Raw genomic sequence first — 113,554 nt, 5'->3', positions numbered from 1 at the left:
GTCGATCGAGATGCTGAGCACGAACAGCGACAGCGGCGCCCGCTCGGGGATCCAGGGGATGAGCGTGCCCCCCGCCCCGCTATTGGCCTGGAGCAGCAGCATCAGGTCTCCCGTGTCGACGCCGCCGTTGGCGACCCAGAAAAAGGGCATCGCCGCCCGCTCCGGCCCGCTCAGCGCGAGCCAAGTGAACATCAGGTTCGAGGCGGCACCGATGATGCCGCCGATGAGCAGCGTCCAGTTCATGCCGAGGCGGATGACGGAGAGCCCGCCGACGAAGGCGCCCAGGATGCCGACGATGACGCCGTAGACCTTGGTGACGTTGGCGATCTCGGTCAGCGTGAACGCCTTCTCGATGTAGAAGGGCTGGGCCATCACGCCCGAGATGATGTCGGGCAGGCGGTAGAACATGATCAGGGCCAGGATCAGGATCAGCCGGGCCCCCTTGCGGCGCACGAGGTCGGAGAACGGATCGACCACGGCCACGCGCAGGGTCGTGGCGAGCGAGCGCCGCTCGCCCGGCACCGTCACCGGGTCCTGGCGCGGGGCGAGCAGGGCGGCGACGAGCCCAACCAGCATCAGCGCCGCCATCGCCCCGTAGGCGAGGCTCCAGCCGGCGCCTTGCGCGATGTAGAGCGCGCCGGCCCCGGCGAAGGCGCGGGCGATGGCGTAGCCGAGCTGGTAGGCGGCGAGCATCACGCCCTGCCGCTCCGTCGGGGCCGCGTCGATGCGCCAGGAATCGACCACGATGTCCTGCGTCGCCGAGGCGAAGGCGGTCAGCAGCGCGCAGATCACCATGAAGCTCAAGGAGGCCGCCGGATCGCCCTGGCTCATGCCGATGAGGCCGAGAGCGACCGCGATCTGCGCCGCCACCATCCAGGCGCGGCGGCGGCCGAGCCAGCGCGCCAGGACCGGCAGGTCGAAGCGGTCGATCACCGGCGCCCACAGGAACTTCAGCGAGTAGGCGAAGGAGACGTAGGAGAGCAGGCCGATGCTGGTGCGCTGGATGCCGGCGGTGGCGAGCCAGGCCGAGAGCGTGGAGAACACGAGCAGGATCGGAAGGCCGCAGGCGAAGCCGAGGGCCAGCATCAGGGCGACGCGGCGATCCTCGGTGATGTCCCGCAGGCGAAACTTGCGGGGTTGCGCCGTCTGGGCCGCTGCTTGCGCCGCCATCGCGTGGAACTCCCTGGAGCCTTCACCCGGAGGCGGGTGCGGGGTTTCGTGGATCCGAGACTTCGTGGATCCGAGATTTCGCGGAGCCGGGACGCGGCGAGCGGCCGGTCGCCCGGACGCAGGCGCGTCGTTCGCTCGCGCATCTGCGATACGACTCCGCGGAAAACATGGCGGCCTTGCGCCCGCCAGCTCCCCGTGTGCCTCCCTTGCAGGACAAGCGCGGCTTCGGAATCCCGGGCCCCTTATGGACGAACATGGTTGACGCAAGTGTAACCCCAGCGCCGACGCGCGGCCGGGGTGCCGCGGGCTCGACGGCTCGGCCTGCGTGCTTGGTCTGCGTGCTTGGCCGCACGGAACGGGGACGGGCCGGGCTCGTTTGAGTCGCGGGGCCGGACGCTGCGGAATGCGCCTGGAGACTCCGGTTCATGTGCCGCACTCCATCGCGGCGTGCCTCTGTTGGCGTTCGAGATGACGGGTTTTCCCAAAGGAGCGAGCTTGCCCGCGGGCGTCACGGTGGACGTGTTCGCGGCGGCCTTCGAGGCGAGCCCGACACCCATGGTCGTCACCGATCCGGGGCAGGGCGACAATCCCGTCGTGTGGGCCAATGCCGCCTTCCTGGCGCTCACCGGCTACGACCGCGAGGAGATCTACGGCCACAATTGCCGCCTGCTGCAGGGCCCCCTCACCGACGCGGGCGTGCTCGAAAGGATGCGCAGAGCGCTCTCCGCCGGCCGGCCGTTCGAGGGCGAATTGCTCAACTACCGCAAGGACGGAACCCCGTTCTGGAACGGCATGACGATCAACCCGGTCCGCAACGCGGCGGGCAAGGTGGTGTTCTTCTTCTCGGCCCAGGCCGACATGACCGACAAGCACCGCCTGGAACTGGCCATGCGCGACGCCAACGACGCGCTGGAGCGCGAGGTGAACGAGCGCACCGCCGACCTGCGCTCGGCGCTCGAACAGAAGACGGCGCTGCTCCACGAGGTCGACCACCGGGTCAAGAACAACCTTCAGGTCATCTCCTCGCTGATGCTGCTGAAGGCGCGGCGCACGCCCGAGGGCGAGGCCCGCGACGCGCTCCAGGCCATGGCCGACCGGATCAGCGCCCTCTCCACCGCCCACCGGATGCTCTACTCCGAGGGCGACGTCTCCCGCTTCGATTTCAAGGACTTCACCGCCGACCTGATTGCCGACCTCGCCGCCGGCCTCGACGAGGATCGCACCCGGATCGAGACGAAGATCGAGGCCCTGGCGCTCTCCGCCGCCATGGCCGCGCCGCTGGCGCTGCTGATCCACGAATTGACGACGAACGCCCTGCACCACGCCTTCCCGGAGGAGCGCCGCGGCCGGGTCGCCATCGAGGCGCGCCGCTGCGAGGCGGGGATGCGCCTCGTCATCGAGGACGATGGCATCGGCATGGGCACGGCCTCTCCCAACCCCGCCGGCTTCGGCCGCACCCTCGTCGAGATGGTGGTGCGCCAGTTGCGCGGAACCCTCGAATGGTCGGATGCCCGGCCCGGCACCCGGATCGCGATCACGATCCCGCTCACCGGGGCCGACGCGCTGTGAAGGCTTCGTCAGCCCGTCGGCCGGGCCGGTTCCACCGCCATCGGCACCCCGATCGGCCGGTTCCGCCTCCGGCGAACGCGATCTTGACCGATCCGGCGGAGACCGTCGGATCGGGGAGACGAGCGAGTTCGGGAGAGCCGCGATGGCCGAGGTGAGGGAGGCGCCCCTGCGCATCCTCGTCGTCGAGGACGAGGTGTTGATCGCCCTCGAACTGGAATGTCTTCTGGAAGATCTCGGCCATGTCAGCGTCGGCGTGGCGGGCTGCTCGGCGGATGCCATCGCGCTCGGCCGCAGCGCCCGACCGGACGTGGCACTCGTGGACATCCACCTCGTCGACGGCCCGACCGGCGTGGAGGTGGCCCGCGCCTTGGCGGGCGACCCGCGGATCACGGTGGTGTTCATGACCGCCAACGCCAAGCGCATCCCGCCGGACTTCGCCGGTGCGCTCGGCGTCATCGCCAAGCCCTATTCCGAGCGCGCCGTGGTGGGCGTCCTCGACTACGTCGCCCAGCGCCGGGCTGGACAGACGCCCGCGGTCGCGACGCTCGACGGCTTCCATCCCGCCCCGGACGCGGGCGGAGCCCCTTGAACCGCCCTTGACGGCGGCTCGGCCGCCGTCAGGCCGTCGGGACGTTGCGCTCCAACTCGTCGAGCCACGCGCGGGCGCTGGCATCCGACGGCGCGCGCCAGTCGCCGCGAGGCGAGAGGGAGCCGCCGGCCGACACCTTCGGGCCATTGGGCAGCGCCGAGCGCTTGAACTGGCTGAAGCGGAAAAAGCGGTCGAGAAAAACACCGAGCCAGCGCCGGATCTCGACCAAGTCGTAGGCGACGCGCTTGGCCTGCGGAAAGTCCGGCGGCCAGTCGCCGCGTCGCGCATCGCCCCAGGCGTGCAACGCGAGGAAGGCGATCTTCGAGGGCCGGAAGCCGTGGCGCAGGGTGAACCAGAGATTGAAGTCCTGCAAGGCATAGGGGCCGATCCTGGCCTCCGTGCTCTGCGGCCCCTCGCCTTCCGAGGCGGGCACGAGCTCGGGCGAGATCTCGGTGTCGAGCACCGCCTGAAGCGTCCGGTTCTCCTCGGCGCCCAACTGGCCGGAGGAGATCACCCAGCGGATCAGGTGCTGGATCAGGGTCTTGGGCACGCCGGCATTGACGCCGTAATGGCTCATCTGGTCGCCGACGCCGTAGGTGCTCCAGCCGAGCGCCAGCTCCGAGAGGTCGCCGGTGCCGATGACGATGCCGCCGTGCTGGTTGGCGAGCCGGAACAGATAGTCGGTGCGAAGCCCCGCCTGCACGTTCTCGAAGGTGACGTCGTAGACCGCCTCGCCCCGCCCGAACGGGTGGCCCATATCGCTCAGCATCTGCCGGGCGGCGGGGCGGATGTCGATCTCCTCCGAGGTGGTGCCGAGCGCCCGCATCAGGGCGTGGGCGTTGGTCTTGGTCTCGTCGGAGGTGGCGAAGCCCGGCAGGGTGTAGGCCAGGATGTTTTTCCGCGGCAGGCCGAGGCGATCGAAGGCTTTTGCCACGACGATCAGCGCGTGGGTCGAGTCGAGGCCGCCGGAGACCCCGATCACCGCCCGCTTGGTGCCGGTCGCGGCAAGACGCTGAGCGAGGCCGGCGACCTGAATGTTGTAGGCCTCGTAGCAATCCTGCGCGAGGCGCGCCGGATCGGCGGGCACGAAGGGGAAGCGCTCGACCCGTCGCTCCAGGCCGAGATCGCCCTGCGGCGGATCGAGGCGGAAGGACACCGTGCGCCAGGGCCGGAGGCTCTGGGTGCGGGCATTGTCGTCGAAGCTGCCGGCCTGGAGCCGCTCCGCGGCGATCAGGTCGAGATCGATATCGGCGAGCGTCACCACCGGCCCTTCGGGGAAGCGCGCGCCTTCGGCCAGCCGCACGCCGTTCTCGTCGATGCTGGTCTGCCCGTCCCAGGACAGGTCGGTGGTGGATTCGCCGGTTCCGGCCGCGGCGTAGACGTAGGCGCACAGGCCGCGCATCGAGGCGGCGCGGGTGAGCAGTGCGCGGGAATCGGCGCGGCCCACGGTGATCGGGCTGCCCGAGGGGTTGGCGATCACCGTGGCGCCAGCCAGCACCGCCTCCATCCCCGGCGTCTGCGGCACCCAGAGATCCTCGCAGACCTCAATGGCGAGGCGGAAGCCCGGCAGGTCCTCGGCGGAAAAGATCAGGTCGGTGCCGAACGGCGCTTCGAGTCCGGCCAGACGGATCGTCTCGGCCATGATTCCGGCGCCCGAGGCGAAGTGGCGCTTCTCGTAGAATTCCCGGTAGTTCGGCAAATAGATCTTCGGCACCACGCCCAGGAGCCGCCCGCCGCGGATCGCCACCGCGCAATTGTAGAGCCGGTTACGCCAGCGCAGGGGCGCGCCGACGACGAGGAGCGGCGTCAGCCCGGCGCTCTCTGCAACCAGCCGCGCAACCCCGGCTTCGACCGCGTCGAGCAGGGTCGCCTGCAGCAGCAGATCCTCGATGGCGTAGGAGGAGACGCAGAGTTCGGGGAAGACCGCGAGCGCCGCCCCGGCCCCGTGCGCCTGCCGCGCGAGGCACACGATATCCTCGACATTGGCCGCCGGATCGCCCGGATGGCTGCGCCCGGTGCAGGCCGCCACACGGGCGAAGCCGTGCCGGTAGAGCGAGCGGAAGTCTTTGGGGCTCACGGGTTCTTGGCTCAGAGTCGTCACCGGGTCTCGAAGCTCACCTGATATGGCAGGATCCCCTGCCAAGTGTCTCGCGGGTCGTCGTTTCTCAAGCCCAACGTACGGCAAGGCCACGCCTCAGGCCTGCTCTCGCACCGGATCTCGAAACATCGCCGCAAAGCGCCAACCGCGCTCGATGATAGTCGGTTCGCGTTCCGCTTGCACCGGCGGCCTGGGACGATGCGGCGAAGGGGAGGGCAAGCGTTCGTTAACGACGATCCGCCTAGCTTGGGGCTCGAACCGCTCCGCAGGAGCCGGACCTTGTTTCGAGTCATCTCACAGATCATGCGCGCATCGGGACGGCCTCCCCATTCCCATCGTGATCCGTCGCGGCCGAGCCGCGGCGGCGACCGCCTGGACCGGTCGATCGGCGGCATCGCCCATCGGCTGATGAGCCTGCGCTCCAACCTCGCCCGGCGCATCGCCGGCGCGCCCCCGGCCCCGCCGCGGGCGCTCCCGCAGGCGCTGCCGCATCCGGCCCTGCCGCAGCCCGGCACCGACGGGTTCGACGCGGGCAGCGTGCCGAGCTGGCTGGTGCCGCCGGGAACGATGCTCGGCCGTACGCCGGCCGGGCAGGAGCCTTGGGCTGCCGCGGCGGAGGAGGGGCTGTTCGAGATGCCCGCCCCGGTTCACCCGGGCCAGGCCCTCTCCTACGACGGCGGCTCGGAGATGCCGTTCGAGAGCCGCATCGATCCCCGCGCCTCCGGTCCCGGCGTCCTGGTGCGCACGCCGCGCCGCCCGGCGGCGATCGCCCCGGAGGCCGGCATCGTCCCGGTGCCGCCCCCCCTCGCCGCCGCCCTCCCCGCTTCTCCGGGCGGGTCCTACGGCGTGCCGCAGGCGCCTTTGCCCGAGGCGGTGCGCTTCACCCGCACCCCCGACACCGTACTGATGGAGCGCCGTCGCCAGGCGCTGGAGGCCGAGCGCGAGGCGCAGGCCCGCGCCCAGGCCCTGCTCGACGCCCAGGCCGCCGCCGAGGCCGCGGCCTTGGAGGCGCAGCGCGCCCGCGAAGCGGCGGAGCGCGAGGCGGCCGAGCGCGCGGCGCAGTTCGCCGCCGAGGAGGCCGAAGCGGCCCGTCTGCGCGCGGAGCAGGCCGTCTCGGAGGTGCCGAGCTGGCGCCGTCCGTTCGTGCCCCCGCCGGGCGTGAGCTTCTTCCGCACCCCCGACCGCCGGCCGAAGCCCGTCGTCCAGATGCAAGGGGCCGGACACGCGGCCGCCGCACCGCAGGCCGTGCCGGCCCCGGCCGAGGCGCCGTGCCTTGAAGCCGCCGTGCCGGAGAGCCTGCCGGTTGCCGCCCCCGTCGCGGCGGAAGCGGTGGAGGCGGTCGCCTCGTTCGCTTCGCTCTACGCGCCCTTCATCCCGCCGGTTCCGGCCGAGCCGTCCGACTGGTCGGACGTGCCAGATTGGTCGGCCCTGCACGGCTGGTTCGGCCCGGCCGAGACGATGGTCGAGGTCGCCGAGTCGGTCGCGCCTGCCGTCCCGCGTCCGGTCCCGAACGCCATGGCCGCCCGCGCCGCGATCCGCCCGGTCCGTCCGGCTGCCGGGGCCGTGCCGCAGGCTGCCCCCGATGCCCCGCCGCAAGCCGTGGCGCCCGCTCCCGCCGCCGTCGCAGCGCCTGCGCCCTTCACCGCACAGCCTTTCGCGGCACAGCCGGCATCGATGCAGGTTCCGACGCCGTTTCTGGCGCCGGCGCCGATGCAGGCGGCACCGCAGGCCCCCTCCCCTGCCTCGCAGGCGGTGGCACCGCTGACGATCCCGGCCCGTCCGGTCCTGCTCCGCACCAAGCCCGGCGCCGAAACCGAACCGTCCGAGGAGCCGGTCATCGAGACCGTGCAGGAGGAGGCTCTGGAGATCCTCGAAGAGGCCGTCTCGGAGACCGCCGACGCGTTCGAGGAGGAAGCCGCCCCACCCGTGGCCGCCGCCGAGCCCGAGAACCGTCCGCGGGCGTTCCTGCCCGAGCGTCCGACGCTGATCCCCGCCGGCCGCCATCTCGAAGCGTCGTTCGTCGGCAATGCCGATTACGAGCTGCCCTCCCTCGAACTGCTCGCCGAACCGCCGCTGCCCGACGGCGAGGAGGTCGATGCGGACGAGCTGGAGCAGAACGCTCTCAACCTCCAGCAGACCGTGCAGGACTTTGGCGTGCGCGGCGACATCCTGGCGGTCCGCCCCGGCCCGGTCGTCACCCTCTACGAACTGGAGCCGGCGCCCGGCACCAAGTCGAGCCGCGTCATCGGCCTGTCGGACGACATCGCCCGCTCGATGTCCGCCGTCTCCGCCCGCGTCGCCGTCGTCCCCGGCCGCAACGTGATCGGCATCGAGCTGCCGAACCCGGTGCGCGAGACCGTGTACCTGCGCGAGCTGCTGGCCTCGGTCGATTTCGTCGAGACCAAGCACAAGCTGGCGCTGTGCCTCGGCAAGAACATCGGCGGCGAGCCGATCATCGCGGATCTGGCCCGCATGCCTCACCTCTTGGTCGCCGGCACCACCGGCTCGGGCAAGTCGGTGGCCATCAACACCATGATCCTTTCGCTGCTCTACCGCCTGAAGCCGGAAGAGTGCCGCCTGATCATGGTCGATCCCAAGATGCTGGAACTGTCGGTCTATGACGGCATCCCGCACCTGCTCTCCCCCGTCGTCATCGATCCGAAGAAGGCGGTCATCGCCCTCAAATGGGCGGTGCGCGAGATGGAGGAGCGCTACAAGAAGATGTCCAAGATCAGCGTGCGCAACATCGACGGGTACAATGCCCGGATGAAGGAGGCGCGCGAGCGGGGCGAGGTCATCACCCGCACGGTCCAGACCGGCTTCGACCGCACCACCGGCGAGGCGGTGTTCGAAGAGCAGGAGATGGACCTCTCGGCCCTGCCCTACATCGTGATCGTGGTCGACGAGATGGCCGACCTGATGATGGTGGCGGGCAAGGACATCGAGGGCGCGATCCAGCGTCTCGCCCAGATGGCACGCGCGGCGGGCATCCACCTGATCATGGCGACGCAGCGGCCGAGCGTGGACGTCATCACCGGCACGATCAAGGCGAACTTCCCGACCCGGATCTCCTTCCAAGTGACGAGCAAGATCGATAGCCGCACGATCCTGGGCGAGATGGGCGCGGAGCAGCTGCTGGGCCAGGGCGACATGCTGTTCATGGCCGGCGGCGGGCGCACGACGCGCGTGCACGGGCCGTTCTGCTCGGATTCGGAAGTCGAGACGGTGGTTGCCCACCTCAAGGCTCAGGGGCGGCCCTCCTATCTGGAGGCGGTCACCGCCGATGACGGCTCCTCCGACCAGCCGGAGAAGCCGGCCAAGGGCGCGCGCGCCGCGGCGAAAGCCGAGAAGGACGACTTCGCCGAGGCCGAGGAGTCCGACGCCCCGGTCTTCGACATCGGCGCCTTCGCGGCGACCGCGGGCGCGGAAGGCGGCGAACTCTACGAGCAGGCCATCGCCGTGGTCCTGCGCGACCGCAAGGCTTCGACGAGCTACATCCAGCGCCGTCTCCAGATCGGCTACAACCGCGCCGCCTCGATCATGGAGCGGATGGAGATCGAGGGGATCGTCGGGCCGGCCAACCACGCCGGCAAGCGCGAGATCCTGGTCGAGGGCCTCGCGGGCGCCCCGTCCGGCGGCTACGACGACGAGTGACCCTCAAGATCCGGCCCCCGTCGCATATTCGCCACAGGGGCCGGCTCTACCGGCGAACACGACTTCCGGACGCGCCGCAGCCGCGCGTCCGCACCGGGACGGCAAAAGCCCCGCGCGCCCGCAAGCTTTCGGAGATGCCCACACGATGACTGGCCGACGCCTCCGCCCCGCCGCCGGTCCGCTGCTCGTGGTCGCCGCGCTGGCGCTCCAGCCGCTTCCGGCGAACGCCCAGGTCTCCTCCTTCCTCGACGGCCTGTTCGGCCGCAAGGAGGAGCCGGCCCCGCCCCCGGCCGCTGCGCCCGAACCGGACGCCGCTCCGGCCCCGGCCAAGAAGGCGGCACAGAAGCCCGGCAAAGGGACGGACAAGGCGGCCGAGAAGCCTGCGGAAAAACCCGCCGAGAAGACCGGCAGCCTGAAGGCGGCGACCAAGCCCGGCGCTCCGGCGACGCCGGCCGCGAAGTCCGGCACCCAGGTTGCGGCGGTGGGCGCCCCCAATCTCGGTGCCTCGCTGCAGGACGCCGACCCGGCGACCGTGGTCGCGGCGGCCAACGCCTATTTCAACGGCTTCCAGACCCTGACCGGCTCGTTCATCCAGATCGGCGCCGACGGGCGCCGCATCGGCGGCAAGCTCACGCTCGCTAAGCCCGGACGCCTGCGCTTCGAGTACGATCAGCCCTCCCCGCTCGAAGTGATCGCCGACGGCACCTCGGTCGCCGTGCGTGATCGCAAGCTCAACACCCAGGATCTCTACTTCATCTCGCAGACGCCGCTGAAATTCCTGCTGCGCGAAAAAATCGACCTCGCCCGCGACCTGACGGTGAGCGAGGTCACCAACGATCCGGGCGGCGTCCGGATCGGGCTGGAAGACCGCTCGACGCTCGGCGGCACGTCGAAGATCCAGCTCTACTTCGACGCCGAGATGAAGACCCTGTCGCAGTGGCGGATCACCGATCCGCAGGGCTACCTCACCACGGTGCAGCTCTCCAACCTGCAGAAGGGCAAGGCGGTCGACGGATCGCTGTTCTTTATCAATTACGGCCGCGCCGAGGACAAGGCGATGCAGCAGCAGATCAACGGGCGCAATCCCTGATCCGCGAGGCGCGTCCGGGGAAAGCAACATGAGTTGCTTTCGATCCCCGATCCCAGAAATCGACCGCCATATCCTATGTTGTAATCGCCAAAATTCTTGGAGCAACATCAACAATACGCTGTGTCGAACGCGCGCTTTAAGCATCCGTTGAGAGGAGGCCGGGCCAATAGGCGGGCCGCCCACGAAGGGCGGCCTTCACGGGACGCTGTCCGGCCGCATGTCCGCTTTGATGTCCGCCCTCGCCGCTCCGTCGCCTCCGACCTCCCTCCCGTTCGAGGCGGCGCTCGCCGAGATGGCCGCCCCCCTTCTCCTGCTCGACGCGGGCGGCACCGTTCTTTTTGCCAATGCCCGCGCGGCAGCCCTGCTCTCCTGCGCCGAACCGCTCGGCCTGTCCCTCTCCGCCCTGCTGGCGCCGTCCGGGGCCGCGGAGCCCGAGGCTGAGCCCATTCTCGACGCGCTTCTCGACGCCCTGCGCGCGGGCCGCCCGATCCGGGCGCCCCTGACGCTGACCGGCGAACGCCGTGTCGAGGCGGCGCTGGCGCCGCTCTCCGTCGGCGGCTTCGCCCTCACCTTCGAGGACGTGACCGAGCAGCTCCGCGGCGCGGCGCTCGCCCGGCAGGAGCCGCTGACCGGCCTGTGCAATCGCGTCGGCCTGCGCGACCGCCTCGATGCGGCGCTGGCCGACGCGGGCCGGACCGGCGCGCCGCTCGCGGTGCTGATGCTCGACCTCGACCGGTTCAAGGCGGTCAACGACACCCTCGGCCACCCGGTCGGCGACGCGCTCCTGTGCAAGGTCGCCGAGCGCCTGCGCAAGGCCACCCGCAGCGCGGACGTGGTGGCGCGGCTCGGCGGCGACGAATTCGCCATCCTTCAAGTCGGCCCTCTCCCCGGCGCCGAGCAGCCGCAGGCCTCCGAGGCTCTGGCCCGCCGCCTCGTCGATCTGGTCGGGCGCACCTACGTCGTCGACGGCCACATGCTCAATGTCGGCGTCAGCGTCGGCGTCGCGCTGGCCCCCGCCGACGGGAGCGACGCCGACGCGCTCCTGAAGCACGCCGACCTCGCGCTCTACCGGGCCAAGGCCGAGGGCCGGGGCACCTACCGCTTCTTCGAGCCGGCGATGAACGCGCAGATGCAGGCGCGCCGCAGCCTGGAGATCGACCTGCGCCGGGCCCTCGCCCTCAAGCAGTTCGACCTCGCCTTCCAGCCGCAGATCCAGTTGGAAACGGGCCAGGTGACCGGCTTCGAGGCGCTGCTGCGCTGGAACCATCCCGAGCGCGGCCCGGTCTCGCCGGCCCTGTTCATCCCGCTGGCCGAGGAGATCGGCATCATCGTCGGCATCGGCGAGTGGGCGCTGCGCGCCGCCTGCCGCGAGGCGGCGTCCTGGGCGCAGCCCGCCTCGATCGCCGTGAACCTCTCCCCCGTGCAGTTCCGCGGCGGCAAGCTGGTCGAGACGGTGATGAACGTGCTGGCCCAGACCGGCCTCGACCCGACCCGGCTGGAGCTGGAGATCACCGAAGGCGCCCTCTTGGAGAACACCGACAGCGTGCTCGACGTGCTCAACGGCCTGCGCGCGCTCGGCGTGAGGATCTCGATGGACGATTTCGGCACCGGCTACTCGTCCCTGAGCTACCTGCAGAAATTCCCCTTCGACAAGATCAAGATCGACCAGTCCTTCGTGCGCGGCATGGAGGGCAATGCCGAGTGCGGGGCGATCGTGCGGGCGATTGCCCGGCTCGGCGCCAGCCTCGGCATGCGCACCACCGCCGAGGGCGTCGAGACCGCCTCGCAGCTCGACGCCATCCGCGCCGAGGGCTGCACCGAGGTCCAGGGCTACCTGACGGGGCGCCCGATGCCGGCGGCCCAGGCCGCCGCGCTGCTGTCGCCCGCCGTCGCCCACGCCTGATCCAAGAATCCCGATCCAAGAATCCCGATCCAAGAATTCTGACCCGAGAATCCTGACCCAGGAGCCCCCGATGAGCCCGAACGCGTCGAACAACGATCTGCGCCGCCTCGTCTACTACAGCCGCAACCGGGTCGCCGGCGCACCGGCGGCGATGCATGAGACGATCCGCGGCATCCTCGCGGCGAGCCGCACCAACAATGCCCGCGTCGGCGTGACCGGGGCCCTGATGTTCAATGCCGGCTGCTTCGCCCAGGTGCTGGAAGGGCCGGGCGAGGCGGTCGAGACCACCTTCGAGCGCATCCAGCAGGACGAGCGCCACGGCGAGGTTTCGCTGCTGGCCTTCGAAGCCGTGGAGACGCGGCTCTTCACCGACTGGTCGATGGCCTTCGTCGGCGCCTCGCAGGCCGATGCGGCGCGCTACGGCGACATGGCGGGCGAGAGCGGCTTCGACCTCTCCAAGATGACGGGCGACAAGCTGTGCGCCGTGCTGCACGGCCTCGCCCTGGAGGAGGAAACCGCCGCGGCGTGACGGTTTTACGGGGCGCGCGGGTTGGGCTAACGGGGCGGCATTCCTCGCCCCGCTTCTCAGGCTTGTCCGTTGCGCCTCACCGTCACGACCTGGAACATCAATTCGGTGCGCCTGCGCATCGAGTCCGTACTGCGCTTCTTAGCGGAGGCGCAGCCCGACGTGCTCTGCCTGCAGGAGACCAAGTGCCCCGACGAGCTGTTCCCGCTCAAGGCGTTCAAGGGGTCGGGCTACGAGCACATCGTCTTCGCCGGACAGAAGGGCTATAACGGCGTCGCGATCATCTCGCGCTTTCCCCTCCTCACCCGCGACGTGATGCGCTTCTGCGAGCGGGCGGATGCGCGCCATATCTCGGCCGTGCTCGGGCCCGAGGCGGGGCCTGCGGCGGGGATCGTGCTGCATGATTTCTACGTGCCGGCAGGCGGCGACGTGCCCCACCGCGACCTCAACCCGAAATTTGCGCACAAGCTCGACTTCCTGTCCGAGCTGCGGGCCTGGGGTGGGCGCCGCGTCGCCGGCCCGGCGATCCTGGTGGGCGACCTCAACGTCGCGCCGCTGGAGCACGACGTCTGGTCGCACAAGCAGCTCCTCGACGTGGTGAGCCACACCCCCGTCGAGACCGAGGCGCTGGAGACCCTGCGGGGCGAGGCCGGCTGGATCGACGCGGCCCGGCTCCTCACCCCGGAGCCGGAGAAGATCTACACGTGGTGGAGCTACCGCTCGCCGAACTGGGAACTCGCCAACAAGGGCCGGCGCCTCGACCATGCCTGGGTCTCGCCCGACCTCGCCGGCACGGTGCGTCGGGTCGAGGTGTTTCGTGCGGCGCGCGGCTGGGACAAGCCCTCCGACCATGTCCCGGTCACGCTGGCGCTGGAACTGTAGCCGGGAACGCGGGCGCCCCTCCGGGCATTGGAACTCCAACTTTAGTCTTCAGACACGGAGTCCCACCGGATGCGCTCGATCCTGCGCCAGATCCTCGTCGTCTTCCTCCTGCCCAAGGCCATCTCGTACCTGCGTCGCCGCTACGGCGGCGGCCGCGCCGCGGGCCATCACCGCTCGTACTGAGTTTCGGGTTTCCAAAGGGATCATCCCTTTGGCGGGGCGCCGGGGCAGAGCCCCGGCCTCCCTTCAACCAGGGCTCCGCCCTCGACCCGCGAAAGGACATGTCCTTTCGAAACCTGGGTTTTGACCAACCCGTCGGCGGCCGTAACCGAACCAGATCGCCAGCCCGAGGCCGAGCCAGGCCAGCAGGCGCAGCCAGGTGTCGCCGGGCAGGCTCGCCATCAGGGCGAGGCAGGCGAGGATGCCCGCGACCGGCACGATCGCGCCACCCGGCACCCGGAAGGGCCGCGCCAAGTCCGGCTCCGTGCGGCGCAGGATCAGCACGCTGGCGCAGACGAGGATGAACGCGAACAGCGTGCCGATGCTGACGAGTTCGCCGAGGATGCCGATCGGCACCAGCGCCGCCACGAGTGCGGTGGCCAGTCCGATCACCGCTTGCGCGACGAACGGCGTCCGGCTTCGCGGGCCGATGCGCGAGAACGCGTCCGGCAGCATGCGATCGCGGGCCATGGCGTAGCAGATGCGCGCCTGCCCATAGAGTGCGGTGAGCGCCGCCGTGGTGAGCCCGATCAGCGCGCCGAGCTTGATCGCCGCCAAGAAGCCGGTCAGCCCCGTCACCGCCATCGCTTTCGCGATCGGGTCGGCCACGTCGAGCTCGCGATAGGGCACGAGGCCGGTGAGCACGGCGGCCACAGCCACGTAGAGGGCGGCGGTGACGACGAGCGAGCCGAGCAGGCCCACCGGCGCGTCCCGCTGCGGATTGCGGGTCTCGCCCGCCGCCGTCGAGATCGTCTCGAAGCCGACATAGGCGAAGAACACCACCCCGGCCCCGCGGAAAACCCCGCTCCAGCCGAAGGCGCCGAACGTACCTTCGTTGGCCGGCACCAGCGGCTGCCACAACTCGGACCGGACATGAAGGGCGCCGATCCCGAGGAAGGCGAGGATGATCACGGCCTTCAGCGCCACCAGCACGGCGTTGGTGCGCGCCGCGCCGCGGGTGTCGCGCATCAGCAGCGCGGTGAGCGCCAGCACGACGAGAGCCGCCGGCCCGTTGACGAGCCCGCCCTCCCCCGGCGCCGCGGCGAGCCATGCCGGTAGCCGCAGGCCGGCATCGGCCAGGAGGCTCTGGGCGTAGCCCGACCAGCCGACGGCGATGGTCGCGGCGGCCATCGCAAATTCCAGCACGAGGTCCCAGCCGATGATCCAGGCCGGCAGCGCGCCGAGCGTCGCGTAGGTGTAGGAATAAGTCGAGCCGGCGACAGGCATCATCGCGGCAAGCTCCGCGTAGCAGAGCGCCACCAGCCCGCTCGCCACCGCCCCGAGCACGAAGGAGAGCATCAGACCGGGCCCGGCGAAGTTCGCCGCCGCCGTGCCGGTGAGCACGAAGATCCCCGCCCCGACCGTCGCGCCGACACCGATGCAGACGAGACTGAAGGCGGAGAGGTTTTTGGCCAGGGTCGGCCCGCCCGAATCGGACTCGCTGACAAGGAGGGCGGCCAGGGGCTTACGGGTGCCGAGAGGAGGAGGCATGCGTCTCACTGCCTTGAGCGGATCGCGTCCGGCAACGCGAAAATCGCGCCGGTCGCGCGGCGCTCCGAAGCGGATGGCACGCGAGCGCGGGGCGGCACTGGCACTTCCCGCGGTTTCGTGTATGGTCCGCGCCGCCTCGACCCGGCTGACGGGCGGGGCTTGTGCCGCTTGCGGCTGACCGTGCTGGACGACATCCCGGCACCGGCCCGACCGCGAGCTTCAAGGCGCCCTGCCCTTCGGGCGGCGCCTCCGACCCAAACCGCATCTGAAAGGCCTGCGATGTCGATCACGGCAGAGCGCAAGACCGCGCTCATCAAGGAATACGCCAAGGGCAACAAGGACACCGGCTCGCCGGAGGTCCAGATCGCCATCCTCACCGAGCGGATCACCAACCTGACCGCCCACTTCAAGACCCACGGCAAGGACAACCACTCCCGCCGCGGCCTCCTGAAGCTGGTGTCGCAGCGCCGCTCGCTGCTCGACTACCTGAAGCGCAAGGAAGAGGCGCGCTACCGCACCCTCATCGAGCGCCTCGGCATCCGCCGCTAAGGCAACCGGCGCGGTCCTTCGGGGCCGCGTTTTCATAAGCAGCTCTCAGCCGAAGGGGAGACCGGTTCGGCGTCAAGAGAGAGCGGCAGACCAACAAGGACCGTTCGGGCATGGGGCCCGGCCGGTCCAATCCGGGCGGCTTGAAGGCGCAGGGCGCCAGGGCAGGATCGCGAGACGCTTCTCCGGCGAAGCGTCTCGCCGTCTTGCCTCTGGCGGCGCCGGGCTCAGCCCACCGCATGTTCGAAGGCAAGAGACATATGTTCGACGTACAACGTGAAGAGCTGATCTGGGGCGACCGCAAGCTGGTCCTCGAGACCGGCAAGACCGCCCGTCAGGCGGACGGCGCCGTGGTCGCCACTTATGGCGAGACCACCGTGCTGGCCACCGTGGTCGCGGCCAAGGAGCCCAAGGCCGGCATCGACTTCATGCCGCTGACCGTGAACTACCAGGAGCGCGCCTACGCCGCCGGCCGCATCCCGGGCGGCTACTTCAAGCGCGAGGGCCGTCCCTCCGAGAAGGAGACCCTGGTCTCCCGCCTGATCGACCGTCCGATCCGCCCGCTCTTCGTCGAGGGCTGGCGCAACGACACCCAGGTCGTCGTCACCGTCCTCTCCCACGATCTCGAGAACGATCCCGATATCGTCTCGATGGTGGCGGCCTCGGCCGCGCTCACGCTCTCCGGCGTGCCGTTCATGGGCCCGATCGGCGCCGCCCGCGTCGGCTACCTCAACGGCGGCTACAAGCTGAACCCGCTGGTGACCGAAATCGCCGAGTCGACCCTCGACCTCGTCGTCGCCGGCACCCAGGACGCGGTGCTGATGGTCGAGTCCGAGGCCAAGGAGCTCTCCGAGGACGTGATGCTCGGGGCCGTGATGTTCGGCCACAAGCACTTCCAGCCGGTGATCGAGGCGATCATCCGCCTGGCCGAGAAGGCCGCCAAGGAGCCGCGCGACTTCTCCCCGCCGGAGAACGCCGACGTCGAGAAGGCCGTCCTCGACATCTGCGAGTCGGAGCTGCGCGACGCCTACAAGATCACGGTCAAGCAGGACCGCTACAAGGCCGTCGACGCGGTGAAGGCGAAGGTGGTTGCCGCCCTCTGCCCAGCCGAGGGTGAGCAGAAGTTCTCCCCTGAGAAGGTCAAGGCCGCCTTCAAGGAGGCACAATCGAAGGTGGTCCGCTGGAACATCCTCGACACCGGCTCGCGCATCGACGGCCGCGACGTGAAGACCGTCCGCCCGATCGTGTCGGAAGTCGGCGTGCTGCCGCGCGCCCACGGCTCGTCGCTGTTCACCCGCGGCGAGACCCAGGCGCTGGTCGTGGCCACGCTCGGCACCGGCGAGGACGAACAGTTCATCGACGCGCTCGAAGGGACGTACAAGGAGCGCTTCCTGCTCCACTACAACTTCCCTCCCTACTCCGTCGGTGAGACCGGCCGCATGGGCTCGCCCGGCCGCCGCGAGATCGGCCACGGCAAGCTCGCCTGGCGCGCGATCCGGCCCGTGCTGCCGCCGGCCCACGAGTTCCCGTACACGATCCGCGTGGTCTCCGAGATCACCGAGTCGAACGGCTCCTCCTCGATGGCCTCCGTCTGCGGCGGCTCGCTGTCGCTGATGGATGCGGGCGTGCCCCTGCGCCGTCCGGTGGCCGGCATCGCCATGGGCCTGATCCTGGAAGGCGAGCGCTTCGCGGTGCTCTCCGACATCCTCGGCGACGAGGACCATCTCGGCGACATGGACTTCAAGGTGGCCGGCACGGACGAGGGCATCACCTCGCTCCAGATGGACATCAAGATCGCCGGCATCACCGAGGAGATCATGCGCGTCGCCCTGGCCCAGGCCAAGGACGGCCGCGCCCACATCCTCGGCGAGATGGCCAACGCGCTGACCGCGGCCCGTCCCGAGCTCGGCGAGTACGCGCCGCGCATCGAGACGATGCAGATCCCCACCGACAAGATCCGCGACGTGATCGGCACCGGTGGCAAGATCATCCGCGAGATCGTCGAGAAGACCGGCGCCAAGATCAACATCGAGGATACCGGCGTCGTGAAGATCGCCTCCTCCGACGGCAAGGCGATCAAGGCGGCCTATAACTGGATCCGCTCCATCGTCGCCGAGCCCGAAGCCGGCACGATCTACGACGGCACGATCGTCAAGATCATGGAGTTCGGCGCCTTCGTGAACTTCTTCGGCGCTAAGGATGGCCTCGTGCACATCTCCGAGCTGGCCGCCCAGCGCGTCGCCAAGGTCGGCGACGTCGTGAAGGAGGGCCAGAAGGTCAAGGTGAAGTTCCTCGGCGCCGACGAGCGCGGCAAGATCCGCTTGTCGATGAAGGTCGTCGATCAGGAGACCGGCGAGGACATCACCGAGAAGCTGAAGGCCGAGCGCGCGGAGCGCGGCGAGCCGGAGCGCGAGGAGCGCAGCGACCGGGGTGACCGTGGCGACCGCGGCCCCCGCCGCGACCGCGGCGAGCGCCGCCGGGAATCCTCGGGCGAGTAAGCCCGCCCTCACTTCTCCATCGAGCGTTTGAAGAGCGCGGCCCCTCTGGGGGCCGCGCTCTTTGCTTGTGTCGCGGGCGGTTCGCACGGCATCACGCTTGCACGACCAGCTTGCGCAAAAGACCAAGCTCCCTTGCCTGATTTCCATAAGATATTGCCATAGCTGACATAATTCTAATTTTCCTGATCTGGGTCGGATTATGGCCAAGCCTTCCCCGTCTATTCTAATAAAATAAGGGGGAGACTTATGAAAAACGCTCGCAAGGGCGGCGCTCTGCTGCGCCCGATGCTGCTCGGCTCCGCTGCCTGCACAAGCATCGCTGCGGCTTCAATCCAGTCCGCACAGGCACAAGTCACGGAAATCAACACCGGCCTGCCGACGGCTCAAGCCGTGCATCCGCTCGCCGCATCCCCCTCGGTCGGCGGCGTCACTCTCGACATGATCAGCGTCGCCGGCTCCGGGCTCGGGCGCGGCCTCGTCGTCGACAGCTCGGGATCGCAGGTGGGCTATGTCGCCAAGCGCCTGCGCTCCTCGACCAAGACCGACACGCCGCTGATCGACACGCCGCAGGCGATCTCGGTGGTGACGGAAGCGCAGATCCGCGATCAGAACGTGCAGAGCATCGGCGAGGCGCTGCGCTACGTCCCCGGCGTCGCCATCGCCCAGGGCGAGGGCCACCGCGACGAGCTCCTGATCCGCGGCCAGCGCACGACGGCCGACTTTTTCGTCAACGGCATCCGCGACGACGCGCGCTACTACCGCGACCTCTACAACACCCAGCGCATCGAGGTGCTGAAGGGACCGAACGCGATGATCTTCGGCCGCGGCGGCGGCGGCGGCGTGGTCAACCGCGTCCTCAAGGAAGCCGACGGTGTGCCGATCCGCGAGGTGCTGGTGCAGGGCGGCCAGTTCTGGAACAAGCGCATGGCGGTCGATCTCGGCGACCGCGTCTCCGACACCGCCTTCTTCCGCCTCAACGGCGTGTTCGAGGACACCGGCACCTACCGGGACTTCATCGACGTTCGCCGCTACGGCGTGAACCCGACGATGACCTTCCTGCTCGGGCCGCAGACGACGCTGCGCCTCTCCTACGAGTACTTCTCCGACAACCGCATCGCCGACCGCGGCATCCCCTCACAGTTCGGGCGCCCCTGGCGCTATCGCGAGAACACCCGCACGCTGTTCGGCGCGCCCTTCATCTCGAACGGCTTCGTCGATGCCCATATCGGCACCGCACAGTTGGACCATGTCTTCGAGAGCGGCGTCGTGATGCGCAGCCAATCGCGCATCGCCGACTACGCGAAGTATCATCAGAACGCCTACCCCAACAGTCCGGTCAATGCCGACGAGACCGCGTTCACGATGCGCGGCTACGGCAGCCAGACCGACCGCACGAATTATTTCAACCAGACCGACTTCACCTACAAGTTCACGACCGGTCCTCTCGCCCACACCGTGGTGGCCGGCCTGGAATTCGGCTTCCAGGAGGGGATCGACTTCCGGCGCGACTTCATCTGGAACGCGAACGGCACCCGCAATCTCCCGGTCAATCCCTTCGCGCCGACCACGACCGAGGGGGCGACCCTGCGCAACCTCGCTTCGGGTCGCAACAACACCTACCGGCTCGGCGTGTTCTCCGCCTTCGCCCAAGACCAGATCGAGATCGACGAGCATCTGCAGTTCATCGTCGGCGCCCGCTTCGACCGCTTCGACTTCCAGTCGCGCGACCGTCGCCCCGACGCCGCGACCGGCCTCCCGGCCCAACCGAACGCCCGCATCGACAATCTCGTCTCGCCACGGGTCGGCGTGGTGGTGAAGCCGCTGGCGAATCTCGCCTTCTACGGCAGCTATTCGGTCTCCTTCCTGCCGAGCGCGGGCGATCAGTTCCGGGTGCTGGACCCGACCACCGCTTTGTCCGCGCCGGAGCGGTTCGAGAACGCCGAGATCGGCGTGAAATACGAGATCACGCCGGCTCTGATCCTCACCGCCGCTTTGTTCAACCTCGATCGCGACAACCAGCCGATCCCGTCCTCCACCGAAGCCGGCTTCTCCGCCGGCCCGGGCAAGACGAACACGAAGGGCTCCGAGATCGGGATGACCGGCTACGCCACCGATTGGTGGCAGATCTCCGGCGGCTACGCCTATACCGAGGCGCGCATCGTCGCCGACCTCGATGACGACGGCGACGTGATCCGGGCCGGCAACCTTGTCGGCGGCGTTCCGCTCAACACCTTCAGCCTGTGGAACAAATTCGACATCGGCGACCGCTTCTCCGTCGGCGTGGGCTACCTCTATCAGGACGCCAGCTTCGCCTCGTCCGACAACTCGGTGCGGCTGCCGAGCTTCTCGCGCTTCGATGCCGGCGTCTTCTACCAGTTCAGCGAGAGCGTGCGCGCTCAGGTCAATATCGAGAACCTGTTCGACCGGCGCTACGTCATCTCCGCGCACAACAACAACAACATCCTGCCCGGCGCACCCCGGACCGTACGCTTCCAGCTCATCGCGCGGTTCTGAGCGCAGGGGCTCGAGGCGCGTGCGAGGCTTCCTCGCATGCGCCCACCCTCTCGATCCGAAAGCCGGTGACCACCGTTCGGAACGATGCTCGATCCTTTTGTTCCCGCATCGTCTCTTTCCGAAAGCCGGTGGCCACCTTTCGGGACGATGCTCTAACACCGGGGCGACGCCCGCCGCGCGGGTGCCTCGCCCCGGAGCCCCTATGTCCGACGATCTCGTCTTCTACACCAACCCGATGTCCCGCGGCCGGATCGTCCGCTGGATGCTGGAGGAGGTCGGTGCCCCCTACCGCACCGAGATCCTCGGCTACGGCCCCTCCATGAAGGCGCCGCCCTACCGGGCGATCAATCCGATGGGGAAGGTTCCCGCCCTGCGCCACGGCGAGACGGTGGTGACCGAGTGCCCCGCGATCCTCGCCTATCTCGCCGACGCCTTCCCGCAGGCCGGGCTTGCCCCCGCGCCGGACCATCGCAACCGCGGCCCCTATTACCGCTGGCTGTTCTTCTGCGCCGGCCCGCTTGAGGCGGCGGTGACGAACGGCGTGCTCAAGGTGAGCGTCCCCGACGACCCGCGGATCCAGGGCATGGTCGGCTACGGCAGCCTGGAGACGGCCCTCGACACGCTCGAAGGCGCCGTCTCCGGAGTGGAATTCGTGGCGGGCGACCGCTTCAGCGCCGCCGACCTCTACGTCGCCTCGCATCTCGGCTGGGGCATGCAGTTCGGCACGATCCCGAAGCGCCCGGCCTTCGAGGCCTATGCCGGGCGCCATCTCGCGCGGCCCGCCTCTGTGCGGGCGCGAGAGATCGATGACGGGCTGCTCGCACAGGCCGGAAGCGCCGCGTAGCCGCCTCTCCACGGAACGGCACCGCCTGCCCCGCGTTCGCCCCGCGACACTGCACGGGCATCAAGAAGGAGTGCGTTGACCGTGAACGAGATGATCGAGGACATTTTCTCCGGCGAGACGAACCTGAGCATGACCGAGCGGGCGGTCTCCGTCGCGCTCGGTCTCGGCATCGCCGCCGCCGCGGCCCAGCCCCGGCCGAACAAGCTCCTGAGCCTCGCCGCCCTGGTGGTCGGCGTCGGGCTGGCCGTGCGCGGCGCCACCGGCCACTGCGCCGTCAAGGCGGTCACTGCGGGCGGCGGGCGCGACCTCACCGCCTGATCGCCGGCGCAGGAGGCCTCGTTCCTCGGCGATCTCGGACGATCGCCGAGGGATCGGGCCCAAAGTCAGCAAGCACAAAGAGAAAGGGGCGCCCCTCGCGGGGCGCCCCTTTTGCTGTCGGACGATGGTGCCGGTTCGTCAGAGCGAGCGGCTGCTGGTGCGGCCGGCGATGAAGCCGTAAATCGCGAGCACGACGCAGGCACCGACGATCGAACCGATGAAGCGGGCGCCCTCGTTGGGTCCGTACCAGCCGACGGCCTGACCGATGAAAGTTGCAACGAAAGCGCCGACGATGCCGAGGATCGTCGTCATGATGAAGCCCGCGGGCTCCTTGTCACCGGGCATGATGAACTTGGCGATGACGCCGGCCACGAAGCCGATGATGATGGTCCAGAGAATTTCCATTTGGCTCCAACCCCGAAAAGCGTCTTCGACCTGAAGATCTGGCCGGAAGACTTGGCCGTATTCGTGGGACAAACGCGCGAACAACGATGGCGGTTGCCTCGGGACATGCGGGGCCTTCAAAAAATCCGACCCCGGCGTGCCGGCGCGGTCTTCGGGGCCGCTCGCGCCGCCGAAAGCCCCTTTACGGAGAACCGTTCGCGGCGGCAGAAGGGTCCGCCTCTATCACGAACCGAGACCGGCAATCCCATCATGACCATCGAACGCTACGAGACCGGCCCGCGCATGTCCCAGGCGGTTGCCCATGGCGACCTCGTGTATCTCGCCGGCCAAGTCGCCGCCGACGTGGTCGGCACCGGCGTCACCGCCCAGACGCAGCAGATCCTGGAGCAGATCGACCGGCTGCTGATGGCGGCGGGCAGCGACAAGTCCCGCATCCTTTCGGCGACGATCTACCTCGCCGACATCGCCGGCTTCGCCGAGATGAACGCCGCCTGGGACGCCTGGGTCGACCGGGAGAACCCGCCCGCCCGCGCCACCGTGGAAGCCCGGCTCGTCGCACCGGAATACCGGGTCGAGATCGCCGTCACCGCCGCGCGAGGCAAATCGTGATCCGGCGGCGTCTGCTCGGAGGGCTCGCCGCCCTCCCCCTTCTTCTGGCAGCCGCCGCCGGCGCGGGCGCCGAGGAGCGGGTCGTCAACATCTACAACTGGTCGGATTATATCGACCCGAAGGTGCTCGACGACTTCACGCGTGAGACGGGGATCAAGGTCGTCTACGACACCTACGACAACAACGAGATCCTCGAAACGAAGCTTCTCGCCGGCAAGTCCGGCTACGACGTCGTCGTGCCCTCGGGCCCCTACCTGCAACGCCTGATCAAGGCCGGGATCTTCCTGCCCCTCGACAAGGCGAAGATCCCGAACCTCAAGAACGCTTGGCCGGAGATCTCGAACCGGCTCCAGGCCTACGATCCCGGCAACACCTACGCCGTCGATTACATGTGGGGCACCACCGGCATCGGCGTGAACGTGGCAGCCGTGCGTGAGCGACTCGGTGCGAACGCGCCGCTCAACAGCTGGAGCCTCGTGCTCAATCCGGGCTTCATGGCGAAGCTCAAGGATTGCGGTGTCATGCTCCTCGATTCCCCCGAGGATCTGATCCCCTCGATCCTGCCCTTCTACGGCTACAAGTCCGATTCGAAGCGCTGGGACGACATCACGGCTGTCACCGACGCGCTCTACAAGGTCCGCGGCTCGGTGAGGAAGTTCCACTCATCGGAGTACGTCAACGGACTCGCCAACGGCGATGTCTGCCTCGCGGTCGGCTATTCCGGCGACGTGATGCAGGCGAAGAAGCGTGCCGAGGAATCGAAGAACGGCGTCGAGGTCGCCTACTTCATCCCGAAGGAGGGCGCGCTGATGTGGTTCGATGCCTTCGCGATCCCGAAAGACGCCGCTCACCCGGCCGAGGCTCACGCCTTCATCGACTACATGATGCGTCCCGAGGTGGCGGCGGCCAACACCAACTTCGTCGCCTACGCCAACGGCAACCTCGCCTCGCAGAAATTCGTGAAGCCGGAGATCCGCAACAATCCCGGCATCTACCCGGACGATGCGACCATGCAGCGGCTCTCGGTCAACACCGCCTGGAACGACTCGACCCAGCGCTTCGTGACGCGCGCCTGGACGCGGGTGCGCACGGGGCGCTGACCCCCCTCGCAGCCTCAGCCTGAGGATCCCCAAGAGGTGATCCCTTTGACGGGGCGCCGGAGCGGCGCTCTAACTGAACGAAAAAGGCCCCGGCTCGTAAGAGCCGGGGCCTTTTTCATGGCTGATCCCAGAAAGGGGCTGCCGATTACTCGGCCGCGGCCGGGGGCAGCTCGCTGAGTTCGGCGGCGTTGGCCGCGTTCTCGGCGGAGCGCTGCTGCAGGATCAGGCTGTCGCGGCGGCGCGCGATGGAGCGAATATCCGCCGCGAGCGAGCCGGTGCCGGCCGGGATGAGCGAGCCGACGATGACGTTCTCCTTGAGCCCTTCCAGGGTGTCGACCTTGCCGTTGACGGCCGCTTCCGTGAGGACGCGAGTCGTCTCCTGGAACGAGGCCGCCGAGATGAACGACTTCGTCTGCAAGCTCGCCTTGGTGATGCCGAGCAGGACCGGAACGCCCTGGATCGGCTTCTTGCCCTCCGCGAGAAGCTTCTCGTTGTACTCGGCCAGCTCCGTCCGGTCGATCTGGTCGCCCGTCAGGATGTCGGAATCGCCGCCATCGGTGATTTCCACCTTCTGCAGCATCTGCCGGACGATGACCTCGATGTGCTTGTCGTTGATCGACACGCCCTGGAGCCGGTAGACCTCCTGGATCTCGTTGACGAGGTAGGCAGCCAGCTCCTCCACGCCCTTGATCGCCAGGATGTCGTGCGGCGCCGGGTTGCCGTCGACGATGTAGTCGCCGAGTTCCACCACGTCCCCGTCCTGCAAGTGGATGTGCTTGCCCTTCGGGATCAGGTACTCGACCGCCTCGGAACCGTCATGCGGCGTCAGCGTCAGGCGCCGCTTGTTCTTGTAGTCGCGGCCGAAGGCGATGGAGCCCGACTTCTCGGCGATGATCGCCGCGTCCTTCGGACGACGCGCCTCGAACAGCTCCGCCACCCGCGGCAGACCGCCGGTGATGTCGCGGGTCTTGGCCGATTCCGCCGCCACGCGGGCCAGCACGTCGCCGGCCTTGATCTTCGCGCCCGGATCGAGGCCGATGATGGCATCGACGGGGAGGAAGTAGCGGGCATCCGAGCCGCGCGGCAGCTTCACCGGCTTGCCGTCCTGATCCAGGACGACCATCGCCGGCTTCAGGTCGGAGGTGCGGGACGAACCGCGCCAGTCGATGACAACGCGCTTGGCGATGCCGGTCGACTCGTCGGTGGTCTCGGTGATGGACTGGCCATCGTAGAGATCCTCGTAGCCGACGATGCCGTCCACCTCGGCGACGATCGGACGGGTGTAGGGATCCCACTCGGCGATCCGCTGCCCGCGCTTGATCGTGTCGCCCTCGTCCACGCGCACCTTGGCGCCGTATTGCAGACGGTGGACCGCCCGCTCGGCCCCGTCCGGCCCGATGATCACCACCGCAACCGAACGACCGGTGGCGATGAGGTCGCCGTCCGAGTTCTTGGCCAGCGACCGGTTGCGGATCGTGACCGTGCCCTCGAAGCTCGACTCGATGAAGGACGTGTCCGAGATCTGCGCCGCACCGCCGATGTGGAAGGTGCGCATGGTGAGCTGGGTGCCCGGCTCGCCGATCGACTGCGCCGCGATGACGCCGACGGCCTCGCCCATGTTGACGGGCGTGCCGCGGGCGAGGTCGCGCCCGTAGCAGGTGGCGCAGACGCCGCTCTTGGTCTGGCAGACCAGCACCGAGCGGATCTTCACCTCCTGGATGCCGGCGGCGTTGATCGCCGGCAGGTGACGCTCCTCGATCGTCTCACCGCTCTTGATGATGACGCTGCCGTCCTGCGCCACCAGATCCTCGGCCGCGGCGCGGCCCAGGATGCGGATGGCGAGCGGGGCGACGACCTGGCCGGCATCGATGATGGCGCGCATCTTGATGCCGTTGGTGGTGCCGCAATCCGTCTCGCGGATGACGGCATCCTGCGCCACGTCGACGAGGCGGCGGGTGAGATAGCCCGAGTTCGCGGTCTTCAGCGCCGTGTCCGCGAGGCCCTTACGGGCGCCGTGAGTGGAGTTGAAGTACTCGAGAACGTCGAGACCTTCCTTGAAGTTCGAGATGATCGGCGTCTCGATGATCTCGCCCGACGGCTTACTCATCAGACCGCGCATGGCGGCGAGCTGGCGCATCTGCTCACGCGAGCCGCGGGCGCCGGAATTCGCCATCATGTAGACGGAGTTGAGCTGCTTGTCGCGGCCGTTCTCGTCCTTCTGGACCGACGAGATCTGGGTCATCATCTCGTCCGCGAGGCGGGTCGAGCACTTGCCCCAGGCATCGACGACCTTGTTGTACTTCTCGCCCTGCGTGATCAGGCCGTCCTGATACTGCTGCTCGAATTCCTTCACGAGCGCGCGGGTGTCGTCGACGATTGACCACTTGTTCGACGGCACGACCATGTCGTCCTTGCCGAACGAGATGCCGGCCTTGAACGCGTGGCTGAAGCCGAGCGCCATGATGCGGTCGCAGAAGATCACCGACTCCTTCTGACCGCAATGGCGGTAGACGGTGTCGATCATCGCCGAGATCTCCTTCTTGGTCATCAGCTTGTTGACGACGTCGAAGGGCACCTTCGGGTGCAGCGGCAGCACACCGGACAGGATCACGCGGCCCGGAGTGGTGTCGTAGATCCGGGACACGGGCTCACCGTCGGGGCCGAGGCCGCGCCAGCGCCACTTGATCTTCGAGTGCAGCGACACGGACTTGGCCGCGAGCGCGTGCTCGAGCTGACCGATATCGCCGAACACGCCCTGCATCGGGTTGTTCTTGTCATCGGCCTTGTGCTCGCCGACCGCGCCGTCGGCGACGATCGAGAGATAGTAGAGGCCGAGAACGATGTCCTGCGACGGCACGATGATCGGCTGACCGTTGGCCGGGTGCAGGATGTTGTTGGTCGACATCATCAGGACGCGCGCTTCCAGCTGAGCCTCAAGGCTCAGGGGGACGTGCACGGCCATCTGGTCGCCGTCGAAGTCGGCGTTGAATGCGGCGCAGACCAGCGGGTGCAGCTGGATCGCCTTGCCCTCGATCAGCTTCGGCTCGAAGGCCTGGATGCCCAGCCGGTGCAGCGTCGGCGCGCGGTTCAGCATCACCGGGTGTTCGCGGATCACCTCATCGAGGATGTCCCAAACTTCGGGCTTCTCCTTCTCGACGAGCTTCTTGGCCTGCTTGACGGTGGCCGAGAATCCCTTGGCGTCGAGGCGCGCGTAGATGAACGGCTTGAACAGCTCCAGCGCCATCTTCTTCGGCAGACCGCACTGGTGCAGCTTCAGTTCGGGGCCGACCACGATGACCGAGCGGCCCGAGTAGTCGACGCGCTTGCCGAGCAGGTTCTGGCGGAAGCGGCCCTGCTTGCCCTTCAGCATGTCGGCGAGCGACTTCAGCGGGCGCTTGTTGGCGCCCGTGATGACACGGCCGCGGCGGCCGTTGTCGAACAGTGCATCGACCGCCTCCTGAAGCATGCGCTTCTCGTTGCGGATGATGATGTCCGGCGCGCGCAGCTCGATCAGTCGCTTCAGGCGGTTGTTGCGGTTGATGACGCGGCGATAGAGGTCGTTGAGATCCGACGTAGCGAAGCGGCCGCCGTCCAGCGGGACCAGCGGGCGCAGGTCCGGCGGGATGACGGGCACGACCGTCAGGATCATCCACTCGGGCTTGTTGCCCGAGAGCTGGAACGCCTCGATGATCTTGAGGCGCTTCATCAGCTTCTTCGGCTTCAGCTCGGAGGTCGTCGTCGCGATCTCCTCCTTGAGCGAGGTCGCGATGCCTTCGAGGTCGAGTTCCTGGAGGATGCGCCGGATCGCCTCGGCGCCGATCATCGCCGTGAACGAATCCTCGCCGTACTCCTCCTGCGCGCGCAGGTACTCCTCCTCCGACAGGAGCTGACGCTCCTTGAGGGGGGTGAGGCCCGGCTCGATGACGACGTAGGATTCGAAGTACAGGATCCGCTCAAGGTCCTTGAGCGCCATGTCGAGCAGCAGGCCGATACGGCTCGGCAGCGACTTCAGGAACCAGATGTGGGCGACGGGGGCGGCCAGCTCGATATGGCCCATGCGGTCGCGACGGACGCGCGCGAGGGTGACCTCGACGCCGCACTTCTCGCAGATGACGCCCTTGTACTTCATGCGCTTGTACTTGCCGCACAAGCACTCGTAATCCTTGATCGGCCCGAAGATGCGCGCGCAGAACAGGCCGTCGCGCTCAGGCTTGAAGGTACGGTAGTTGATCGTCTCCGGCTTCTTGATCTCGCCGTAGGACCACGAGAGGATCTTTTCCGGCGACGAGATCGAGATCTTGATCTGGTCGAAGCTCTGCGGCTGGGCCTGCTGATTGAAAAGGTTCATGACCTCTTGGTTCATGATCCGCTCCTTGCTCGCCGGCTGCCCCGCGCCTGGGCCGTCCCGGCTTGATCCTCATGGCGCCGCGCTCGTCCGGAGCGCCGCTGGCCGTCGTCTCTCGGAAGGCCCCGCCCCTTCCCGCTCGACCGCGGCGGCGCCTCGTGGGAGGCGCCGCCGCGGGAGGTGAACCCGGTCGTTACTCGGCGGCGTCGGCCGGCGGCTCGATCTGGTCGTTGGCCGCCTGCTGCTGCTTGGAGTTGGTCAGCTCGACGTTGAGGCCGAGCGAACGCATCTCCTTGACGAGCACGTTGAAGGATTCGGGGATGCCGGCCTCGAAGGTGTCGTCGCCGCGGACGATCGCCTCGTAGACCTTGGTGCGGCCGGCCACGTCGTCCGACTTCACCGTCAGCATCTCCTGCAGCGTGTAGGCCGCGCCATAGGCCTCCAGCGCCCAGACCTCCATCTCACCGAAGCGCTGGCCGCCGAACTGCGCCTTGCCGCCCAGCGGCTGCTGGGTGACGAGCGAGTACGGACCGATCGAGCGCGCGTGGATCTTGTCGTCCACGAGGTGGTGCAGCTTCAGCATGTAGATGTAGCCCATGGTGACCTTGCGGTCGAAGGGCTCGCCGGTGCGCCCGTCGTAGAGCGTCGACTGCGCCGAGCGGTCGAGCCCGGCCATCTCCAGCATCGTCTCGATGTCGGCTTCCTTGGCACCGTTGAACACCGGGGTGGCCATCGGCACGCCGCGGCGGACGTTGTTGCCAGCCTCCGCCAGATCCTCGTCCGACAGGCCTTCCAGCTCGGCAGGGGAGTAGATCGCCTTCATCTCCTCCTTCAGCGGTCCGATGTCCTGCGTCTTCAGATAGGCATCGACCGCCTTCGAGACCTTGCGACCCAAGCCCGCAGCCGCCCAGCCGAGGTGGGTCTCGAGGATCTGACCGACATTCATGCGCGAGGGCACGCCGAGCGGGTTGAGCACGATGTCGGCATGCGTGCCGTCCTCGAGGAACGGCATGTCCTCGATCGGCACGATGCGCGACACGACACCCTTGTTGCCGTGGCGGCCGGCCATCTTGTCGCCGGGCTGGATCTTGCGCTTCACCGCCACGAAGACCTTGACCATCTTCATGACGCCGGGGGGCAGCTCGTCGCCGCGCTGAAGCTTCTCGACCTTGTCGAGGAAGCGCTGCTCAAGGCGCTTCTTCGACTCGTCGTACTGCTTCTGCATCGCCTCGATCTCCGTCATCAGACGGTCGTCGACGACGGCGAACTGCCACCATTGCGAGCGGGGATACTCGCTGATGCCCTCGCGGGTCAGCGTCGTGTCCTTGCGGAAGCCCTTCGGGCCGGCGATCGGCGACTGGCCGATCAGCACCTCGGCGAGACGCGCGTAGGTGTTGCGGTCGAGGATGGTCTGCTCGTCGTCGCGGTCCTTGGCGAGACGCTCGATCTCCTCGCGCTCGATGGCTTGCGCGCGCTCGTCCTTGTCGACGCCGTGGCGGTTGAACACCCGGACCTCGACGATCGTGCCCGTGACACCGGGGGGCACGCGCAGGGACGTGTCGCGCACGTCGGAAGCCTTCTCGCCGAAGATGGCGCGGAGCAGCTTCTCCTCCGGCGTCATCGGGCTCTCGCCCTTCGGCGTGATCTTGCCGACGAGGATGTCGCCGGCATGCACCTCGGCGCCGATATAGACGATGCCGGCCTCGTCGAGGTTCTTGAGCGCCTCTTCCGAGACGTTCGGGATGTCGCGGGTGATTTCTTCCGGACCCAGCTTGGTGTCGCGGGCCATCACCTCGAATTCCTCGATGTGGATCGAGGTGAACACGTCATCCTTCACGATCCGCTCGGAGAGCAGGATCGAGTCCTCGAAGTTGTAGCCGTTCCACGGCATGAACGCGACGAGCACGTTGCGGCCGAGCGCGAGCTCGCCGAACTCGGTGGACGGTCCGTCGGCGATGATCTCGCCCTTCTTCACCGGCTCGCCGACGCGCACCAGCGGCTTCTGCGTGATGCAGGTCGACTGGTTCGAGCGCTGGAATTTCTGAAGGCGGTAGATGTCCACGCCGGGCTTGGTCGGGTCGGTCTCCTCCGTCGCACGGATGACGATACGGGTGGCGTCCACCTGATCGACGATGCCGGAGCGCCGCGCCGCGATGGCGGCGCCGGAATCGCGGGCGACCACGGCCTCCATGCCCGTGCCGACGAAGGGCGCGTCGGCGCGAACCAGCGGCACCGCCTGGCGCTGCATGTTCGAGCCCATCAGCGCGCGGTTGGCGTCGTCGTTCTCGAGGAACGGGATCAGCGCCGCGGCGACCGAGACGAGCTGCTTCGGGGACACGTCCATGAGATCGACGCGGTCGGGGGCGACCACGATGACCTCACCCGCGCGGCGGCAGACCACGAGGTCGTCCGTCAGCTTGCGGCCCTCGTCCATGCCGGCATTGGCCTGGGCGACGTAGTACTTCGCCTCCTCCATGGCGGAGAGGTAGGCGACCTCGTCGGTCACCACGCCGTCCTTCACCCGACGGAACGGTGTCTCGATGAAGCCGTACTTGTTCACGCGGGCAAAGGTCGCCAGCGAGTTGATGAGGCCGATATTGGGGCCTTCCGGCGTCTCGATCGGGCAGATGCGGCCATAGTGCGTCGGGTGCACGTCGCGCACCTCGAAGCCGGCGCGCTCGCGGGTCAGACCGCCCGGGCCGAGCGCCGAGAGGCGGCGCTTGTGCGTCACTTCCGAGAGCGGGTTGGTCTGGTCCATGAACTGCGAGAGCTGCGACGAGCCGAAGAACTCGCGCACGGCCGCGGCGGCCGGCTTCGCGTTGATGAGATCCTGCGGCATCACCGTATCGATATCGACCGAGGACATGCGCTCCTTGATGGCGCGCTCCATCCGCAGGAGGCCCAGACGGTACTGGTTCTCCATCAGCTCGCCGACAGAGCGGACGCGGCGGTTGCCGAGGTGGTCGATGTCGTCGATCTCGCCCTTGCCGTCGCGCAGGTCCACGAGCGCCTTGACCACCGCGAGCATGTCCTCGCGGCGCAGCGTGCGCACGGTGTCGGCGGCGTCGAGGTCGAGGCGCATGTTCATCTTCACGCGGCCGACCGCGGAGAGGTCGTAGCGCTCGGCGTCGAAGAACAGCGAGTGGAACATCGCCTCGGCGGTGTCGAGCGTCGGCGGCTCGCCGGGACGCATGACGCGGTAGATGTCGAACAGCGCGCCCTCGCGGCCAGAATTCTTGTCCACGGCCAGGGTGTTGCGGATGTAGGGGCCCACATTGACGTGGTCGATGTCGAGCACCGGGATCTCGGTGACGCCGACCTCGTCGAGAAGCTTCAGGAGCTTCTCGGAGATCTCGTCGCCGGCCTCGGCCCAGATCTCACCGGTCTTCGCGTTGACCAGATCCTCGGCGATGTACTGGCCGACGAGATCCTCATCGGTGGCCTTGAGGAACTTGGTACCCTTCTCGCCGATGAGGCGCGCGTTGCGGGCGTTGAGCTTCTTGCCGGCCTCCAGCACCACCTCGCCGGAATCGGCGTCGATGAGGTCGACGGACGCCTTGAAGCCCTTCAGACGCTCGGCGTCGAACGGCACGCGCCAGTCCGCCCCGTCCCGCTCGTAGGAGACACGGTTGTAGAAGGTCGAGAGGATTTCCTCGCCGTCGAGGCCGAGCGCGAACAGCAGCGAGGTGACCGGCAGCTTGCGCTTGCGGTCGATGCGCACGTGCACGATGTCCTTGGCGTCGAACTCGACGTCGAGCCAGGAGCCCCGGTAGGGGATGATGCGGGCGGCAAACAGCAGCTTGCCGGACGAGTGCGTCTTGCCCTTGTCGTGGTCGAAGAACACGCCGGGCGAGCGGTGCATCTGCGAGACGATGACGCGCTCGGTGCCGTTGACGATGAAGGTGCCGTTATCCGTCATGAGCGGCATGTCGCCCATGTAGACATCCTGCTCCTTGATGTCCTTAACCGACTTGGCGCCGGTATCCGGGTCCACATCGAACACGATCAGGCGCAGCGTCACCTTGAGCGGAGCTGCGAAGGTGATGCCGCGCTGGCGGCACTCGTCGACGTCGTATTTCGGCTGCTCGAAGGTGTAGCGCACGAATTCGAGGAGCGCCGTCGAGGCGAAATCGGAGATCGGGAAGACCGACTTGAAGACGCTCTGCAGGCCCTCGTCGGCGCGCCCGCCTTCCGGCTCGTCCACCATCAGGAACTGGTCGTAGGACGCCTTTTGAACCTCGATGAGGTTCGGCATCTCGGCGACTTCCCGGATCTTCCCGAAGAACTTGCGAATGCGCTTGCGACCGACCAGCGTATTGGCCATGAGACCTCGCTCCACCACCTCAGCGTAGGGTGCCCGGGGAAGGCGAAACACCTCCCGTCACCGGACCAAGAAGGGCCGCCCCGCCGGACGATCAGCCCACCCGAACCGAATTCGTCTTCTGTTCGCCGCGCATTCCCACTTCCGGGGAACGACGGCCGCCCGAAGCGGCGTTAGCCCGCGAGCCGGAGCCCGCGGGCGTGAAGGCCGGCACACCCCTTAAGCGGAGTGCGCCGGATGCGATGGGCCGGATCGGCCCATCGACGGATTACTTGAGCTCGACCTTGGCGCCGGCCTTCTCGAGCTGGGCCTTGAGCTTCTCGGCCTCGTCCTTGGCCACCGACTCCTTGACCGGCTTCGGGGCGCCCTCGACGAGGTCCTTGGCTTCCTTGAGGCCGAGGCCGGTGATCGCGCGGACCTCCTTGATGACCTCGATCTTCTTGTCGCCGGCCGAGGCCAGGACAACGGTGAACTCGGTCTGCTCCTCGGCAGCCGAGGCAGCGGCGCCACCGCCGGCGGCCGGGCCGGCAACGGCGACGGCAGCAGCGGCCGAGACGCCCCACTTCTCTTCGAGGAGCTTGGCGAGCTCGGCGGCCTCGAGAACGGTCAGCGAGGAGAGGTCGTCGACGATCTTGGCGAGATCAGCCATGTGAATGTCCTTTGCGTATATCGGTTTGAACGGATGGTTTCGCTAGGGGCGAACGGCTCAGGCCGCTTCGTCCTTCTTGGCATAGGCCCCGAACACGCGGGCGAGCTTGGCCGCCGGCGCGTTGACGACCTGGGCAACCTTGGTCGCGGGAGCCTGGATGAGGCCCACGAGCTTGGCGCGCAGTTCGTCGAGGGACGGGAGCGTGGCGAGTGCCTTCACGCCGTCCGGGTTCAGGGCAGTCGTTCCCATGGCGCCGCCAAGAATCACGAGCTTGTCGTTCGTCTTGGCGAATTCCACCGCAACCTTGGCGGCCGCGACCGGATCGCTCGAATAGGCGAGCAGGGTCGGGCCCTTCAGGAGGGGCTTGATGGAGGCGACGTCCGTGCCATCGAGAGCGATGCTGGCGAGCCGGTTCTTGGCGACCTTCACGGTGGCACCGGCCTGCTTCATCTGCGAGCGCAGCTTCTGCATGTCGGCGACCGTGAGGCCCTTGTAGTGGGCCACGACGACGACGGCGTTCGTGGTGAACACGCCGTTGAGCGTCGAGACGAGATCAGCTTTAGCTGTCCGGTCCACTGTGCTCTCTCCGGTTGGCGGAACCTGAGGCAGGTCCGCCGGTTGCACTTGCCGCCCGGAACGGAACTCGGCTGAGAAGCCGGAACCGTCGCCCGGGCGACGTCTCACGGCCCTGTCCCCTTGAAGCGCCGTGAGGCCCCCGCGGGTGAGATTGGTTCAAACCGATACCTCCCCCCGGTGCCTGCCGGCCCCGAAGCGAGGTGTGAAAAATTCGGTCTTCCCCGTCTGTGCAGGCTGTCGCCGATTAAGCCGGTCGCCCGGCGCCTGCAGTCTCGGACAGGACATAGCCGGAAATGGCGCTCGGAGCGGCTGCCCCAAGTCCTTTCCGGCCATCACCACCCGGTCGCCCGGGCGGCATCTCGAATGGAAACCGACCGATCGGCCGATCCCTTCCAATGGGTGAATTCGTGGAGCGCGGTCTATAGCGGCGTGCAAGCTCCCTGCCAAGTCCCGCGACGCGACTTTTCCGTCGCAGGCAAGGGGGAAGCAAGGGGAAAGGCACCGGCGGAGGGGCGGAAGACGGGAAGGTCCGCTTTGGCCCGGCCTTAACCCGGCATTGACTCTGCGCCCGCCCTTCCCGCCGGGGGGCACGTCTCATGTGTGCCAGCGCATCCCGAACCGCGCCGCAGCGGCCTTACACCGCAGCGCACAAAAGCGGGGATGGTTCGGGCGATGGCCTCGAAGGTGTTGTTGGCTCTGGTGGTGCTCGTCTTCGTCCTGGACGGTCACCTGCCTGGGATGCGCGAGCTGCGCAACCCGGATGCCGAGGGCGGCAAGGGCACGGGCCGCGCCTCGCTTCTGTCGAAGCGGTCCGAGGCCTGAACCCCGGACCGGCCGCCTCCGCCCTCCTCCGCGCGAGGTCGCTCGGAGTCAGTAGTTAATCTGAAGTTGCCCGCGGAACAGGTCGCCCTCGGCCCGTCCGAAGCGGCCGATATTGGCCTCGCGGCGCTTCATGCTGGCATAGGCCAGGGTGAGCTCGACCGACTTGATCGGCTGGAACTCGACGCCGAGTTCGAGTTCGTCGGTATCGAGGCGCGGCGCATTCGTCGCCACCTTCCAGCCGCCGTCATAGGTCTGCCAGCGGATGTAGGGCATGAACGGCCCCACGGGCGAGTGATCGACCCTCATCATCGCCTGGACGTAACCGCCCTGGAGCGGCTTGGTCAGGATGGTGCGGGCGACCGGATCGTATTCGGGACCGCGGCCCCAGTTCCACTCGGCCTGGAGGCCGAAGGGCTGCGGGTACAGGATCGCGTGCAAGCCGACGCGCTCGTCGTCGTAGGTGTTGCCCAGGGCCGTCGAGGCGCCGAAAGTGGCCTCGGGCCGGAAGCGGTTGCGGTAGGCCGAGCCGCCGACTTCCAGCACCTGCCCGCGGAAGGCCTCGCCGAGGCCGTCGAGTTCGAACGGCCAAGTCACCATCATCGCCGTCATCAGATCGTTGTTGACCTCGATCCGGTTGATGGTCTGGCCGTTATAGATGCCGACGCCGAAGGCACCGTAATTGCCGAACAGCTTCTGGCCGCCCTTGGCCAGACGGTCCCAGATGCGCTGCACGTGCCAGGGCGTGTAGTAGAAGGAGATGCCGATATCGCGCTCGCCGGGCACGGCGCTGTTGATCGCGTCGGAGCGGTCGAGCGTCAGGCGGTTCTGCGACGATTGCAGGTTCTCCCAGCCGTAGGGCACCTTCTGCTGGCCGAAGCGCAGGCGGGTGCGGCGCTCGTCGTCGAGGAACACGTCGGCAAAGGCGTCGCGCAGTTGGGTGTAGTGCTGGCGCCCCTCGCTGCCGGCCTGGTTCGAGACGTTCACCGCGAAGTCGGGCTGCAGGTAGATGAACACCCGCTCGTGGATGTCGCCCTGCAGGACCAGGCGCACCCGGCGGAAGGTGAAGTTGTTGCGGTCGGTGATGCCGCTGTCGTGGACGGAGCGCAGCCGCGCGCGGCCGGCCGGGGCGGTGTCGTCGCCGGACAGGAACTCGTTGCCGCGCAACTGCGTGTAGCCGCGCAGGGACAGGCGCTCGAACCAGGTCTTGGGCCGCGCCACGCGCCCGGGATCGTCCGCGAGCAATTGCGGCGCGGGCGGCACCAGCGCGTCGTACCACGTGTCCGGCTCGTCGAGGGCGAAGCGGTGCGGCACCGGGCCGGACGCGGCCGGCTGCGCCACCGCGGATTCGATCGGACGGCCGGCGGCCGGGACGGTGCCGGCATCGGTGGTGCGGACACCGGCGGGCCGCACGGCGACCGGGGCCGCACGCCGCCCCCCCCTTCCCTCAGCCTGCGCCTGCGCCTGCGCCTTGATCATCGCCTTGAGCTCATTGATCTGGCGCTGCAACTCCGCGACCGTCTGAGCCTGGGCCCGAACGGAGGGGAGCACCAGGGCGCCCGAGAGGAGCAGTGCAGTCAGAAGACGTTGTTTCATCGCTCGAATTCCCCTCGCGCCCCAGGCCGGCGATGACGCGTGCCGTGTTGTGCCGGGACGTTCGCAGCCACGGGCTGCGGATCAGCGGGAGCAGGATGACTTCGGGTGCCGCCGGAACGACGTTCGACCGGATACCGGCCGGCGAACTTGTTCGGTGGCTCAGTCGTTTAGCGACCCGATGAGCCTTGCTTCCGCGATGCGGCGATAGCATCGCCGCAAAGTCATTGGAAGCAAATCAAGGTATTTACTGAGGACTAAACCAGCTCATTATTGCATTAACGCGTTACCGCATAACTTAATCCGCACGATCTTGAAGTTTATTTCGTCATAAAAGTGACGCCTGAAGATGCTTTATTGATCGCTTTGATCAAGGCTCATTCTTGTTGTTCGGGGACACGGTCGGCCTGTCGGACCCGGAAAATCCTGTCCCCCACACGGCCGCGACCCGGTCCGGGGCCTCCGGACGGCGCTGAGTCCCATGCACCTGCCGCATGCCGCCACCGCCAATTCGCGCTCGGTCGCCCGGTGTGTCCGCACGGCCGCACCGACCGGGCGGAGCCGCCGGATTTGCCGAAGCACGATGTCACGTCAAAGAGAGGAGCAGGGGGGACGCCAAAGCGCGGCGCTGTGCTAGATTGGGAGCCATGCGATGCCCCCTCCCCATCTCGTCCCGCCGGCGCATCCTGTGCGTCTTCCCCGCCTACACGCCGTCCTTCGGCACGTTCTCCCATGCCTACCCACTGATGGGCGGGGTGAAGGCATTCATGCCGCCCCAGGGGCTCCTGGTGATCGCGGCCTACATGCCCGAGACCTGGGAGTGCCGGTTCATCGATGAGAACATCCGGCCGGCCTCGCCCCAGGATTTCGCCTGGGCCGACGCGGTGTTCGTGTCGGGCATGCACATCCAGGAAGGCCAGATCCACGACATCGGCCGGCGGGCGCACGAGGCCGGCAAGGTCGCGGTGCTCGGCGGCCCCTCGGTCTCGGGCGCGCCGGAGAAATACCCGGATTTCGACTATCTCCATGTCGGCGAGATTGGCGACGCCACCGACCGGCTGATCGAGATCCTCGACCGCGACCTGTCGCGGCCGGCGGCTCAGGTCGTGCTCGACACCAAGGACCGGCTGGCGCTGGCCGACTTTCCGGCGCCGGCCTACGAGGCGGTGCCGCTCAAGCGCTACCTGATCGGCTCGCTGCAATTCTCGTCGGGCTGCCCCTATCGCTGCGAGTTCTGCGACATCCCGCAGCTTTATGGCCGCCAGCCTCGGCTGAAGAGCCCGGAGCAGATGTGCGCCGAGCTCGACGCGATCATCAGCCAGCCGGGCCACCCGGCGGTGGTGTACTTCGTCGATGACAACTTCATCGCCAACCGCAAGGCGACCCGCGAGATGCTGCCGCATCTCGTCGCGTGGCAGAAGAAGAACGACTACCCGCTCCAGTTTGCCTGCGAGGCGACGCTGAACATGGCCAAGCAGCCCGAGATCCTCGAGCTGATGCGGCAGGCCAACTTCATGACGGTGTTCGTCGGCATCGAGACCCCGGAGGCCGACGCGCTCAAGGGCATCGACAAGACCCACAACGCCGCCGTGCCGATGTACGAGGCGATCGAGACGCTCAATTCCTACGGGCTCGAGGTGACCTCGGGCATCATCCTCGGGCTCGATTCCGATACCGACACCTCCGAGCAGAACCTGATCGACTTCATCGACCGCTCCGCCATCCCGGTGCTGACGATCAACCTGCTCCAGGCGTTGCCGAAGACGCCGCTCTGGGACCGGCTGGAGCGCGAGGGCCGGCTGCTGCACGATGCCAGCCTCGAATCGAACGTGCTGTTCAAGCGTCCCCACGACACGGTGGTGAATTCCTGGCGCCGGGCCATCGCCCACGCCTACGCCCCCGAGCACCTGTTCGAGCGCTTCAAGCATCAGTGCGACGTGACCTACGGCAACCGCATCGTCACGCCGACGAAGGGCAAGCTGACGAAGACCAACCTGCGCCGCGGCCTGATCCTCGGCTTCAACATCATCACCCGTGTCGGCCTCTTCTCCGACTACCGCCGGCCGTTCTGGCGGGCGGCGGGCCACGCGCTGAAGCGCGGGCAGATCGAGGCGGTGTTCAACATGGGCTTCGTCGCCCACCACCTGATCCGCTTCACCCGCGAGGCGCTGCGGGGCGAGCACAACGCCTCGTTCTACGCCGCCAAGGCGGCCGAGGCCGAGGCGCAGCGCCAGCGCAGCTGGTGGGAGAATGCCCGCCGCCGCATCGCACCGGAGCGCGAGGCGGCCTGACCCGGCCGGGATTCGCAGAGGACCGGACGCCGGAGACGGGCGGACGGACCTCCGCCCGTCGCGCCCTCAGGCGTAGGCCTTGGCCGGCGGCTCGGCGAACAGGGAGCGCAGCCGCGCCCGCTCCAGATCCGGGGAGCCCGAGATCGGCGCCATCATCGGTCCGGTCATCGGCGTCGGCCGGGCGAACAGGTAGCCCTGCATCTGATCGCAGCCGAGTTCGCGCAGCACGGCGAGCTGCTCCTGCGTCTCCACCCCCTCGACCGTGACCTGAAGGCCGAGATTGTGCCCGAGATGGGTGATCGCGCGCACGATCGTCAGGGAGTCCGCGTGCTGCCCGAGACGGCGCACGAAGGACTGGTCGACCTTGATCTTGTCGAACTTGAACCGCTGCAGGTAGCTCAGGGACGAGTAGCCCGTTCCGAAATCGTCGAGCGCGAGGCGCACGCCGAGGGTGCGCAAGGCGGTCAGCACCTCCACCGCCATCGCCGCGTCCTGGATGAACACCCCCTCGGTGATCTCCAGCACCAGCCGTCCCGGCGGGAGTCCGTGGCGGCCGAGCACCGCCGCCACGCCGGCCGCGAAGCCCGGCTGGCGGAACTGCTTGGGCGAGACGTTGACCGAGACCCGCCAGGGATGCGCCCATGCGACCGCCGTGGCGCAGGCGGTATCGAGCACCCAGGCGCCGATCCGCCCGATCTGGTCGGTCTGCTCGGCGAGCGGGATGAACTCGACCGGGGGCACGCAGCCGCGCTCCGGATGGTGCCAGCGGATCAGCGCCTCGAAGGTCTCGATCTCGCCGGTGCGGCCATTGACGATCGGCTGGTAGTAGAGTTGCAGTTCGCCACGCGGGATCGCGCCGCTGAGCTCGTGCTCGATCCGGCGGCGCGCCTGGAGCTGCTCGTCCATCGCCGCCTCGAAGAAGCGCACCGTGCCGCGCCCCTCGTCCTTGACCCGGTACAGGGCGGTGTCGGCGGCGCGCTTCAGGCTGTCGGCCGTGCTGCCGTCGCTGGGATAGAGGGCGATGCCCGCCGAGGCGCCGATCTCGACGCGCAGGGCTTCGCTCCGGTTCTCGCCCTCGATCTGGAACGGGCGGCCGAGCGCCGCGACCAGCCGCTCCGCCGTCTCGGCGACCTGCGCGAGGGTGCGGGTATGGGCCAGGACGACCACGAATTCGTCGCCGCCGATCCGGGCGAGCGTGTCGGTCGGGCGCAGCTCGGCCAGCATCCGCTTGGCCGCCTGCACCAGCAGGGCGTCGCCCGCGGCGTGGCCGTGGAAGTCGTTGACGGGCTTGAAGCGGTCGAGGTCGAGATAGACCAGCGCCACACTCGTCCCGTTCTCGGCCGCATTCTCCAGGGCCAGCCCGAGACGCTCCTCGAGAAGGGTGCGGTTGGGCAGGTCGGTCAGGGCGTCGTGCAGGGCAAGGTGGCGGATGCGCGCCTCGTCGCGGCGGCGCTGGCTGAGATCGCGCAGGGCCACCGCGGTCGCCGGCCGGCCGAGATACTCGATCGGGCGGCAGGAGAGCTCCACCGGCACCAGGGTGCCGCTCGCCGTGCGGATCTCGAATTCCTCCGGCCGCAGATCCTCCGGGCGGCAGCGGCTGCGCCGCATCACCGCCGGCGCGTCGGCCTCGCTGAACAGGTCCAGCACCGGGCGGCCGACGATCTCCCCCGCCGTGGTCTCGAACAGGCGCAGGCCCGCCTGGTTGATCTCCACCACCCGGCCGCCGCGGTGGATCAGCAGCACCTCGTGGGCGAGGTTGCCGAGCAGGCGCATGCGGCTCAGTTCGTCCATGCGGCGGCGCATGAGATGGCGCTGCATCAGCAGGGCCGCGAGGCCGGCGGCGAGGACGATGAGGCTCACGAGCCCCACCACGAGGCCGAGCTGCGTCGAGCCCAGCGCGGAACCGCCGTCCTCCTGCGGGGCGACGGGTGCGACGGTGAGCGCCGTCATGCCGGTGAAGTGCAGGCCGCAGATCGCCAGCGCCAGCCAGACCGTCACCTCGATCCGGCGGCCGGGGCCGGTGAGGTCGCCGGCCCGGGCGAGGGCGATCATCGCCAGGGTGGCGCAGAGGCCGAGCGAGCCGAAGACATAGGCCCCCTCGAACACGAGCAGGTTGCTCGCCGCCATCGCGCCCACACCCGCGTAGTGCATCCCCGCAATGGCCGCCGCCAGCGCCAGGCCGGCCGCGGCCAGCCCGAGCGGGTCGTGACGTGTGCGAGCCCAGATCAGGAGGGCGACGAAGGCTCCGGCCACCGCGATCGCGATCGAGACCGCCGTGGGCAGGAGATCGTAGGCCGCCTGCTCGCCGGGCAGGAAGGCGAGCATCGCGACGAAGTGGAGCGACCAGACGCTGCAGCCGAACACCGCCGCCGCCGCGGTCAGCCAGGGGAAGAGGAGCCTGCGCTCGGCCTGCACGGCCTCGGCCATCAGGATCACGGTCGAGAAGCAGCCGAGCATGCAGATGCCCGCCGAGATCGCGACAAGGCCGAGATCGTGCTGTTGCACGACGCAGGCGACGATTTTGAGCATGATGAATGGAGAGCCCGACGACCTACAGCGGGCTTAGGCTTCGTCTCTTAAGGCGCCGTTGCTGCGCTTCTTCTTAGTCTTCTCATTCACGTGATCGTTAATATCTCAAACAAACCTAAGTTATGTTTTGCAGCTGTTCTGATCTTTTGTATTCTTGAACACAATTTCTGCGCTACGATATGCCCGGAAAGTCAATTTCGGGGCGATTTCTGAAATCGCCAAGCCCTGAGCGCAGTTCGACGAAGTGGTTAGCGGTTCATTTCAAGGATGCGCGTCAAAATGCCGGCCAAGGGACGCCAGCCTGATGCCATCAGGCCGGGTACGCCTCAGCGTGCTTCACAAAACTCCCGGTCCCCGACCGTTGTCACTCTGGCCATGACGGCGCGGCGGGAGTTTCATAAGAGACACTCAGCGCGAACACCCGGCAGGTCGCCCGCCGGACCTTGACGGTGCGGCCATCCCTGTCTATCGGCGCATCATCATGACGGGCATCCTCCTCTCCGGGTCGTATCGCGCGCCGCTCCCCTAAGCGGCCCTGGACTCGTCATGTCTTCAGCCGCTGCGTCGTCGGCGGCTTGAGGATCGTGGAAAAGCATCCCGCAACGGACCGCCGGCCTCGCTCTATCCCGAGGTCACACCGTGTCTGCCCTGCATCCTCTGCTTCCTCCCCTCGCCCACCGCCAGTCGGTGGGTCTCGTCGGCTTCGGCGCCTTCGGCCGCCTGATCGCCCGCCACCTCGCGCCGCACGCCGCGCTGAGGATCCACGACCCGTACCTGCCAGCCGGGACGCTCGCGGCGCATCTCGCCGCAGATGCGGGACCGGAGGCGATCGCGGCCGACCTTCCGAGCGTGGCGGCCTGCCCCGTGGTGATCCTCGCCACGCCGGTGGCGAGCCTCGCCGAGGCGGCACGCGCGCTGGCCCCGCATCTGCGGCCGGGCACGCTGGTGGTCGATGTCGGCTCGGTGAAGATGGGACCCGCCGCGATCCTGCAGGAGGAATTGCCGGCCGATGTCGAGATCCTCGCGACCCATCCGCTGTTCGGGCCGCAAAGCGCGAGAGTTGGCGCAAGGGACGGCGCAGGAGACGGCATCCGGGGCCTGAAGGTCGCCGTCTGCCCGATCCGCGGACGGTGCGGCTTGCGGGCGGCCGCCTTCCTGCGGCGCGTGCTCGGCCTCGACGTCATCGTGACGACGCCGGAGGCGCATGACCGGGCGATGGCCTCGGTTCAGGGGCTGACCCACCTCATCGCCAAGGTGCTGGTGGCGATGGAGCCGCTGCCGACGCGGATGACCACGCGCAGCTTCGACCTGCTGATGCAGGCGGTCGGCATGGTGCGGCACGACGCACCGGACGTGTTCCACGCCATCGAGCGCGCCAATCCGTACGCGGCGCCGGTGCGGCAGCGCTTCTTCGCCCTGGCCGGCCAGCTCGACGCCGAACTGGCCAGGCAGGCGGTTCACGCGGAACCGGCGCGGCTCGCCTCTTGAGAATCGATACGCCCCGCGCAGGAGCCCGTTGCAGGTCCGGCGCGGGGCGTGTCGCGGCCGATCAGGCGATCAGTACTTGCGCACCAGCGGCGTCGGGGCGACGGCGGCGGGCGTGTCCCACTGATAGCGGAAGCCGACCGACACGACGTCGGCGCTGACGTCGGTGGACGCCGCGAGCGGGATGTTGCCGATGTTGTAGTCGCGGCCCGGACCCGCCAGGAGAAGCCCGCGGTCGAAGAAGGCGTGCGCGTAGCTGGCCGTCAGCAGCACCTTCTCGCTCCAGCGATAGCTGCCGCCGATCGAGACGACGTAACGGTCGCTGTCGGGCAGGCGCGCCGAGCGGTTCGTGAAGTCGATCGGCACGTTGTCGTAGCCGAAGCCGGCCCGCAGGGTCAGGTTCGGCGACCAGTCGTACTCGGCGCCGATCGAGTAGAAGAACGAGTCCTTGAAGTTGAGCGGCAGGTGATTCACCGTCACGCCGAGCGCCTTCGAGACGATGCCGACATCGCCGAGCCTCGACCAGTTGTCCCACTCGAAGCCGAGCTGGATCCGGGTGACCGGGTTGATCGCCTGGGTCAGGCCGACGCTGACCTTCTCGGGCGTGTTGAGGTTCGCCCGCACCTGCCCCAGGGCGATGGCCTGACGCGGGTCGGGGAAGCCGATCGAGCCCTCGATGTCGTGATGGACCGAGGAGCGGTAGCCGACGCCGATCGACGTCCCGGCGGCGGGGGTGACCAGGACACCGGCGGTGAAGCCCACGCCCCAGGACTCGCCCTTGATGAAGCCCGACGGATAGAAACCCGGGAAGACGCCGGGGACCGGCACGGCCGCGCGCAGGGTCAGGCGGAAATATTCGATGTTCGGCCCCGCGGCGACGGAGAGCCAGTCGTTGACCTTGAAGCCGACCACCGGGTTGAAGGCCAGCGAGAAGATCCGCGAGGAGCGGGCATAGGCCGAGCCGGCCCAATCCTGGCGCGGCTTGGTGACGAGGCCGTAGGGCGCCCCGGTCTGGATGCCGACCCAGAGCCGGTCGGTGAGCTGGTAGGAGGTCGCGCCCGAGGGCACTACGGCGCCCTGCCCGACCTCGCCGGAGGAGCCGAAGGGCAGCAGGCCCGGCGCGGTGCCCACCGTCGGCGTGATCTCACCCGACAGATTGATGAAGCTGAGGCTCTGCTCGCTGGCAAAGCCCGGCCGCATGGTCACCGTCGCCGGGTTCCAGAAGATCGACGAGACGCCCGCCCCGCCCGAGGCCGCGCCCGCGAACACGACGCCCAAGCCTTGTGCGCTCTGCTCGCGCAAGCCGAAGGCACCGGCCTGCCCCGCTGTCGTGCCCGCCATTGAGGCGGCCGCGACAGCTCCCGCGAGCCCGAGCGCGCGGATCGTCCCCCCCGTCATTCTTATTCTCCGAAGCGTCTTTTTGCAGACCCAAGTCCCATCCGTGATGGAAGAGGATCGCGCGCATCCGGTCCAGAGGAAGAAATCCGAAAATTGAATTATCGATCAAATGAGGAGTTTATGTCACGGAACCGAGGCGCCCCTGCGCCTGTATGAACCGCACGACCGACAGGCGCGGCCTTGAGGGCGCCGCTTGCACCCAGGATCGGTCGCGGCCATGGTCTCGCCGCCGATGGGCGAGCCTCGATCAGGACGGAGTCGCCGACGATGAAGTTGATCCGACACGGAGCGAGCGGTGAGGAGAGGCCCGGCCTCGTGGACGCGAAGGGGGGCTTGCGCGACCTGTCGGGAACCCTGCGCGACATCGCCGGACCGGGCCTCTCGCGGGAATCGCTCGACCGGCTCGCGCGGATCGATCCGACGAGTCTGCCGCTGCTGCCGCCCGGCACCCGCCTCGGCCCCTGCGTCGGCGGCACCCGCAACTTCGTGGCGATCGGCCTGAACTACGCCGACCACGCCGCCGAGACGGGCGCGGCGATCCCCTCCGAGCCCATCGTCTTCAACAAGGCGCCCTCCTGCATCGTCGGCCCCAACGACACGGTGATCCTGCCCAAGGCCTCGGCCAAGACCGACTGGGAGGTGGAGCTCGCCGTGGTGATCGGTGCCCGCGCCTCTTACGTCCACGCCAACGAGGCCCTGCGCTACGTGGCGGGCGTGTGCATCTGCAACGACCTGTCCGAGCGCGAATTCCAGATGGAGCGCGGCGGCACCTGGACCAAGGGCAAGGGCTGCCCGACCTTCGGCCCGCTCGGCCCCTGGCTCGTCACCCTCGACGAGATCCCGGACCTGAAGAACCTCTCGATGAGCCTCGACCTCAACGGGAAGCGGATGCAGACGGGCTCGACGGCGACGATGATCTTCGATGTCGCCCAGCTCGTGGCCTACGTCTCGCACTTCATGATGCTGGAGCCCGGCGACGTCATCACCACCGGCACCCCGCCCGGCGTCGGCCTCGGCATGAAGCCGCCGCGCTATCTCCGGAGCGACGACGAGATGGTGCTGCGCATCGACGGCCTCGGCGAGCAGCGCCAGCGGGTGGTCGCCTTCGACGACTGGACCGCCAAGGTCGCCGCCGGCGAGCCGACGAACTGACAGCCGGACGAAGATGACCGCATCCCCGCAGGACCGGCCCGGCCCGGTCGTCTTCCTCGGCGGCGGCCCCGGCCTCGACGTCGCCTACGCCGCGGATCCGCTGCGGCGCGCGGGTTTTGCGCGGGACTGGGCCTTCTTCGAGCAGCCCGGATGCGGCGGCGGGTCGGAACCCGTCACCGCGGACAGCGTGCTCGACGCCGCTGCCCGCTTCGTGACCGAGCGCGCGGGGGAGGGGCCGGTGACCCTCGTCGCCCATTCCTGGGGGGCGTGGCTTGCGCTCGCCCTGCTCGATCGCCTGCCACCGGACAGGTTCGCCCGTGCCGTGCTGCTCCACCCGGCCCCGCCGACCCGCGCCGGGCTCGACGCGGGCGTGGCCGCCCTATTCGCCCGGCTCTCGCCCGAAGCGATGGGCCGGGCGGCGCCGCTGATGGCACGCACCGATCCGGAGGCCGGCAGCTCCGTGATGGCGATCCTTTTGCCGGCCTATTGCGGCCGGGAGAGCGATCTGCCGGCGCTCGACCTCGCTCTGGTCCCGCCGGTCTATCACGGCGTCTCGATGAGCCTCGGCGACTACGACCAGCGCGGGATCGTGGCAGCGCAGGCGGACCGCCTCACCCTCGTCTTCGGCGAGGCCGACGTGTTTTCGCACGATCTCTACGCGGCTCACGGCGGCGACCTGACGGGCTTCGATGTCGCCACCTTGCCCGGCGGCCATTTCGGCTTCCTCGAGGATGTGAGCGGCCTCGAAGCCATCCTGCGCCGGCGGGGCGTGATCTAGCCTCACGCCATGGCGCTCTCCTCCCTGCCGCTGCCGGACCGGCCCTCGGTCGCCGTGCTGCCCTTCGCCGATCCCGAGGGCGATTTCGATACCCAGGCGCTCGCCGACGGCCTGTCGGAGCATGTCACGGACGCGCTGGCCTGCACGCCCGGCCTGTTCGTGAGCGCGCGCAACTCCGCCTTCACCTTCAAGGGCCGCGCCGTTCCCCCGGATGAGGCGGCCGGTCGGCTCGGCGTTGCGCATATCCTCACGGGAACCCTGTCGCGGGCGGGCACGCGCCTGCGGGGCGAGGCCCGGCTGCACCGCATGGCGACCGAGCGGCCGGTCTGGACCCAGGAACTCGACGCGGACGAGGGGGCCCTCCACGCCCTGCGCAGCCGCATCGTCGCCGGCGCGGTGGCGGCGATGGCGCCCGGCCTCGCCCATGACGCCGGGCCGGAGCGGGCAGGGCCGCCGCTCGATGTCGGCGTCTACGCGCCGTTCCTGTCCGCCTACTCGAACCACGCCATGCCGAGCGCCGAGAGCGTGCGCCTGCGCATCGCCTCGATCGAGGCGGTGCGCCGCCTCGTGCCGGAGCATCCCCTGCCCTACGCGCTGCTGGCGCAGTGCTACACCAACCTCGTGGTGCAGGGCTGGAGCGCGGATGCGGCGGCCGATTGTGCGGAGGGCGCGCGGCTCGCCCGCCTCGCCCTGGAGCGGGACGCCGGCGACCCGGCGGTGCTGATGATGGCGGGCCACACCCTGGCCTTCCTGGCGCAGGACTACGACACGGCGCTCGGCCTGCTCGACCGCTCGCTGGCCCTCAACCCGAACAGCGCCGCCGCCTACGAGCGCAGCGGCTGGGTGCGCTGCTACGTCGGCGAGCCGGATTGGGCCGCCGCCCATTTCCGGGCGGCCAAGCGGCAGAGCCCGCTCGACCCCACCACCTTCCGCTTCGATTCCGGCCTCGGACTCGCCCTGTGCATGGCCGGCGCGCACGAGGAGGCGCTGCTCTGGCTCGACCGCGCGATGGCGGAGGACCCGACCTGGACCAGCACCCACCGCGTCCGCGCCGCAAGCCTCGCCTGGCTCGGCCGGCAGGCGGAGGCCCACGCTGCCGCCGTCCGCTTCATGGAACTGGAGCCGAGCTACCGGATCGCCCGCGCCATGCGCCTCTACCGACCGTCGGCCGGGAAGGAGCGGTTCGTCGAGGGGATGCGGCGGGCCGGCGTCCCGTTCGATTAGCCAGGCTTGATTTTTTCCCCGCCTTCCCTCTCAAAGAAGCGCATGAGCGATACCGTGGTCTCCCTCGCCTCCTCCTCGGCACCCGACGCCGCGATCCGGCACGATTGGACGCTCGCCGAGATCCAGGCGATCCACGACATGCCGCTGCTCGATCTCGTCCATCGGGCGGGCGTCGTGCATCGGGCGCATAACGATCCTGCCGACATCCAGCGGGCGGCGCTCCTGTCGATCAAGACCGGCGGCTGCCCTGAGGATTGCGCCTATTGCCCGCAATCGGCGCATCACAAGGGCGCGAACCTCCCCCGCGAACGGCTGATGCCGGTCGAGGCCGTGCTGAAGGAGGCCGCTGCCGCCAAGGCCAACGGCGCGCACCGCTTCTGCATGGGTGCGGCGTGGCGCAAACCCAAGGACGGGCCGGACTTCGACGCGGTGCTGGAGATGGTGCGCGGCGTGCGCGGGCTCGGCATGGAGGCCTGCGTCACCCTCGGCATGCTGACCCAATCCCAGGCGCAGCGCCTCGCGGAAGCGGGCCTCACCTCCTACAACCACAACCTCGACACGGGCCCGGACTTCTACGGCGACATCATTTCGACCCGCACCTACGATGACCGGCTCCAGACCCTGGAACATGTGCGGCAGGCCGGCATCGGCGTCTGCTGCGGCGGCATCGTCGGCATGGGCGAGCGGGTGCGCGACCGGGCCGAGATGCTCTTGGTGCTCGCCAACCACGCCCCTCACCCGGAGAGCGTGCCGATCAACGCGCTGGTCGCCGTCGAGGGCACGCCGCTGGAAGACCGCCCGCCGATCGATCCGCTCGACCTCGTGCGGATGTGCGCCACCGCCCGCATCGTCATGCCCAAGGCCCGCGTGCGCCTCAGCGCCGGGCGCAAGAGCCTGACGCGCGAGGCGCAGATCCTCTGCTTCCTGGCCGGGGCCAACTCGATCTTCTACGGCGAGCGCCTGCTCACCACCGCCAACAACGAGGCCGATGCCGACGCCGAGCTGCTGCGCGACATCGGCGTGCCGGTGCCCGAGGTGACGCTGGCCGCCGCGGAGTAGGCTGGAGGGGCCGCAAGCCCCTCTACCTTGACTTCACCCGCCTCCCGTGAATGGTGCCGGCTCACTCAAAAGAGCCCGCCATGCACCGTTACCGTTCCCATACCTGTGGGGCGCTCCGCCCGTCCGATGTCGGGCAGACCGTCCGCCTGTCCGGCTGGTGCCACCGCATTCGCGACCACGGTGGCGTGCTCTTCATCGACCTGCGCGACCATTACGGCCTGACGCAGTGCGTGATCGATTCCGACTCGCCCGCCTTCAAGGCGGCCGAGACCGCGCGCTCCGAGTGGGTGATCCGCATCGACGGCCGGGTGCGCACCCGGCCCGCGGGCACCGAGAACGCCGAGCTGCCGACCGGCGCGGTCGAGGTCTATATCGACGACCTCGAAGTGCTGGGCCCCGCGGGCGAGCTGCCGCTGCCCGTCTTCGGCGACCAGGAATACCCGGAGGAGACCCGGCTCAAGTACCGCTTCCTCGATCTGCGCCGGGAGAAGCTGCACGCCAACATCATGAAGCGCGGCGCGATCGTGGATTCGCTCCGCCGCCGCATGCGCGAGGGCGGGTTCTTCGAGTTCCAGACGCCGATCCTGACCGCCTCCTCGCCGGAGGGCGCGCGCGACTACCTCGTGCCGTCCCGCGTGCACCCCGGAAAGTTCTACGCGCTGCCGCAGGCGCCGCAGCAGTTCAAGCAGCTGACGATGATCGCGGGCTTCGACCGCTACTTCCAGATCGCGCCCTGCTTCCGCGATGAGGACGCCCGCGCCGACCGCAGCCCGGGCGAGTTCTACCAGCTCGACATCGAGATGAGCTTCGTCACGCAAGAAGACGTGTTCCAGGCGGTGGAACCCGTGCTGCGCGGCGTGTTCGAGGAGTTCGCCGGCGGCAAGCGCGTGACGAAGGAGTTCCCGCGCATCACCTACGCCGACGCGATGCTGAAATACGGCGTCGACAAGCCGGACCTGCGCAACCCGCTGATCATCGCCGACGTCACCGACGCGTTCGCCGACGACGCGGTGGAGTTCAAGGCGTTCAAGGGCGTCATCAAGTCGGGCGGCGTGGTGCGCGCCATCCCCGCCACCGGGGCGGCCGGCCAGCCGCGCTCGTTCTTCGACAAGCTGAACGACTGGGCCCGCTCGGAAGGCGCGCCGGGGCTCGGCTACATCGTGTTCGAGGAGGAGGGCGGGGCGCTCACCGGCAAGGGGCCGATCGCCAAGTTCATTCCGCCTGAGATCCAGGCCCGGATCGCCGAGAAGGCCGGCGCCAAGGCGGGCGACGCGGTGTTCTTCGCCGCCGGCACCGAGGCGAAGGCGGCCGCGCTCGCCGGCAAGGCGCGCATCCGCATCGGCGACGAGCTGAAGCTCTCCGACACCGACCAGTTCGCCTTCTGCTGGGTCGTCGACTTCCCGATGTACGAGTGGAACGAAGAAGACAAGAAGATCGACTTCTCCCACAACCCGTTCTCGATGCCGAACTATGATCGCGAGGACTTCCTCGCGCTGGGCGACGGAGATTCGGAAAAAATCCTCGGGATCAAGGCGTTCCAGTACGACATCGTCTGCAACGGCATCGAGCTGTCGTCCGGCGCGATCCGGAACCATCGCCCCGACGTGATGGAGAAGGCGTTCGCCATCGCCGGCTACGGCCGGGACGTGCTGGAGGAGAAGTTCGGCGGCATGCTGAATGCGCTCCGCCTCGGCGCCCCGCCGCACGGCGGCATCGCGCCGGGGGTCGACCGCATCGTCATGCTGCTGTGCGAGGAGCCGAACATCCGCGAGGTCGTGCTGTTCCCGATGAACCAGCGCGCCGAGGATCTGATGATGGGCGCCCCCGCCGAGGCGACGGCCAAGCAGCTCCGCGAGCTGCACATCCGCCTCAACCTGCCCGAGAAGAAGGGGTGAGGCAGCCGACCAACCCTCCCCCCTCTGCGGGGGAGGGGAGCGGGATGGAGGCTCTCTCCGCCATCGTCGTGGCCCACGACAGCGCGGACGCCCTGCCCGCCTGCCTCGCGGCGCTCGCGCGCGAAGGCGTTCCGGCGATCGTCGTCGACAATGCCAGCCGCGACGGCTCGGTCGCGGTGGCGCGGACCCACGGCGCGCGCGTGATCGCAAACCCCCGCAACGAGGGCTACGGGCGGGCCAACAACATCGGCGTGCGCGCCGCGGACGGGGCACGCCACGTCCTCATCCTCAACCCCGACCTCGTGCTGCAGCCGGGCGCCGCCGCCGCGCTGCTCGCTGCGGCGCAAGCCTGGCCCGAGGCCGGCTTGCTGGCGCCGCGCATCCACGAGCCGGACGGGCGCTTCTTCTACCAGCCGCGCTCGCTGCTCGCGCCCTACCTCACCAACCCGAAGGGCCGGCTGGCGCTCCCCGAGGGCGATGCCTGCGCCCCGTTCCTGTCCGGCGCCTGCCTGATGATCGAGCGCGCCCTCTTCCTCGAACTCGGCGGCTTCGACGAGAACATCTTCCTATTCTACGAGGACGACGACCTCTGCCGCCGGGTGGCCGATGCGGGCCGCGCGCTCATCCACGTCCACGGCGCGGTAGCGCTTCACGGGCGCGGGCGTTCCTCGGCCCCGGCGCCGGGCCGGGTGTTTCGCACCCGCTGGCACCAAGCGTGGTCGCGGGCCTATGTCTCGAAAAAATACGGCCTGCCCGATCCGAGCCCCGGCATGCTCGCCACCAACGCGCCGAAGGCGGCTTTGTCCGCCCTCGCCTTCCGGCGCTCGGGGCTGGAGCGCTACGGCGGCTCGGCGGCCGGCGCGCTCGCCGCCCTGCGCGGGCAGAGCGCACTGGCGCGCGAGGGATTGTCACCGTGATCCGCCCGTTCGCCGGTCCGACCGTCGCCGAGGCGCTGGCGCGCCCGCATAACGGCTTCTCCGCGTTGCGGCTGGCGCTCGCCCTGATGGTGGTGGTCTCGCACGCCTTCAGCGTCGTCTCCGGTCACGGGGCCGACGAGCCGCTGGCCCGGTCCACCGGCTTCTCGCTCGGCGAGCACGCGGTGAACGGCTTCTTCGCCGTCTCGGGCTTCCTCGTCACCATGAGCTACGACCGGCGCGGCTGGCGCGACTACGCCATCGCCCGCTCCTTGCGAATCCTACCGGGGCTGGTGGCCGCGACGCTGGCGGTGTCGCTGCTGCTCGGCGGCGCCCTCACCCGGCTGCCGCTCGCCGAGTACCTCGCCTCACCCGAGCTGTGGCGCTTCGTGCGCGGTACGCTCCTGTCCTTCAAGAGCAATGCCAGCCTGCCCGGCGTGTTCGAGGCGAATCCGCTGCGCAGCCCGCTCGGCACGGTCTGGACCCTCAAATACGAGACGATCTGCTATGTCGGCGTCCTCGTCATCGGATTGTGCGGCCTGCTGCGGCGGCGCTGGGCCGTGCCGGCGCTCACCGCCGCACTGGCCCTGACCCTGGCGGGGCTGGAAGCCGTCCGGCCGGATATGTCGAAGGGGACCGAGACCGCCCTGCGGCTCCCGCTGATCTTCGCCTTCGGCGCCTGCCTCTACCTGTGGCGCGATCACGTGCGTCTCGCCGCTTGGCCGCTGCTCGGCCTCGCCGCCGCCTTGCTGCTCCAGGGCCACGCCCCCGCCCGGACGCTGCTGTTCCTCTCCGAGAGCTACGCGGCGATCTGGCTCGCCTTCCTTCCGGCGCTGGCCCGCCCAGCCCTCGATCCACCGGCCGATCTCTCCTACGGCGTCTATCTCTACGGCTGGCCGATCCAGCAGAGCCTACACGCGCTGTTTCCCGCCGCCTCGGCCGTCGCGCTGCTGCCGCCCGCCCTCGGCCTCGCGGGGCTCGTCGCGGCGCTCTCCTGGTACACGATCGAGAAGCCGGCCCTGCGCCTGAAGGCGCGGGCGCTCGGGCGCCGGACGCTCGGCACCATCGAACCCGCCGCCCCCTGACGACGCCCTCTTGACGCAGGATTGATCCCAATCGCGGCCTGGAGCGTTTCCCGCTCCGCGGACCAGGGTGCGGCCGTCGGGATGGGGGCGTCGGGCCGCCGTGGTGAGCGGATTTCCTCGCTCGACCGCCCACGTCGGCCGCCCTCCGGCCGCGCAACCCTTGTCTAGTCAGGCGGAGCGAAATCCTCCTCATGAAGGTCGTCGTGGATCTCAACCGTTGCCAGGCGTACGCGCAGTGCCTCTACGCCGCGCCGGGCCACTTCGCCCTGCACGGGCGCGAAGCGCTGGTCTACGACCCCTCCCCCGACGAGTCCGCGCGGGCCGAGATCCAGCGGGCGGTCCACGCCTGCCCGGTGCGGGCCATCACCGCCTCTCCCGACGACACCAGCGCCGGAGAGGCGGCGTGACGACCCCGCCCGAACGCATCGTCATCGTCGGCGCCTCGTTGGCGGGCCTGACCGCGGCGCACGCCCTGCGTGAGCGGGGCTTCACCGGCGCCCTCACCCTGGTCGGCGACGAGCCGCACCCGCCCTACGACCGGCCGCCGCTCTCCAAGCAGGTCCTGCGCGGGCTCTATTCCGCCGACACCACCCTGCCCTGCCCGCCCGATCTAGGCGCGGACTTGCGCCTCGGCCGGCCGGCGACCCGGCTCGACCTGTCCGAGCGCGTCGTCGAACTCGGCGACGGCACCCGCCTGCCCTACGACCGCCTGCTGATCGCCACCGGCACCCGCGCGCGGCCCTGGCCCAACCCCGAGGAAGCGGCGTTGGCCGGCGTCTTCACCCTGCGCGGCCGCGACGATGCCGAGCGGCTCGGGGAGCGCCTGCGCGCCAAGCCGCACCGCGTCGTCCTCGCCGGCGGCGGCTTCATCGGCTTCGAGGTCGCCTCGACCTGCCGCGATCTCGACCTCCCGGTCACGCTCTTGGTGCGCGATGCGGTGCCGCTCGCCGCGGCTTTGGGCCCCCGCCTCGGCGGCCTGATCGGCGACGTGGCGCGCGAGCGAGGCGTCGACCTACGCCTCGAATCCGAGATCGAGCGGATGGAGGCGCAGGACGGGCGTCTCGCAGCCGTCGTCCTGAAGGACGGCGAGCGGATCGAGACCGACTGCCTCCTCGCGGCGATCGGGACGCTGCGCAACGTCGAGTGGCTGGAAGGCTCCGGCGTGGAAGCCGATGCCAAGGGCCTGCGCTGCGACGCCTTCTGCCGCACCTTACGCGCGGACGGCCGTGTCGCCGAGGGCGTGTTCGCCGCGGGCGACGTCGCCCGTTGGCCGAATCCGCACGACGACGACGCCCTGGTGGCGGTCGAGCACTGGGGCAATGCGCGGGCGCAGGCCGAGACCGCGGCCGCCAACATGCTGGCGGGCGACGCCTCGGCGATGCGCCGCCACGACCACCTGCCCGATTTCTGGTCGCAGCAATTCGGTCTGACGATCAAGCTCGTCGGCCTCGCGGCCGGTGCAGACAGCTTCGCCGTGATGCACGGCGCGCTCGAAGAGCGCCGCTTCCTGGCCGCCTTCGGCCGGGACGGCCGCACCATCGCCGCCGCCTCGATCGACAGCGCCCGCTGGCTGCCCGCCTACAAGGCCGCGATCCGCGAGCGCGCGTCCTTCCCGCCGATCACCGACGCCGTCGATCAGCCTCGCATCCGTGTGCAGGAGCCCTAATCCCGTGAGCGGAAGCACGCTGTTCGAACAGATCCTCGACCCCGCCCACCGGGCGAACCCCTACCCGCTCTACGCGGAGATGCGGAAGGTGCCCGTCGCGCGGCAGGAGGACGGCACTTACGTCGTCAGCACCCATGCCGAGCTGGCGCGGCTGATCTCCGACCCGCGGATCAGCTCGGACGACCTGCCCGACCCGCAAAAGTTCCGCTGGACCGGCAACCCGGTCACCGACCTGCTGGTGCGGCCGGTGCGGGCCGAGATCCGCAAGCGCCACCGCCCCTTCATCTTCCGCGACCCGCCCGACCACGACCGCCTGCGGGGCCAAGTGATGCGCTGTTTCACCCCTGAGCGGGTGCGCGGCATGCGCGCGAAGACGCAAGAGATCACCGACGACCTGATCGGCAAGATGCGGGGCAAGACCTGCATCGATCTTGTCGATGACTTCTCGTATCCGCTGCCCGTCACGGTAATCTGCGAATTGCTCGGCGTGCCGCCGGAGGATGAGGCGCAGTTCCACGGCTGGGCGACGCAGCTCGCGACCGCGCTCGAGCCGAACCGGCGCGACGACGAAGAGACGAGGGCCAAGAACGAGGTCTGCTTCACCGAGATCGCCGACTACCTCCAGGGGCTGATCAAGGCGAAGCGCAAGGACCGCCAGGAGGACATCCTCTCGGATCTGGCGAAAGACAGCGACGGGATGAACGATTTCGACCTGATCGCCACCGCCGTGCTGCTCCTGGTGGCGGGTCACGAGACCACGGTGAACCTGATCACCAACGGTATGCTGACGCTGCTGCGCTTCCCCGAGCATTGGGAGCGCCTGCGCGCCGAGCCCGGGATCGCGCCGCGGCTGATCGAGGAGCTTCTGCGCTACGAGCCGCCGGTCCAGTACCGGACCCGGCTGGCACTGACCGACATCACGGTCGGCGGGATCACCATCCCGAAGGACGCGCCGGTGATCTTTCTGCTGGCGGCGGCCAACCGCGATCCGGCCCGCTTTCCCGATCCCGACCGCTTCGATCCCGACCGGCCCGACAACCGCCATCTCGGCTTCGGTGGCGGGCTGCATTACTGCGTCGGCGCGCCCTTGGCGCGGATCGAGGCGGAGGTGGCTTTGGTCAGCCTCGTGCGGCGCTTGAAGGGCGCGTCCCTAGTCGAGGACCCGCCGCCCTACCGGCCCGGTGCTTCGCTGCGCGGGCCGCGGCACCTGAAGCTGGCGCTGGAGGACGTGACGGAGGGGTGATCGCCGGCCGTCACGGCGAGCGGAGCGAAGCAGTCCAGGGCACTGCCCTCTCCGAAAAGGTCGCGCCGCTGGATCGCTTCGGCTTCGCCTCGCGATGACGGTCACCAGCCAAACGAAAAGCGCCCGGCCTTTCGGCCGGGCGCTTTCCTGAAACGTCCCTGCGGAACGCGTCTTACGCGGTCAGCACCGTGGAGGGCTCGACCTTCACACCCGGACCCATCGTCGAGGTGACGGCGATGCGCTGGATGTAGGTGCCCTTGGCGCCGGCGGGCTTCGCCTTGGCGACCGCATCGGCGAAGGCCTTGATGTTCTCAACGAGCTTCTGCTCATCGAAGGACACCTTGCCGACGCCGGCGTGGATGATGCCGGCCTTCTCGACGCGGAACTCGACCGCACCGCCCTTGGCGGCGGCGACCGCGCCCTTCACGTCCATGGTGACGGTGCCGACCTTCGGGTTCGGCATCAGGCCGCGCGGGCCCAGCACCTTACCGAGACGGCCGACCAGCGGCATCAGGTCCGGGGTCGCGATGCAGCGATCGAACTCGATCTTGCCGCCCTGGACGATCTCAAGGAGATCCTCGGCGCCGACGATGTCGGCACCCGCCGCCTTGGCGTCGTCCGCCTTGGCGCCGCGAGCGAAGACCGCCACGCGGACCGTCCGGCCGGAGCCGTTCGGCAGGTTGCAGACGCCGCGGACCATCTGGTCGGCGTGGCGCGGGTCGACGCCGAGATTCATCGAGATCTCGACGGTCTCATCGAACTTGGCCGAAGCCTTCGACTTCACCAGCTTGATCGCCTCGTCGATGGCGTAGAGCTTGGTCGGCTCCAGACCCTCGCGGGCGGCGCGGATGCGCTTTCCTTCGCGTGCCATATCGCCCTCCCTTACGCGACGACTTCGAGGCCCATGGCTCGCGCGGAGCCACGGATCATCGCGACCGCCGCATCGACGGAGTCGCAGTTGAGGTCGGGCATCTTCTTCTCGGCGATCTCGCGAAGCTGGGCTTCGGTGATCTTGCCGACGGTCGGGCCCTTGCCCGGGGTCTTCGAGCCGGAAGCCGGCTTCTTGCCGATCTTCAGGCCGACAGCCTTCTTCAGGAAGAAGGTGACCGGGGGCTGCTTCATCTCGAAGGTGAAGGAGCGATCCTGATACGCGGTGATGATCACCGGGATCGGGGTGCCCTTCTCCATCTGCGCGGTCTTCGCGTTGAAGGCCTTGCAGAATTCCATGATGTTGAGGCCGCGCTGACCGAGCGCGGGGCCGATCGGCGGCGACGGGTTGGCGGCGCCGGCCGGGACCTGAAGCTTCACGTAGCCCGTGATCTTCTTCGCCATGGGACTGCTCCCAAAAGTTGCGCGTCGCCGGGCTGCCGAGGCACGGACGGACGGGCGGTTGCAGGTCGCGGTGCGATCCGTGGGTCCCGGAGGCGAAGCCGGGCGGATCTCCCGCGGGGTTGTGGCGGTGCTCTCAGGAAAGCATCGCCGTTTCCGGGCCGCGGCTGGGCCGCCGGCCGGGAACATCGAGGATCAGTCGGTCGAGGCCGATCGATCGCGAAATCCGAAGAAAATCAGACCTTCTCGACCTGACCGTATTCCAGCTCGACCGGAGTGGCGCGGCCGAAGATCGACACCGCCACCTTGAGGCGCGAGCGGGCATCGTCGATTTCCTCGACGGTGCCGTTGAAGGAGGCGAAGGGGCCGTCGGAAACGCGGACCGTCTCGCCGATCTCGAAGGAGACCGTGTGCTTCGGGCGGTCAACGCCCTCCTGCACCTGCCCCTTGATGCGCTCGGCCTCGGCGTCCGGGATCGGCACCGGCTTGGCCTTGTCGGCACCGAGGAAGCCGGTGACTTTCGGGGTGTTCTTGATGAGGTGGTAGACCTCGTCGGTCAGGTCGCACTTCACAAGCACGTAGCCGGGGAAGAATTTCCGCTCGGCGTCGACTTTGCGGCCGCGGCGGACTTCGGTGACCTTCTCGGTCGGCACCATGACCTCGTCGAACAGCTCGGTCAGCCCGCGCTGGGCCGCCTGGTCCTTGATGGACTGGGCGACCTTGTTCTCGAAGTTCGAGTAGGCGTGGACGATGTACCAGCGCTTCGACACGGGTCTTCTCAACTCCTCGGCGTCGCAGGGACGCCCGAAAATCCTTAGGCGCCGATCCCGAGGATCAAGCCGACGCCGAAACGCAGCACCTGATCGACGGCGACGAAGAACAGGCTCGCGGCCACCACCATGATGAACACCATCATCGTGGTGACGGTGGTCTCCTTGCGGGTCGGCCACGTGACCTTGCGGGCCTCGTCGCGCACCTGCCCCAGGAACTCCGCCGGGCCGACGCGCTTCGGCGCCGGGCGCACCGGCGGGGTCGCGCGCTGGGGCGGGAGGGGCGCCGCGCCGCGATTGGGTCCGCGCGCCGCGTCGGCTTTCTTGGTCGCTTCGTTCGATGCCATGGCGCAACTGAAACCGGACAGGGCTCCGGGAACCGCCGATCGCGGTGCGAGGACGTTTGTCCCACACCGACAGCATCTGAGGATCTCGGAATGCGCCCGCTCTAGCGCAAGTGATCCGACTTGTCGATGGGGAGGAAAGGATGTGCGGCGAGGCGAAGGCCGGGCCGGATGCGCCGTGGCAGGAGTGGAGGGACTCGAACCCCCAACCCCCGGTTTTGGAGACCGGTGCTCTGACCAGTTGAGCTACACTCCTACGGCGCGCGCGGCGCGGCTCGCGTCATGCCGCAAGCGGCGGCGCAACGCAAGGGCGGAACGTGAGCGGGCTCGAACTACGACCCGTCCGCCCCTTCGTCCGGCTCGAAGGGCCCGCCCCCGAACGGATAGGCCGCCTCGACGAGGTAGGGGCCGCCGCCGCGCGAGGTGCGGGCCGAGTACAGGGCGGCGCGGCGCGCCGTGAAGGTGAGGCGCGGGAACACGCCCGCTTGGGTCAGCGTGCGCGCCACCGCCTCCGGCGTGGCCTCGCGGTTGAGGCGGGCCAGCGTCACGTGGGGCGTGAACTTGCGCCGCTCCGGCGCGGCGCCGGCCCGGCGGGCGATGCGCTCGTGCTCCTCCTGCAGCTCGGTCAATTCCGGGCTCGGCACGACCGAGGCGTAGAGGGCGCGGGGCCGGTCGCCGCCGAAGCTCGCCAGCCCGTCGAGGGCCACGGTGAAGGCCGGGCGCGCCCGCGCTTCCGCCAAGCCCGCATCGAGATCGGCGGCGACGATTTCGTCGATCTCGCCGAGGAAGCGCAGGGTGATGTGGTAATCCGACGGCTCGACCCAGCGCGCGCCGGGCAGGCCGCCGCGGAAGAACGACAGCCGCTCGGCGATGTCCGGCGGGATCTCCAGCCCGGTGAACAGGCGCGGCATCGCTACTGGCCCTTCTGCTCCGGCGTCTGGCCCAGGCGGCCGAGGAAGGTCTCGACGGTGGGGAGGATGCCCGCGACGACCCGTTCGACGCCCTGGGCGGTCGGGTGCAGCCCGTCATCCATGGTGTTGGCGCGCTGGCCCGCCACGCCGTCGAGGAAGAACGGGTAGAGCACGAGGTCGTGCGCCCGCGCGAGGTCGGGATAGATCGCGTCGAAGCGGGTGCGGTACTCGATGCCGAGATTGGGCGCCGCCAGCATGCCGGTGAGCAGCACCGGGATGCCCCGCTCCTTCAATCGCACGATGATCGTCTCCAGCGCCTTGCGTGTCACGGCCGGATCGGTGCCGCGCAGCATATCGTTGGCGCCGAGTTCGAGGATCACCCCTTGCGTGCCGTCCGGCACCGACCAATCGAGCCGGTCGAGCCCGCCGGTGCTGGTGTCGCCCGAGACCCCGGCATTGGCGATCTCGACCCTGTACCCCTTGGCCTTCAGCACCCGCTCCAGCACCGCGGGAAAGGCGGCCTCGGCGGGAAGGCGGTAGCCCGCGGTGAGGCTGTCGCCCAGGGCCACGAGCTTGAGGGGCGGCTGTTCGGCCCGCACGGTGCCGGGCCGCAGGCCAGCGGCGGCGAGCGTGACTGCGGCGAAGAGGAGCATCAGCGCGGCCCTGCGCTCGGGACGGGGAGGCCCCACATCGGGTCCGTCCGCCTCGCGCCGGGCGCCCGCGCGTGACACAAGGCGGGCCACAAACCCGCCGGATCCGGCTTTCGCCTCGTTCGCGTGGTGCAAGACCGTGTCCTTTCGCTCGAACCTGCCCGTGCGGCTCTCAAGCCCTCAGTCCAGATCGGTCGGTGCCTGATGTCGAACAAGGCCGTCTCCCTGTCGCAGATCGAGCTGAGCCTCGGCCGCGGTCCCGCGCGGGTGCATGTCCTGCGCGGCATCTCGCTCGATGTCGAGCGCGGCGAGGCGGTCGGGCTCGTCGGGCCCTCGGGCTCGGGCAAGTCCACCCTGCTCACCGTAATGGCCGGTCTGGAACGGCCCGATACCGGCCGCGTCACCATCGCCGGCACCGATCTGAGCGGTCTCGACGAGGACGGGCTCGCGCGCTTCCGCGGCCGCAACATCGGCATCGTGTTCCAGGCCTTCCACCTCGTGCCGACCATGACCGCGCAGGAGAACGTGGCGCTGCCCCTCGAACTCGCGGGCGCGCCCGATCCGCACGGACGGGCGGCGGCGGAACTGGAGGCGGTGGGGCTCGGTCACCGGCTGCGGCACTACCCGGCGCAGCTCTCCGGCGGCGAGCAGCAGCGGGTGGCGATCGCCCGCGCACTCGCCCCCGATCCGGCGATCCTGGTCGCCGACGAGCCGACCGGCAACCTCGACGAGGCGACGGGGCAGCAGATCGTGGAGCTGCTGTTCGGATTGAAGCGCGACCGCGGTGCGACCCTGGTTCTGGTGACGCACGATCCCGGCCTCGCCCGGCTGTGCGACCGCACCGTGCGCCTGCGCGCCGGCCGGATCGAGGCGCCGGCCCAGGCGCAAGGGGCCTGAAAAAACAAGGCCTTCCGGCACCAACTAAGCACCGGAAGGCCAATGATTCCCGGACGTTAGGGCAGCCCGCTCACGCGCCACTTCAAGCTGCGCGGCAGGACCCCGAAAAAATCAGGCGCTCAGCGGGGCGCCGATTCGGGCGCGGAGCTGGGCCCGCAGATTCTGGTTGGCGGCGCTGCGGTCGGCATCGAGCGCCCACATCAGACGCAGGAGCCGGCTGATCGGCAGAGCCCGGTCCTCGATGGCCTCGGCGACCTGCTGCTGGAGAGATTTCGAGGTCGTCATGAACGTCTCGGCCGTGGTCTGCATGAGTCGCATCCGGAAGCGGGCTCGCCCCCCGCGGGGCGGGCTCTTAAACGGTTCCAAATCGCATGGCCATAGGTTTGCCGGCTCGCAGTTAGCGCTTCCTTGGGGGCTCCCTCCGTCGCTCACAGCTTTTTGACACCGGCTCACCAGCCGTGACGCATCAGGCGAGGGGCGAGCATGCGTAGCCGTCGAGCAGATCCTGGGGATCGCGGTAGATCGCGACGCAGCCAGCCTCTGAGAGCTCGGCCTCGGGGAAGCCGCCGCACAGAACGCCGATCGTCGAAAGTCCAGCACGGGCAGAGGCTTGCGCGTCGTAGGGCGTGTCGCCGACCACCATCACCGCCTGTTTCGGCACGCCGGGGAGCTTGCCCAGCACCGCCTCGAAGATGTCGGGATGGGGCTTGGAGCGCTCGGCATCGTCGGAGGTCGTGACCACATCCACGAGATCGGTGATGCCGAGGATCCGCTGATAGTTCTCAACCTCGTCCGCCTTGCCGGAGGAGGCGAGTGCGACGGTCTGGCCTGCATCGCGGACATGGCTGAGCAGGGCCTGCACCGCGGGGAAGGGCTTAGCCTGCGCGAGATAGGAGCGCTTGAACAGATCGGAGCGGTAGGATTCGATCGCTTCGCCCTCACGGGCGAGCCGCTCCGCATCCACGAAGACCGGCAGCAACTGGTCGCCCCCCTTGCCGATCTGGCGGCGGACCTCTGCTTCCTTCGCTTCGATTCCGAAATGCGCGAAGGCCTCGACCCAGGCGCGGGCGTGCAGGTCAACGCTGTCGAGCAGCGTACCGTCGATGTCGAACACGACGGCCTGGATGCGAGGGCTCATGCAAACGAACCGCTCTCAGCGTGGGAAGAGGTGAAGACCGTCGTCGGGCAGCAGGTTGCGGGCCGGCCCACCGGTCTGCTGGCCACGGCCCTGCTGGTAATAGGGCAGCTCGGGGCGCCGGTCCTGGCCGCTGCCCGAGTCGTATTCCCACGGCGCGTTCCATGGCGCCCGGCCACTTACCGTCGGCACGGCGGGACCGGTGTAGAACGCCTCTCCCGCTCGCATCGGACCCGCCTCGGCGGCGGAGGCCAGCATCGTGCCGAGAAGGGCGACCAAAGCTCCTCGTCCCATCAGCACGCGCATCGCTTGTCCCTCCTCGAACGTCGGGTCACCGGAGCCCGCCCCGCCTGTGGAGCGCAAGGGGAAACGGCCAATCCCGACTCACGTTCCATACCCTTGCCTGTCCTTGCCATGCGTCCCGGCCCCGACGCCGAGCCCTGAAAAAAGCGAAGCCCGCCATCCCCGGAGGACGGCGGGCTCTCGAACCCGGTTCTGTTCGCTGGGCTCAGTGGAGAACGACCGCCTCGGCACCGGCGCGGGACTTGGCCCGGCTGGCGGCCGGCTTGGCCTTGGGGGCGGCCTTGACCGCCTTGGCGGCGGGCTTCTCGGCGGCTTTGGCGACGGTGGCAGCGGGCGCCTTGGCAACCTTGGTCTTGGCCGCCTTGGCGACGCCTGCCAGCGCCGCGGCGGGCGTCTCGGCAACCTTGGCGCGGCTGGCGCGAGGCTTGGCGACCTTGGCCGGAGCGGCGACCACTGCGGCCTCGACCGTCGTCACGCTCTGCCGCAGTTCGGCCTCGGCCTGCAGCCAGTGGGCTTCGGCCCGGCCGAACACCCGGCCCTCGCCTTCCCAGATGTAGTAGGCGCGCTCGCGCACGCTGTTCTCGCACAGCACCATGACGCTCTCCCGAAATCGTCCGACGTGAGGTCGAACGATGGAAGTTCATGGTTAAGGGACGGTTAATCGCGTGTCGCAGCGCGGGAGAGCCGGCGGTGGTTCGCCCGCACCTTGCGGCGGTAGCCAGCCACCACCGCGCCGTGGGACCCGCCCGTGGCGAGCTGCATCGCCGCCTCACCGGCCGCGAACACCTTCTCGCTCACCATGCGCTGCGCCTCCGCCTGGGCCGCGCTGCCGCCGCCGGCGAGCTTGGCCATCCGCAGAGCGATCACCGACTGGGCCTCGAAGGCCAGAAGGGTCGTGTCGAGGCCGAGCTTCCACCACGTCGCGAACATCGAATTGATCCTCCGGTCACCACGCGGCCCCGTGCCGAACGGTCAAAGCAAGCCACGGCCGTGCATGGCCGCGCTTGGAAACGACGCAAAGACATAACAGCGAGCGCTGTCTTATCGAGAGCCTCGTGGGCCGCCACCGTTCGTCGGCGCGGCCGGACGAGGCGGGCGCTCAATCGAAGCTGCGGCCCTTCGCGGCGGAGCCGCCGAGGCTGATCTTGACCTTCTTCGGTTGGGCCGCCGGGGCGCCGCGACCGCGACCGGCCGGCACCTCGATCTCCGGCGCCGCCTGGGTCGGCTTCAGCCGGGACTGACCGTAGATCACCGAACCGATCTCGCCCACGGCCCGGATCAGGTCCTCGCGCTCGCAGGCGCGGGCCACCTTCAGGCCGAGCTGATGCATGTGGCTCTTGCCGTACAGATAGGCGGCGAGCTTGGCCCGCGTCAGCGCCGGGATCGTCTCCAGGATGTAGGGCAGATCGTACTCGTCGGCGCGGTAGACCTCGCCGAGCAGTTCGAGCGAGACCGGGCATTCCGGATCGACGGTCGCGCCGGTGGTCGGGTGGGCCTGGGTCATGGGTCACCTGCGGTCGCTGCAAAGGGCAACGGAGAGGGAGAGGGAGAAGGCGACGAAAGCGGCGAAGGCATGTCGGAGCCCCGCGCCTCCGTCACGGAGGACGGCATGAACGCCTGCAGAGCGGAACGTCCCACCATGCATCCGGTGCAGACCGAGGCGATCGCGATCCGGGCGCGCCGGTCGCTGCGCTCCCAGGCGGATTCACCGCGCGCGCGTCCTGCGGCCAGCGGACCGCCCGTCGGTCCGGCGGCGGCCGCTCCGTCGAGACGGGCTTCCGGGTTTGCGCGGATCCGCAGGTAGAGCGGCTCCTGCGCCCGCGCAACGGCGATCGAACCGCAGAGGATCCCCAGGAGGGCCGCACCACGGACCGCGCTCCACCGCGCCCATGGCGAGGGACGTGCCGAATCTCGTCTCCGCGCGGCGCGTCCGGCCGTGCGGTCCGATCTCATGCCGGTTGTCATGCGGATGCGCGGGTCTCGCCGTGGCGGTTGCGGGCGCCGGTCCTCGCGTCGGGAGGGCCGTGCAGGATCCGCCGGTATGGTCAACAAGACCTTAACGACAGCCTCCGCCTGAGGCGAGGCATCCAACGCGAAAAAGCCCGGCGCGCGGCCGGGCTTTTTCGGGGAGGCCCGGCGGTCCGATGAGGGACCGCCGGAGATCCGGATCTTAGTACGAGCCGAACTTGTAGTTCAGGCCGGCGCGGACGACGGCGAACTCGGTGTCGCGGACCTGCTGGCCACCGCTGACGAGCACGACGCCCGGGCTGGTCACGGTGACCGTGCGGCCCTGGTTGTCCACCGCGAAGGCGCCGCGGCCACCGTTGCCGCGGTCGAGGTTCACGTACAGGCCTTCGACCTTCAGCGTGACGGCCGAGGACTTGAAGAAGTTCAGGAACGAGTCGGTCGGGAGAGCGTACTCGATACCGCCACCCGCGGCCCAGCCGGTCTGGAAGTCGTCGCTCGACACGCCGGTGCCGAACTCACGGCCGCCGCCAGAGCCGTAGGCGAAGCCGCCGGTGCCGTACACGAGGGTGCGGTCGAAGGCGTAGCCGAGGCGGCCGCGGACGGTGCCGAAGAAGTCGAGGCCGGACAGACCGCCCGGATTGAACACCTGCTGCGCGGCCAGCGGGCTGGTCGACAGGAAGCGGTTCCGGTTACGGCCGAAATCGGCGTACTGGGCGTCCGCCTCGACGCCGATCACGACGCCCGAGCCCGGGGTGAACTGGTAGTTGTAGCCGATCTGGCCGCCGCCGACGAAGCCCTCGTTGGACTCGCGGTTGTTGAAGGCGATCACGGCGGTGGTGGGCGGGGGCACGAGGAGCGAGGCCGGGCCGACGCCGATCACGGTCGGGGCGCGGTCGTCCTGGGTGCCGAAGCCGTAACCGGCGTTGAAACCGGCGTAGAAGCCCGTCCAGGTGAAGACCGGCACCGGCTGGAACACCGGGGGCGGCGCGGCGCGGCGCGGCAGGTCGGCGGCCGAGGCGGCAACGGTGGCGGCAATGAGCGCGCTCGAAGCGAGAAGCAGGCTTTTCATCGTGTCGTGTCCTGGTTTGGCGGGAGCCGGTGTTGGTGTGAAGTGGTCCGGGGGTCCGCCCCGGTATCCGTCGCCCTCCTGCGATGGAGCGATGAATGCCACCGAACCCGTCAACGAAAGGTGAAGCTTACCCGGCCGTGAGCACTCGATCAGGATCGATGTGTCATTGCGCACATCGATGGCCCGTCTTGTAGAAATCCCGCAACAGTCAAATCTCGAAGACGAACTGGCCCGCAATACGGTTAACAACCCGTTTGCGAATCTCGTAAGCTGGCATTAACCCTGCTCGGCTGATCCTCCGGCTACCCGGCACCCGCAGCCGGCCCGACGGATTGCACTGTTCATGTCCCTCGATTCCGGCTCGCCCAGACCGCGCGGTCCTCTTGCCTGGTCGATCAAGACGGCGCTGATCGTCGGCCTCGGCGCCACGGCCCTGGCCCACCAGATCGCCAAACCGGCCGCTCCTCCGATCGAGCCCGAGGTGACCGGCTCGATCGGGACCGGCGCACAGGCGATGCGGCTCGATCCGTGCGCACTGCGCGGCAGCCTCGGCCCGACCGCGCGGAACTGACGCGCGCGCACGCGCAGCCGGGACGAAAACGGTGGCTCGGACGCGCCTCTCGGCGATTGCGGGACGCCCGTGACGCACCCGGCCCCGGCCCGTGCGGGAGGCAGCACCGCATGCGCGGTCGATTGACAAGCAGGCCGAGGGGTCTAAGTGTCGCGCGCGTTCGGACGCGTGACGGCGTACCGCGCACGGCTCTCGCGATCATCCGCCGGCGCGAGTTCTGAGCCCCTGATCGGCCCACTCCACGCGCGCAAATGGTTTCCCACACCCGATGTCTTTCGCCGATCTTGGACTGAGTGACAAGGTACTCCAAGCCGTCTCCGCCGCCGGCTACACCGAGCCGACGCCGATCCAGGCCCAGGCGATCCCGCACGTGCTCGCCCGGCGCGACGTGCTCGGCATCGCCCAGACCGGCACCGGCAAGACCGCGGCCTTCACTCTGCCGATGCTGACCATGCTGGAGACCGGCCGGGCGCGGGCGCGGATGCCGCGCACGCTGATCCTGGAGCCGACCCGCGAACTCGCCGCCCAGGTCGAGGAAAATTTCGAGCGCTACGGCACCAACCACAAGCTCAACGTGGCGCTGATCATCGGCGGCGTCTCCTTCGCCGACCAGGATGCCAAGCTCACCCGCGGCACCGACGTGCTGATCGCGACGCCGGGGCGCCTGCTCGACCATTTCGAGCGCGGCAAGCTGCTGCTCACCGGCGTCGAACTCCTCGTCATCGACGAGGCCGACCGGATGCTCGACATGGGCTTCATTCCCGATATCGAGCGCATCGTGAAGATGGTGCCGTTCACGCGCCAGACCCTGTTCTTCTCCGCCACCATGCCGCCGGAGATCGAGCGGCTGGCGGACATGTTCCTGTCGAATCCGCAGCGGGTCGAGGTGGCACGGCCCTCCTCCACCGCCACGACGATCGAGCAGCGCCTCGTGGCGACGGGGCCGGAGGGGCACGAGAAGCGCAAGGTGCTGCGCCATCTCATCCGCTCGGCGAACGAGTTGCAGAACGGCATCATCTTCTGCAACCGCAAGCGCGACGTGGCGCTGCTGCAGAAGTCCCTGGCGAGCCACGGCTTCAACGTCGCCGCGCTTCACGGCGACATGGACCAGCGCGCCCGCACCGCGGCGCTCGACGGCTTCCGCAGCGGCGAGGTTCCGCTGCTCGTGGCCTCCGACGTCGCCGCCCGCGGCCTCGACATCCCCGCCGTGAGCCACGTCTTCAACTTCGACGTGCCGCACCATCCCGAGGATTACGTCCACCGGATCGGGCGGACGGGCCGCGCCGGACGCGCCGGCAACGCCTTCACTCTGGCCAACCGCGCCGACGAGCGCTCGCTCTCGGCGATCGAGAGCCTGATCGGCCGGCCGATCGCGTGGCTCGACGGCGACCTCGCGAGCCTGCCCGAGGACGCGGATGGCGACGAGCCCCGCCGCCGCCGCGGCAGCCGGCGGGCCAAGGGCACCGAGCGTGGACCTGAGCGGGGGCCCGAGCGCGGCGCCGAGAAGGGGAGCGAGCGGGCCACAGAGCGGTCGAGCGAGCGCCGTTCGCGCGGCAGCCGGCGCCCGGCCTCCGATCGCGGCGAGGACACGCGGCGCGAGGAAATCCGGCGCGACGACACCCGGCGTGCCCCGATCCGCGAGCCAGAGCCGGTTTCCCCGGCCCGGGAGCCCGCGCGCAGCGCCCCCGATCGGTCCCGCTCCGAGCGCCGTCCCCCGCGCCGCGACGAGGACGACGACACGCCGGTCGGCCTCGGCTCGCACGTGCCGGCCTTCCTGCTGAAGCCGACTGGGTTCGGGAAGAGCAAGTAGCCCTCCCCGGACATCATCGCTGACGGTGGCAGCGGCGGGCGTATTCCGCGCCCGCCTTAACGTCCTGGCGAGGTTCTGAAGCGACACTCAGGCTGAGTGGACGACAGGGGCGGCGTGCCCCGTCCGCAGGAGCCTACGTCACCGGATGAGCCACGGCCCCGATCTCGACCGTGATCGCAGTTTCGTCCTTGCGCAGCGCAGCTTCGAGCTGATGCGCGACTACTGCGCCTGCGCCACGCCGCGGGCCTACGCGGTCTGGTATCTCTACGCGTCGGGCACGCAGCCGCTGATGAACGACGCGATCAAGCGGCTCACGGCGCAGAACGGCACGCTGACGAACACCGACATCGAGAGCCTGCACGACACCTATATCGACGGGCGCCGGCTCGCCGTGGAGGTGGACCGGATGAATTCGAGCCTCATCGCTGAGGTCGAGGGCATCATGGAGATGATCGAGGTCTCGATCCGCTCCACCGCCCAATACGGCGAGTCGCTCCAGGCCCTGTCCCAGGACATCGCCAACACGGCGACCACCCGGACGCGTCTGCGCGAGATCGTCACGATGATCATCGCCAACACCCGCGACGTGACCGCCAACAACCGCACCCTCGAAGCGCGGATGCGGGAGAGCCGCAGCGAGATCGAGGGCCTGCGCGAGACGCTCGAGGCGGCCCGCCTGGAGAGTCTGACCGATGCCCTGACGGGTCTTGGCAACCGCAAGAGCTTCGAGACGGCCCTGCACCGCGCCTGCGACGCGTCGCAGGCCGGAGGCCGGCCGACGAGCCTGATCGTCATCGACATCGACTATTTCAAGCGATTCAACGACCTCTACGGCCATCTGACCGGGGATCAGGTACTGCGCCTCGTCGCCATCGTCATGCGCGAGCATGTGGGGCAGCCGGGCGCGACGCTCGCCCGCTTCGGCGGCGAGGAATTCGGCATCGTCCTGCCGGAGACGGACCTGGTCGAGGCCCGCGCCGTCGCGGAACGGGTGCGCACCAGCGTCACCGGTCGCGAATTGGTGAAGCGCTCGACCGGTGAATCGCTCGGCAAAGTCACGGTGTCGCTCGGCGTCGCCACCCGCCGCGAGGACGACAACGCCGTCTCGCTGCTGGAGCGGGCGGATGCCTGCCTGTTCGCCGCCAAGCGCGCCGGCCGCAACCGCACCCTCGACGAGACCGAGGCGGGGCCTTTACGCGACGTGGCGTGAGATCAGGGGCGGGCGGGGCGCCCGCCCGCGCCGATCAGGCCGGGACGGCCGCGCCGAGCCGGTCCGGAGTCGCGGGCGTGATCGCCACGGACTCGCCGCAGCCGCAGGCCGAGGTCTGGTTCGGGTTGTTGAACACGAACTGCGACGACAGCTTGGTCGTCTGGAAGTCCATCTCGGTGCCGAGCAGGAACAGCACCGCCTTGGGGTCGATGAACACGGTCACGCCCCGGTCCTCGATCGCGTCCTCGCCGGGTTTGCGCGCCTCGGCATATTCCATCGTGTAGGACATGCCGGCGCAGCCGCCGTTCTTCACGCCGACGCGCAAGCCGGCGATCGGCTTCTCCGCATCGGCCATGATCGCCTTCAGCCGATCCGCGGCGCGGTCGGTCAGCGTGATCACCTTGAAACCTGACATTGGGGTCTCTCTCCTGCGGCCGGGTTCAAGGCCCGGGCGGGTGAGTTTTCGGGTCTTTCAAGAGATAAGCACTCCGCCGCCACCGGTCCACCGGGCCCCTCCGCGCACGGATCGATTGCAGCCGTGCTATGCTGAATCGGTGACGGAGGATGCGATGGCCGATCCTGCGCGGCCGATGACGCCGGACGCGTTCTTCGCGTGGCAATCAGTTCAGGAGGGTCTCTACGAACTCGTCGACGGCGTGCCGGTACCGCATGAGAAGATGACGACCGGGGCCGGCGCTCAGCACGACCGCGCCGTCGTCAACCTCATCGCGACGCTTCACGCTCCATTGCGCGGAAGCGGCTGCCGCCCGACCGCCGACGATCTTGCGCTGCGCACGAGCATCGCCACGATCCGTCGTCCCGACGTGACGGTGGTGTGCAGCGAACTCGTCCGCGATCCCTACGAGAACCGCTTACCGCGTCTGGTCGTGGAGGTGCTGTCACCCTCCACCACCAACATCGACCGCTTCCGCAAGCCCGACGAGTACCGGCGCCATCCGAGCCTCGCCTACATCCTCCTCGTCGAGACACGCTTTCCCAGCGCCGTGCTCTACCGGCGCGAGGGCGACGCTTGGGCCGAGGAGAACTTCGAGGGCCTCGACGCCGTGATCGCGCTGCCCGCCATCGGCGCACAACTCGCGCTGGCGGACATCGACGAGGATGTCAGTTTCGAGCCAGGCCGCCCGATTCTGGCGCGCTGAGGCGCGCTACCACATGTCGAGCGCGACGCGGGCCTCGTCGGACATCCGGCTCTGGTCCCACGGCGGATCGAATACCATGGTGACGGAGCAGGACTGCACGCCCGGCACCGCCGAGACCGCGTTCTCGACCCAGCCCGGCATCTCGCCGGCCACGGGGCAGCCCGGCGCGGTCAGCGTCATGTCGATCAGCACCCGCCGGTCGTCCTCGATCTGCACCCGGTAGATCAGGCCGAGTTCGTAGATGTCGGCAGGGATCTCGGGGTCGTAGACGGATTTCAGCGCCGCGACGATGTCGTCGGTCAGGCGGTCGATTTCTTCCGCGGGAATTGCGGAGGCCGCCGCGAGGGCCGGGGTGTTGGTGCCCCCGGTGATGGTGGCGTCTGCGCTCATCGGATCACTCCTTCCGGCCCCCATCACGGCGGCCGAAACTCTCAAAAATCAGGCGAACAGCATCTCGGCCTTGGCCAGGGCCTCGGCGAGGGCGTCGATCTCTTGCGTCGTATTATACAGGCCGAACGAGGCGCGACAGGTCGAGGTCACACCGAAACGCGCCAGCAGCGGCATGGCGCAGTGGGTGCCGGCCCGCACCGCCACGCCCTGGCGGTCGATCACTGTGGCGATGTCGTGGGCATGCGCGCCCTTCACCTCGAAGGCGATGACGCCGCCCTTGTCGCGGGAATTACCGATCTGGCGGATCGAATTCATCGCGCCGAGGCGCTCCTGGGCGTAGGCCGTCAACCGCGCCTCGTGGGCGGCAATGTTCTCGCGCCCGAGCGTCATCATGAATTCCAGCGCCGCGCCGAGACCGACCGCCTCGATGATCGCCGGCGTGCCCGCCTCGAAGCGGTGCGGCGGGTCGTTATAGGTGATCGTGTCCTGGCTCACCGTGCGGATCATCTCGCCGCCGCCCTGGTAGGGGGGCAGCCGGTCGAGCCACTCCTTCTTGCCGTAGAGCACGCCGATGCCGGTCGGCCCGTAGACCTTGTGGCCGGTGAAGACGAAGAAGTCGCAATCGAGCGCGCGCACGTCGACCGGGCGGTGCACCGCGCTCTGCGCGCCGTCGAGCAGCACCGGCACGCCATGGGCGTGGGCGATGCGCACGATCTCCTCGGCCGGCGTCACCGTGCCGAGCACGTTCGACATGTGGGTGATCGCCACCATCTTGGTGCGCGGGCTGAACAGTCTTTCGAATTCTTCGACCAGGAAATTGCCGTCGTCGTCCACCGGCGCCCACTTGATGACGGCGCCGCGCCGCTCGCGCAGAAAGTGCCAGGGCACGATGTTGGAGTGATGCTCCATGATCGAGAGGATGATCTCGTCCCCCTCCCCGATCAGCCCGGCCCAGCCCATGGAGGAAGCCACGAGGTTGTAGGCTTCCGTCGCGTTGCGGGTGAAGATGATCTCGTCGGTGGAGGCCGCGTTGAGGAACTGGCGCGTGGTCTCGCGGGCACCCTCGAACCCTTCGGTCGCGGCATTGGCCATGTAGTGCAGGCCGCGATGGACGTTGGCGTAGCCGGTCTCCATGCAGGAGACCATGGCGTCGATCACCGCCCGCGGCTTCTGCGTGGAGGCGGCATTGTCGAGATAGACCAGCGGCTTGCCGTAGACCGTCTGCGAAAGAATCGGAAATTCCTTCCGGATCGCTTCGACGTCGTAGCTCATGGTGCCTCGATCGGTGCCCAGTGCGTTCATAGCGGGTGCGTTCATGGCAAATACATTCACGGCGTCAGTCCCTCGGCGAGGCCGACGGCGTCTTCGTGGATCAACGTCACGGAGAGGCCGGCGATGGCTGCCGCGATCGCGACGGATGCGAGAATCGTCGAGCCCAGCGCGAGGCCGGTGCACGCTCGGGGATCGAGACCTGTGACCTCGGACAGGCAGAGGCCGGCAAAGGCCGTCCACAGGCCCAGCATCAGAATCCCGCCGATGATGTCGAATCCGGTGAGGAAGGACATCAGACCGACGGCCAGGACCGGAAGCGTCGAGACCCAGCTCGCGACCGCGACCACCGAGCGCAAGGCCGCGAACGGGGGCTTGGCGGGGCTCGGCCGCGTGAACAGCCACAGCGTTCCGACCACCCCGCCGTAGAGGAGAAGCAGAACCGCGAGGAGGCCGACGCCCCACACGGCGACCTCCCCGAGTGAGACCGCAAGGGTCGCCTTGTCCGCGGCCTGCGCGGCGACGAAGCGCGGAAAGCCGTCCTCGGCCGGATCGACCAGCACGACGAGGGCGCCGGAGACGATGACGAGGCCGAGCCGCGTCCCCTCGCCGATCCCCCTGGCCTCGCGCATCGCTGCCCGCGGCCATCGCCAGCCGAGCGCCAGATGGCGCCCGGCCGTCGCAACGTCGTAGCGGTCCCCGCTCACCCCCGGGACGCCAGCCACGCCTCGATCCCGCCGATCAGCGCGTCGCGCGCGCCCTCGTGCGTGACCGTCTCCACCGCCTCGCCGACGAAGGCCTGGACCAGCAGGCTCTCGGCGGTGGCGCGCGGCAGGCCGCGGGCCATGAGGTAGAACAGCAAATCCTCGTCCGGCGCACCGCAGGTGGCGCCGTGGCCGCAGGCGACGTCGTCGGCGAAGATCTCCAACTCCGGCTTGTTCATCATCTGACCGTCATCGGTCAGGAGCAGGCAGTCGGACTTCATCTTGCCGTCGGTCTGCTGCGCGACCTGGCGGACGATGATCTTACCCTGGAACACGCCGGTGGAATCGCCGTCGATCACCGTCTTGAACATCTCGCGGCCCACCCCCCCGGTCGCCGCATGATCGGCGAGCAGGGTCGAGTCGGCGAGTTGGCCGTGGCCCAGCAGCGTCGCGCCGTTGACGACCGCGTTGGCGTCCTCGCCCGCGATGTGCAGGTAGATCTGGTGACGCGAGAGCTTGGCCCCGGTCACGAGGTTGACGGTCTCGAGCTGCGCCCGCGCGTCGAGGCGCACGGACAGCGTCGAGAGGGCGATGGCCGCATCGCCTTCCCGGTTGAGCCGGGTGTGGCGGAAGGCGGCCTCGGCGCCGATATGCACATCGAGCGCGTCGTTGGGCTGGTAGGTCAGCCCGGACGGGCCCTCGTGGCTCTCCAGCAGGAAGAACTCGGCCCCGGCGCCGACCTCGACCAGAACGCGGGTCGCGGTCGAGAAGGCAGCCTCTCCCGTGCCGATGAAGCGCAGATGCACGGGCGTCGCCGGCTTGGCGCCGGGGGCGACCGAGATCAGCGCGCCGTCCGCCAGGAAGGCGGTGTTGAGCTGGTAGATCGGGTTCTCGCGCACCTGCTCGACGGGGGCGAGCAGCTTGAGGCGTGCGTCGGCCTGCGCCAGCGCGTCATTGAGCGGCGTGACGGTCACGCCCTCGGGCACCCGATCGAGATCCGACAGGGCGGCCACGAGATGGCCGTTGACGAAGGTCAGGCGCACGGCCTCGACCGCGGCGAAGCCCTGGGCGCCCGCGGCAGCGGACCGGGCGGCGTCCTCGGACGGCGCTTGCGCCGGCGGGGCGGCCTCGGTGATGGCGGCGCGCAAGTCGGTGTACTTGAACGCCTCGACCCGGCGGCTCGGCAGGCCGGTCGCCTCGAAGAAGCGGAACGCCTCCTCGCGGCTGATCGCGGACTCGCTGGCGAAGGCCTTACGCGAGGACTCGAACAGCTTCGACAGCCCGGCCTCGGCGGGGGAGCGGAGATTGGTGACGTCGGCCATTACGCAGCCTCGCTCGTGCGGTACTCGGCGTAGCCGGAGGCCTCGAGCTCCAGCGCCAGCTCCTTGCCGCCGGTCTTCACGATCTGGCCCTTCGACATGACGTGCACAGTGTCGGGCACGATGTGGTTGAGGAGCCGCTGGTAATGGGTGATGACGAGGAACGAACGCCCCTGCGCCCGCAGCGCGTTCACGCCCTCGGAGACGATGCGCAGCGCGTCGATGTCGAGGCCGGAATCGGTCTCGTCGAGGACGCAGAACTTCGGCTGCAGGAGCGCCATCTGGAGGATCTCCATGCGCTTCTTCTCGCCGCCGGAGAAGCCGACATTGAGCGCGCGCTTGAGCATCTCCTTGTTGATCTCGAGCTTGTCGGCCGCCGCGTTGACCGCGCGGATGAAGTCGGGGGTCGAGAGCTCGGTCTCTCCGCGCGCCTTGCGCTGGGCGTTGAGGCAGGCCTTGAGGAAGGTCATCGTGCCCACGCCCGGAATCTCCAGCGGGTACTGGAAGGCCAGGAAGATGCCGGCGGCGGCGCGCTCGTCGGCCGCCATCTCCAACACGTTCTGCCCGTCGAGCAGGATCTCGCCGTCGAGGACCTCGTAGTCCTCCTTGCCGGCGATGACGTAGGAGAGCGTCGACTTGCCCGAGCCGTTCGGGCCCATGATCGCGGCGACCTCGCCGTCGTTCACGGTGAGGTTCAGGCCGTTGAGGATGCGGTTGTCCTCGATCTGCACGACGAGGTTTTTGATTTCCAGCATGTCTTCGTAGTCCTGTTTGATTCCGGTGTTTTCCCTCCCCCCTCTGCGGGGGAGGGTGGCCCGCGTCAGCGGGTCGGGAGAGGGGAGCGCCGCATCCGGAGAGGTCGCTCCCCTCTCCCGCCTGCTTCGCAGGCACCCTCCCCCGCAGAGGGGGGAGGGACATTCGTTCTGCCTGTGGAAGCCGTCAGCCCACCGAACCTTCGAGGCTGATCGAGATCAGCTTCTGGGCCTCGACCGCGAACTCCATCGGCAGCTGCTGCAGCACGTCGCGGACGAAGCCGTTGACGATGAGTGCGGTCGCCTCCTCCTCGGAGAGGCCGCGCTGCAGGCAGTAGAACTTCTGGTCCTCGGAGATCTTCGAGGTGGTGGCCTCGTGCTCGAACACCGCGCTGGCGTTCTTCGACTCGATGTAGGGCACGGTGTGCGCGCCGCACTGATCGCCGATCAGGAGCGAGTCGCAGTTGGTGAAGTTGCGCGCGCCCTTGGCCTTCTTGTGGGCCGAGACGAGACCCCGGTAGGTGTTCTGCGAGCGGCCGGCCGAGATGCCCTTCGAGATGATCCGGCTGGTCGTGTTCTTGCCGAGATGGATCATCTTGGTGCCGGAATCGACCTGCTGCATGCCGTTCGATACCGCGATCGAGTAGAACTCGCCCCGGGAATCGTCACCGCGCAGGATGCAGGACGGGTACTTCCAGGTGATCGCCGAGCCGGTCTCGACCTGCGTCCACGAGATCTTCGAGCGGGCGCCGCGGCAATCGCCGCGCTTCGTCACGAAGTTGTAGATGCCGCCCTTGCCCTCGTTGTCGCCGGGGTACCAGTTCTGGACGGTCGAGTACTTGATCTCGGCATCCTCCAGGGCGACGAGCTCGACCACCGCGGCGTGGAGCTGGTTGTCGTCGCGCTTCGGGGCGGTGCAGCCCTCCAGATACGAGACGTAGGACCCCTTGTCGGCGATGATGAGCGTGCGCTCGAACTGGCCGGTATCGCGCTCGTTGATGCGGAAATAGGTCGACAGCTCCATCGGGCAGCGCACGCCCGGCGGGATGTAGACGAACGACCCGTCGGAGAAGACCGCCGAGTTCAGGGTCGCGAAGAAGTTGTCGGTCACCGGCACGACCGAGCCGAGATACTTCTTCACGAGGTCCGGGTACTCGCGGATGGCCTCGGAGATCGGCATGAAGATCACGCCGGCCTTCTCCAGCTCCTTGCGGAAGGTGGTCGCCACCGAGACCGAGTCGAACACCGCATCGACCGCTACGCGGCGCTCGGGCGCGATGCCTTCCAGCATCTCGACTTCGCGCAGCGGGATGCCGAGCTTCTCGTAGGTCTTCAGGATCTCGGGATCGATGTCGTCGAGCGATTCCGGGCCCTTACGCTTCGGCGCAGCGTAGTAATAGATGTTGTTGTAATCGACCCGGTCGTACTCGACCCGCGCCCATTCCGGCTCCTTCATGGTGAGCCAGCGCTTGTAGGCGTCGAGGCGCCATTCGAGCATCCATTCCGGCTCGTTCTTCTTGGCCGAGATGAAGCGGATCACGTCCTCGGAGAGGCCCTTCTCGGACTTCTCCATCTCGATCACGGTCTCGAAGCCGTACTTGTACTGATCGATGTCGATCGAACGAACCCGATCAATGGTCTCCTGCACTGCAGGCATTCAACGTCTCCTACCGACTCCGGCGTCAAGGACCGGGGGTTTCCAATGAAACGGCGGGGTGAGCGCCGAAAAAAATGGCTTGGGCGGGCGGCGCTGAGCGTTCCTCAGGCTGCCTGCCCTCGCCGCTGATATAGGGACGAAACGACCCGTTCGAACCCCGAAACGAAGCGTGACGGGTCATCGGCACGCGAATTCCACCCGAAGCTGACGCGCAGCGCCCCCGCGGCAAGCGCAGGGCTCACGCCCATCGCCGCGAGTACGGGGGAGCGGGCCACCTTGCCCGAGGCGCAGGCCGACCCCGACGAAACGGCCAGGCCGGCGAGATCGAGGGCGATCAGCGCCGTCGCGGCCTCCAACTCCGGCACGGCGAAGAGGAGGGTGTTGGGCAGGCGCGGCGCGCCCTCCCCGAACACCACGAGGTCCGGAGCGAGCGCTCGCAGGCGTCCTTCGAGGGCATCGCGCAGTCCCGCGAGCCGCGTCGCCTCGGCTCCCAGGGCATCCTGGGCGATCATCGCCGCCTCGCCCAGGCCGACGATCCCCGAAAGGTTCTCGGTGCCGCCGCGCAGGCGCGCCTCCTGGCCGCCGCCGCGCAGGAAGGCCGCCTCCAGGCTCACCCCCTCGGCCAGCACCATCGCGCCGACGCCTTTCGGGGCGGCGAACTTGTGGCCCGACAGGGTCAGGGCATCGAGGCCGAGCGCGGAAAAGTCGAGCGGGATCTTGCCGACCGCCTGCACCGCATCGCTGTGAACCAGGGCCCGTCCGTGGACGCGGGCACGCCGCACGATCTCGGCCAGCGGCTGCACCACCCCGGTCTCGTTGTTGGCCGCATGGACCGAGATCAGCACGGTCTCGTCACGAAGAGCGTCGAGTCGGGCCGCGAGGACGTCGAGCCGCAGCAGGCCGTGACCATCCACCGGCAGCACCTCGACCGCCTCCGGCGCGAAGCGGTGGCCCGCGGTGACGCAGGGATGCTCGGTGGCCGAGATCATCAGCCGGGTGGGGGCAGGCAGGCCGGTCTTGCGCAGGGCGCCGGAGAGCACGGCGTTGGCGGCTTCCGTACCGCCGCTGGTGAAGGTGACGCGCTCCGGATCGGCGCCGAGCAGGGCGGCGAGCCGTGCCCGCGCCGTTTGCAGCGCCTGACGCGCCGCGCGGCCCTCGGCGTGGATCGAGGAGGGATTGCCGGGCAGTTCGAGGGCGCGCGCGACCGCCGCCGCGACTTCCGGACGCACCGGAGAGGTCGCGTTGTGATCGAGATAGCTGCGCCCGCCTGCTGTCATCCTGCCGTTTCGCTCCGTATCGTCCTGCCAGATCCTGATTTTCTTGATTTCGCCCCCCTCCCCCGTGCTAAGCCGCGCGAAACGCGCTCTTGCACCGCAGGTCGAGGCTCGACGAACAGTTTAGAATAGTTCTAATCGCCTAGAATTATTCTAAGAGCGCTTGTAGGTGGCGCGCGCAACGAGTCAAGCCGTGACCGGCTCAGCCCCCACGCCTTCGCGAAAGCGCGGGGTGAGAGTCGGATCATCTCGAGGACACCATGCCCGAAGTCATTTTCTCCGGCCCCGCCGGCCGTCTGGAAGGCCGCTACCAGGCCCCCAAGAAGAAGGGGGCGCCGATCGCGATCGTGCTCCACCCGCACCCCCAGTTCGGGGGCACGATGAACAATCAGATTGTGTACAATCTTTTCTATACCTTCGCCAATCGCGGTTTCGCGGCCCTGCGCTTCAACTTCCGCGGGGTCGGCCGCAGCCAGGGCGCATTCGACCACGGCTCGGGTGAGCTGTCCGACGCGGCTGCGGCGCTGGACTGGGTGCAGTCGGTCAATCCGGAGGCGAAGTCCTGCTGGATTGCGGGCGTGTCGTTCGGCTCGTGGATCGGCATGCAGTTGCTGATGCGTCGCCCCGAGATCGAGGGGTTCATCTCGATCGCCGCCATGGCCAACCGCTACGACTTCACCTTCCTGGCGCCCTGCCCCTCCTCCGGCCTGTTCGTGCACGGCTCGGAAGACCGGGTGGCCCCGGCGCGCGAGGTGATCCCGGTGATCGAGAAGGTGAAGACGCAGAAGGGCGTCATCATCGAGCACCAGATGGTCGAGGGCGCCAACCACTTCTTCGACGGCAAGGTCGACGAGTTGACCCAGACGGTCGACACCTATCTCGACAAGCGCCTCGGGGCGAAGACCGAGGCGGCGTAACAACGAAGAGGCCCCGCGGCGATCGTCAGCCTTTGACGGTCGCCGTGAAGTCGGATCGCTGCTCGACACGGCAGGCGCGCAGATCGCGCATGGAGGCCGGACACCACGGCAGGGCTTTCAGCGCCGTGATTGCGGCGAACAGCTTCGCGAGATCCTCGTTCTGGCCGACGTGGAGGCTGCCCTGAATCCACTCCCGGCTCAGGAAGAGCGCCTGGCTCTTCGCGTCAAGCATGGTGTCCCCGAAATCGCCGGCTCGGATGATGCGCCGAGGATGAGCCGGCGGCATCGCACGACATGCCTGCGGCGGCGAGACGGGGCGGCCACTCACGCCGCCCGCGCCACCGGCTCCGCGACCGCGTGCACCACCGGCACGGCAGGCGCGCCCTCCCATTCCGAATGCGCCGGAATCGACTCGCCCTTCATCACGATGGTGAGCGGGCGCAGCCGCGCGTAGTCGCCGACATGGCTGTCGTAGAGGACGGTGGAGAAGGCCCCGACCGAGACGCCGCGCCCGACCACGACGCGGCCGACCTTCATGATGCGGTCCTCGTAGAGGTGGGTCTGGAGCGCCGCCGAGCGGTTGATGGTGACGTAATCGCCGATCTCGACGCAGTCGAACTCGGTGATGTCGGTCATCAGCAGGCAGGCGCCCCGGCCCACCTTCACGCCGAACAGCCGCAACACCCAGGGCAGGAAGGGCGTGCCGGTCAGGTGCTCCAGGAGCACCTTGCCGGCCAAGCCCCAGTAGGCCACCGCGATCGCCTCGGTGCGCATCGCCCACCACGACCACATCGGCCGCATGCCGGGGCGGTAGCGCCCCATCAGCAGCCATTTGAGGGCGATGACGCTGCTCGTCTGGATCAGCGCGATGATCACGCTCGCGAGCACGAAGGCGAGCGCCAGCCCGCCCCAATCCTCGGCGAGGATCGCCGGGTAGAACACCCAGTCGATCGCGCAGATGGCAAGCGAGATGTAGAGCATCGGCGAGAACGAGGTGGCGAAGGCCTCGAACAGGCCGCGCCGGAGCTTGGCCCCCACGCTCGGCTGGAAAGTCTGTGCGGCGGATCCGAGATCGACCTTCTGGCGCACCGGCAGGCGGATCGGCGGCGAGCCGAACCACGTCTCGCCCGGCCCCATCGCCGCGTTGGCCGGCGGCTTCGACTTGATGCCGATCAGCACGTCGTCGGGCAGCCGCGTGCCCGGCGGCAGCACGCCGTCATTGCCGACGAAGACGCGGGCGCCGGTCTCGACGGTGTGAAGGTGCATCCAGCCGCGGCGGATCTCCTCCTCGCCGACCACCACCTCGTCGGCGATGAAGTTGTTGGGCCCGACCGAGACGAGGTCGTGGCGCGAGCCGAGATTGGTCGAGATCTCGGCGCCCCGCCCCATGCGCGCGCCCATCAGCCGGTACCACGCCCGCATATAGACGGTGGCGAACAGCGAGGAGAGCGTCTCCAGCGTCACCTCGGAGGCGAGCGCCACCAGCCACTTGCGCAGGTAGAAGCCCGACCAGATCGAGTAGGTGCCGGAGGTCTTCCGCGGCAGCACCGCCCAGCGGATCGCGGCGATGAGCAGCACCGTGCCCGCCGTCATCAGCATGGCGGTGGGCCAGGTCAGCAGCGGCAGGTAGACGTGGTAATCGACGTCGGTGATCTCCGAGAGGTGATCGGAGATCTGGTCAAACATGTAGAAGGCCGGGAAGATCGGCAGCAGGCCGACCGCCGGCACCGCCGCGAGCAGGAAGGCGTAGACGGCGCCGAAGGCCGCCCGCCGCGCCGGAGAGGCGGTGGCGGGCTCGGGCAGCGCGGAGAAGTCGACGGTGCCGACCCGGCGGCCGGGCGAGCCGTCCCAGGCCTCGGCCGGGCCGATCTCGGTGCCGGCGGGCACGGTGGTGAGGTCGGCGATCTCGGCATGATCCCCGATCACCGCGCCGGGGCCGATGACGCAGGAGGCGCCGATGGCGACATCCTCGCCGATCTCGACGGAGCCGATGACGAGTTCGTTGCCGACCACCTCGGCATTGGCGATGACGAGGCGCCCGCCGAGCGAGGATCCGCGGCCGACGGTGAGGAGGTCGGCAGCCCCCACGTCGAGGTCGGAGACCAGCACGTCGTCGCCGATCTTCGCACCGAGCAGCCGCAGATAGGCGACGATGGCGGGTGAGCCCTGGAGCCACTTGATATGGACCAGCGGCGTCAGGCGCTGCGCCAGCCACCAGCGGTAATAATAGACGCCCCAGAGCGGGTAGCGGCCCGGTTTGGTCCGCCCGAGGATCAGCCATTTGGCGGCAATCGCGATCGCCGCCGTCACCGCGTTGATGCCGATATAGACGAGCAGCAGGACGCCGAGCTCACCCCAGAAGCCTAAGCCCCCGCCGGTCAGCAGCAGGTAGGTGACGAAGATGCCGAGCCACTGCGCGGTGGCAAGCGCGATGACGAACGGGAGAGCCGCCGCCTGGGCCAGCCCGCACAGGGCGCGCCGCAGGAGCGGGGGCGGCGTGAAGCTCAGGTCCCGGATCGCGGTCTGCGCGCCGACGCCGCCGGTGCGCTCGATCAGACCCGCCGCCATCGCCCGCAGCGTGCGGCCGGTATAGACGTCCTGCAGGGTGATGCCGGCGAGCGCGGGCGTCGCGCGCACCGCGCCGACGAAGCGGGCGGCGAGCAGCGAGTGGCCGCCGAGTTCGGAGAAGAAGTCGGCCTCAAGCCCGATCGGCCCATCGCCGAACACCGTCTTGGCGGCGGCCAGAAGCGCGGCCTCGGTCTCGTTGTCGGGGGCCTCCTGCTCGCCCTCCGTCGTCGCGACGGTGAGAGGGGCAATCCGCAGGGCCTTGCGGTCGACCTTGCCGGAGGTGAGCCGGGGCAGGGTCTCGACCGTCTCGAAATGGCCGGGCACCATGTAGGGCGGCATCTGCGCGGCCAGGCTCTTGCGGAGCGCCGCCCGGTCGAGCCCGGCGCCGCGCTCGGGCACGAGGAAGGCCACGAGGCGATCGACCTCGTCGTCGCGGCGCAGGATCACCGCCGCCTGGTTGATGCCCGCCTCGCCCCGGATGCGGGCCTCGATCTCGCCGAGTTCGACGCGAAAGCCACGGATCTTGACCTGATCGTCGATGCGGCCGTGGAAGACGATATCGCCCTCCGCCGTCATCGAGACGGCGTCGCCCGAGCGGTACAGCACCGGGTCGGTCCCGTCGGACGGGTAGGGGTTGGCGACGAATTTTTCCGCCGTCAGTTCGGGCCGCTTGAGATAGCCCGCCGCGACGCCGGGACCGCCGATCAGCAACTCGCCTTGCTCGCCGGGGCGCAGCAGGTTCAGCGCCTCGTCGGCGACGTAGACCGAATAATTCGGGATCGGGCCGCCGATGGTGACGGGCCGGCCCGGCCGCATCTCGGCCGCGGTCGCCACCACGGTGGCTTCCGTCGGGCCGTAGGTGTTGAACAGGCGCCGCTCACCGGTCGCCCAGCGCGCCACCAGCGGCTCCGGCAAGGCCTCGCCCCCGAGCAGGACGAGGCGGACACTCGGCAGGTCGCCGGGAATCATCGCAAGCAGCGTCGGCACCGTGTCGAGCACGGTGATGCCGGCCTGCGCGATGATCGCGGGGAGCGACTCGACGTCGCCCATCATCGCGGGGCTCGCCACGAACAGGCAGGCGCCGACGAGGTAGGGGACCCAGATCTCCTCCATCGAGAGATCGAAGGCCACCGAGGCGCCCTGGAACACCACGTCGTCGGCGCGCAGGCCGTAGACGGCGTTGCCCGAGCGCAGGAAGTGGCAGATGTTGGCGTGGCTGATGACGATGCCCTTCGGCACGCCGGTCGAACCCGAGGTGTAGATCAGGTAGGCCGGGTGCGCCGGGGTCAGTCCGGCGGCGTCGAGATCGGGCGCAGAGGCGCCCTGCCCCGCCGCCAGCACCTCAGACGTCGTCAGCGCGGGCGTGCCCTCCGGCGCCTGGGGGCGCAGCGCCTCCGAGACGAGGAGCGCCTTGGCCTCGGCATCCCCCAGGCAGACCGCGACGCGGTCGGCGGGCGCCTCGGCGTCGAAGGGGAGCCAGGCGGCGCCCGATTTGGCGATGCCGATCTGCGCGATCAGCAGTTCGGTGCCGCGGGCCATCCAGAGGCCCACCACATCCCCCGGGCCGATGCCGCGGGTGGACAGCCCGGCGGCGATGGCGTCGGAGCGGGCATCGACCTGCGCGTAGGTCAGGACCGGGCGGGGTCCGTCCGCGCCGGGCGCGGCGGCATCGATCAGGCAGGGCGCCTCGGCCCGCTCCCGCGCGCTCGCCCGGAACAGGGCGGCGAGCGTCTCCCGTCGGATCAGGTCGGGACGCGCGGCCCCCCGCAGGACGGCCCGGCCGTCGCGGCTCCCGCCCGGCCCCTCGTCGTGCCGCCCCGCCTCGGCGAGACCGCCCCTCCGATGCTCTGCTGCCGATTCCACGTGCTGCCCATTCCCGGATCGGTCGAACCTTGCGCCGACGCTCACGGCGCGCGGTCACCCGCCCCATGATCGGCACCCCATGATTGCCACCCTTGGCGGTTTTACGACAGGATCGCGCCCAACGAATGATCGTGGAAAGGCAATCCGCCCGGATGTCCCGCACGCCTTCCCTATACGGGATGGCCGGCCGAGAAACCGGTCTTCGTTGTTCCGGCGACGCAGCTCACCCGGTCACGAGGTGCAGGGCCCGCTCGGCCGGCGCGATCCGCACCTGCCGGCCCCAGCCGAACCCCAGAAAGTCCTGCTCGATCCCATCGGCGAAGACCACGCCGCCCTCGTTCATCCGCGAGGTGACGTGCAGCGGCGTGTCGGTGATCTTGCCGGCCCGCAGCCGCGTGGCGGTGGTGACGCTGGGGAACGGCTCGCGCACCCAGTAGCCCACCGCCCGCTCGTCGGGAGCGAGCGACAGGTCGAGCCCGGTCGCCTCACGGATCGAGCGGGCCCAGCCGGTGGCGCCGGTGCCGGAGGCGACGATGAGCCCACTGGAGGATTGCTCCTCGCCCGCCTCCGCACCCGCCTCCTTGCCCTCTTCCTTGCCCTCTTGACCGGCCTCGATCCGGTAGCGGGCGGATTGGTGGCTGCGGTGGCCCACGAAGATCTCGTTGAGGGCGAACAGGCGCTCGGTCCCGTCGATCACCGCCTCGACCATGGTGCGTCGCTCGACGGCCACATCACCCGCGACGCTCGCCGGCAGCAGCCGGGAGAGCCGCTCGACGGGGTTGCGGACCAGCACGCCGTCATAGAGGTCGGGCGCCGGGTTCACGCCGATCACCGGCTGCGCGCCGAGATACTTCGCGACGTTGGCGATCAGCCCGTCCTGCCCGACGGCGACGACGACGTCGTCGGGGCCGAACAGGAAGCGGTCGAGATCGGTCCGCCGCACCTGGGCCTGGCGCCACTCCCCCGGCACCGCGGCGCGTGCCCGTGCCAGGGCCGCGTGGAAACGCTCGTGGCGCGCCTCGACCGCGGCGAGCCCCTGGCCGCGGCTCTCCAGGAAGAAGCGGGCCTGTCCCCTGGTGGCGTGCCGGGCGATCAGGAGCTCGTAATCGGTCTCGCGGGTGACGAAGACCGCCCGCGGAGTGAGCGCGGCCATGGGCTCCTCCCTCAGCGCGCCGGGAGGCCGGGCGATCGGCGGACCTCGCCGAGCAGGCTGGCCAGCAGGTCCGGGGTGACGTTGACGTGCTCGATCGTGTCGAGCTTGCCCGCCAGTGCCTGGGCGGCGAGGCCGAGCAGGGTGCCCGGCGCCACGTCGCGGTAGATCGCGACCCGCGCCCGCTCGGCCTCGGCCCGCGCGCCCTCGACCATGCGGATGCGCTCGGCCACCGCGCCAGCCTCGATCCCTTCCGCCTCGGCCCGTCCTTGCGCCCGGTTGCGGGCGTTCTGCGCTTCCTCGGCGATCAGCAGGCTCTCGCGCCGGGCGAGTTCGGTCCGGGTGGCGAGTTCGTTCTCGGCGATGGCGCGTTCCTTCTCCACGGCCAGCGCCCGGCGGGCGAAGGTGGCCTCGTCGGCCTTCTGCTGCAGCGCCTCGTAGGTCGGCGTCTGCAGTGCACGCTCCAGCTCGCTCGACGGGGCGAGGTTGGTGAGCCGCACCGAGACCACGGCGACGCCGATCTCGGCCAGCGACGGCTCGGCGGCGAGCGCCGCCTGCAATTGCCCGCGCAAGGATTCCGGCCCGGCATCGAGCAGCGCACGCACCGGCGCCTGTCCCAGAAACTGCAGCACGGTCTGGTTGGCGAGCCCGGCGATGCGCGCCTCGATCCGCTCGACCGGCTCGCCCTGGAGGCGGCCGGTGCGCAGGTCGAGGGAGAAGTCGATCCGGCTCGCGAGCCGCTCGGGATCGGCGACGTGCCAGCCGATGCTGCCCTGGACCGCCACGGTCTGGAAATCGCCGCTGCGGCCGCGCACGAACAGCGTCATCTCGCGGTCGTCCATCGGCAGTTCGCTGATGCTCGCGGTCTCCGGGCGGAACCAGAAGACGAGGCCGCGCCCGCTCTGGCGCGGGCGGCCGTTGCGGTAGCGGACCACGTAATGGCTGGCCTCGCTCCGAAGCTGAGAGAGAACGCCGAAGCGGCGGATCGTGGCCATGTCAGTCTCCTTTCGAGAGCGTTTGCGAGGGGAGAGGACGGAAGCGGTACAGCTCGGCCGGGCGGTAGGAGGTGCCCGTCTCGAATTGGCCGGTGGGTTCGAGCCAGCCGCGGTCGAGCATGCGGCGGCGGAAGGCGGGCTTGTTGAGGCGCGTGCCCAGGATCGCCTCGTGCACGTCCTGAAGCTGGCGCAGAGTGAACAGCTCCGGCAGCAGCCTGAAGCCGACCTCCGAATAATCGAGCTTGCCCCTGAGCCGCCGCAGGGCGAGGGCGACGATCTCGGCGTGGTCGAAGGCGAGTGTGAGCGCCGCGCCGTCGGCCGCACGGACCGTCATGGATCCCTCATCCGACGCCGTGACCGTGCCGGGATGCAGAGCCGGGGCGCGCGCCAGCGCCTCGGCGAGGGCCGCCTCGGTCAGGAGCGCGAGATGGGCGACCGTGACGATGCGCATGCGCGGATCCCGCTCGACGGCGCCGAAGGTGTAGAGCTGCTCCAGATGCGCCCGCGCCCCGCCCGCCTTCTCCACCAGGACGCGGGCGGCGGCGTCATCCAGCGCCTCGTCGATCCCGACGAAGCCGCCGGGCAGCGCGTGGCGCCCCGCATGCGGGTGGCGGTCGCGCCGCAGCAGCAGGATGACGGGACGGCCGCCGGAGAGCCCCAGCAGAACCAGATCGACGGCGACGGCGGGCCGCGCGTAATCGGCGGGATCGTAGCGCGCCAGGAAGGCGGCCTCGGACTCGACGGGACCCATAAATGCGCTCTCGATGAACCTTATACTCGATATGCGAATTAGTTATTTTTATAACGGATATATGTCAAGGCCGGCCAAGACCGCCGACTGCATCGGGTCCGGCCACGGGCCTTCGATGGCGTGCAGGAGCGGCAGTACCAGCAGGCTTCGAACGTCATGACGCGCCGCAACCAAGCGGCGGCTTGGACCGTTCAGTGGACCGCAACCAACCCCGAGAACGGGAACCCGCCATGACGACGAAGACGAATCTCCTGCGCCTCACCGCCGCCACCGGCCTCCTTGCCCTGATGACGGGGATGGCCACGGCTCAGAACCCGGACCTGACCAAGAACCCGGAGAACACCGGCCGTGCGCCGAGCGCGACGGAGGCCACCAAGTCCAACAGCGACCTCAAGGAGTGGCAGGTCGCCAAGTCGGCCAAGATCGGCCTCGCCCAGGCCATCGCCACTGCCGAGGGCAAGGCCGAGGGTGAGGAGAAGGGCGGCAAGGCGATCGACGCCGATTTCGAGAAGGCCGACAGCAAGAACCCGGCGCGCTACGCGATCAAGGTCGTGTATCCGAGCGGCAAGCTCGTCGAGCACGGCGTCAACGCCGACACGGGCGAACTCTTCAAGAGTGAGAACCAGCCGATCGAGCGCTACTTCACCCGGCTGAAGGCGAGCGACTTCCAGAATGCCAAGGTCTCGCTGAAGGAGGCGATTGCGCTCGCCGAGGCCAAGGCGCCCGGCAGCAAGGCCTACGAGGCCGAGGTGGAGCGCGAGGGCAACGCGGTCGAGTACGAGATCAAGCTCGCGCTCACCGACCGCGAGCAGGAGGTCAAGGTCGGCCTGGACGGCACGGTGAAGAACGACTGATCCCGAAGGAGCGATCGCAGGGACGATCGATCCCGCCCGACCCGCTCCTCACGGAGACAGGTCGGCGCATCGGACATCGCGAAGGGGCATTCGGGAACCGCGCGGAACCCGGATGCCCCTTTGCCGTCCGGTGAACCCCACTGAGAGACCGTTCTTCGTGTCTCTCACAAGACTCTCGCTGCGCTGTCCTCGCCAGAGCGAGAACGGTCCGTGAGCGGGAGCTCTTATCGGGCCTCGTGGCCCTTGCCCTGGGCGCCGGGTGAGGCGCCGGAGCCGGCATCGTTGGGCCCCGTGCTGTTGGCCGTGCCGGATCGGCTCTTGTCGCCGGAGGTGGGGCCGCTTCCGGCCGCTCCGGGCGAGGCTCCAGAACCGGCATCGTTAGCCCCCGTGCTGTCGGCGGTGCCGGAGCGGCTGGTGCCCGAACCTTCGGCGGCGATGGCGGCGGGCGTGAGCAGGAGGGCGCTGGCGAGCGCAAGGGTCAGGGCCTTCATGGCGGATCTCCTCAGGTTCCGGGCGTGATGAACCCTCGGGAAACCGGCGCTCCCGGACGCTGTTCCGCCCTGCCCGCTTCATCGCATTCCGGCACATCGACCGCATACCGGCGCGTCGCGACTCGGCCCCGAAGCCTCGTGAGGCTTGGAAAAATGCGCTCGTCCAATCCTCGCCTGCCGCGGCTCGCAGAAGAATCGCGTCGTTGTGATGGATTAATCCGGAACGGCGAGGCACGAGGAAACTTGAGCGGCGACTGCTTGCGGCACCGCCATGGAAGCAGCCGCGGGCCGGTATCGATACGGAAGCGATCGGGAGACAAGGCCTGGGAGGGGCCACGCGCGAGCCCGCTCGAATGTCTCTCACGAAACGCCCGCCGCGCTGTCCTCGCCAGAGCGAGAACGGCCGGTGACCGGGCGTGTTGTGAGGCACTCTGAACCGCCTCGATGGCGCCCTCCGCGCCGAACCCTGTGACTCACTCCGCCAGAAGGAAGCCCGACGCCGATGGGTGCGCTCATCCAGAACCCGAATGCGGCGACCTGGGGCATCGCCGCGCTCGCGACCCTCGGCGTGATCCTGCGCCCCTTCTCCTGGCCGGAGGCGGTCTGGGCGGTGGCCGGCGCGGCGCTCCTCGTCCTCCTCGGCCTGATCCCCTGGCAGGCCGCCCTGGAGGGCGCGGCCAAGGGCACGGACGTCTACCTCTTCCTCGTCGGGATGATGCTGCTCTCCGAGATCGCCCGGAAGGAGGGGCTGTTCGACTGGCTCGCCGCCCACGCGGTGCGGGCCGCGAAGGGTTCGGCGACGCGGCTGTTCCTGCTCGTCTACGTCGTCGGCACGCTGGTCACGGTCTTCCTCTCGAACGATGCCTGCGCGGTGGTGCTGACGCCGGCCGTCTTCGCCGCAACCCGGGCCGCCGGCGTGAAGCAGCCCCTGCCCTACCTGTTCATCTGCGCCTTCATCGCCAACGCGGCGAGCTTCGTGCTGCCGATCTCGAATCCGGCCAACCTCGTCGTCTTCGCCGAGCACATGCCGCCGCTCGGGCAATGGCTCGCGACCTTCACCCTGCCCTCCTTCCTCGCGATCGTGGCGACCTACATCGTCCTGCGCCTGACCCAGAACGCGCGGCTGAAGGCCGAGACGGTGGCGACCCGGATCGACACGCCGGCCCTCGGGCGCGGCGGCGCGGTCGCGGGCCTCGGCATCGTCGCCACCGGTGCGGCCCTGATCGGCGCCTCGGCCGCCGGGCTGGAACTCGGCCTGCCGACCTTTGTCGCCGGGCTTGCCACCACCCTCGTCGTGCTCGCGATCAACCGGGGCGGGCTGGTCGCAGTGGCCAAGGACGTGTCCTGGGGCGTGCTGCCGCTGGTCGCCGGGCTGTTCATCCTGGTCGAGGCCCTGGAGACGACCGGCCTGCTCGCGCGGCTGGCCGACGCCCTCGGCCGGGCCGCGCAGGGCGATCCGGCCGCCGCAGCCTGGGCCGGCGGCGCCCTCGTCGCCTTCGGCTCGAACCTCGTGAACAACCTGCCGGCGGGCCTGCTGGCCGGCGCTGCGGTGCAGGCGGCCCACGTCCCGGAGACGGTCGCGGGAGCGATCCTGATCGGCATCGATCTCGGACCGAACCTCTCGGTCACGGGCTCGCTCGCGACCATCCTCTGGCTCACCGCGATCCGCCGCGAGGGCGAAGACGTCTCGGCCTGGGCGTTCCTGAAGCTCGGCGTCCTCGTCATGCCCCCGGCGCTCGCCCTCGCGCTGGCCGCGCTGATCCTCGCCTGATCTCCCCTCGCCTGCCCCTTCGCCTGCCCCTTCGCCGATCCGGAGGCCGCCCCCGTGAGTGCCGCCCTTCTCTACCCCTTCATCCTCCTCGCGGGCGCCCTCCAGGCACTCGGCAATTCCATGAACGCGCAGTTGCGCGGGCAGCTCGTCAATCCGTTCCTGGCGGCCTCCGTCTCCTTCCTGCCGATCGTGTTCGTCTTCGCGACGCTGTTCCTCGTGATGCCGACGCCGCTGCCGGGCCTCGACACGCTCGCAGGCATGCCGTGGTACGCGCCGCTCGGCGGGCTCGCCGGCGCGGTCGCGGTGTTCGGCGGCCTCGCCTTCGTCGACAAGGTCGGCGCCGGCCCCTTCAACGGGCTGACCCTGACCGCCAACATCCTGACCTCGCTGGCGATGGATTCGCTGGGCCTGTTCGGGATGCCGGGCGGCGGGTTCAAGCCGCTGCCCTGGCTCGGCGGCCTGCTCATGGCCGTCGGCGTGACGTTCATCGCCCGCGTCACCCCCGACAAGGGGTCGGAATCGGGTGAGACCGAGACGGGCCACGGTCTCAATCCGAGGCTGCTCTACCCCTTCATCGTCGTGGCGGGCGCGCTGCAGGCGATCGGCGTGGCCTGGAACGCGCAGCTCCGCGGGGCCCTGGTCAATCCGTGGCTCGCGGCCCTGGTCTCGTTCCTTCCGGTGGTGTTCGTGTTCGTGCTGGTCTTCCTGCTGCGGCCGAAGCCGCTGCCGCAGCGGACCGACCTGGAAGGGGTGCGCTGGTGGATGCCGCTGGCCGGCCTCACCGGGGCCGTGGCCGTGTTCGCCGGCCTGCTGTTCGTCGACAAGGTCGGCGCGGGCGCCTTCAACGGCCTGCTCATCACCGCCAACCTGCTGACCTCGGTGGCGCTGGACCATTTCGGCTGGGTCGGCATGAAGCGGGTGCGGGCCGGCGCGTCGCGGCTCGGCGGAGCCGCGCTGATGGTGGCCGGCATCCTCCTCATCTCGCTGTTCTGACGCGGCGCGGGGAGCCGGGTCACGGCGATCCGCATTGCGCGTCACCCCGCCCCTTCGCCGGAGGGCCTCTTGCTCCGTGTGATGGCCGTAGCGTCCCTCGACCATCGGGCGGATCGAACGCAGCGGCGCCAACCGATTTCGGACGCATCATCCGGCAGACCTGGGACGCCGTGCGGCGCTGCCCGGCCCCGAACCCAACCGGTCATGCGAAGGTGGCAGAGCCGCCCCCCGCCCTCTTGCCTCGCTCCCTTGCCTCGCTCTCCTGCCCTGATCTCTTGCAAAGCGCGCGGCCCCAAAGCGCCTTCGTCGCGTCCCCGCCAGCAAGCACACGATAATTTGATCAACGGATTCGATCGGATCCAATGCCCGTCAGCACCCCATTTTTGAACAAGTATTTACTTGAGAAGATTTACGCACTATCGGGTCGCATTGAACAGACTTGCTTGGCCCATTAGCCTCACAGCCTGATCGAATACGCACCAAACAGGGAAGGACGATGCCGACCAACGACGCTGATGCCATCGCTGAGGTTGCCGCACTGTGTGCAGCCGCCCGTGCGAAGCTTCCGGCATCGGGCTTCCGCCGGCTCCACGTCCTGCTCGACATGATCCTGATCGACCTCGGTCACGCGGCTCCGCCCCCGACAGAGGCGGCATCGGATCTCCGGCCGGATGCGATGATGTCCGAGGATCGCCCTTGATCGATCTCAGCCGTCGTCGATCTGGCAGACGAGGCGGATCGTCATGACGCTGTCGCCGTCGCCGTTGCGGACGGTCAGAACCAGCGTGCAATCCTGGCTGTCCTCGGCCTCCGCGGCCATCAGGGTCGTCATCACCCGCAGAGCCTCGCGGCGCAGGGCAAGCGGGTACTGGATCTCGCGACCCACCTCGTCCTTCAGATCCGTGCCGTCGTTGATGTCGAAATAGTAACGCGGCATCCGAGACAAGCTGCGTGAAGAAACCGTCCCATCTCGATCAAACTCGAGACCGGCCCCGCGGCGAATCCTCCGAACCCGGCCCGGACGCCCCCCACATCGGTGCAACGTGCAGGAAACAGGCCGGTTTCAGCGGCACAAGCGGTGAGCATACAGCCGGAACGTGCCGCCGGGGAGAGCCGAAGACCGCAAATCCGCGTCAATGCGCGAGGATCTTCGAGAGGAACTGCTGAGCCCGCTCGCTGCGAGGCCGGTCGAAGAAGATGTCCTTGGCGACATCCTCGACGATTTCGCCGCGATCCATGAACACCACCCGGTCGGCCACCTTGCGGGCAAATCCCATCTCGTGGGTCACGACCATCATGGTCATGCCGTCGCGGGCCAGTTCCACCATCACGTCGAGCACCTCGCCGACCATCTCGGGGTCGAGGGCCGAGGTCGGCTCGTCGAACAGCATCACCACCGGGTCCATGGCGAGCGCCCGGGCGATCGCCACCCGCTGCTGCTGCCCGCCCGAGAGCTGACCCGGATGCTTCTGCGCATGCGCCGAGAGGCCGACGCGGGCCAGCAGATCGAGGCCGCGCTTGGTTGCCGCCTCCCGCGATCGCCCGAGCACCTTGCGCGGGGCCAACGTCAGGTTGTCGATGACACTCAGATGCGGGAACAGTTCGAAATGCTGGAACACCATGCCGACCCGCGCGCGCAGCCGCGGCAGGTTGGTGGCCCTGTCCCGTACCCGCGTGCCGTCGACGGTGATCTGCCCCTCCTGGAACGGCTCCAGGGCGTTGACGCATTTCAGCAGCGTCGACTTCCCCGAGCCCGAGGGGCCGCAGACCACCACCACCTCGCCCCGGTTCACCGCGGTGGAGCAGTCGGTGAGGACGCGGACCTCGCCGTACCACTTCGACACCGCCTCGATGGCGATCATCGGCCCGCCCGCGATGGCCGGCTGCGGGGCAGAACTTATGGGAGCAGAGGTCATGGGCCCGTCCTCATCGCGTTTGCCCTCTCACCGGACGATCGCCGTGCGGGCCTGGAGCCGGCGCACGAGCAGCGAGGCCGCGAAGCAGACGGCGAAGTAGACGAGCGCGGCGAACAGGTACATCTCCACGAGACGCCCGTCGCGCTGCGCGACCTTGGAGGCAGCGCCCAGGAAATCGGTCAGCGAGAGCACGTAGACGAGCGACGTATCCTGGAACAGCACGATCGTCTGGGTCAGCAGCAGCGGCACCATGTTGCGGAAGGCCTGGGGCAGCACCACGCGCCGCATCGTCTGCGCGTAGTTCATGCCGAGCGCCTGGGCCGCCGCGCTCTGCCCCTTCGGGATCGACTGGATGCCCGCCCGCACGATCTCGGAGAAGTAGGCCGCCTCGAACAGGGTGAAGGTGACGAGCGCGGAGGCAAACGCCCCGACCTGGATCGGCGTGTCCGAACCCGTCGCCCAGGCACCGAGATAGGGCACGAGGAAGTAGAACCAGAAGATCACCAGCACGAGCGGCAGGGCCCGCATCAGCTCGACATAGAGCTTGGCCGCATGCGTCAGGCCCGGCACGCCCGAGAGCCGCATCAGCGCGAGCGCCGTGCCGAGCACGATGCCGCCGCTCGCCGCGAGCGCGGTCAGCGTCAGGGTAAACACCATGCCCTCGGCGAAGAGGTAGAGCAGCGCGTCGACGATGACGGAGAAGTCGAACTGCCCGAACATCAGCGCCCTCCCGGCACGGCCAGGCGCCGCTCCAGCAGCGTCGCGCCCGCGATCACCACGAGGTTGAGGGCGACGTAAAGCAGGGTCGCGGCGGTGAAGGCCTCGAACACGTGGAACGAGAATTCCTGCATCGAGCGGGCCCGCGCCGTGAGTTCGAGCAGGCCGATGGTGAGCGCCACCGAGGTGTTCTTGAGGTTGTTGAGGAATTCCGAGGTGAGCGGCGGCAGGAGGATCCGGTAGGCGTTGGGCAGCAGCACGGCGCGGTAGGTCTGCGCCCGCGTGAGGCCGAGCGCGAGGCCCGCCTGCGCCTGCCCCCGCGGCAGGGCGAGGAGGCCCGCCCGCACCTGCTCGGCCACCCGCGCGGCGGTGAAGAAGCCCAGGCACAGGACCGCCGTGTAGAACGGCGCGTCCGGCATCTGCTTGACAGCGGCGCCCAGATGCGCGGGCAGGAGTTCCGGCAGCACGAAGTACCAGAGGAACATCTGCACCAGCAGCGGGACGTTGCGGAATCCCTCGACATAGGCGGCACCGACCGCGTTGGCGGTGCGCGAGGGCAGCGTGCGCATCACGCCGATCACCGAGCCGAGGGTGAAGGCGATCACCCACGAGGCCAGCGCGGTGGCGACCGTCCAGGCCAGCCCCGAGAGGAGCATGTCGGCATAGGTGCCGGCGCCCTCGGGCGACGGCTCCAGGAAGATGCCCCAGTTCCAGTTGTAGTTCATCGAGCGCCAGCCATCGGGGAGCTCATCGTCGAAAGGCCGCTCATCCGTTGCGGGCCGCCGCGCTCAGTAGGCCGCCGGATCGGCGCTGTCGCTCGGATTGGCGAAGGCCTTCCGCATCGGCTCGCTCATCGGGAGCTTCAGGTTGATGCCCCGCGGCGGGATGGCTTGCGTGAACCACGTGTCGTAGAGCGCCTTCCCCTCCGGGCTCTTGTAGAGGGCGGCGGTCGCCGCATCGACCACGGCCTTGAAGGGGGCGTCGTCCTTGCGCAGCATGATGCCGTAGGGCTCGGGCTGCGACTGAGCCTCCGACGAGATCGTGTAGGCCTCAGGCGACTTCGAGCCGGCGACGAGGGCGGCGAGCAGCACGTCATCCATCACGAAGGCGTCGGCGCGGCCGGTCTCCATCATCAGGAAGGCCTCGGCGTGGTCCTTGGCCGGCAGGATCCGCATGCCGAGGCCGCGGGCCGCGTTGATCTCGTTGATCTGGCGGATGTTCGTGGTGCCCGAGGTCGAGACCACGGTCCGGCCCTTGAGGTCGTCGGTCTTGTCGAGCCCCTTCTCCTTCTTCGCGACGAAGCGCGTCGCGGTGAGGAAGTGGGTGTTGGTGAAGGCGGCCTGTTTCTGCCGGTCGGCGTTGTTGGTGGTCGAGCCGCATTCGAGGTCGATCGTCCCGTTGGCGATCAGGGGAATGCGGGTCGCGGAGGTGACGGGGTTGAGCCGCACGTCCAACTTGTCGAGCTTGAGATGGGTTTTGACCGCGTCGGCGACCTTCAGACAGATCTCGTAGGCGTAGCCCACCGGCTTCTGGTTGCCGTCGAGATAGGAGAACGGCACCGAGGCGTCGCGGTAGCCGATGGTGAGGGCACCGGTATCCTTCACCTTCTTCAGCGTCCCGGTGAGGCTCGGGCCCGCAGGATCCTGGTCCGCGGGATTCTGGGCGCGCGCCGGCGAACAGGCGGTCGCGGCGACGAGAGCACTGAGCAGGAGCGCGGCCTTGAGGCGCATGGGCGGACCTTCCGAACACGTGCGTGACGCGCCGCGGCCCGGCGGGCGGCGGCGGCGGCGGCGGCCCCATAGTGAGGCGGGGACACCGGCTTGTCATCCGTCTGCGGCCATCATCCCCGTGCACGGTGCGATTGCAGGGCGTGATCGCGCCGACCCCACGAGAAGCACATCCGGCTTTAATCCCGAAAAATCCAAGTACTTTCGAGCTTTTGTCCCAGACGTTGCAGACGGGGGACAAAGCGAACGCGCATGGCAGCGGTGAAATTTCGCACCTTAAATCACTGATTTCACTCTGATTTACGCGTCGACTGCCATGTGGAAAAGCAGACCCCAACGGATACTCCGGCACAGCGTGGCGCCGACAAAATGCATCGCTCGAAGAGCCAGTCCTTGCGCTGGTATACCAGACTAGGTGATTTCTCATCCCTCACGGACAAACTCTGCGAAAGAACAGGAGCGGCATGGTGAAGCAATCGGTTCTGTGCGCGTCGTTGCTTGCCGGCGTCTCCGTCCCCCTCCTCGTCGGCCCGGCACTCGCCCAGAGCGGCCCCCTCGCCGGCCTTCGGGACACGCCGCCGCTGGCCGCAGCGGATGTCGTCGGCGTCCCGGCACAGGCGGCGCCTCGGACGAAGCCGTCCGGGCCGTACTTCGCCGCCGCGCCGGCCCAGCCGCCGAATTTCCTCTACCGGGCGCTCGGCGAGCCGGAGAACTGGCGCATCAGCGGCTCGTTCCGGCCGCGGGTGGAGGGCATCGCCAACCAGTTCCGTCCGGTGCCGACGTTCGCGGCCAACGACATCCTGAACTCGTATCTCACGACCCTGCACGTGGAGTACGGGATCAAGGGCCCGGTGCGCCTCGGCGTCGAGCTGTTCGACAGCCGCGGCTATTTCCAGCAGCGCAACTCCTCCGCCTTCACCACGGAGATCAACGCCCTCGAACCGGGCCAGGCCTATCTGAACTTCGACACGGGCGATCTCGGCGGCGAGGGCTCGAAGAGCAGCCTGACGGTCGGCCGCTTCACCAAGAACATCGGCTCGCGCCGCCTCGTCTCGCGCCAGCAGTTCCGCAACACCATCAACGCCTATACCGGCCTGACCTATGACTGGCAGGGCGCGAACCGGGACAAGTTCACCGCCCTGTGGGTGATGCCGCACACCCGCCTGCCCGACGACGTCAACGGCATCCTCGACAACGGCATCGAGTTCGACCGCGAGAGCCTGAACCTGCAGCTCTTCGGCGCCTCCTACACCTTCGCCGACATCCTCGGCGGCACGTTCGAGCTCTACGGCTACGGCCTCTACGAGCAGGATTCGGGCACCGGCCTGCGCTCGGTCCAGACCCGGGACCGACGCCTGTTCACCCCCGGCCTGCGTTTCGCCCGCCGACCCCAGGTCGGCGCGTTCGACTACGATTTCGAGGGAATCTACCAGACCGGACTTGCCCGCGAGACTGCGGCCGCCTCCGACCAGCGCGACCTCACGGTCTCAGCCTACTTCGTCCATGCCGAGGTCGGCTACACCTTCGAGCACGCCTGGAAGCCGCGGCTGTCGCTGCACTACGATCAAGCCAGCGGCGACCGGAACAACGACGGCAAGTTCACCCGCTTCGACACGCTGTTCGGGGCCCGGCGCTTCGAGTACGGCCCGACCGGCCTCTACGGCCCGGTGCAGCGCGCCAACCTGATCTCGCCCTCGATCCGCGCCGAGATCACCCCGAGCAAGGTGTGGGACGCCTTCATCGCCTACCGCCCGCTCTGGCTGGAGAGCGCCACCGACACCTTCGCCGCGACCCTGATCCGCGACCGCACCGGCCGCTCCGGCACCTTCGCCGGCCACCAGATCGAGGGCCGCCTGCGCTACTGGATCATTCCCAACGAGATGATCCTCGATACCGGCCTCGCCTATCTCGCCAAGGGTGACTTCCTGCGCAACGCCCCCAACGCGCCGGATACGGGCGACACCTTCTACGGCTACCTCAACACGACGCTGTTCTTCTGACCTCTCCCGCGGGCTTCGCGCCGTCCGCACGAAGGCTGACGGCGCGGAGCGCCTGATACGTCAACCGGACCGCGATCGGTTGACAGCCCGGCACGTGACCCTCTGAACACCGACCCGACGGTCACCGGCCGCCCGAATCGACGATTCGGCCGGACCGTCCGACGCATCGGGGAGACTTCCGTGGCGAAGACGGCATCCGACACCAAGGCCTGGCGCTCCGCCAAATCCGTCAAGAATGCGGTTGGAGGCAAGGATGCGGTCGGAGGCAAGGCTGCCGCCGGCCGGAAGGGGGCGGGCAAGACGACCAAGGGTGCAGCCGGGAAGGCCGAGATCACGGGCGGCACGGGGAAGAAGGCGGTCAAGGCCGCGAAGGCTCAGACGAGGGCCGCGGCCCTCGCGGCGGCCGAGCGGGCCGCCCGCCCCGACGCGCTCGGCACGACGGCGCGAGCCGCCGCGGAGAAGCCGCTCCAGGAGGAGGATCTCGCCGTCGCCACCGTGCGCAAGGTGGCGATGGAGGGGGCGAAGACGCGCTCGGAACACGACCTGCTGGGCGACGGCGAGGTGCCGGCCGACGCCCTGTGGGGCATCCATACCAAGCGCGCGGTGGCGAATTTCCCGGTCACCGGCGTGCCGGTCGGCCATTACCCGGATTTCGTGCGGGCGCTCGCCCTGGTGAAGCAGGCGGCCGCACGGGCCAACCACCGGCTCGGCACCTTGCCGAAGGAGAAGGCGGCGATCATCGACGAGGCCTGCACCCTCGTCGCGACCGACCCGGCCTACGGCGAATCCTTCGTCGTCGACGCGATCCAGGGCGGGGCCGGCACCTCGACCAACATGAACGCCAACGAGGTGATCGCCAATGTCGGCTTGCGCTTGATGGGCCGGGCGCCGGGCGACTACGCCGCGCTGCATCCCAACGACGACGTCAACATGGCGCAGTCCACCAACGACGCCTACCCGACGGCTCTGCGGCTCGCGGTAATCTTCGCCACGCAGCCACTGGTCAAGGCGCTCGACGACCTCGCCTACGCCTTCAAGAGCAAGGCGGTGGAGTTCGCCGACGTGCTGAAGATGGGCCGGACCCAGCTTCAGGACGCGGTGCCGATGACGCTCGGCCAGGAGTTCGACGGCTTCCACGCCACGATCAAGGAGGACGTGGCGCGGCTGAACGAGATCGTCGGCCTGTTCCGCGAGGTGAATCTCGGCGCCACCGCAATCGGCACCGGCCTCAACGCCGACCCGCGCTACGCCGCGCTCGCCGTGGAGGAGTTGTCGCGGCTCGCCGGCCAGCCGATGGTGCTCGCCTCCAACCTGATCGAGGCGACCTCGGATCTCGGCGCCTTCGTGCTGTTCTCCGGCACGCTGAAGCGCGTCGCGGTGAAGCTGTCCAAGATCTGCAACGACCTGCGCCTGCTCTCGTCCGGTCCCCGCACCGGCCTCGGCGAGATCCGGTTGCCCGCCGTGCAGGCCGGCTCCTCGATCATGCCGGGCAAGGTCAACCCGGTGATCCCAGAGGTGGTCAATCAGGTGGCCTACATGGTGATCGGCCACGACCTCACGGTGACGCTCTGCGCCGAGGGCGGCCAGCTCCAGCTCAACGCCTTCGAGCCGACCATCGGCTACTGCGTGCTGAGCTCGCTCCGGATGCTGACGGCGGCGATCGACACCCTGACCAAGCGCTGCGTCGAGGGCATCGAGGCCGACCGCGAGCGCTGCCGCAGCCTGGTCCAGGGCTCGATCGGCCTCGTCACCGCGCTCGCGCCGACGCTGGGCTACGAGGCCAGTTCCCGCATCGCCCGCCGCGCGCTGAAGGAGAACCGCGCGGTGGCGGATCTGGTGCTGGAGGAGGGCCTTCTGACGGAGGCCCAGCTCAACGAGCTTCTCGAACTCGAAGCGATGACCCACCCGACCCGGCGGCAGAAGGCCGGGCAGAGGGCCGGGACGGTGGGGTGATCCTTCGCCGGTCCGTTCAGGGAATGACCCGCTCGGCCCGCAGCCGGGCGAACAGGTCGAAGAAGGCGTCGTCCGAGGGCTGGTAGTCGAGGAAGCCGAGGCGCCGGCTCTTGCTCATGTCGGTGACGACCTCGATCGGGCGGCCGAGATCGGCATCGGTGTGCCAGGCGGAAGCCAGCCGGTTCAGGTCGGGTTCGATCAGGCCGTGGCGCGCCGCGATCTCCGCCCAGAGCGGGGCAGCGCCCGCCAACTGGTGCTCGAGCGGGTTGCTTTCGCCGTCGAAGGGCGCCGGCTCGACCCCGAACCACTGGGCGAGCCGCCCCCACATCCATTGCCAGCGGAAGACGTCGCCGTTGACGACGTTGAAGGCCTCGTTCTGCGCCGCCTCCGTCAGCGCGGCCCATTCGAGATGGCGGGCGAGCAGCCGCGCGTCGGTGACGTCAGTGAGCCCGTTCCACTGCGCCGCCGAGCCGGGGAAGCGGAAGGGGCGCCCTGTCTCGCGGCAGAGCGAGGCGTAGACGGCGAGCGTCACGCCCATGTTCATGGCGTTGCCCAGCGCGTAGCCGACGATGGTGTGCGGGCGGTGCACGCTCCAGGTGAAGCCGTCGCGCGCAGCGGCCGCGAACACCGCATCCTCCTGCGCGTAGTAGAAATTCTCGATGTCGAGGCGCGGCAGGTCCTCGCGGAACGGGGTCGGCGGCAGGCTGCCCTTCCCGTAGGCCTCGAACGGCCCGAGATAGTGCTTGAGGCCCGTCACCAGCGCCACGTGGCGCACGCTGGCCGCCGGGCGAAGCGCGTCGAGGAGGTTCGCGACCATGGCCGCGTTGACGCGGATGTTCTCGGCCTCGGTGGGCTGGCGCAGCCAGGTGGTGATGAAGACGTGGCTCGGCGCATGGCCCTCCAGCGCGCGGGCCAAAGCCGCCGGGTCGAGCAGGTCGGCGGCGATCGGCGTCACCCCGGCGATGTCGGGTGGGCGCCGGGCGAGGCCCTCGACCGTCCACCCCCGCGCCACGAGGTGCCGGGCGAGGTTGTTGCCGACGATCCCGCCGACGCCCGCGATCAGTGCCGTTCCCGTCATACTCGTCCCCGGTCCCGTATCTGCCCGGCGCGTGGTCGGGCGTTCGTCCCGAACGACGCCGGGGCCGTCCCCTTCCGCTGGCAATCCGGCGGCGGCCCGCCTTTGTTCCGAGCGCGCGTCCGAGCCCACTCCTTCCGCCGGACGCTCTCGCGGGCGGCGTCAGACCAGACCGGTCGCGTAGTAGACGCCGATCACGACGAACACGGCCACGGTCTTGATGATCGTGATCGCGAAAATGTCGCCATAGGACTGGCGGTGGGTGAGCCCGGTGACGGCGAGCAGGGTGATCACCGCGCCGTTATGCGGCAGGGTGTCCATGCCGCCGCTCGCCATCGAGGCGACGCGGTGCATCACTTCGAGCGGGATGCCGGCCGCCTGCGCCGCCTCGACGAAGCGACCGGACAGGGCGCCAAGCGCGATCGAGAGCCCGCCCGAGGCCGAGCCGGTGACGCCGGCCAGCACGTTGACCGTCACCGCTTCGTTGATCAGCGGGTTCGGGATCGCCGAGAGCGCATCCGAGATCACCTTGAAGCCGGGCAGCGCGGCGATGACCGCGCCGAAGCCGTACTCGGTGGCGGTGTTCATGCCAGCGAGCAGCGAGCCGGCCACCGCCGCCTTCGAGCCCTCGGAGAAGCGGTCCGCGAGGTTGCGGAAGCCGAGGATCACGGTGGCGAGGATGCCCAGCAACAGCGCACCCTGCACCGCCCAGATCGCCGCGACCGTCTTGACCTGGACCGTGACCGGATGGGCCGCCATCTCCGGCGTCAGCGCCGCGCTCGCCTGCTCGCCGTAGGAGGCGGTGATCCAGGCGAGCAGCAGCTTGTTGCCGATTCCGACGATGAGGAGCGGCAGGATCGCCACCATGGGATGGATGACGACTTTGTCCTCGACCGCCTGCGGCTCGTTGGTGTGGCCCTCGCCGTAACCCTCGTCCCCGGCGGAGCGGCGGCGCCATTCGAGATAGGCGACGCCGACGCCGAACACGAAGAGCGCGCCGATGATGCCGAGCCAGGGAGCGGCGTAGGCGTCGGTCTTGAAGAAGGAAGCCGGGATGATGTTCTGGATCTGCGGCGTGCCCGGCAGGGTATCCATGGTGAAGGTGAAGGCGCCGAGCGCGATCGTGCCGGGGATCAGGCGCTTCGGGATGTTGGAGCGGCGAAACAGCTCGGCGGCGAAGGGATAGACCGCGAACACCGCCACGAACAGCGAGACGCCGCCATAGGTGAGGATGGCGCCGACCAGCACGATGGCGACGATCGCCCTGCCCTCGCCCAGGAGCCCGGTGACGGCGCCGACGATGGAGCGGGCAAAGCCTGAGATCTCGATGAGCTTGCCGAACACGGCGCCGAGCAGGAAGACCGGGAAGTACAGCTTCAGGAAGCCGACGAGCTTCTCCATGAACAGCCCGGAGAAGAGGGTCGGCACAGCCGACGGGTCGGTGAGCAGCACCGCGCCCATGGCGGCGACCGGCGCGAACAGGATCACCGAGAAGCCGCGATAGGCGATCCCCATCAGGAAGAAGAGCGCCGCGAGGCAGATCAGGAAGCTCAAGGTCCGCGCCCTCCCCGCACCTCCCGCGGTGCGCGGGGATCAATCTGTCCCAAGCGCGGCCGTGTTCAATGGAGGCGGGGTTACAGGCTCCGGTGCATCACCAGCGCGTCGACCGGCCCGTGCCGGGGATGGCGGAAGACGCCGGGCAGGCGGCCGACCTCCCTGAGGCCGAGGCTCGTCCAGAGGGCGACGGCGGGGGCGTTGGTGGCGACGACGAGGTTGAACTGCATCGCGGAAAAGCCCAGCGCCCGCGCGGCCTCGAAGGAGTGCAGGCCCATGGCGCGGGCCACGCCCCGACCGCGCGCCGCCGGATGCGTGGCGTAGGTGCCGTTGGCGACATGGTCGCCGGCCCCGAGCTGGTTGGCGCGGATGTAGGAGCTGCCGAGCACCGCGCCCGCCTCTTCCGCGACGAAGACGTGGTGGGCCGGCGCGAACCAGTAGGCGAGCGCCCGCTCCCGGTCCCAGTCCCGCGGCAGGGCATAGGTCTCGCCCTCGCGCAGGATCGGCTCCAGGATCGACCAGATCGCGTCGTGGTCGTGGTTCTGCGCCGGGCGGATCAGGAGGTCGGTCATCGCGCGTCGGGATGGGCCCCAGTGGCCGGGAACGGTCCCGGTGCTGGTAGCACGAATCGCGCGCGGCCGGATCTTCCGGCGTAGACGCCCGTCCCATTCGGACGTCTCACGGCTCGCGCGGAGACGAAACGCCTCTCAAGATACGGAAACGTCTCGAAAAATTCGCCTCCCGCCCCCATCCTCGCCCGGCGTTGACGGCAGGATTTTTCGGACTTGAGAGTTGCGCGACGGTCGCGCCGCGCGGCCGCCCGACAACTCGTCCGAGGGAGCGAACGCGATGCATCGCAGATCGACGATCCTGACCGCGGCCTTTCCTGCCGCTCTTAGCACCGCCCTTGCCACCGCACTGTCGCTAGCTCCCCTCCTTCCGGCTGCCGCCCGCGCGATGCCGATGGGCGGCAGCTTCACCGGCCGCGTCGAGAGTCAGGCGCCGCAGGTGCTCGGCCCGAACGAGGTCAAGCTCCAGCAGACCGCCTCCGGGCTCAATACCGGCCCCGGCACCCCGCTCGACGGCGCCCGGGTGCAGTGGGTCGAGACCGTCACGCTCAAGAACGGCCAGGGACCGGTGGAGGGCACCATCACCTTCACGACCCCCGGCGGCTCGACCTCGAGCCTCTACCGGGGCACGGTCACGACCGACGCCCAGGGTCGCGTCACGGCGACGGGGACCTACCGGGACAGCGCGGCCACCGGCGAGTTCGCCGGCGTGAAGGGCAAGGGCACCTTCTCCCTCGCCTACAGCTCGAAGACCGAATTCTCCGGCCAGTGGCAGGGCGAGGTGAGGCTGCCGGGCCAGAAGTCATCGAAGCGCTGAGCCTCCCCCTTGAAACCGCTAGCCGGAGACCGAATCGGTCGCCGGACGGCGCTCCGGTCGCGCGGTCGTCGGCGCCGCCCTGTCGGCATCGCCGCCGGGGATCAGCGCGATGCGGCCCCAGCCCGGCAGCTTCAGGGCCGGGCGGCGCCAGTCGAGACCCGCCACCGCGCCGAGCAGGTTGAGTTCCAGCCCATCGACCCAGCCGACGGTGAGGCCGACATAGCCCCGCCACGACAAGCGCAGGCCGGTGCCGCTCGGGGTGCGCTCGGCGAAGCGGCCCGGCGGCGTCCAGTCCTTGCCGAGCGCGGTGGGCGGCAGCGGCACGTCGTTGTCGGGGATGCGCGCAACGACGTGGGCGGCAAAGGTGTTCGAGTTCGGCCCCGGCCACGCTTGGTACGAGCCCTGGCTGCGGTAGGGATAGTCCGCCACCGCCGCGCGGATCCGGGGAATCGCCCGCGCCGCGGCCTCGCCGTCGAGCCCGAGCACGATCTCGGGCGCGTTGCCGAACCAGCGCCCGTCCGGGGCGTAGGCGTCGGTGCGCACGGGCGTGCCCCAGCCGACCACGTCGTAGCGGGTGTAGCGGGGCGCGCCCGCTTCCTTGATCACCACCCAACTGTGATGGGCGAAGATGCCCCGCCAGCGCCCGACCCGGGCGGCGTAGACCCGCACCATCGCCTCCGGCACGGCGGCGGCCGGCGGCAGCAGGCCGGCGCTCGACCAATCCGCCGTCGACCAAGTGTCCGCACGTCCCCCTTTCGCATTCCACCACAGGGCGTGGGTCGCGAGCGGAACGAGGAAGAGAAGGACGAGGACGGCGAGAGCGAGGAGGAGGAAGCGGAGGGCAGGCAGAAGCACGTCGGCAGGCATCGGGTTCCAGAAGACGACAGATCCCGACAGGCGGCACGCTCTTCCGGGAGCCCCCATGTCAGATCCGGCCCAGCCCCATACAAGCGCCCGCGACGTCGTGAACTGGAACGGGGTGCGCGCGCCGTGCAGCAGCGCACGGGACGCCGGATGATGCGGACCGGCCACACCCCGCCTCCGTGACCAATCCTGCGGCGGATAGGCCTTGCAACATTGTAACATTCCGCAGATGAAACATTGTAACGTGACAAGGCTGGATCGACGGGAATGCGACGCGGACGCTCGGGACGGATGCTGCTGGCGGCGGGAGCGGTGCTGACGGTTGCGCCCGGCACCATCGCCGCGGCCCAGGCGCAGGCGACGGCCACCCTGGAGGAGATCAGCGTCACCTCGGTGAGCCCGGTCCAGGCCCGGCCCACCCCGGCGGCGGTGCCCTCCGCTGCGCCGTTCGCGCGGGCGGCCGAGGTGCTGCCGGTGGCGACCAACACCTTCTCGCCGGTCACCGTGGTGCCGCAGGACCGGATCGCCCGTGACCAACCGCGCACGCTCGGCGACGCGCTGTTCGACCGGCCCGGTGTCTCGGCCTCGACCTACGCGCCGGGGGCGGCCTCACGCCCGATCATCCGCGGCCTCGACCAGGCCCGAGTGCGCATCCAGGAGAACGGCATCGTTAACGGCGGCGTGTCGGATCTCGGCGAGGACCATGCGGTGCCGGTCAACCCGCTCAATGCCGGCCGGATCGAGGTGATCCGCGGCCCCGCGACGCTGCGCTACGGCTCGGGCGCGATCGGCGGCGTGGTCTCGGCCGAGAACAATCAGGTGCCGACCTTCATCCCGGCGCGCGGCGTCACGGGACAGGTCACGACCGGCTACACCACCGTCGACAACGGCCGGCTCGGGGCGGCCAGCGTCGATGCGGGCGCGGATGGCATCGCGGTCCACGCCGACGGCTTCGCGACCGCGACCGATTCTTACGCGATCCCCGGCGGCATCCAGCGCAATTCGGCCACCGAGACGCAGGGCGGCTCGGTCGGTATCTCGGCGATCGGCGACCGCGGCTTCCTCGGCATCTCCTACAGCCACTTCAACGCGCTCTACCAGATCCCCGGCGGCGAGGCGGCGGAGTCGCGCACCCGGCTGACGCCGAACCAGGACCGGGTGCTCGCCCGCGGCGAGTACCGGCCGCTCGACGGTCCGTTCGAGGTTCTGCGCTTCTGGGCCGGGGCGTCGGTCTACCGCCACGAGGAGATCGGCATCGGACACGATCACCACGACCACGGGGAGGATCACGATCACGACCATGGCGGTGGGGCCGAGGGCGTGCAGGCGATCTTCAAGAACCGCGAGGTCGAGGCCCGCTTCGAGGCGCAGCACGTGCCGGTCGAGACCGGCTTCGGCACGCTCACCGGCGCGGCCGGCGTTCAGGCGAGCCGGCGGGTGCTCAACACGCAGCTCGAAGCCTTCCTGCCGCCAACCGAGTCGCGGGTGCTCGCCGGCTACCTGTTCGAGGAACTGGCCGTCGGCGGGGGCCTGCGCTTCCAGGCAGCGGGACGCATCGAGGGCGACCGGCTCAACAGCATCGCCACGCAGTTTCCGCCGAGCTACCTGCCGGCGGATGGAGACCCTTTCAGCTACGCCCGGACCCGCCGCTTCGCGCCCAAAAGCGCGAGCTTCGGAGCGCTGCAGGATCTGCCCTACGGCTTCGTGGCAAGCCTCAACGGCTCCTACGTCGAGCGCGCGCCGACGAGCTACGAGCTGTTCTCGCAGGGGCCGCACCACGCCTCCGCGACCTTCGAGATCGGCGACCCAACCCTGCGGCTGGAGCGCGCGCGCACGGTGGAGCTGAGCCTGCGCCGGGGCATCGGGCCGCTGCGTCTCGACGCGACCGGCTACGTCACGCGCTACACCGGCTTCATCTACCGGCGCGACACCGGCAACCGCTGCGACGACGACTTCGCCTCCTGCGGCTCCGGCGACGAGTTGCGCCAAGTCGTCTACTCGCAGGCCAATGCCAGCTTTTACGGCGCCGAGATCGCCGCCCAGCTCGATCTCCTGCCCGTCGGCGACGGCTGGGCGGGACTCGAGGCGCAGTACGACTTCGTCCGCGCCCAGTTCGACAACGGCTCCTACGTCCCGCGCATCCCGCCGCACCGGCTCGGCGGCGGCGCCTTCGTGCGCGCCAACGGCTGGTTCGCGCGCATCAACCTGCTCCACGCCTTCGACCACACCGAGATCGCCCCGTTCGAGACGACGACGCCGGGCTGGAACGACCTGCGGGCAGAACTCGCCTACACCCAGATCCTCGACCCGACGGTCTACGGCGCCACCGAGGTGACGCTCGGGCTGCAAGGCCGCAACCTGCTCGACGACGACATCCGCAACTCGGCCTCGTTCAAGAAGGACGAGATCCTGCTGCCGGGCCGCAACCTGCGCCTGTTCCTGACGGCGCGGTTCTGACGCGCCGCCCCCGAACCTGGAGCATCGTCCCGAAAGCCGGCGGCCGCCTTTCGGGACGATGCCCTCGGCAAACCTACTTGCCGCGGGCCGGCTTTCCCGCCGGCCGCTCGGGCGGCGTGACGGCGCCCGCCACCGTCCAGTGGCACACCGCCGTCCCCTTCAGGGTGAGGCAATCGTAGGCGCGGCCGTTGAGGGCGACGTGGTCGGCGAGCCCCAGGACCGCGGCGCGGTCGACGGGGCTGCAGCCGAGATCGGATTTCGGGTCGGTCGCGACCGCGAGCGCGGCGGCCCGGTCCTCCCCCGTGCTGCGCAGGAGGCTGCGCAGGTTGGCCAGCGAGGTGCAGCCGACCACGGCCGCGGGCCTCTGCGCCTCGGGCCTTGCCGTGCCCTTCGGATCGCCGGAGCGATTGCCGGAGGCCGTGCCCTGCGCCGCGGCGGACCCGGCAAGTCCGACGGCGCAGAGGCCCATGCCGGCGAGGATCGGGCCGGCGAGGATCAGGGCGGCGGACCGGGACAGGCGGAACGGCGGACGGGGCATCGGCGGCTCACGGACGAAGAACGCGGTCGAGGGCGCCACCCTAGCATGAAGCCCCTCGCATGACGGCCCGCCCTCACGGTTCCGTCCGCGCCCGCAGCTTGGCGTAGCGCTTGAGCGCCCGGTCGCGGCGCAGCCGGCTCAGCCGGTCGATCCAGAACAGGCCGTCGAGCTGGTCGATCTCGTGCTGCAGGCAGGCGGCGCGCAGGCCCTCGGCCTCCTCCTCCCGCTCGGCGCCGTCGAGGTCGCGGTAGCGCACCCGGATTCGGGCCGGCCGCTCCACCGGCTCGACCACGCCTGGCATCGAGACGCTCCCTTCCGGATGCGCGGCCCGCTCGGGCGAGGCGAAGACGACGACGGGATCGATGTAGACCGCGTGCGGCTCGTCCGGCTGCAGGCGGATCACCACCACCCGCTCCGGCTGCCCGATATGGATCGCGGTCAGTCCCATCGCCGAGACGGCTCCGAGGGTGTCGAGCACGTCCACCGCGAGCGCGCGCAGCGTCTCACTGGGGGCGGTGACCGGACCGGCGGCCGTGTGCAGGCGCGCATCGGGATAGAGGATCAGCGGGCGGACGGGCATGCAAGCGGATTCCGGAGCCTGAACCAGGACGGGCTGGACGATGGTCGCGCGGCCGAAGAGCCGGGGGCGGGACATGCGTCGGTCGAACCCCATACCAGAAGCCGGCCGGCTCGACGCTTCTTCGATGTTGCGCCGTGAGCGCGTGACCATGCGGGGCCGGAAGAGGATCTGCGACAGAGGATCGGCGGCACGCATCAGCCCGCCGGCCGCGCCAGCCTCTGCGTCGACCGCGACGCGGCCGAAAAGCAAAGATGGAGAAAACCCGCTTCCGCGGAGAGTTGCGCCGGTCGAGATCAGTCTATCCCAACAAATCGACGGGTTCCGACAATGCCGGAACCCAGGCATGGCCGGTGCATTAGACCTGAAATCCTTCAAGGAGCATGTTGGCATGATGAAGACCCTGACGACCCTTCTCGCCGGCACGGTCGCGGCGGCGACGATGGTCGCCGCGGTGCCGGCTTCCGCGCAGTCGATCACGATCGGCCCGAACGGTCCCGGCTTCGATCTCCGGTCGCGGGGCCAGCGCGAGCGCGATGACCGCCGCGAGATGCGCAGGCGCGACCGGGACGACTATTACCGTGAGCAGCGCTTCCGCGATCGCGACCGGTTCGACCGGGGTGGCTACAATCGCCGCGGCTACGATTACTGATCGGGAACCGTTCCCGCATCGCCTCGGAGCCCGCGGCGGTTGCTCACCGTGACAGCGCAGACTCCCAGGCGGACGTGACGAGAAGGGCCGGGAAACCGGCCCTTTTCTTATGGCTGCTTCACAGGAGCGTGAGCCCACGGACAATGTCAGGCGCAAGCGCCTTTGCAGGACGCGCGCTTGGCAGAAGGCACTCTTGGCAGAAAGCATTCTTGCCGAAACAGCGAAGCGCAGGGAAACCCGGAACGGCCGACGTGATCGTCATGCCGGGCGGGGCCACGCCCGCGGCCCTCGTCGACCGCACAGTCCAGATTCCAAGATCGAATCACTCGTATCGAGACCGATCCTAGCTGGCGCTCAACAAATGTTGTTCTCAAAACAATGTTAGACGACATGGAGAGGACATAAATCCTCAGCTCAGGACCCTACTCGTCCCGAATGGCCAAGTTTCTGCCACGAATTCCCACCTCGAACGGCGGGCTTTGTTCCGGTGAAACCTTTGCACCGCTTGCGAGGTTGCATCACCGAACCTAACTATGCCTTGTCGATCGGCGGCCGCCCCTGACGAGGCCTTCGATGCCTCCGGAAGGGACGCGGCACCGGCTTATTTCCTCGGTCGCTCTGACGAACGGGACGGCCTTTTCGGCCGAGCGCGGGACGCATTTCACACGGGGAGCCGCGGCGAGCGCAGGAGGAACCCGGATGCATACTGGTACCGTGAAGTGGTTCGATGAGATCAAGGGCTACGGGTTCATCCAGCCCGATACCGGCGGCAAGGACGTGTTCGTCCACATCTCCGCCGTCCAGCAGGCGGGCCTGCGCGGCCTGGTCGAGGGACAGAAGGTGACCTTCGACGTCGAGAACGACCGCCGCAGCGGCAAGCCGGCCGCGGTCAACCTGCAGGCCTCCTGAGGCTGGATCTTTCCGGATTCCCGCCCTAAATCTGCTTCCGTATCGCAACAGGCCCGAAAATGTTACCGGAGCCGCCCCGAACAGGGGCGACATCTGTTGCGTGTTGCGGCGCACTCGTGCATCGACTGCGCCGGTCTATTTTACCCAGCGCCGAATCCCGACCGCCCGGAAACAGGATTGATCCGGCCGTCGGTCGTGTCACCGTATGAGAAAGGTCATATGAGCGCATTCGACTTCAGGAACTTCGAAGACCGCCGTCAGAACTCCCAGGCCGCCAAGGCGGCATTGCTCGAGAAGTTCAAGGCCCGTCCGCCTCTGGACGATCCGGAGATGGTCGCCAAGGCCCAGGCCCGTGCCGAGGTCGCCCGCGCCCGCGACGAGCGCGCCCGCGAGCGTGAGCGCATCCGCATCGAGACCGAGCGCAAGGCTGCCGAGGAGAAGCGCCTGCGCGAGGAGGCGGAGCTCGCCGCCCAGCTCGCCCGTGAGGCGGCCGAGGCGGCTGCCCTCGCCGAGCGGAAGGCCACCGAGGCCGCGGAGAAGAAGGCGGCCCGCGACGCGCGCTACGCGGCCCGCAAGGCCAAGGTGAAGATCCGCCGCTGAGCCGTCGGCGCGGCTCCCGCCTCGCGAGAGCTGCGCAAAACGCTTTGCCCGGCGGGCACCGACCCAAGACGACCCCACGCGCCGGATGCTTCGAGCCCGGCGCGTTTTCTTTTGCCTCGCCGAGGGCCTGCGCCGACGCGTGGCGCGCCACGATGCCCCGGCCGACGGCATTCCTTGTGGGCAGACTACGCAGCTCCAGGCCGGGATCGACCGGCGACGCTTGGCAAGCCGGCTTTCCCCGACATTAGAGTGCCGGACGCTTCGATGATGCGCCACCGCGCCGGGGTGAACAGGGAGGGCCAGACCGTGCGTATCCTGACCGTGCGTATCCTTGGCCACCACTTCGGTGCGCCGGCTCGGCGGCGCGGTCCGAGCGCGGCCGGCTTCTGTCTCGCCGCGCTGCTCGGATTGAGCGTCGGAACCGGCCTCGGGTCATCGCCCGCCGCCGCCCAGGGAGAGCCGCCGATCCGCAGTGCGGAGGATGCCTTCTGCCGCAGCGAGGCGCGGGCGCAGGTCTTCTCCGCCCCGGATCCGCTCAATCTGGGCCTGCGCGAGATCGGCCGCCGCATCTGGGCGAGCTGCATGGAGCGGACCCAGCGCAAGGGGCAGGCCAAGGGGCAGAAGTCCCGCAAGCGCCGTCACCGCTGAGGCGCCCTCGCGCGGGAGCGGGACCGTCCCCACATCCTTGCCGATATCTTTGCCGGAGACAGGGAGGCGAAGGATGGGCTTTCTCGACGGGCTGCTCGGGCACGGCAGCGATCTCTCCGCGGATGAGGTGGACCGGCAGCTCGCCGGGGTGCTGGCGCCGGGCGAGAGCGTGCGCGTCGCCTTCAAGGTGATTCGCGACCTGATGATCTTCACCGACCGGCGGCTGATCCTGGTGGACCGCCAGGGCATGACCGGGCGCAAGGTCGAGTACCTCACCGTTCCCTATCGGGCGATCACCTCGTTCTCGGTCGAGACGGCGGGCAGCTTCGACATGGATTCCGAACTCAAGATCTGGATCTCCGGCCGGCCCGAGCCGATCCAGCGCACCCTCAGGCGCGGCGCCGACATCCTGGGGATTCAGCAGGCCATCGCCGGCTCGCTGAAATAGGGTTTGCCGCAACGCGGGTTTGCGCATGACGCTCAAGGATAGGCTCGAGGCCGCCTGCACGCTCCGGCGCCTCGGACCCGGCGACGTGCCGGCGATGCGCGCCCTCAACGCCCTGTTCGGGCGCGCCTTCGCCGAGCCCGACACCTACGGCGCGGCCCCGCCCGACGACGCCTATCTCGCGGACCTGCTGGCCAAGGCGCATGTCGCGGTGCTGGTGGCGGAAGAGGGCGAGGCCGTCATCGGCGGGCTCGTCGCCTACGAACTCGACAAGTTCGAGCGGGCGCGGCGCGAGATCTATATCTACGACCTCGCCGTCGAGGCCGCGCATCGCCGCCGCGGCATCGCCACGGCCTTGATCCGGCACCTTCAGGCGCATGCCGCGCGCCGGGGCGCCTGGGTCGTCTTCGTCCAGGGCGATCCCGGTGACGGCCCGGCGCTCGCGCTCTACGAGCGGCTCGGCACCCGCGAAGACGTCCTGCATTTCGACCTGCCCGTCGGGACACCGCCCTTGCCATAGGGCGCGAATCCCTCTAAAGGCGCGGCCTTCGCGTTCGCTCCGGCCGGGGGCTGAACGGACGGTGCTGCAAGAGACAACCTCTTTCGGCACAGGGTTTCTCCAAGAAGTCCGTCGTCCGGTGTCTCCGCCTTCGATCAACCGCTCGGGCCATCATCACGGCTCGAAGGGCTTGGCGCCGAGAGAATGCGAGAGAACCGGCCCGATTCAACCCGCGATCCGCGGGCGGGCTTCCTTATGGCAAGGAAAGGCCCAAAAATGCCTCTCTACGAGCACGTCTTCCTGGCGCGCCAGGACGTGACGGCCCAGCAGGTCGAGACCATGGTCGAGACCTACAAGGGCGTCATCGAGGCGGGCGGCGGCACGGTCGAGAAGATCGAGTCCTGGGGCGTCAAGTCCCTCGCCTACCGCATCAAGAAGAACCGCAAGGCGCATTTCACGCTCCTCAACATCTCCGCCCCCCCGGCCGCCCTGGCCGAGATGGAGCGTCAGATGCAGATCTCCGAGGACGTGCTGCGCTTCATGACCGTTCGCGTCGAGCAGCTGGAGGCCGAGCCTTCCGCGATGATGCAGAAGCGCGACCGCGACGACCGCAAGGATCGCGACCGCGGCGACCGTCCGCGCCGTCGCGACGACGACTTCGGTGGCGGCGATCGGGGTGATCGCGGCGACCGTCCCGAGCGCAACTTCGGCGGGGAGAACTGATCATGGCCTTCGGTGCTGGTGGTGGCGGCGGTGGCCGTCGTCCGTTCTTCCGTCGTCGCAAGAGCTGCCCGTTCTCGGGCGAGAACGCTCCCAAGATCGACTACAAGGACGTGAAGCTGCTCTCCCGCTACGTCTCGGAGCGCGGCAAGATCGTGCCGTCCCGCATCACTGCGGTCTCGGCCAAGAAGCAGCGCGAGCTCGCCCAGGCGATCAAGCGCTCGCGCTTCCTCGGCCTGCTGCCCTACGTCATCAAGTAGGACCTCCGGCCGGCCCGCGCGCGGGCCGGCCATCATCGCCAGGGCGGCTCTCTTTGAAAAACGAGCCGCCCGATCGTTGGGGCGTCGTCTTCAGCCCCTAACCCTGCCCAAGTGGGACAGCGGGACAGCGGACTTCATGACCAAGGACATCTCCGTCGGCGCCGGTGCCGGCCTTGTGGCGGCGCTGCTGTTCGGCGTCCTGCTCAAGGGCACGACGCTCTCGATCCTGCTCTACCTGCTCGCCCCGCTGCCGATCCTGATCGTCGGCTTGGGCTGGAGCCACCGCGCGGCGCTCGCCGCCGTCGTCTCGGGCGCCCTGGCGCTGGCGCTGTTCGTCGCCCCCTCTCTCAGCTTGGCGTTTGCGGCCTACCTCGCCATCCCCGCATGGTGGCTCGCCTATCTTGCCCTCCTCGGCCGCTCCACGACGGACGGTGCGATCGAGTGGTATCCCACGGGGCGCCTGCTCGCCTGGGTCGCGGGCACCGCCGCGCTTGCCTTCATCGCGATCGCCGTCATCGCCGCGCCCGACTACGACACCTTCCGCTCGCAGCTCAGCACGATGAGCCGGCGGATCGTTCAGGTCCAGGTCCAGCGCGGCCGCATTCCGCCGCCGGCCCAGAACGCCCCCTCGAACGAGGCGCCGGCCGGCAACGCCGAGCGGCCTGCGGATTCGGCCGCTTCGCAGCCACAGGGCGGTGAGCAGCCCAAGCCCGGAACCACCGGCGAGACCAAAGCCGACGAGACCAAGCCCGACGATCTCGCCAGCGAGGTCGCCGACGCGCTGGCGAGCGCCGCGCCCGCGATCGCGGCCCAGGGTCTGACGATCCTGTTCACCTTCTATCTTTGGGCCGCCGCCCGCATCGTGCAGATCTCGGGGCGCCTGCTCCGGCCCTGGCCCGACTTCCCCTCCACGATGATGCCGCGATCCGCGCTGCTGGTCTTCGCGGCCGCCCTGACGCTGGCGATGGTGCCCGGCTATCCCGGTGCCCTCGGCATCGCCCTGATCGGCGCCTTCAGCGCGGCCTTCGCGCTCCAGGGACTCGCCGCCTTCCACGACCGCAGCCGCGGCCGGCCGGGGCGCTTCGCCCTGCTCGCCGGCCTCTACGTGCTGCTGTTCCTCACCCAGGGCGTGGCCATGCTCGCCCTGATCCTGTTCGGCATCGCCGACACCGCCCTCGACCGGCGCCGCCCGAAACCTCGTGGCGACGCCTGAGACGAACCTTCCAACCCACTCAAGGAGAAACCCGATGGAAGTCATCCTGCTCGAACGCGTCGCCAAGCTCGGCCAGATGGGCGAGACCGTGAACGTGCGCCCCGGCTACGCCCGCAACTTCCTGCTCGCCCGCGGCAAGGCCCTGCGCGCCACCGAGAACAACAAGAAGCATTTCGAGGCCCAGCGCGCCCAGCTCGAGGCGCGCAACCTCGAGCGCCGCAACGAGGCCCAGACGGTGGCCGAGAAGCTCGACGGCCAGAGCTTCGTGCTGATCCGCCAGTCCGGCGAGACCGGCGTGCTCTACGGCTCGGTCTCGACCCGCGACCTCGCCGAGGTCGTCACCAAGGAGGGCTTCAGCGTCGAGCGCGGCCAGTTCGTGCTCAACCAGCCGATCAAGACGCTCGGCCTGCACACCGTGCCGGTGACCCTGCACCCCGAGGTCGAGGTCAAGGTGACCGTCAACATCGCCCGTTCGCCGGAAGAGGCCGAGCGTCAGGCCCGCGGCGAGTCGGTGACCGAGCGCGAGCAGTTCAACCTCGACGACCTCGGCCTCGAAGTCGGCCAGGCGCTGGCCGATGCCGGCGAGGGCGCCGACGACCGCGGCTGATCCTGCGTTCCCAAAGGGATCGTCCCTTTGGCGGGGTGCCGGGGCAGCGCCCCGGCATCCCTCGCGGGGCTCTGCCCTGGACCCTATGAGAAGGGCTCGCCCTTTCGAAACCCCTGACTTCTGCGGTGGAGAACGGGGATGCGCCGGGCTTCGGCGTTGACTTGTTCTCAATCCGTTCCAGCATGACGCCCGCGATTCCCGCCGCCCGGGAGCCGCGGGCGTCTCGCGTTTCACAAGGCATCGTCCCGAAAGGTGGTCCCCGGCTATCGGACGAAGACGATGCCTCAGCGGTATGGCGTGCGTGTTGCAGCCGCCTCCGACCGGGTCGGCTAAGGAAGGCTTCACCATCCCGAGGCAAGGTCCGGCGGGCATGAAATGGGGCGGCTAAGCCGCCCGGAACCGGAGCGACGGACAAGCGCCATGGCCCTGCCCAACGCCCTCACGGCCAATCTCGAGACGGTGCAGCCCGAATACCGGGTGCCGCCGCACAACATCGACGCGGAGCAGGCCCTGCTCGGCGCGATCATGGTCAACAACGACGCCTATTACCGCGTCTCGGACTTCCTGCTGCCCGAGCACTTCATGGAGGCGGTCCACCGCCAGATCTTTGAAGTCGCGGTCTCCCTGATCAAGGCGGGCAAGCTCGCCACGCCGATCACGCTCAAGACCTATCTGGGTGATGCCGATCTCGGCGGCGTCACGCCGATGCAGTACCTCGCGCGGCTCGCGGCCGAGGCCACCACCGTCATCAACGCGGGCGAGTACGGCCGCACCATCTACGATCTGGCGATCCGCCGCCGCCTCATCACCATCGGCGAGGATCTGGTCAACGGCGCCTTCGAGGCGCCGGTCGAGTCCCGGCCGCGCGACCAGATCGAGGCGACCGAGCGCCGGCTCTACGAACTCGCCGAATCCGGCAAGTACGACGGCGGCTTCCAGAAATTCTCCGACGCGCTGACCGCCGCCATCGACATGGCGGCGAAAGCCTACCAGCGCGACGGCAAGCTCTCGGGCATCTCCACGGGGCTGACCGACCTCGACGCCAAGATGGGCGGGCTGCAGCCCTCCGACCTCATCATCCTCGCGGGGCGCCCGGCCATGGGCAAGACCTCGCTGGTGACCAACATCGCCTTCAACATCGCCAAGGCCTATCGCGGCGAGAAGCAGCCCGACGGCACCATGCAGACCGTCAACGGCGGCATCGTCGGCTTCTTCTCGCTCGAAATGTCGGCCGAGCAATTGGCGACCCGCATCATCGCCGAGCAGTCCGGCGTGCCCTCCTACAAGATCCGCCGCGGCGACATCCGCCCCGAGGACTTCTACAAGATCACCGATGCGGCGCGGG

At 69.0% G+C, this 113,554-nt stretch carries 101 protein-coding genes and 1 tRNA gene (2 of these 102 running past the window's edge); 51 read left to right on the top strand and 51 right to left on the bottom strand.

From position 1 onward, the window contains the following. Positions 1 to 1,170 carry the 5' portion of an MFS transporter gene (locus LPC10_RS20650; RefSeq protein ID WP_231344119.1) on the bottom strand. Its footprint begins 306 nt before the window's first position, so the window shows 1,170 of its 1,476 coding nt (coding positions 1-1,170); the start codon lies at positions 1,168 to 1,170; its stop codon lies beyond the left edge, outside the window. 468 nt (positions 1,171 to 1,638) lie between these two features. Here LPC10_RS20650 and LPC10_RS20645 point away from each other — a divergent pair, with 468 nt between their 5' ends. Further along, entirely contained in the window at positions 1,639 to 2,739 is a 1,101-nt protein-coding gene (locus LPC10_RS20645) for a histidine kinase dimerization/phosphoacceptor domain -containing protein (RefSeq protein WP_231344118.1), read from the top strand. A gap of 142 nt (positions 2,740 to 2,881) precedes the next feature. Beyond that, positions 2,882 to 3,328, top strand: coding sequence for a response regulator (locus LPC10_RS20640; protein ID WP_231344117.1), 447 nt, complete (start codon positions 2,882 to 2,884; stop codon positions 3,326 to 3,328). Positions 3,329 to 3,356: 28 nt separating this feature from the next. Here LPC10_RS20640 and LPC10_RS20635 read toward each other — a convergent pair whose 3' ends face one another. After that, positions 3,357 to 5,429, bottom strand: coding sequence for an NAD(+) synthase (locus LPC10_RS20635; RefSeq protein ID WP_231344116.1), 2,073 nt, complete (start codon positions 5,427 to 5,429; stop codon positions 3,357 to 3,359). A gap of 405 nt (positions 5,430 to 5,834) precedes the next feature. Here LPC10_RS20635 and LPC10_RS20630 point away from each other — a divergent pair, with 405 nt between their 5' ends. The 5 genes from LPC10_RS20630 to LPC10_RS20610 all read left to right on the top strand — a co-directional run bounded on the left by LPC10_RS20630 (position 5,835) and on the right by LPC10_RS20610 (position 13,481). Beyond that, positions 5,835 to 9,080 carry a DNA translocase FtsK gene (locus LPC10_RS20630; protein WP_231344115.1) on the top strand — a complete coding sequence of 1,082 codons (3,246 nt, stop codon included), beginning with the start codon at positions 5,835 to 5,837 and terminating at the stop codon, positions 9,078 to 9,080. A 145-nt stretch (positions 9,081 to 9,225) separates the two neighbouring features. Next, the gene (locus LPC10_RS20625) at positions 9,226 to 10,170 is read left to right on the top strand and encodes an outer-membrane lipoprotein carrier protein LolA (RefSeq protein WP_231344114.1); all 945 of its coding nucleotides are present in this window, start codon (positions 9,226 to 9,228) and stop codon (positions 10,168 to 10,170) included. 229 nt (positions 10,171 to 10,399) lie between these two features. Then, the gene (locus tag LPC10_RS20620; protein WP_231347105.1) at positions 10,400 to 12,073 is read left to right on the top strand and encodes a bifunctional diguanylate cyclase/phosphodiesterase; all 1,674 of its coding nucleotides are present in this window, start codon (positions 10,400 to 10,402) and stop codon (positions 12,071 to 12,073) included. 70 nt (positions 12,074 to 12,143) lie between these two features. Then, positions 12,144 to 12,602 (top strand): BLUF domain-containing protein, encoded by a 459-nt coding sequence (locus LPC10_RS20615; protein ID WP_231344113.1) that lies wholly within the window; start codon positions 12,144 to 12,146, stop codon positions 12,600 to 12,602. Positions 12,603 to 12,671: 69 nt separating this feature from the next. Then, positions 12,672 to 13,481, top strand: a complete 810-nt coding sequence (locus LPC10_RS20610; protein ID WP_231344112.1) for an exodeoxyribonuclease III — start codon at positions 12,672 to 12,674, stop codon at positions 13,479 to 13,481. Between the two features lie 246 nt (positions 13,482 to 13,727). Here the strand turns inward: LPC10_RS20610 and LPC10_RS20605 are convergent, their stop codons facing one another. After that, positions 13,728 to 15,191, bottom strand: a complete 1,464-nt coding sequence (locus LPC10_RS20605; RefSeq protein WP_231344111.1) for an amino acid permease — start codon at positions 15,189 to 15,191, stop codon at positions 13,728 to 13,730. A 279-nt stretch (positions 15,192 to 15,470) separates the two neighbouring features. Here LPC10_RS20605 and rpsO point away from each other — a divergent pair, with 279 nt between their 5' ends. The 5 genes from rpsO (at position 15,471) to LPC10_RS20580 (ending at position 21,911) form a co-directional block, all read left to right on the top strand. Then, positions 15,471 to 15,740 carry a 30S ribosomal protein S15 gene (gene rpsO / locus LPC10_RS20600; RefSeq protein ID WP_009864833.1) on the top strand — a complete coding sequence of 90 codons (270 nt, stop codon included), beginning with the start codon at positions 15,471 to 15,473 and terminating at the stop codon, positions 15,738 to 15,740. A gap of 257 nt (positions 15,741 to 15,997) precedes the next feature. After that, a complete protein-coding gene (pnp, locus tag LPC10_RS20595; protein WP_231344110.1) occupies positions 15,998 to 18,235 on the top strand; it encodes a polyribonucleotide nucleotidyltransferase in 2,238 nt (745 codons plus the stop codon). 246 nt (positions 18,236 to 18,481) lie between these two features. Then, positions 18,482 to 20,749: a TonB-dependent siderophore receptor gene (locus LPC10_RS20590; protein ID WP_231344109.1), complete on the top strand. Its 2,268-nt coding sequence runs from the start codon at positions 18,482 to 18,484 to the stop codon at positions 20,747 to 20,749. A 202-nt stretch (positions 20,750 to 20,951) separates the two neighbouring features. Then, positions 20,952 to 21,593 carry a glutathione S-transferase family protein gene (locus LPC10_RS20585; protein WP_231344108.1) on the top strand — a complete coding sequence of 214 codons (642 nt, stop codon included), beginning with the start codon at positions 20,952 to 20,954 and terminating at the stop codon, positions 21,591 to 21,593. A 90-nt stretch (positions 21,594 to 21,683) separates the two neighbouring features. Further along, a complete protein-coding gene (locus LPC10_RS20580; RefSeq protein ID WP_370644735.1) occupies positions 21,684 to 21,911 on the top strand; it encodes a YgaP-like transmembrane domain in 228 nt (75 codons plus the stop codon). Positions 21,912 to 22,049: 138 nt separating this feature from the next. Here the strand turns inward: LPC10_RS20580 and LPC10_RS20575 are convergent, their stop codons facing one another. Beyond that, on the bottom strand, positions 22,050 to 22,316 hold the full coding sequence (locus LPC10_RS20575; protein ID WP_012456206.1) for a GlsB/YeaQ/YmgE family stress response membrane protein: 267 nt from the start codon (positions 22,314 to 22,316) through the stop codon (positions 22,050 to 22,052). Positions 22,317 to 22,565: 249 nt separating this feature from the next. Here LPC10_RS20575 and LPC10_RS20570 point away from each other — a divergent pair, with 249 nt between their 5' ends. Both LPC10_RS20570 and LPC10_RS20565 read left to right on the top strand, forming a co-directional pair. Beyond that, positions 22,566 to 22,925 carry a RidA family protein gene (locus LPC10_RS20570; RefSeq protein ID WP_108941751.1) on the top strand — a complete coding sequence of 120 codons (360 nt, stop codon included), beginning with the start codon at positions 22,566 to 22,568 and terminating at the stop codon, positions 22,923 to 22,925. After that, positions 22,922 to 24,025 carry a polyamine ABC transporter substrate-binding protein gene (locus tag LPC10_RS20565; RefSeq protein ID WP_231344106.1) on the top strand — a complete coding sequence of 368 codons (1,104 nt, stop codon included), beginning with the start codon at positions 22,922 to 22,924 and terminating at the stop codon, positions 24,023 to 24,025. Before LPC10_RS20570 ends, LPC10_RS20565 begins: the two co-directional genes overlap by 4 nt. 145 nt (positions 24,026 to 24,170) lie before the next feature. Here the strand turns inward: LPC10_RS20565 and rpoC are convergent, their stop codons facing one another. The 4 genes from rpoC to rplJ all read right to left on the bottom strand — a co-directional run bounded on the left by rpoC (position 24,171) and on the right by rplJ (position 33,916). After that, positions 24,171 to 28,388 carry a DNA-directed RNA polymerase subunit beta' gene (gene rpoC, locus LPC10_RS20560; protein WP_231344105.1) on the bottom strand — a complete coding sequence of 1,406 codons (4,218 nt, stop codon included), beginning with the start codon at positions 28,386 to 28,388 and terminating at the stop codon, positions 24,171 to 24,173. 175 nt (positions 28,389 to 28,563) lie between these two features. Continuing rightward, positions 28,564 to 32,694 (bottom strand): DNA-directed RNA polymerase subunit beta, encoded by a 4,131-nt coding sequence (gene rpoB / locus LPC10_RS20555; RefSeq protein WP_231344104.1) that lies wholly within the window; start codon positions 32,692 to 32,694, stop codon positions 28,564 to 28,566. A 265-nt stretch (positions 32,695 to 32,959) separates the two neighbouring features. Continuing rightward, positions 32,960 to 33,340, bottom strand: a complete 381-nt coding sequence (gene rplL / locus LPC10_RS20550; RefSeq protein WP_231344103.1) for a 50S ribosomal protein L7/L12 — start codon at positions 33,338 to 33,340, stop codon at positions 32,960 to 32,962. Between the two features lie 57 nt (positions 33,341 to 33,397). Beyond that, positions 33,398 to 33,916, bottom strand: coding sequence for a 50S ribosomal protein L10 (gene rplJ, locus LPC10_RS20545; protein WP_231344102.1), 519 nt, complete (start codon positions 33,914 to 33,916; stop codon positions 33,398 to 33,400). A gap of 672 nt (positions 33,917 to 34,588) precedes the next feature. Here rplJ and LPC10_RS20540 point away from each other — a divergent pair. Next, entirely contained in the window at positions 34,589 to 34,738 is a 150-nt protein-coding gene (locus LPC10_RS20540; protein ID WP_162940617.1) for a hypothetical protein, read from the top strand. A gap of 48 nt (positions 34,739 to 34,786) precedes the next feature. On the opposite strand, the gene LPC10_RS20535 is transcribed toward LPC10_RS20540, so the two are convergent. Continuing rightward, on the bottom strand, positions 34,787 to 36,331 hold the full coding sequence (locus LPC10_RS20535; RefSeq protein ID WP_231344101.1) for a porin: 1,545 nt from the start codon (positions 36,329 to 36,331) through the stop codon (positions 34,787 to 34,789). A 644-nt stretch (positions 36,332 to 36,975) separates the two neighbouring features. On the opposite strand from LPC10_RS20535, the gene LPC10_RS20530 reads away from it, so the two are divergent. Next, positions 36,976 to 38,619, top strand: coding sequence for a B12-binding domain-containing radical SAM protein (locus tag LPC10_RS20530; RefSeq protein ID WP_231344100.1), 1,644 nt, complete (start codon positions 36,976 to 36,978; stop codon positions 38,617 to 38,619). A gap of 66 nt (positions 38,620 to 38,685) precedes the next feature. Here the strand turns inward: LPC10_RS20530 and LPC10_RS20525 are convergent, their stop codons facing one another. Then, positions 38,686 to 41,148, bottom strand: coding sequence for an EAL domain-containing protein (locus LPC10_RS20525; protein WP_231344099.1), 2,463 nt, complete (start codon positions 41,146 to 41,148; stop codon positions 38,686 to 38,688). Positions 41,149 to 41,787: 639 nt separating this feature from the next. Between LPC10_RS20525 and LPC10_RS20520 the strand changes: the two genes are divergently transcribed. After that, positions 41,788 to 42,636, top strand: coding sequence for a prephenate dehydrogenase/arogenate dehydrogenase family protein (locus LPC10_RS20520; RefSeq protein ID WP_231344098.1), 849 nt, complete (start codon positions 41,788 to 41,790; stop codon positions 42,634 to 42,636). A 69-nt stretch (positions 42,637 to 42,705) separates the two neighbouring features. On the opposite strand, the gene LPC10_RS20515 is transcribed toward LPC10_RS20520, so the two are convergent. Then, on the bottom strand, positions 42,706 to 44,031 hold the full coding sequence (locus LPC10_RS20515; protein ID WP_231344097.1) for an OmpP1/FadL family transporter: 1,326 nt from the start codon (positions 44,029 to 44,031) through the stop codon (positions 42,706 to 42,708). A gap of 267 nt (positions 44,032 to 44,298) precedes the next feature. Between LPC10_RS20515 and LPC10_RS20510 the strand changes: the two genes are divergently transcribed. From LPC10_RS20510 to LPC10_RS20465, 10 genes are all read left to right on the top strand, one after another. After that, positions 44,299 to 45,183: a fumarylacetoacetate hydrolase family protein gene (locus LPC10_RS20510; RefSeq protein ID WP_231344096.1), complete on the top strand. Its 885-nt coding sequence runs from the start codon at positions 44,299 to 44,301 to the stop codon at positions 45,181 to 45,183. Between the two features lie 13 nt (positions 45,184 to 45,196). Beyond that, on the top strand, positions 45,197 to 45,961 hold the full coding sequence (locus tag LPC10_RS20505) for an alpha/beta fold hydrolase (protein WP_231344095.1): 765 nt from the start codon (positions 45,197 to 45,199) through the stop codon (positions 45,959 to 45,961). A gap of 9 nt (positions 45,962 to 45,970) precedes the next feature. After that, positions 45,971 to 47,185, top strand: a complete 1,215-nt coding sequence (locus tag LPC10_RS20500) for a transcriptional regulator (RefSeq protein WP_231344094.1) — start codon at positions 45,971 to 45,973, stop codon at positions 47,183 to 47,185. 42 nt (positions 47,186 to 47,227) lie between these two features. After that, positions 47,228 to 48,244 carry a biotin synthase BioB gene (gene bioB, locus LPC10_RS20495; RefSeq protein WP_231344093.1) on the top strand — a complete coding sequence of 339 codons (1,017 nt, stop codon included), beginning with the start codon at positions 47,228 to 47,230 and terminating at the stop codon, positions 48,242 to 48,244. A gap of 80 nt (positions 48,245 to 48,324) precedes the next feature. Further along, entirely contained in the window at positions 48,325 to 50,139 is a 1,815-nt protein-coding gene (gene aspS / locus LPC10_RS20490) for an aspartate--tRNA ligase (protein WP_231344091.1), read from the top strand. A 44-nt stretch (positions 50,140 to 50,183) separates the two neighbouring features. Further along, positions 50,184 to 51,056: a glycosyltransferase family 2 protein gene (locus tag LPC10_RS20485; RefSeq protein WP_231344090.1), complete on the top strand. Its 873-nt coding sequence runs from the start codon at positions 50,184 to 50,186 to the stop codon at positions 51,054 to 51,056. Then, positions 51,056 to 52,138, top strand: a complete 1,083-nt coding sequence (locus tag LPC10_RS20480; protein ID WP_231347104.1) for an acyltransferase — start codon at positions 51,056 to 51,058, stop codon at positions 52,136 to 52,138. Before LPC10_RS20485 ends, LPC10_RS20480 begins: the two co-directional genes overlap by 1 nt. A gap of 191 nt (positions 52,139 to 52,329) precedes the next feature. After that, positions 52,330 to 52,545 carry a ferredoxin gene (locus tag LPC10_RS20475; RefSeq protein ID WP_231344089.1) on the top strand — a complete coding sequence of 72 codons (216 nt, stop codon included), beginning with the start codon at positions 52,330 to 52,332 and terminating at the stop codon, positions 52,543 to 52,545. Continuing rightward, positions 52,542 to 53,804: an NAD(P)/FAD-dependent oxidoreductase gene (locus LPC10_RS20470; RefSeq protein ID WP_231344088.1), complete on the top strand. Its 1,263-nt coding sequence runs from the start codon at positions 52,542 to 52,544 to the stop codon at positions 53,802 to 53,804. The genes LPC10_RS20475 and LPC10_RS20470 overlap by 4 nt, the downstream gene beginning before the upstream one ends. Before the next feature lie 4 nt (positions 53,805 to 53,808). Further along, entirely contained in the window at positions 53,809 to 55,047 is a 1,239-nt protein-coding gene (locus LPC10_RS20465; protein ID WP_231344087.1) for a cytochrome P450, read from the top strand. A gap of 172 nt (positions 55,048 to 55,219) precedes the next feature. Here LPC10_RS20465 and rplA read toward each other — a convergent pair whose 3' ends face one another. From rplA to LPC10_RS20430, 7 genes are all read right to left on the bottom strand, one after another. Then, a complete protein-coding gene (gene rplA / locus LPC10_RS20460) occupies positions 55,220 to 55,918 on the bottom strand; it encodes a 50S ribosomal protein L1 (protein ID WP_012456183.1) in 699 nt (232 codons plus the stop codon). Positions 55,919 to 55,929: 11 nt separating this feature from the next. Then, entirely contained in the window at positions 55,930 to 56,379 is a 450-nt protein-coding gene (gene rplK / locus LPC10_RS20455) for a 50S ribosomal protein L11 (RefSeq protein ID WP_003597508.1), read from the bottom strand. 233 nt (positions 56,380 to 56,612) lie between these two features. Beyond that, positions 56,613 to 57,146, bottom strand: a complete 534-nt coding sequence (gene nusG, locus LPC10_RS20450; protein WP_003597503.1) for a transcription termination/antitermination protein NusG — start codon at positions 57,144 to 57,146, stop codon at positions 56,613 to 56,615. Positions 57,147 to 57,190: 44 nt separating this feature from the next. Continuing rightward, complete coding sequence (secE, locus tag LPC10_RS20445) at positions 57,191 to 57,493, bottom strand: preprotein translocase subunit SecE (RefSeq protein ID WP_108941731.1); 303 nt, start codon at positions 57,491 to 57,493, stop codon at positions 57,191 to 57,193. A gap of 176 nt (positions 57,494 to 57,669) precedes the next feature. Then, a tRNA-Trp gene (locus tag LPC10_RS20440) sits at positions 57,670 to 57,746 on the bottom strand. 76 nt (positions 57,747 to 57,822) lie between these two features. Further along, the gene (thpR, locus tag LPC10_RS20435) at positions 57,823 to 58,401 is read right to left on the bottom strand and encodes an RNA 2',3'-cyclic phosphodiesterase (RefSeq protein ID WP_231344085.1); all 579 of its coding nucleotides are present in this window, start codon (positions 58,399 to 58,401) and stop codon (positions 57,823 to 57,825) included. A gap of 2 nt (positions 58,402 to 58,403) precedes the next feature. Then, positions 58,404 to 59,054 (bottom strand): arylesterase, encoded by a 651-nt coding sequence (locus LPC10_RS20430; protein ID WP_231344084.1) that lies wholly within the window; start codon positions 59,052 to 59,054, stop codon positions 58,404 to 58,406. 201 nt (positions 59,055 to 59,255) lie between these two features. Here LPC10_RS20430 and LPC10_RS20425 point away from each other — a divergent pair, with 201 nt between their 5' ends. Beyond that, a complete protein-coding gene (locus LPC10_RS20425; RefSeq protein ID WP_231344083.1) occupies positions 59,256 to 59,948 on the top strand; it encodes an ABC transporter ATP-binding protein in 693 nt (230 codons plus the stop codon). Between the two features lie 111 nt (positions 59,949 to 60,059). Here LPC10_RS20425 and LPC10_RS20420 read toward each other — a convergent pair whose 3' ends face one another. The 7 genes from LPC10_RS20420 to LPC10_RS20390 form a co-directional block, all read right to left on the bottom strand. Beyond that, on the bottom strand, positions 60,060 to 60,257 hold the full coding sequence (locus LPC10_RS20420) for a hypothetical protein (protein WP_108941729.1): 198 nt from the start codon (positions 60,255 to 60,257) through the stop codon (positions 60,060 to 60,062). A gap of 157 nt (positions 60,258 to 60,414) precedes the next feature. Beyond that, positions 60,415 to 61,086, bottom strand: coding sequence for an HAD family hydrolase (locus LPC10_RS20415; RefSeq protein WP_231344082.1), 672 nt, complete (start codon positions 61,084 to 61,086; stop codon positions 60,415 to 60,417). A 15-nt stretch (positions 61,087 to 61,101) separates the two neighbouring features. Beyond that, a complete protein-coding gene (locus tag LPC10_RS20410; RefSeq protein WP_231344081.1) occupies positions 61,102 to 61,389 on the bottom strand; it encodes a hypothetical protein in 288 nt (95 codons plus the stop codon). A 202-nt stretch (positions 61,390 to 61,591) separates the two neighbouring features. Further along, positions 61,592 to 61,981 (bottom strand): DUF2934 domain-containing protein, encoded by a 390-nt coding sequence (locus tag LPC10_RS20405; RefSeq protein ID WP_231344080.1) that lies wholly within the window; start codon positions 61,979 to 61,981, stop codon positions 61,592 to 61,594. A gap of 62 nt (positions 61,982 to 62,043) precedes the next feature. Continuing rightward, a complete protein-coding gene (locus tag LPC10_RS20400) occupies positions 62,044 to 62,316 on the bottom strand; it encodes a hypothetical protein (protein WP_231344079.1) in 273 nt (90 codons plus the stop codon). Positions 62,317 to 62,485: 169 nt separating this feature from the next. Further along, positions 62,486 to 62,890 carry a hypothetical protein gene (locus tag LPC10_RS20395; protein WP_133089237.1) on the bottom strand — a complete coding sequence of 135 codons (405 nt, stop codon included), beginning with the start codon at positions 62,888 to 62,890 and terminating at the stop codon, positions 62,486 to 62,488. A 666-nt stretch (positions 62,891 to 63,556) separates the two neighbouring features. After that, positions 63,557 to 64,423, bottom strand: coding sequence for an outer membrane protein (locus LPC10_RS20390; RefSeq protein ID WP_231344078.1), 867 nt, complete (start codon positions 64,421 to 64,423; stop codon positions 63,557 to 63,559). Positions 64,424 to 64,766: 343 nt separating this feature from the next. Here LPC10_RS20390 and LPC10_RS20385 point away from each other — a divergent pair, with 343 nt between their 5' ends. From LPC10_RS20385 to LPC10_RS20375, 3 genes are all read left to right on the top strand, one after another. Beyond that, the gene (locus LPC10_RS20385; protein ID WP_231344077.1) at positions 64,767 to 64,994 is read left to right on the top strand and encodes a hypothetical protein; all 228 of its coding nucleotides are present in this window, start codon (positions 64,767 to 64,769) and stop codon (positions 64,992 to 64,994) included. Positions 64,995 to 65,262: 268 nt separating this feature from the next. Then, positions 65,263 to 66,804 carry a DEAD/DEAH box helicase gene (locus tag LPC10_RS20380; protein WP_231344076.1) on the top strand — a complete coding sequence of 514 codons (1,542 nt, stop codon included), beginning with the start codon at positions 65,263 to 65,265 and terminating at the stop codon, positions 66,802 to 66,804. A 145-nt stretch (positions 66,805 to 66,949) separates the two neighbouring features. Continuing rightward, entirely contained in the window at positions 66,950 to 68,014 is a 1,065-nt protein-coding gene (locus tag LPC10_RS20375) for a GGDEF domain-containing protein (protein ID WP_231344075.1), read from the top strand. Between the two features lie 34 nt (positions 68,015 to 68,048). Here the strand turns inward: LPC10_RS20375 and LPC10_RS20370 are convergent, their stop codons facing one another. Next, positions 68,049 to 68,429, bottom strand: a complete 381-nt coding sequence (locus LPC10_RS20370; RefSeq protein WP_108941718.1) for an iron-sulfur cluster assembly accessory protein — start codon at positions 68,427 to 68,429, stop codon at positions 68,049 to 68,051. A gap of 154 nt (positions 68,430 to 68,583) precedes the next feature. Here LPC10_RS20370 and LPC10_RS20365 point away from each other — a divergent pair, with 154 nt between their 5' ends. Further along, positions 68,584 to 69,174: a Uma2 family endonuclease gene (locus LPC10_RS20365; RefSeq protein WP_231344074.1), complete on the top strand. Its 591-nt coding sequence runs from the start codon at positions 68,584 to 68,586 to the stop codon at positions 69,172 to 69,174. A gap of 6 nt (positions 69,175 to 69,180) precedes the next feature. Here LPC10_RS20365 and LPC10_RS20360 read toward each other — a convergent pair whose 3' ends face one another. The 7 genes from LPC10_RS20360 to LPC10_RS20330 form a co-directional block, all read right to left on the bottom strand. Then, positions 69,181 to 69,564: an SUF system Fe-S cluster assembly protein gene (locus LPC10_RS20360; RefSeq protein ID WP_231344073.1), complete on the bottom strand. Its 384-nt coding sequence runs from the start codon at positions 69,562 to 69,564 to the stop codon at positions 69,181 to 69,183. 48 nt (positions 69,565 to 69,612) lie between these two features. Beyond that, positions 69,613 to 70,836, bottom strand: coding sequence for a cysteine desulfurase (locus LPC10_RS20355; RefSeq protein WP_231344072.1), 1,224 nt, complete (start codon positions 70,834 to 70,836; stop codon positions 69,613 to 69,615). Positions 70,837 to 70,892: 56 nt separating this feature from the next. After that, positions 70,893 to 71,558, bottom strand: a complete 666-nt coding sequence (locus LPC10_RS20350) for a hypothetical protein (RefSeq protein WP_231344071.1) — start codon at positions 71,556 to 71,558, stop codon at positions 70,893 to 70,895. Then, on the bottom strand, positions 71,537 to 72,859 hold the full coding sequence (locus LPC10_RS20345) for a SufD family Fe-S cluster assembly protein (protein WP_231344070.1): 1,323 nt from the start codon (positions 72,857 to 72,859) through the stop codon (positions 71,537 to 71,539). Before LPC10_RS20345 ends, LPC10_RS20350 begins: the two co-directional genes overlap by 22 nt. Next, on the bottom strand, positions 72,859 to 73,611 hold the full coding sequence (gene sufC / locus LPC10_RS20340) for a Fe-S cluster assembly ATPase SufC (RefSeq protein WP_015824141.1): 753 nt from the start codon (positions 73,609 to 73,611) through the stop codon (positions 72,859 to 72,861). Before sufC ends, LPC10_RS20345 begins: the two co-directional genes overlap by 1 nt. A gap of 184 nt (positions 73,612 to 73,795) precedes the next feature. Further along, positions 73,796 to 75,265: a Fe-S cluster assembly protein SufB gene (sufB, locus tag LPC10_RS20335; RefSeq protein ID WP_231344069.1), complete on the bottom strand. Its 1,470-nt coding sequence runs from the start codon at positions 75,263 to 75,265 to the stop codon at positions 73,796 to 73,798. Between the two features lie 104 nt (positions 75,266 to 75,369). After that, complete coding sequence (locus LPC10_RS20330; protein WP_231344068.1) at positions 75,370 to 76,542, bottom strand: cysteine desulfurase family protein; 1,173 nt, start codon at positions 76,540 to 76,542, stop codon at positions 75,370 to 75,372. 257 nt (positions 76,543 to 76,799) lie between these two features. Between LPC10_RS20330 and LPC10_RS20325 the strand changes: the two genes are divergently transcribed. Further along, entirely contained in the window at positions 76,800 to 77,456 is a 657-nt protein-coding gene (locus tag LPC10_RS20325; RefSeq protein WP_017484188.1) for an alpha/beta hydrolase, read from the top strand. 25 nt (positions 77,457 to 77,481) lie between these two features. On the opposite strand, the gene LPC10_RS20320 is transcribed toward LPC10_RS20325, so the two are convergent. The 5 genes from LPC10_RS20320 to LPC10_RS20300 all read right to left on the bottom strand — a co-directional run bounded on the left by LPC10_RS20320 (position 77,482) and on the right by LPC10_RS20300 (position 84,783). Continuing rightward, entirely contained in the window at positions 77,482 to 77,688 is a 207-nt protein-coding gene (locus LPC10_RS20320) for a hypothetical protein (RefSeq protein WP_231344066.1), read from the bottom strand. Positions 77,689 to 77,780: 92 nt separating this feature from the next. After that, positions 77,781 to 81,887, bottom strand: a complete 4,107-nt coding sequence (locus LPC10_RS20315) for a Pls/PosA family non-ribosomal peptide synthetase (protein ID WP_231344065.1) — start codon at positions 81,885 to 81,887, stop codon at positions 77,781 to 77,783. Between the two features lie 223 nt (positions 81,888 to 82,110). After that, complete coding sequence (locus LPC10_RS20310; RefSeq protein ID WP_231344064.1) at positions 82,111 to 83,040, bottom strand: hypothetical protein; 930 nt, start codon at positions 83,038 to 83,040, stop codon at positions 82,111 to 82,113. Positions 83,041 to 83,051: 11 nt separating this feature from the next. Then, on the bottom strand, positions 83,052 to 84,032 hold the full coding sequence (locus LPC10_RS20305) for an SPFH domain-containing protein (protein WP_231344063.1): 981 nt from the start codon (positions 84,030 to 84,032) through the stop codon (positions 83,052 to 83,054). 1 nt (position 84,033) lies between these two features. Further along, entirely contained in the window at positions 84,034 to 84,783 is a 750-nt protein-coding gene (locus LPC10_RS20300) for an NUDIX domain-containing protein (RefSeq protein ID WP_231344062.1), read from the bottom strand. Positions 84,784 to 85,013: 230 nt separating this feature from the next. Here LPC10_RS20300 and LPC10_RS20295 point away from each other — a divergent pair, with 230 nt between their 5' ends. After that, positions 85,014 to 85,637, top strand: a complete 624-nt coding sequence (locus tag LPC10_RS20295; RefSeq protein ID WP_231344061.1) for a PepSY domain-containing protein — start codon at positions 85,014 to 85,016, stop codon at positions 85,635 to 85,637. Between the two features lie 224 nt (positions 85,638 to 85,861). Here LPC10_RS20295 and LPC10_RS20290 read toward each other — a convergent pair whose 3' ends face one another. Then, on the bottom strand, positions 85,862 to 86,128 hold the full coding sequence (locus LPC10_RS20290; RefSeq protein ID WP_231344060.1) for a hypothetical protein: 267 nt from the start codon (positions 86,126 to 86,128) through the stop codon (positions 85,862 to 85,864). A 502-nt stretch (positions 86,129 to 86,630) separates the two neighbouring features. On the opposite strand from LPC10_RS20290, the gene LPC10_RS20285 reads away from it, so the two are divergent. Both LPC10_RS20285 and LPC10_RS20280 read left to right on the top strand, forming a co-directional pair. Next, positions 86,631 to 87,899, top strand: a complete 1,269-nt coding sequence (locus LPC10_RS20285; RefSeq protein WP_231344059.1) for an arsenic transporter — start codon at positions 86,631 to 86,633, stop codon at positions 87,897 to 87,899. 54 nt (positions 87,900 to 87,953) lie between these two features. Further along, complete coding sequence (locus LPC10_RS20280) at positions 87,954 to 88,892, top strand: DMT family transporter (RefSeq protein ID WP_231344058.1); 939 nt, start codon at positions 87,954 to 87,956, stop codon at positions 88,890 to 88,892. Between the two features lie 457 nt (positions 88,893 to 89,349). On the opposite strand, the gene LPC10_RS20275 is transcribed toward LPC10_RS20280, so the two are convergent. The 6 genes from LPC10_RS20275 to LPC10_RS20250 all read right to left on the bottom strand — a co-directional run bounded on the left by LPC10_RS20275 (position 89,350) and on the right by LPC10_RS20250 (position 93,255). Next, a complete protein-coding gene (locus tag LPC10_RS20275) occupies positions 89,350 to 89,520 on the bottom strand; it encodes a hypothetical protein (RefSeq protein ID WP_231344057.1) in 171 nt (56 codons plus the stop codon). 78 nt (positions 89,521 to 89,598) lie between these two features. Continuing rightward, entirely contained in the window at positions 89,599 to 89,829 is a 231-nt protein-coding gene (locus tag LPC10_RS20270) for a hypothetical protein (protein WP_231344056.1), read from the bottom strand. A 196-nt stretch (positions 89,830 to 90,025) separates the two neighbouring features. After that, entirely contained in the window at positions 90,026 to 90,754 is a 729-nt protein-coding gene (locus tag LPC10_RS20265) for an amino acid ABC transporter ATP-binding protein (protein ID WP_231347103.1), read from the bottom strand. An 81-nt stretch (positions 90,755 to 90,835) separates the two neighbouring features. Then, on the bottom strand, positions 90,836 to 91,528 hold the full coding sequence (locus LPC10_RS20260) for an amino acid ABC transporter permease (RefSeq protein ID WP_231344055.1): 693 nt from the start codon (positions 91,526 to 91,528) through the stop codon (positions 90,836 to 90,838). Continuing rightward, a complete protein-coding gene (locus LPC10_RS20255) occupies positions 91,528 to 92,250 on the bottom strand; it encodes an amino acid ABC transporter permease (protein ID WP_231344053.1) in 723 nt (240 codons plus the stop codon). The genes LPC10_RS20260 and LPC10_RS20255 overlap by 1 nt, the downstream gene beginning before the upstream one ends. 63 nt (positions 92,251 to 92,313) lie before the next feature. Further along, positions 92,314 to 93,255: an amino acid ABC transporter substrate-binding protein gene (locus LPC10_RS20250; RefSeq protein WP_231344052.1), complete on the bottom strand. Its 942-nt coding sequence runs from the start codon at positions 93,253 to 93,255 to the stop codon at positions 92,314 to 92,316. A 464-nt stretch (positions 93,256 to 93,719) separates the two neighbouring features. Here LPC10_RS20250 and LPC10_RS20245 point away from each other — a divergent pair, with 464 nt between their 5' ends. Both LPC10_RS20245 and LPC10_RS20240 read left to right on the top strand, forming a co-directional pair. Beyond that, positions 93,720 to 95,252, top strand: coding sequence for an alginate export family protein (locus LPC10_RS20245; RefSeq protein WP_231347102.1), 1,533 nt, complete (start codon positions 93,720 to 93,722; stop codon positions 95,250 to 95,252). A gap of 180 nt (positions 95,253 to 95,432) precedes the next feature. Continuing rightward, a complete protein-coding gene (locus LPC10_RS20240) occupies positions 95,433 to 97,205 on the top strand; it encodes an aspartate ammonia-lyase (protein WP_231344051.1) in 1,773 nt (590 codons plus the stop codon). A 16-nt stretch (positions 97,206 to 97,221) separates the two neighbouring features. Here the strand turns inward: LPC10_RS20240 and LPC10_RS20235 are convergent, their stop codons facing one another. The 3 genes from LPC10_RS20235 to LPC10_RS20225 form a co-directional block, all read right to left on the bottom strand. After that, positions 97,222 to 98,283, bottom strand: a complete 1,062-nt coding sequence (locus LPC10_RS20235) for an SDR family oxidoreductase (protein WP_231344050.1) — start codon at positions 98,281 to 98,283, stop codon at positions 97,222 to 97,224. 159 nt (positions 98,284 to 98,442) lie between these two features. Then, positions 98,443 to 99,834, bottom strand: a complete 1,392-nt coding sequence (locus LPC10_RS20230) for a GntP family permease (protein WP_231344049.1) — start codon at positions 99,832 to 99,834, stop codon at positions 98,443 to 98,445. An 80-nt stretch (positions 99,835 to 99,914) separates the two neighbouring features. After that, positions 99,915 to 100,406 carry a GNAT family N-acetyltransferase gene (locus LPC10_RS20225; RefSeq protein ID WP_166060547.1) on the bottom strand — a complete coding sequence of 164 codons (492 nt, stop codon included), beginning with the start codon at positions 100,404 to 100,406 and terminating at the stop codon, positions 99,915 to 99,917. 277 nt (positions 100,407 to 100,683) lie between these two features. Between LPC10_RS20225 and LPC10_RS20220 the strand changes: the two genes are divergently transcribed. Further along, on the top strand, positions 100,684 to 101,220 hold the full coding sequence (locus LPC10_RS20220; RefSeq protein WP_231344048.1) for an Ig-like domain-containing protein: 537 nt from the start codon (positions 100,684 to 100,686) through the stop codon (positions 101,218 to 101,220). Between the two features lie 18 nt (positions 101,221 to 101,238). On the opposite strand, the gene LPC10_RS20215 is transcribed toward LPC10_RS20220, so the two are convergent. Beyond that, positions 101,239 to 102,087, bottom strand: a complete 849-nt coding sequence (locus LPC10_RS20215) for a DUF3750 domain-containing protein (protein ID WP_231344047.1) — start codon at positions 102,085 to 102,087, stop codon at positions 101,239 to 101,241. Between the two features lie 288 nt (positions 102,088 to 102,375). On the opposite strand from LPC10_RS20215, the gene LPC10_RS20210 reads away from it, so the two are divergent. Continuing rightward, on the top strand, positions 102,376 to 104,541 hold the full coding sequence (locus LPC10_RS20210) for a TonB-dependent receptor (protein WP_231347101.1): 2,166 nt from the start codon (positions 102,376 to 102,378) through the stop codon (positions 104,539 to 104,541). A 73-nt stretch (positions 104,542 to 104,614) separates the two neighbouring features. Here the strand turns inward: LPC10_RS20210 and LPC10_RS20205 are convergent, their stop codons facing one another. Next, positions 104,615 to 105,079, bottom strand: a complete 465-nt coding sequence (locus LPC10_RS20205) for a hypothetical protein (protein ID WP_231344046.1) — start codon at positions 105,077 to 105,079, stop codon at positions 104,615 to 104,617. Positions 105,080 to 105,152: 73 nt separating this feature from the next. After that, positions 105,153 to 105,659, bottom strand: a complete 507-nt coding sequence (locus LPC10_RS20200; RefSeq protein ID WP_231347100.1) for a peptide deformylase — start codon at positions 105,657 to 105,659, stop codon at positions 105,153 to 105,155. A gap of 391 nt (positions 105,660 to 106,050) precedes the next feature. Here LPC10_RS20200 and LPC10_RS20195 point away from each other — a divergent pair, with 391 nt between their 5' ends. The 11 genes from LPC10_RS20195 to LPC10_RS20145 form a co-directional block, all read left to right on the top strand. Beyond that, a complete protein-coding gene (locus LPC10_RS20195; RefSeq protein ID WP_231347099.1) occupies positions 106,051 to 106,308 on the top strand; it encodes a hypothetical protein in 258 nt (85 codons plus the stop codon). A gap of 699 nt (positions 106,309 to 107,007) precedes the next feature. Continuing rightward, complete coding sequence (locus LPC10_RS20190; RefSeq protein WP_108941692.1) at positions 107,008 to 107,217, top strand: cold-shock protein; 210 nt, start codon at positions 107,008 to 107,010, stop codon at positions 107,215 to 107,217. Between the two features lie 219 nt (positions 107,218 to 107,436). Further along, positions 107,437 to 107,817, top strand: coding sequence for a DUF6481 family protein (locus LPC10_RS20185; RefSeq protein ID WP_231344044.1), 381 nt, complete (start codon positions 107,437 to 107,439; stop codon positions 107,815 to 107,817). Between the two features lie 321 nt (positions 107,818 to 108,138). Beyond that, positions 108,139 to 108,465 carry a hypothetical protein gene (locus tag LPC10_RS20180; RefSeq protein ID WP_231347098.1) on the top strand — a complete coding sequence of 109 codons (327 nt, stop codon included), beginning with the start codon at positions 108,139 to 108,141 and terminating at the stop codon, positions 108,463 to 108,465. Positions 108,466 to 108,538: 73 nt separating this feature from the next. Beyond that, a complete protein-coding gene (locus LPC10_RS20175; protein ID WP_231344043.1) occupies positions 108,539 to 108,913 on the top strand; it encodes a PH domain-containing protein in 375 nt (124 codons plus the stop codon). A gap of 25 nt (positions 108,914 to 108,938) precedes the next feature. After that, entirely contained in the window at positions 108,939 to 109,430 is a 492-nt protein-coding gene (locus tag LPC10_RS20170) for an AAC(3)-I family aminoglycoside N-acetyltransferase (RefSeq protein WP_231344042.1), read from the top strand. 255 nt (positions 109,431 to 109,685) lie between these two features. Next, positions 109,686 to 110,132, top strand: coding sequence for a 30S ribosomal protein S6 (rpsF, locus tag LPC10_RS20165; RefSeq protein ID WP_108941688.1), 447 nt, complete (start codon positions 109,686 to 109,688; stop codon positions 110,130 to 110,132). Between the two features lie 2 nt (positions 110,133 to 110,134). Beyond that, positions 110,135 to 110,389, top strand: a complete 255-nt coding sequence (gene rpsR / locus LPC10_RS20160; protein ID WP_004446294.1) for a 30S ribosomal protein S18 — start codon at positions 110,135 to 110,137, stop codon at positions 110,387 to 110,389. A gap of 136 nt (positions 110,390 to 110,525) precedes the next feature. Next, positions 110,526 to 111,602, top strand: coding sequence for a DUF2232 domain-containing protein (locus tag LPC10_RS20155; RefSeq protein ID WP_231344041.1), 1,077 nt, complete (start codon positions 110,526 to 110,528; stop codon positions 111,600 to 111,602). A 34-nt stretch (positions 111,603 to 111,636) separates the two neighbouring features. Then, positions 111,637 to 112,209: a 50S ribosomal protein L9 gene (rplI, locus tag LPC10_RS20150; RefSeq protein WP_004446280.1), complete on the top strand. Its 573-nt coding sequence runs from the start codon at positions 111,637 to 111,639 to the stop codon at positions 112,207 to 112,209. A 420-nt stretch (positions 112,210 to 112,629) separates the two neighbouring features. After that, positions 112,630 to 113,554, top strand: partial view of a replicative DNA helicase gene (locus LPC10_RS20145; protein WP_231344040.1) — the 5' portion only. Its footprint extends 617 nt past the window's final position; only the first 925 of its 1,542 coding nucleotides appear in the window; its start codon is at positions 112,630 to 112,632; its stop codon lies off the right edge, out of view.

The sequence above is a fragment of the Methylorubrum sp. B1-46 genome (assembly GCF_021117295.1).
GTDB lineage: Bacteria > Pseudomonadota > Alphaproteobacteria > Rhizobiales > Beijerinckiaceae > Methylobacterium.
Note: the sequence above shows the minus strand (reverse complement) of the source record. Positions and strands in the feature narration are given on the sequence as shown.

Bases quoted from the DNA above. Each gene is read 5' to 3' on its own strand.
- LPC10_RS20645 (WP_231344118.1), top strand. From the start codon at position 1,639: ATGACGGGTTTTCCCAAAGGAGCGAGCTTGCCCGCGGGCGTCACGGTG.
- LPC10_RS20640 (WP_231344117.1), top strand. From the start codon at position 2,882: ATGGCCGAGGTGAGGGAGGCGCCCCTGCGCATCCTCGTCGTCGAGGAC.
- LPC10_RS20630 (WP_231344115.1), top strand. From the start codon at position 5,835: ATGAGCCTGCGCTCCAACCTCGCCCGGCGCATCGCCGGCGCGCCCCCG.
- LPC10_RS20625 (WP_231344114.1), top strand. From the start codon at position 9,226: ATGACTGGCCGACGCCTCCGCCCCGCCGCCGGTCCGCTGCTCGTGGTC.
- LPC10_RS20620 (WP_231347105.1), top strand. From the start codon at position 10,400: ATGTCCGCCCTCGCCGCTCCGTCGCCTCCGACCTCCCTCCCGTTCGAG.
- LPC10_RS20615 (WP_231344113.1), top strand. From the start codon at position 12,144: ATGAGCCCGAACGCGTCGAACAACGATCTGCGCCGCCTCGTCTACTAC.
- LPC10_RS20605 (WP_231344111.1), bottom strand. From the start codon at position 15,191: ATGCCTCCTCCTCTCGGCACCCGTAAGCCCCTGGCCGCCCTCCTTGTC.
- rpsO (WP_009864833.1), top strand. From the start codon at position 15,471: ATGTCGATCACGGCAGAGCGCAAGACCGCGCTCATCAAGGAATACGCC.
- pnp (WP_231344110.1), top strand. From the start codon at position 15,998: ATGTTCGACGTACAACGTGAAGAGCTGATCTGGGGCGACCGCAAGCTG.
- LPC10_RS20590 (WP_231344109.1), top strand. From the start codon at position 18,482: ATGAAAAACGCTCGCAAGGGCGGCGCTCTGCTGCGCCCGATGCTGCTC.
- LPC10_RS20585 (WP_231344108.1), top strand. From the start codon at position 20,952: ATGTCCGACGATCTCGTCTTCTACACCAACCCGATGTCCCGCGGCCGG.
- LPC10_RS20580 (WP_370644735.1), top strand. From the start codon at position 21,684: ATGATCGAGGACATTTTCTCCGGCGAGACGAACCTGAGCATGACCGAG.
- LPC10_RS20575 (WP_012456206.1), bottom strand. From the start codon at position 22,316: ATGGAAATTCTCTGGACCATCATCATCGGCTTCGTGGCCGGCGTCATC.
- LPC10_RS20570 (WP_108941751.1), top strand. From the start codon at position 22,566: ATGACCATCGAACGCTACGAGACCGGCCCGCGCATGTCCCAGGCGGTT.
- rpoC (WP_231344105.1), bottom strand. From the start codon at position 28,388: ATGAACCAAGAGGTCATGAACCTTTTCAATCAGCAGGCCCAGCCGCAG.
- rpoB (WP_231344104.1), bottom strand. From the start codon at position 32,694: ATGGCCAATACGCTGGTCGGTCGCAAGCGCATTCGCAAGTTCTTCGGG.
- rplL (WP_231344103.1), bottom strand. From the start codon at position 33,340: ATGGCTGATCTCGCCAAGATCGTCGACGACCTCTCCTCGCTGACCGTT.
- LPC10_RS20540 (WP_162940617.1), top strand. From the start codon at position 34,589: ATGGCCTCGAAGGTGTTGTTGGCTCTGGTGGTGCTCGTCTTCGTCCTG.
- LPC10_RS20535 (WP_231344101.1), bottom strand. From the start codon at position 36,331: ATGAAACAACGTCTTCTGACTGCACTGCTCCTCTCGGGCGCCCTGGTG.
- LPC10_RS20530 (WP_231344100.1), top strand. From the start codon at position 36,976: ATGCGATGCCCCCTCCCCATCTCGTCCCGCCGGCGCATCCTGTGCGTC.
- LPC10_RS20525 (WP_231344099.1), bottom strand. From the start codon at position 41,148: ATGCTCAAAATCGTCGCCTGCGTCGTGCAACAGCACGATCTCGGCCTT.
- LPC10_RS20515 (WP_231344097.1), bottom strand. From the start codon at position 44,031: ATGACGGGGGGGACGATCCGCGCGCTCGGGCTCGCGGGAGCTGTCGCG.
- LPC10_RS20510 (WP_231344096.1), top strand. From the start codon at position 44,299: ATGAAGTTGATCCGACACGGAGCGAGCGGTGAGGAGAGGCCCGGCCTC.
- LPC10_RS20505 (WP_231344095.1), top strand. From the start codon at position 45,197: ATGACCGCATCCCCGCAGGACCGGCCCGGCCCGGTCGTCTTCCTCGGC.
- LPC10_RS20500 (WP_231344094.1), top strand. From the start codon at position 45,971: ATGGCGCTCTCCTCCCTGCCGCTGCCGGACCGGCCCTCGGTCGCCGTG.
- bioB (WP_231344093.1), top strand. From the start codon at position 47,228: ATGAGCGATACCGTGGTCTCCCTCGCCTCCTCCTCGGCACCCGACGCC.
- aspS (WP_231344091.1), top strand. From the start codon at position 48,325: ATGCACCGTTACCGTTCCCATACCTGTGGGGCGCTCCGCCCGTCCGAT.
- LPC10_RS20485 (WP_231344090.1), top strand. From the start codon at position 50,184: ATGGAGGCTCTCTCCGCCATCGTCGTGGCCCACGACAGCGCGGACGCC.
- LPC10_RS20475 (WP_231344089.1), top strand. From the start codon at position 52,330: ATGAAGGTCGTCGTGGATCTCAACCGTTGCCAGGCGTACGCGCAGTGC.
- rplA (WP_012456183.1), bottom strand. From the start codon at position 55,918: ATGGCACGCGAAGGAAAGCGCATCCGCGCCGCCCGCGAGGGTCTGGAG.
- rplK (WP_003597508.1), bottom strand. From the start codon at position 56,379: ATGGCGAAGAAGATCACGGGCTACGTGAAGCTTCAGGTCCCGGCCGGC.
- secE (WP_108941731.1), bottom strand. From the start codon at position 57,493: ATGGCATCGAACGAAGCGACCAAGAAAGCCGACGCGGCGCGCGGACCC.
- thpR (WP_231344085.1), bottom strand. From the start codon at position 58,401: ATGCCGCGCCTGTTCACCGGGCTGGAGATCCCGCCGGACATCGCCGAG.
- LPC10_RS20430 (WP_231344084.1), bottom strand. From the start codon at position 59,054: ATGCTCCTCTTCGCCGCAGTCACGCTCGCCGCCGCTGGCCTGCGGCCC.
- LPC10_RS20425 (WP_231344083.1), top strand. From the start codon at position 59,256: ATGTCGAACAAGGCCGTCTCCCTGTCGCAGATCGAGCTGAGCCTCGGC.
- LPC10_RS20420 (WP_108941729.1), bottom strand. From the start codon at position 60,257: ATGCAGACCACGGCCGAGACGTTCATGACGACCTCGAAATCTCTCCAG.
- LPC10_RS20415 (WP_231344082.1), bottom strand. From the start codon at position 61,086: ATGAGCCCTCGCATCCAGGCCGTCGTGTTCGACATCGACGGTACGCTG.
- LPC10_RS20410 (WP_231344081.1), bottom strand. From the start codon at position 61,389: ATGCGCGTGCTGATGGGACGAGGAGCTTTGGTCGCCCTTCTCGGCACG.
- LPC10_RS20405 (WP_231344080.1), bottom strand. From the start codon at position 61,981: ATGGTGCTGTGCGAGAACAGCGTGCGCGAGCGCGCCTACTACATCTGG.
- LPC10_RS20400 (WP_231344079.1), bottom strand. From the start codon at position 62,316: ATGTTCGCGACGTGGTGGAAGCTCGGCCTCGACACGACCCTTCTGGCC.
- LPC10_RS20395 (WP_133089237.1), bottom strand. From the start codon at position 62,890: ATGACCCAGGCCCACCCGACCACCGGCGCGACCGTCGATCCGGAATGC.
- LPC10_RS20390 (WP_231344078.1), bottom strand. From the start codon at position 64,423: ATGAAAAGCCTGCTTCTCGCTTCGAGCGCGCTCATTGCCGCCACCGTT.
- LPC10_RS20385 (WP_231344077.1), top strand. From the start codon at position 64,767: ATGTCCCTCGATTCCGGCTCGCCCAGACCGCGCGGTCCTCTTGCCTGG.
- LPC10_RS20380 (WP_231344076.1), top strand. From the start codon at position 65,263: ATGTCTTTCGCCGATCTTGGACTGAGTGACAAGGTACTCCAAGCCGTC.
- LPC10_RS20375 (WP_231344075.1), top strand. From the start codon at position 66,950: ATGAGCCACGGCCCCGATCTCGACCGTGATCGCAGTTTCGTCCTTGCG.
- LPC10_RS20370 (WP_108941718.1), bottom strand. From the start codon at position 68,429: ATGTCAGGTTTCAAGGTGATCACGCTGACCGACCGCGCCGCGGATCGG.
- LPC10_RS20365 (WP_231344074.1), top strand. From the start codon at position 68,584: ATGGCCGATCCTGCGCGGCCGATGACGCCGGACGCGTTCTTCGCGTGG.
- LPC10_RS20360 (WP_231344073.1), bottom strand. From the start codon at position 69,564: ATGAGCGCAGACGCCACCATCACCGGGGGCACCAACACCCCGGCCCTC.
- LPC10_RS20355 (WP_231344072.1), bottom strand. From the start codon at position 70,836: ATGAGCTACGACGTCGAAGCGATCCGGAAGGAATTTCCGATTCTTTCG.
- LPC10_RS20345 (WP_231344070.1), bottom strand. From the start codon at position 72,859: ATGGCCGACGTCACCAATCTCCGCTCCCCCGCCGAGGCCGGGCTGTCG.
- sufC (WP_015824141.1), bottom strand. From the start codon at position 73,611: ATGCTGGAAATCAAAAACCTCGTCGTGCAGATCGAGGACAACCGCATC.
- sufB (WP_231344069.1), bottom strand. From the start codon at position 75,265: ATGCCTGCAGTGCAGGAGACCATTGATCGGGTTCGTTCGATCGACATC.
- LPC10_RS20330 (WP_231344068.1), bottom strand. From the start codon at position 76,542: ATGACAGCAGGCGGGCGCAGCTATCTCGATCACAACGCGACCTCTCCG.
- LPC10_RS20325 (WP_017484188.1), top strand. From the start codon at position 76,800: ATGCCCGAAGTCATTTTCTCCGGCCCCGCCGGCCGTCTGGAAGGCCGC.
- LPC10_RS20320 (WP_231344066.1), bottom strand. From the start codon at position 77,688: ATGCTTGACGCGAAGAGCCAGGCGCTCTTCCTGAGCCGGGAGTGGATT.
- LPC10_RS20310 (WP_231344064.1), bottom strand. From the start codon at position 83,040: ATGGCCGCGCTCACTCCGCGGGCGGTCTTCGTCACCCGCGAGACCGAT.
- LPC10_RS20305 (WP_231344063.1), bottom strand. From the start codon at position 84,032: ATGGCCACGATCCGCCGCTTCGGCGTTCTCTCTCAGCTTCGGAGCGAG.
- LPC10_RS20300 (WP_231344062.1), bottom strand. From the start codon at position 84,783: ATGGGTCCCGTCGAGTCCGAGGCCGCCTTCCTGGCGCGCTACGATCCC.
- LPC10_RS20295 (WP_231344061.1), top strand. From the start codon at position 85,014: ATGACGACGAAGACGAATCTCCTGCGCCTCACCGCCGCCACCGGCCTC.
- LPC10_RS20290 (WP_231344060.1), bottom strand. From the start codon at position 86,128: ATGAAGGCCCTGACCCTTGCGCTCGCCAGCGCCCTCCTGCTCACGCCC.
- LPC10_RS20285 (WP_231344059.1), top strand. From the start codon at position 86,631: ATGGGTGCGCTCATCCAGAACCCGAATGCGGCGACCTGGGGCATCGCC.
- LPC10_RS20270 (WP_231344056.1), bottom strand. From the start codon at position 89,829: ATGCCGCGTTACTATTTCGACATCAACGACGGCACGGATCTGAAGGAC.
- LPC10_RS20265 (WP_231347103.1), bottom strand. From the start codon at position 90,754: ATGATCGCCATCGAGGCGGTGTCGAAGTGGTACGGCGAGGTCCGCGTC.
- LPC10_RS20260 (WP_231344055.1), bottom strand. From the start codon at position 91,528: ATGTTCGGGCAGTTCGACTTCTCCGTCATCGTCGACGCGCTGCTCTAC.
- LPC10_RS20255 (WP_231344053.1), bottom strand. From the start codon at position 92,250: ATGAACTACAACTGGAACTGGGGCATCTTCCTGGAGCCGTCGCCCGAG.
- LPC10_RS20250 (WP_231344052.1), bottom strand. From the start codon at position 93,255: ATGCGCCTCAAGGCCGCGCTCCTGCTCAGTGCTCTCGTCGCCGCGACC.
- LPC10_RS20235 (WP_231344050.1), bottom strand. From the start codon at position 98,283: ATGACGGGAACGGCACTGATCGCGGGCGTCGGCGGGATCGTCGGCAAC.
- LPC10_RS20225 (WP_166060547.1), bottom strand. From the start codon at position 100,406: ATGACCGACCTCCTGATCCGCCCGGCGCAGAACCACGACCACGACGCG.
- LPC10_RS20220 (WP_231344048.1), top strand. From the start codon at position 100,684: ATGCATCGCAGATCGACGATCCTGACCGCGGCCTTTCCTGCCGCTCTT.
- LPC10_RS20215 (WP_231344047.1), bottom strand. From the start codon at position 102,087: ATGCCTGCCGACGTGCTTCTGCCTGCCCTCCGCTTCCTCCTCCTCGCT.
- LPC10_RS20210 (WP_231347101.1), top strand. From the start codon at position 102,376: ATGCTGCTGGCGGCGGGAGCGGTGCTGACGGTTGCGCCCGGCACCATC.
- LPC10_RS20205 (WP_231344046.1), bottom strand. From the start codon at position 105,079: ATGCCCCGTCCGCCGTTCCGCCTGTCCCGGTCCGCCGCCCTGATCCTC.
- LPC10_RS20200 (WP_231347100.1), bottom strand. From the start codon at position 105,659: ATGCCCGTCCGCCCGCTGATCCTCTATCCCGATGCGCGCCTGCACACG.
- LPC10_RS20195 (WP_231347099.1), top strand. From the start codon at position 106,051: ATGAAGACCCTGACGACCCTTCTCGCCGGCACGGTCGCGGCGGCGACG.
- LPC10_RS20190 (WP_108941692.1), top strand. From the start codon at position 107,008: ATGCATACTGGTACCGTGAAGTGGTTCGATGAGATCAAGGGCTACGGG.
- LPC10_RS20185 (WP_231344044.1), top strand. From the start codon at position 107,437: ATGAGCGCATTCGACTTCAGGAACTTCGAAGACCGCCGTCAGAACTCC.
- LPC10_RS20175 (WP_231344043.1), top strand. From the start codon at position 108,539: ATGGGCTTTCTCGACGGGCTGCTCGGGCACGGCAGCGATCTCTCCGCG.
- LPC10_RS20170 (WP_231344042.1), top strand. From the start codon at position 108,939: ATGACGCTCAAGGATAGGCTCGAGGCCGCCTGCACGCTCCGGCGCCTC.
- rpsF (WP_108941688.1), top strand. From the start codon at position 109,686: ATGCCTCTCTACGAGCACGTCTTCCTGGCGCGCCAGGACGTGACGGCC.
- rpsR (WP_004446294.1), top strand. From the start codon at position 110,135: ATGGCCTTCGGTGCTGGTGGTGGCGGCGGTGGCCGTCGTCCGTTCTTC.
- LPC10_RS20155 (WP_231344041.1), top strand. From the start codon at position 110,526: ATGACCAAGGACATCTCCGTCGGCGCCGGTGCCGGCCTTGTGGCGGCG.
- rplI (WP_004446280.1), top strand. From the start codon at position 111,637: ATGGAAGTCATCCTGCTCGAACGCGTCGCCAAGCTCGGCCAGATGGGC.